71 protein-coding genes and 1 pseudogene are annotated in these 90308 nt (G+C 46.2%); 46 read left to right on the forward strand and 26 right to left on the reverse strand.

Annotated elements, in window-relative coordinates:
- Positions 1-183: 183 nt before the first annotated feature.
- From HRU42_RS02910 to trpS, 6 genes are all read left to right on the forward strand, one after another.
- The gene (locus tag HRU42_RS02910) at positions 184-1053 is read left to right on the forward strand and encodes a carbon-nitrogen hydrolase family protein (protein WP_295028847.1); all 870 of its coding nucleotides are present in this window, start codon (positions 184-186) and stop codon (positions 1051-1053) included.
- Positions 1054-1161: 108 nt separating this feature from the next.
- A complete protein-coding gene (locus HRU42_RS02915) occupies positions 1162-3621 on the forward strand; it encodes a TonB-dependent receptor (RefSeq protein WP_295028848.1) in 2460 nt (819 codons plus the stop codon).
- Positions 3622-3747: 126 nt separating this feature from the next.
- On the forward strand, positions 3748-5412 hold the full coding sequence (locus tag HRU42_RS02920) for a sulfotransferase (protein WP_295028849.1): 1665 nt from the start codon (positions 3748-3750) through the stop codon (positions 5410-5412).
- Between the two features lie 62 nt (positions 5413-5474).
- Positions 5475-6677: an MFS transporter gene (locus tag HRU42_RS02925; RefSeq protein ID WP_295028850.1), complete on the forward strand. Its 1203-nt coding sequence runs from the start codon at positions 5475-5477 to the stop codon at positions 6675-6677.
- Positions 6678-6818: 141 nt separating this feature from the next.
- Positions 6819-7607, forward strand: coding sequence for a prolipoprotein diacylglyceryl transferase (gene lgt, locus HRU42_RS02930; RefSeq protein ID WP_295028851.1), 789 nt, complete (start codon positions 6819-6821; stop codon positions 7605-7607).
- Positions 7608-7997: 390 nt separating this feature from the next.
- Positions 7998-9116 (forward strand): tryptophan--tRNA ligase, encoded by a 1119-nt coding sequence (trpS, locus tag HRU42_RS02935; RefSeq protein WP_295028852.1) that lies wholly within the window; start codon positions 7998-8000, stop codon positions 9114-9116.
- 33 nt (positions 9117-9149) lie between these two features.
- On the opposite strand, the gene HRU42_RS02940 is transcribed toward trpS, so the two are convergent.
- Positions 9150-10067, reverse strand: coding sequence for a WD40 repeat domain-containing protein (locus HRU42_RS02940; protein WP_295028853.1), 918 nt, complete (start codon positions 10065-10067; stop codon positions 9150-9152).
- A 218-nt stretch (positions 10068-10285) separates the two neighbouring features.
- The gene (locus HRU42_RS02945) at positions 10286-10561 is read right to left on the reverse strand and encodes an SIMPL domain-containing protein (RefSeq protein WP_367227135.1); all 276 of its coding nucleotides are present in this window, start codon (positions 10559-10561) and stop codon (positions 10286-10288) included.
- A 276-nt stretch (positions 10562-10837) separates the two neighbouring features.
- Between HRU42_RS02945 and HRU42_RS02950 the strand changes: the two genes are divergently transcribed.
- Positions 10838-11560, forward strand: coding sequence for a hypothetical protein (locus HRU42_RS02950; RefSeq protein WP_295028854.1), 723 nt, complete (start codon positions 10838-10840; stop codon positions 11558-11560).
- A gap of 75 nt (positions 11561-11635) precedes the next feature.
- Here the strand turns inward: HRU42_RS02950 and HRU42_RS02955 are convergent, their stop codons facing one another.
- From HRU42_RS02955 to HRU42_RS02980, 6 genes are all read right to left on the reverse strand, one after another.
- Entirely contained in the window at positions 11636-13879 is a 2244-nt protein-coding gene (locus HRU42_RS02955) for a DUF6351 family protein (protein WP_295028855.1), read from the reverse strand.
- A gap of 122 nt (positions 13880-14001) precedes the next feature.
- The gene (locus HRU42_RS02960; protein WP_295028916.1) at positions 14002-14148 is read right to left on the reverse strand and encodes a hypothetical protein; all 147 of its coding nucleotides are present in this window, start codon (positions 14146-14148) and stop codon (positions 14002-14004) included.
- A 142-nt stretch (positions 14149-14290) separates the two neighbouring features.
- Entirely contained in the window at positions 14291-15430 is a 1140-nt protein-coding gene (gene zapE, locus HRU42_RS02965; protein WP_295028856.1) for a cell division protein ZapE, read from the reverse strand.
- Between the two features lie 109 nt (positions 15431-15539).
- The gene (locus HRU42_RS02970) at positions 15540-17201 is read right to left on the reverse strand and encodes an insulinase family protein (protein WP_295028857.1); all 1662 of its coding nucleotides are present in this window, start codon (positions 17199-17201) and stop codon (positions 15540-15542) included.
- The gene (locus HRU42_RS02975) at positions 17198-18637 is read right to left on the reverse strand and encodes a pitrilysin family protein (protein ID WP_295028858.1); all 1440 of its coding nucleotides are present in this window, start codon (positions 18635-18637) and stop codon (positions 17198-17200) included. The genes HRU42_RS02970 and HRU42_RS02975 overlap by 4 nt, the downstream gene beginning before the upstream one ends.
- A gap of 163 nt (positions 18638-18800) precedes the next feature.
- Entirely contained in the window at positions 18801-19724 is a 924-nt protein-coding gene (locus HRU42_RS02980; RefSeq protein ID WP_295028859.1) for an LpxL/LpxP family Kdo(2)-lipid IV(A) lauroyl/palmitoleoyl acyltransferase, read from the reverse strand.
- A gap of 238 nt (positions 19725-19962) precedes the next feature.
- Here HRU42_RS02980 and HRU42_RS02985 point away from each other — a divergent pair, with 238 nt between their 5' ends.
- Together HRU42_RS02985 and HRU42_RS02990 are read left to right on the forward strand one after the other, a co-directional pair.
- Positions 19963-20787: a hypothetical protein gene (locus HRU42_RS02985; RefSeq protein ID WP_295028860.1), complete on the forward strand. Its 825-nt coding sequence runs from the start codon at positions 19963-19965 to the stop codon at positions 20785-20787.
- A gap of 295 nt (positions 20788-21082) precedes the next feature.
- Positions 21083-21568, forward strand: coding sequence for a TetR family transcriptional regulator (locus tag HRU42_RS02990; protein ID WP_295028861.1), 486 nt, complete (start codon positions 21083-21085; stop codon positions 21566-21568).
- A gap of 76 nt (positions 21569-21644) precedes the next feature.
- Here the strand turns inward: HRU42_RS02990 and HRU42_RS02995 are convergent, their stop codons facing one another.
- Together HRU42_RS02995 and HRU42_RS03000 are read right to left on the reverse strand one after the other, a co-directional pair.
- Positions 21645-21908: a hypothetical protein gene (locus tag HRU42_RS02995; RefSeq protein ID WP_295028862.1), complete on the reverse strand. Its 264-nt coding sequence runs from the start codon at positions 21906-21908 to the stop codon at positions 21645-21647.
- 137 nt (positions 21909-22045) lie between these two features.
- On the reverse strand, positions 22046-23461 hold the full coding sequence (locus HRU42_RS03000) for a MipA/OmpV family protein (RefSeq protein WP_295028863.1): 1416 nt from the start codon (positions 23459-23461) through the stop codon (positions 22046-22048).
- Between the two features lie 345 nt (positions 23462-23806).
- Here HRU42_RS03000 and HRU42_RS03005 point away from each other — a divergent pair, with 345 nt between their 5' ends.
- The 6 genes from HRU42_RS03005 to HRU42_RS03030 all read left to right on the forward strand — a co-directional run bounded on the left by HRU42_RS03005 (position 23807) and on the right by HRU42_RS03030 (position 31880).
- Complete coding sequence (locus HRU42_RS03005; RefSeq protein WP_295028864.1) at positions 23807-25624, forward strand: assimilatory sulfite reductase (NADPH) flavoprotein subunit; 1818 nt, start codon at positions 23807-23809, stop codon at positions 25622-25624.
- A gap of 115 nt (positions 25625-25739) precedes the next feature.
- Entirely contained in the window at positions 25740-27473 is a 1734-nt protein-coding gene (gene cysI / locus HRU42_RS03010) for an assimilatory sulfite reductase (NADPH) hemoprotein subunit (RefSeq protein ID WP_295028865.1), read from the forward strand.
- A complete protein-coding gene (locus HRU42_RS03015) occupies positions 27451-28236 on the forward strand; it encodes a phosphoadenylyl-sulfate reductase (RefSeq protein WP_295028866.1) in 786 nt (261 codons plus the stop codon). Before cysI ends, HRU42_RS03015 begins: the two co-directional genes overlap by 23 nt.
- 391 nt (positions 28237-28627) lie before the next feature.
- Positions 28628-30373: a hypothetical protein gene (locus HRU42_RS03020; protein WP_295028867.1), complete on the forward strand. Its 1746-nt coding sequence runs from the start codon at positions 28628-28630 to the stop codon at positions 30371-30373.
- Positions 30374-30473: 100 nt separating this feature from the next.
- Positions 30474-30887: a DUF3010 family protein gene (locus HRU42_RS03025; RefSeq protein WP_295028868.1), complete on the forward strand. Its 414-nt coding sequence runs from the start codon at positions 30474-30476 to the stop codon at positions 30885-30887.
- Between the two features lie 138 nt (positions 30888-31025).
- Complete coding sequence (locus HRU42_RS03030) at positions 31026-31880, forward strand: PA4780 family RIO1-like protein kinase (protein WP_295028869.1); 855 nt, start codon at positions 31026-31028, stop codon at positions 31878-31880.
- A 122-nt stretch (positions 31881-32002) separates the two neighbouring features.
- On the opposite strand, the gene HRU42_RS03035 is transcribed toward HRU42_RS03030, so the two are convergent.
- The 3 genes from HRU42_RS03035 to HRU42_RS03045 all read right to left on the reverse strand — a co-directional run bounded on the left by HRU42_RS03035 (position 32003) and on the right by HRU42_RS03045 (position 34732).
- Positions 32003-32527: a redoxin domain-containing protein gene (locus tag HRU42_RS03035; protein WP_295028870.1), complete on the reverse strand. Its 525-nt coding sequence runs from the start codon at positions 32525-32527 to the stop codon at positions 32003-32005.
- Positions 32528-32766: 239 nt separating this feature from the next.
- The gene (locus HRU42_RS03040; RefSeq protein WP_295028871.1) at positions 32767-33114 is read right to left on the reverse strand and encodes a hypothetical protein; all 348 of its coding nucleotides are present in this window, start codon (positions 33112-33114) and stop codon (positions 32767-32769) included.
- 40 nt (positions 33115-33154) lie between these two features.
- On the reverse strand, positions 33155-34732 hold the full coding sequence (locus HRU42_RS03045; protein WP_295028872.1) for a S41 family peptidase: 1578 nt from the start codon (positions 34730-34732) through the stop codon (positions 33155-33157).
- 337 nt (positions 34733-35069) lie between these two features.
- Between HRU42_RS03045 and cobA the strand changes: the two genes are divergently transcribed.
- Complete coding sequence (cobA, locus tag HRU42_RS03050) at positions 35070-35903, forward strand: uroporphyrinogen-III C-methyltransferase (protein WP_295028873.1); 834 nt, start codon at positions 35070-35072, stop codon at positions 35901-35903.
- A 6-nt stretch (positions 35904-35909) separates the two neighbouring features.
- On the opposite strand, the gene HRU42_RS03055 is transcribed toward cobA, so the two are convergent.
- Together HRU42_RS03055 and HRU42_RS03060 are read right to left on the reverse strand one after the other, a co-directional pair.
- Positions 35910-36764 carry a TIGR03899 family protein gene (locus HRU42_RS03055; RefSeq protein ID WP_295028874.1) on the reverse strand — a complete coding sequence of 285 codons (855 nt, stop codon included), beginning with the start codon at positions 36762-36764 and terminating at the stop codon, positions 35910-35912.
- A 43-nt stretch (positions 36765-36807) separates the two neighbouring features.
- Positions 36808-37260 (reverse strand): MarR family transcriptional regulator, encoded by a 453-nt coding sequence (locus tag HRU42_RS03060; RefSeq protein ID WP_295028875.1) that lies wholly within the window; start codon positions 37258-37260, stop codon positions 36808-36810.
- Positions 37261-37577: 317 nt separating this feature from the next.
- Between HRU42_RS03060 and HRU42_RS03065 the strand changes: the two genes are divergently transcribed.
- The 11 genes from HRU42_RS03065 (at position 37578) to HRU42_RS03115 (ending at position 56153) form a co-directional block, all read left to right on the forward strand.
- On the forward strand, positions 37578-38084 hold the full coding sequence (locus HRU42_RS03065) for an enoyl-CoA hydratase (protein ID WP_295028876.1): 507 nt from the start codon (positions 37578-37580) through the stop codon (positions 38082-38084).
- Positions 38085-38116: 32 nt separating this feature from the next.
- Entirely contained in the window at positions 38117-38467 is a 351-nt protein-coding gene (locus HRU42_RS03070; RefSeq protein ID WP_295028877.1) for a c-type cytochrome, read from the forward strand.
- Between the two features lie 16 nt (positions 38468-38483).
- A complete protein-coding gene (locus HRU42_RS03075) occupies positions 38484-39827 on the forward strand; it encodes a hypothetical protein (protein WP_295028878.1) in 1344 nt (447 codons plus the stop codon).
- 590 nt (positions 39828-40417) lie between these two features.
- Positions 40418-43087 carry a hypothetical protein gene (locus HRU42_RS03080; protein WP_295028879.1) on the forward strand — a complete coding sequence of 890 codons (2670 nt, stop codon included), beginning with the start codon at positions 40418-40420 and terminating at the stop codon, positions 43085-43087.
- Positions 43088-43146: 59 nt separating this feature from the next.
- Positions 43147-43833: a hypothetical protein gene (locus HRU42_RS03085; protein WP_295028880.1), complete on the forward strand. Its 687-nt coding sequence runs from the start codon at positions 43147-43149 to the stop codon at positions 43831-43833.
- A 186-nt stretch (positions 43834-44019) separates the two neighbouring features.
- Positions 44020-50202 (forward strand): TcdA/TcdB pore-forming domain-containing protein, encoded by a 6183-nt coding sequence (locus tag HRU42_RS03090; protein WP_295028881.1) that lies wholly within the window; start codon positions 44020-44022, stop codon positions 50200-50202.
- A 256-nt stretch (positions 50203-50458) separates the two neighbouring features.
- On the forward strand, positions 50459-51844 hold the full coding sequence (locus HRU42_RS03095) for a hypothetical protein (RefSeq protein WP_295028882.1): 1386 nt from the start codon (positions 50459-50461) through the stop codon (positions 51842-51844).
- 32 nt (positions 51845-51876) lie between these two features.
- Positions 51877-53004: an imelysin family protein gene (locus HRU42_RS03100; RefSeq protein WP_295028883.1), complete on the forward strand. Its 1128-nt coding sequence runs from the start codon at positions 51877-51879 to the stop codon at positions 53002-53004.
- 147 nt (positions 53005-53151) lie between these two features.
- Entirely contained in the window at positions 53152-54774 is a 1623-nt protein-coding gene (locus HRU42_RS03105; protein ID WP_295028915.1) for a di-heme oxidoredictase family protein, read from the forward strand.
- 278 nt (positions 54775-55052) lie between these two features.
- On the forward strand, positions 55053-55580 hold the full coding sequence (gene hemG / locus HRU42_RS03110; RefSeq protein ID WP_295028884.1) for a menaquinone-dependent protoporphyrinogen IX dehydrogenase: 528 nt from the start codon (positions 55053-55055) through the stop codon (positions 55578-55580).
- 39 nt (positions 55581-55619) lie between these two features.
- Positions 55620-56153, forward strand: coding sequence for a cytochrome b/b6 domain-containing protein (locus tag HRU42_RS03115; protein ID WP_295028885.1), 534 nt, complete (start codon positions 55620-55622; stop codon positions 56151-56153).
- Between the two features lie 61 nt (positions 56154-56214).
- Here HRU42_RS03115 and HRU42_RS03120 read toward each other — a convergent pair whose 3' ends face one another.
- Complete coding sequence (locus HRU42_RS03120; protein WP_295028886.1) at positions 56215-56862, reverse strand: thiol:disulfide interchange protein DsbA/DsbL; 648 nt, start codon at positions 56860-56862, stop codon at positions 56215-56217.
- A 779-nt stretch (positions 56863-57641) separates the two neighbouring features.
- Between HRU42_RS03120 and HRU42_RS03125 the strand changes: the two genes are divergently transcribed.
- Positions 57642-59276 carry a CHASE domain-containing protein gene (locus HRU42_RS03125; protein ID WP_295028887.1) on the forward strand — a complete coding sequence of 545 codons (1635 nt, stop codon included), beginning with the start codon at positions 57642-57644 and terminating at the stop codon, positions 59274-59276.
- Between the two features lie 124 nt (positions 59277-59400).
- Complete coding sequence (locus HRU42_RS03130; protein WP_295028888.1) at positions 59401-59847, forward strand: diguanylate cyclase; 447 nt, start codon at positions 59401-59403, stop codon at positions 59845-59847.
- 138 nt (positions 59848-59985) lie between these two features.
- Here HRU42_RS03130 and HRU42_RS03135 read toward each other — a convergent pair.
- Positions 59986-61139: pseudogene (locus HRU42_RS03135) on the reverse strand (hypothetical protein).
- A gap of 247 nt (positions 61140-61386) precedes the next feature.
- On the opposite strand from HRU42_RS03135, the gene HRU42_RS03140 reads away from it, so the two are divergent.
- From HRU42_RS03140 to HRU42_RS03165, 6 genes are all read left to right on the forward strand, one after another.
- Complete coding sequence (locus HRU42_RS03140; protein ID WP_295028889.1) at positions 61387-62484, forward strand: endonuclease/exonuclease/phosphatase family protein; 1098 nt, start codon at positions 61387-61389, stop codon at positions 62482-62484.
- A gap of 101 nt (positions 62485-62585) precedes the next feature.
- Positions 62586-63911 (forward strand): BamA/TamA family outer membrane protein, encoded by a 1326-nt coding sequence (locus HRU42_RS03145; protein ID WP_295028890.1) that lies wholly within the window; start codon positions 62586-62588, stop codon positions 63909-63911.
- Between the two features lie 231 nt (positions 63912-64142).
- A complete protein-coding gene (locus HRU42_RS03150; RefSeq protein ID WP_295028891.1) occupies positions 64143-65015 on the forward strand; it encodes a hypothetical protein in 873 nt (290 codons plus the stop codon).
- A gap of 314 nt (positions 65016-65329) precedes the next feature.
- Positions 65330-65542 carry a hypothetical protein gene (locus HRU42_RS03155; RefSeq protein WP_295028892.1) on the forward strand — a complete coding sequence of 71 codons (213 nt, stop codon included), beginning with the start codon at positions 65330-65332 and terminating at the stop codon, positions 65540-65542.
- Positions 65543-65754: 212 nt separating this feature from the next.
- Positions 65755-66243 (forward strand): hypothetical protein, encoded by a 489-nt coding sequence (locus tag HRU42_RS03160; RefSeq protein WP_295028893.1) that lies wholly within the window; start codon positions 65755-65757, stop codon positions 66241-66243.
- A gap of 38 nt (positions 66244-66281) precedes the next feature.
- The gene (locus HRU42_RS03165) at positions 66282-66746 is read left to right on the forward strand and encodes a cold shock domain-containing protein (RefSeq protein ID WP_295028894.1); all 465 of its coding nucleotides are present in this window, start codon (positions 66282-66284) and stop codon (positions 66744-66746) included.
- 54 nt (positions 66747-66800) lie between these two features.
- Here HRU42_RS03165 and HRU42_RS03170 read toward each other — a convergent pair whose 3' ends face one another.
- The 4 genes from HRU42_RS03170 to HRU42_RS03185 form a co-directional block, all read right to left on the reverse strand.
- The gene (locus tag HRU42_RS03170; protein WP_295028895.1) at positions 66801-67748 is read right to left on the reverse strand and encodes a DMT family transporter; all 948 of its coding nucleotides are present in this window, start codon (positions 67746-67748) and stop codon (positions 66801-66803) included.
- A 149-nt stretch (positions 67749-67897) separates the two neighbouring features.
- Positions 67898-68041, reverse strand: a complete 144-nt coding sequence (locus HRU42_RS03175; RefSeq protein WP_295028896.1) for a hypothetical protein — start codon at positions 68039-68041, stop codon at positions 67898-67900.
- A 183-nt stretch (positions 68042-68224) separates the two neighbouring features.
- Positions 68225-68434: a ribosome alternative rescue factor ArfA gene (locus HRU42_RS03180; protein WP_295028897.1), complete on the reverse strand. Its 210-nt coding sequence runs from the start codon at positions 68432-68434 to the stop codon at positions 68225-68227.
- A gap of 332 nt (positions 68435-68766) precedes the next feature.
- The gene (locus tag HRU42_RS03185) at positions 68767-68946 is read right to left on the reverse strand and encodes an SDR family NAD(P)-dependent oxidoreductase (RefSeq protein WP_295028898.1); all 180 of its coding nucleotides are present in this window, start codon (positions 68944-68946) and stop codon (positions 68767-68769) included.
- Positions 68947-69472: 526 nt separating this feature from the next.
- On the opposite strand from HRU42_RS03185, the gene HRU42_RS03190 reads away from it, so the two are divergent.
- Positions 69473-71083: a YdiU family protein gene (locus HRU42_RS03190; RefSeq protein ID WP_295028899.1), complete on the forward strand. Its 1611-nt coding sequence runs from the start codon at positions 69473-69475 to the stop codon at positions 71081-71083.
- A gap of 142 nt (positions 71084-71225) precedes the next feature.
- Positions 71226-71588 carry a response regulator gene (locus HRU42_RS03195; protein ID WP_295028900.1) on the forward strand — a complete coding sequence of 121 codons (363 nt, stop codon included), beginning with the start codon at positions 71226-71228 and terminating at the stop codon, positions 71586-71588.
- Here HRU42_RS03195 and HRU42_RS03200 read toward each other — a convergent pair.
- Positions 71583-72095, reverse strand: coding sequence for a YgjV family protein (locus tag HRU42_RS03200; RefSeq protein WP_295028901.1), 513 nt, complete (start codon positions 72093-72095; stop codon positions 71583-71585). The genes HRU42_RS03195 and HRU42_RS03200 overlap by 6 nt on opposite strands.
- Positions 72096-72288: 193 nt before the next feature.
- Entirely contained in the window at positions 72289-72885 is a 597-nt protein-coding gene (locus tag HRU42_RS03205) for a Crp/Fnr family transcriptional regulator (protein ID WP_295028902.1), read from the reverse strand.
- 337 nt (positions 72886-73222) lie between these two features.
- On the opposite strand from HRU42_RS03205, the gene HRU42_RS03210 reads away from it, so the two are divergent.
- Positions 73223-74401, forward strand: a complete 1179-nt coding sequence (locus HRU42_RS03210) for a DUF3103 family protein (RefSeq protein ID WP_295028903.1) — start codon at positions 73223-73225, stop codon at positions 74399-74401.
- A gap of 236 nt (positions 74402-74637) precedes the next feature.
- On the opposite strand, the gene HRU42_RS03215 is transcribed toward HRU42_RS03210, so the two are convergent.
- The gene (locus HRU42_RS03215; protein ID WP_295028904.1) at positions 74638-75342 is read right to left on the reverse strand and encodes a UTRA domain-containing protein; all 705 of its coding nucleotides are present in this window, start codon (positions 75340-75342) and stop codon (positions 74638-74640) included.
- Between the two features lie 448 nt (positions 75343-75790).
- On the opposite strand from HRU42_RS03215, the gene HRU42_RS03220 reads away from it, so the two are divergent.
- From HRU42_RS03220 to HRU42_RS03240, 5 genes are all read left to right on the forward strand, one after another.
- The gene (locus tag HRU42_RS03220; protein WP_295028905.1) at positions 75791-78466 is read left to right on the forward strand and encodes a TonB-dependent receptor; all 2676 of its coding nucleotides are present in this window, start codon (positions 75791-75793) and stop codon (positions 78464-78466) included.
- Positions 78467-78661: 195 nt separating this feature from the next.
- On the forward strand, positions 78662-79417 hold the full coding sequence (locus tag HRU42_RS03225; RefSeq protein ID WP_295028906.1) for a PepSY domain-containing protein: 756 nt from the start codon (positions 78662-78664) through the stop codon (positions 79415-79417).
- Positions 79417-81273 (forward strand): 2Fe-2S iron-sulfur cluster-binding protein, encoded by a 1857-nt coding sequence (locus HRU42_RS03230; protein ID WP_295028907.1) that lies wholly within the window; start codon positions 79417-79419, stop codon positions 81271-81273. Before HRU42_RS03225 ends, HRU42_RS03230 begins: the two co-directional genes overlap by 1 nt.
- 1392 nt (positions 81274-82665) lie before the next feature.
- Positions 82666-82872 carry a hypothetical protein gene (locus HRU42_RS03235; protein ID WP_295028908.1) on the forward strand — a complete coding sequence of 69 codons (207 nt, stop codon included), beginning with the start codon at positions 82666-82668 and terminating at the stop codon, positions 82870-82872.
- A 680-nt stretch (positions 82873-83552) separates the two neighbouring features.
- Complete coding sequence (locus HRU42_RS03240; RefSeq protein WP_295028909.1) at positions 83553-83882, forward strand: DUF3332 family protein; 330 nt, start codon at positions 83553-83555, stop codon at positions 83880-83882.
- Between the two features lie 565 nt (positions 83883-84447).
- On the opposite strand, the gene HRU42_RS03245 is transcribed toward HRU42_RS03240, so the two are convergent.
- Positions 84448-84615, reverse strand: a complete 168-nt coding sequence (locus HRU42_RS03245) for a hypothetical protein (RefSeq protein ID WP_295028910.1) — start codon at positions 84613-84615, stop codon at positions 84448-84450.
- 246 nt (positions 84616-84861) lie between these two features.
- On the opposite strand from HRU42_RS03245, the gene HRU42_RS03250 reads away from it, so the two are divergent.
- Both HRU42_RS03250 and HRU42_RS03255 read left to right on the forward strand, forming a co-directional pair.
- Positions 84862-85257 carry a glutaredoxin family protein gene (locus tag HRU42_RS03250; protein ID WP_295028911.1) on the forward strand — a complete coding sequence of 132 codons (396 nt, stop codon included), beginning with the start codon at positions 84862-84864 and terminating at the stop codon, positions 85255-85257.
- Between the two features lie 664 nt (positions 85258-85921).
- The gene (locus tag HRU42_RS03255; protein ID WP_295028912.1) at positions 85922-87097 is read left to right on the forward strand and encodes an NAD/NADP-dependent octopine/nopaline dehydrogenase family protein; all 1176 of its coding nucleotides are present in this window, start codon (positions 85922-85924) and stop codon (positions 87095-87097) included.
- A 197-nt stretch (positions 87098-87294) separates the two neighbouring features.
- Here HRU42_RS03255 and HRU42_RS03260 read toward each other — a convergent pair whose 3' ends face one another.
- A complete protein-coding gene (locus HRU42_RS03260) occupies positions 87295-88005 on the reverse strand; it encodes a hypothetical protein (protein WP_295028913.1) in 711 nt (236 codons plus the stop codon).
- A 514-nt stretch (positions 88006-88519) separates the two neighbouring features.
- Here HRU42_RS03260 and glnD point away from each other — a divergent pair.
- Positions 88520-90308: [protein-PII] uridylyltransferase (gene glnD / locus HRU42_RS03265; RefSeq protein ID WP_295028914.1), on the forward strand; the 1789-nt coding region annotated here is incomplete at its 3' end.

The raw sequence follows: 90308 nt of genomic DNA on the forward strand, positions 1-90308 counted from the left end.
CCCCCCCCCCCCCCCCCCTCAGAGCACCTCCCGATACTTTATTTCTTCTCTTATTCATTTCAAGCCTCAAACTGGACCCATAGATAACTTAAAACTGGTACTAACCCATGTCGAGGTAATATCGTTACATTGAGGTAACAGTTAATTAACGATCGCATTTACTGTGATTTTGAGAGGTAAACCATGAGCCAGTTTTCAGTCGCATGTTTACAAATGGAACTGTCGGGGAGTGATAATCTCGCCGCATTAGGGGCCGAGATAGTCTTGACTAAACAGCGCTATCCTTGGGTCGATATGGTAGTGCTCAGTGAACTATGCGTTAACGGCCCCTCTATCAAGCATGCGCAAGTGTTTCCCAGTGAGGCTGAGCAATATTTCTGCAGCTTGGCCAGAGAGCATGATCTCTGGTTGATCCCAGGCTCCCAGTTTGAACGTGACGGTGACCAAGTGTTCAATACTGCATCTGTGATCAACAATCGCGGCGAAGTGGTTGAGCGCTATCGCAAAATATTCCCTTTTTATCCTTATGAAACTGGCGTTACTCCAGGTCATGACTTCGTGGTATTCGATGTTCCAGCGGGATGCATCGCAGTGGCTATCTGTTATGACCTGTGGTTTCCCGAGGTCGCACGCAGCCTGGTTTTCCAAGGAGCTGAAGCCATCATATATCCGACAATGACCGGGACTATCGATCGTGAGATAGAGCTCGTTATGGCTCGCTCAACGGCGGCGATGAATCAGTGTTACGTATTGGCGGTGAATGGTGCTGGAGATTACGGTAACGGCCAATCGATCGTCGCAGGGCCTGAAGGGAAAGTGGTGCATCAGGCCTCGGTAAGCCATGAGTGTATTCCGGTGGAGATAGATTTTAGCCTAGTCAGGCGCACGAGAGAGCGAGGCATATTCGGCTTAGGCCAGCCGCTGAAGAGTATCAGAGACTGCAATCTCGATTTTCCATATAGCCATTCAACTGAACGTAAAAAGAGCAAGTTAAGTGATTTAGGGGAGCTGTCCGTATCGGGCCGGTATACACAAGCGAAAAGTGACCGTTAGAGTCGTACACACTGGCCTACATGAGATGTTGTTACTTATATCGCGTTCGGTATATCACGGGTCATTTCTGTAAAAGACTATAAAAACAATAAAGATCTGGAGCCATGAATGAAAACGCAATCAAAAATTATGTCTATTTCGACTAAAGGTATCTCACCAAGAAAGACTCTGGTAGCCAGCGCTGTGAGTGCTGTCTTACTCATGTCGATGCCTCATTTTCAACTGCATGCCGCTGAGGAATCACAAGCGACTAAAGGGACCATAGAGCGAATAGAAGTGACGGCTAACCGCCGCGCTCAGAGTATTTTAGAGGTGCCTTACAATATCTCAGCCGTCTCTGGTGACGAGCTTGAGAGGGGCAACATTGTCGACTCGAATGAATTGCTGCGTAATGTGGCGGGTATTACTGTTGTCGACCGCGGTTATCGAAATTCCGGGGCGGTTAACGGTGTCGTTATCCGTGGGGTGAATGTCGACAGTGGTGGTAATGGCGATGTTGCCCTATCGGCAGTGCCAACCGTAGCCTCTTATATCAATGACACCCCCATTTTTGCCAACTTCATCATGAAAGACATCGAGATGGTGGAGGTGCTTCGAGGTCCGCAAGGCACGCTTTATGGCTCAGGCTCCTTAGCCGGTACGATTAAGTATCGCATGAACAAGCCTCAGCTCGATGAGTTCTCCGGTGATATAGCCCTGAGTGCTGGTATGACAGCAGGCTCGAATGGCAATAATATGAGCGGCGATCTGCTGCTCAATATTCCATTGTCAGAGAATATCGCCTTTCGGGCTAATATCGGCAAGATAGACAAGGATGGCGTAGTCGATTACGTCAATGTTTATCAATTAGATAGCAATAATTATGCCCCCAAAGCCGAGGGCGGTGACTTGGCTCATGGTGGTCCCTCGTTCAGAAGTGTTGAAGATGCAGATAGCGTAGATATCACTTATGGCCGTGCATCACTGCTGTATGCACCAAGCGATGATCTTTCGTTCTTGTTGTCTTATCAGTTCCAAAAAGATGAGATCGGTGGCCGCCGACAGGTGACACGCGGAACGCATTGGGTTAATGGTATAGAAGAGGAATACGGTGACTATGAAAACGGTGCGGTGTTACTCGAGCCATCGGAGCGTGATGTCAGCTTAATGACACTGGAAGTTGAATGGGATCTAGGGTTTGCCAGCCTAACCTCGAGCACCTCAAAATATGATCATACCGGTCAGTCAATCTCGGATAACACTGGTTTCTACGCTAAACAGAATTGGTTCTCAGATCTCTATTATGGCTCTCCACGACCCATGGCGATGGCGGATCGTGGCTACGAAGAAGAGGCTATCGTTCAGGAGCTGCGTCTGGTCTCTAACGAGACTGTGAACAATATCGATTGGGTGGTTGGCGCTTACTATATGGATCAGGATTCCTTCTCGACCCAAGACAGCTACATGCCTGGTTATCAGGAGTGGGCGGGAGCCGCGTTCGATTGGTGGCCAACCATGGCTGATTACGGCATGGTCTACACAGACAATGACTTCCGTTATCGTCGCAATCAAAACTTCAAAGATACCGCCCTGTTTGGAGAACTCACCTATCATTTCAGTGATGAGCTGAGAGTGACCACTGGCCTGCGTGGCTTCAATAATAAATTTGTTAATAACACTGAGCTATCTTTACCCATCTGGCCATTTCTTGGGGCTGATCCCAGCTTTGATACCGAAGAGAGTGGCACGCTATTTAAATTTAACCTCTCCTATGATATCTCAGATGCCACCATGGTTTACGGTACGGTTTCTGAAGGTTATCGTCGTGGCGGTGCTAATGCAGTGCCCCTGACAGGCTCATTGGCCGAACGCGAAGAATGGCAAGCATATGATTCTGACACAGTCATTAATTATGAAATTGGTTTGAAAGGCTATCTGGGTGATCATGCTCATAATTACACCTTGTCGGCCTTTGTGATCGATTGGAAGGATCCTCAGCTTAATACCGCCACCACATGGGGCTTCTTTGCCGCGACCAATGGTGATTCGGCGCGTACTCAAGGCATAGAGTTCGAGCTTAAGGGCTACCTCACAGACGATCTGAGCTATAACTTAGGTTATGCCTATGTGGATGGGCGTCTTACCGCAGATTTCTATACCCCGTCGGCAGTTGGGGCGGAGGATCCCATGCGATTGCAAGCCAAAGATGGAGATAGATTACCCAGCACCCCGGAGCATACAGTCAGTATCGGCCTGGATTATATCTATATGCTCAGCAACGGCATGGACTGGAGCACGCAGATCAACAGTTACTATCAGTCTGATTCACTCAACTACTTAGGAGAGAGTGATATTTATCAGGCGGATATCGCGGCCTTCTCCCTGTGGAACTTCAATACTCGATTAAGCAGTGATGATTGGGATCTCAACCTATATGTGAAGAACATCTTCAATGAAGATGGCGTGACTGGCAAGATCACCGAGGGGCATATGGGAACTGAACCGAGTCAAAACTTCTATGGTAATTCCTCTAAGGATTATATTAGCCAGCCAAGAACCATAGGCCTATCGGCAAGGTATCGTTTTTAATCGTTAGTCTTTAGCAGAGTCATGCTCGGGAGTGCATGACTCTACGCTTTTTAGCTGGTATTTAATGTGGGTTAAGTATGATTCTGAAATAATAATCAAATAATAATCAAATAATAACAGGAGTTTATGTCATTAACTAACGATTCATGTTCACAGAGTATTTCAGCGGCTAACTTGAGCGAATCTAGTCTGTTAACTGCCGTATGGAGTGCTATCGAGAGCCAAGATATCCCTAGGGCCATCACGCTGTGTCAGCAAGCTAATCGACGATTTACCCAGAGTGCTAATAGCTGGTTCGCAACCAGTAACTTAGCGTTTAGGTTGAAAGATCCTATTGCTGGACTCGCTGCAATAGACAGGGCGATTGAACTCGAACCGACGAAGGCTCAATGGCAGTTACATCGAGTACATCTACTGTTAATGAAGGGGGATAGACACCAAGCCAGTGAGGCGGTTACTGTATTATCTGCGCAGAAATTTACTCGCTACCAAGATTATGCCGACCTTGCCTTGTTACTCAATAAACTCGGGAACCATGAGTTATCGGCGGCTAAATACCATCAAGCCATCGCATTAACCCCCGATAAAAATTCGACTGAGAAAGGTCAGTTGCATTTTAATCTGGCATCTATCCTGCGTTATCTAGGTCGGTTAGATGCAGCGGAACTCAGCTTCGATAAGGCTATTGAGCTCAATCCCAACGATTGTGAGGCATACCTGCAACGCGCTAGCCTGAGAAAACAAACCTTGGCGCATAATCATATTTTACAGCTGTCTCAGAAGAGTAGAGACAAGAATAATTCTCCGATTGGTCTGGCTCAGATCCATTATGCCTTGGCTAAGGAACATGAAGATCTTGGTCATTTTTCAGAGAGTTTTTCCGCGTTAACATCTGGTGCCCGAACTCGGCGTCAAAATATGAAATATTCGCTGAGTGGTGATCTCGATACCTTAGAGTCGATTATCACTCACTTCGACTCAGAACTAATGCGTCAACAACATCAGCCCAATCAGACCGACTCAGGTTATAGCGATGACGCGCCAATATTTATTCTAGGCTTGCCTAGAACCGGTTCTACCTTAGTCGAGCGAATCGTCAGCAGTCACAGCCAAGTTAATAATGCGGGTGAGCTCAATAACTTTGCCTTGGCCATGATGACTGAGTGTAAAAAACTCACCGAGCAAGCCCCAAGGTCCCGTAGTGAGCTGGTGGCGCTGAGTAAGGCTATCGATTTTACCGCCCTGGGTCAGGCCTATATTGACAGCGTTCGTCCCATCATCGAATTAAATGGGGGGGGAAAGCGTTTTATCGATAAATTGCCGCTTAACTCTCTCTATGTGGGTTTAATTCACCTGGCCTTGCCTGATGCCAAGATCATTCATGTGAAGCGCCATCCCATGGATACCTGTTACGCCATCTATAAGCAGCTGTTTACCAGTGGTTATCCCTTCTCCTATGACTTGAACGAGCTAGGGCAGTATTACATCGCCCACCAGAGGCTAATGTGCCACTGGCAAGAGTTATTACCGGGCGTGATGCATGCCGTCAGCTATGAAGATGTGCTTGCAGATCTTCCCGGCCAAGCGAGAGGGTTAATTGATTACTGTGGTCTGGAGTGGCAAGAGGCGTGTGTAGACTTTCAACATAATCGCCAGGCGTCAACAACAGCGAGTGCGAGTCAGGTGCGTCAAGGCTTGTATAAGACTTCGAAGGGGCGCTGGCGCAGTTTTGCAACTGAGTTGGCATCACTGAGGGAGCAACTCGAGGCTGCGGGAATCGATTGTCGCTAGCTATCCCAGACAATAAACCTAGATGAAAACAATAAAAAACAATAACAGATAGGAAGAATAGCATGAGTGAGCAAACGATTAATGAAGAAGTAGTTCATGGCATGGGGGGACCCATTGGGGGGGGGATTGATCCCAATGGCATCATAGCTCGGATTATTCTGGCCTTTCTGACCACTGCTGGGATCTTCTATATCAATATCATGCCAGCCGTGATCAATGGGCTCAAAGATGGCTTAGAGTTTACTAATCAGCAAGCGGGTTTTGTCAGCTCGGCTAACCTTTATGGCGCTGCCATTGGTGCCTTGACTGCCGTGTTCTTGATAAAAAAAATCTGTTGGAAGCGCTGGGCCTATGCGTTACTCCTAGCCCTGTTGGTCATTGATTTTCTGTGTATCTATATTCAATATCCAGCTGGGATGATCGCCGTTCGCGCCATCCATGGTTTAGTGGGAGGTTTGCTCGTGGGCATAGGCTTTGGCGTGATCTCTAGGACTAAGGAGGCGGATAAGACGTTCGGTTACTTGTTGTTTATTCAATGGGGCCTAGGCGGACTTGGACTCATGTACTTACCTGGCTTGGTTCCCGAATATGGTACAGCTGCCTTGTTCATTGCCTTAATGACATTCACTTTGGTTACCTTATTGATGATGCCATTTCTTCCCGCATACGCTATCAAGCAAGATGACACCCAGCATCTGGTTAGGTCGAATATCGATTGGAAACCCTTGTCACTCAACGTCTTCGGTATCTTTCTGTTTCAAGCCGCAAACATGGGACTATTCGCATACATCATAGGCTTGGGTCGAGTAGAGGGCCTGACACTCGAGTTTATGAGTCCGGCTCTGGCTATGGCCAGTTGGATTGCGCTCATCGGTGCCTTCTTGGTGATCGTCTTAGGCACTAAATTTGGTCGAACCTTGCCCCTAGTTGCTGCTATTTTTGCTACCGCACTCTGTACCTGGGCGCTCCATTACAGCGGTGATGCCAATATCTATTTGATTGCGAATGTCGTTATCGGTATTACTTGGGCGTTTGTTTTACCTTATTTGTTCGGGATCTGCTCTGAGCTAGATAGCGCGGGTCAGATGGCAGCACTGGGAGGTTTTGCCTCTAAGATGGGCCTAGCGACTGGACCTATGGTCGCTGCCTTCTTGCTTGGGGAAGACAATTATACTCTGGTGATAGATATTGCCGTTATCACTCTGATTATCTGCGCCTTCGTGATCATTTATCCCGCTAGGTTATTAGATAAGCAGGCCAACTAACGAGAGAAAATAGGCTCTAATCTGATTCAAATTGCCCTGGGGATATCTTAAGAAAACTTGCTAAGTCACTAAGTTCAGCGTAAAACAGCCTCAAACAACCTAAATATCTCTATTTTTTGAAAGAAACTGGAAGGCTAAATTTTGGAACATTTTGTTTGGAACATAGACCCGGTATTGATCTCCTTCATGGGGCTAAAAGTGCATTGGTATGGTGCCCTGTTCGCGACGGCTATTGCCTGTGGTTTTCAGGTGATGAAGCACATCTATATCAAGGAGAAGCTGCCAGTCGAATCGTTAGATAATCTGCTGATGTATTGTGTTATCGGTATTATCGTCGGTGCTCGCCTGGCTCATTGCCTTTTCTACGATCCGGCCTATTATTTCAGTAACCCACTGAAGATTTTAGCCATCTGGGAAGGCGGTCTCGCCAGCCACGGCGGTGGTTTAGGCGCGATTCTGGCACTCTATTATTATCGCCGCAAGATGGATATGCCCTTCCTGTTCCTGCTGGATAGATTGGCCATAGCCACGGCCATCTTTGGTTTCTTCGTGCGTATGGCCAATTTCATGAACTCAGAGATATTAGGTCTGCCGAGCAATGTACCTTGGGCTATCATCTTCGAGCGTGTCGATACCTTGCCACGTCATCCGGCTCAGTTATATGAAGCGTTTGCTTATCTGGCCATTTTTATCGGTCTTTGGGCTATTTACAAATACACCCAGATGAAGCAGAAAGAAGGCGCTATCTTCGGCCTATTCCTGGTATTGGTGTTTAGCTCACGCTTTGCTATCGAATTCGTCAAGGTCAAGCAGGCGGCCTACGCCGATGAGATGACCTTGAGTGCGGGCCAATGGTTGAGCATACCTTTCCTCATTGTCGGCGTGGTGCTACTTGTGATGCCTTATTTGAACAAGAAGGCTAAGGCTTAGCTCGAGTCATTTGAGCCAAGCACAACATAGCCGCCAGAGACATGGTTCTCTGGCGGCTATGGGGTGTTTATCGTGCTGCTTTATATGTCGCTTTTAAGGCTGGCCATCGAGCCATCAGCGGATAAGTTTGCGTCGAATAACGCAGCAAGTTCTGCAAAGGGCCAGTTAATAGATAAGTAAATCATTTTTAATCTCTGTTTAGCTTGTCCCCGTTGAATGGGCTTGATAACCTGCGGTAATGAAAACCCTATCCCTTAGTTACAACCCTCAGTTATCTTGGTGGCGCTCTCTTCTTTAGAGCGGCACATCTCATCATGTTCATAAGCCGCCGGATGGTAGCTAATGGATCTCAATCATAGTGTCTCCGGTGGTATTAATCAGGAGTCAATTATGCAAGTAAAATCAAATTTTAAGTCTAAGTATAAGTCTAATGCTAAACGCGTCGATTCGGTTGAAGCGACCTTGTTGGATAAACACCAATCGCGTCGGGTCGAAGTTGATTTAAGCACGAATAAAGAGATAGTCCTCACGGGGGATCGCGCCACGGGTCAGTTGCACCTAGGCCATTATGTAGGCTCCTTGCAACAGAGAGTCAGTCTACAAGACGTGTATCAGCAGACCATTTTAGTGGCAGATATGCAGGGCCTGACCGATAACGGTCACCAGCCGCAGAAGGTCGCAGCTAATATTCTTAATGTGGTGGCCGATTACCTCGCGGTGGGTATCGATCCCCTAAAGACCAGGATCTGTCTGCAGTCCGCCATCCCGGCTCTGGCCGAACTTACCATGTATTATGCTAATCTGGTGTCTATCGCCAGGTTAGAGCGCAACCCTACGGTGAAACACGAGATCCAATCTAAGTCATTCGGGCGCAGTATACCGGCAGGTTTCTTAACCTATCCCATCAGTCAGGCGGCTGATATCACTGCCTTCAATGCCACTCTGGTGCCCGTTGGGGAAGATCAATTACCTATGTTGGAGCAGACTAATGAGATAGTCAGGAGGCTGAATCATATCGCAGGCAGCGATATCTTGACCGAGTGTAAGCCTCTGCTGAGTAAGGTATCACGCTTGCCCAGTTGCGATGGTCGCAGCAAGATGTCTAAATCCATGGGTAACACCATTATGCTCAGTGCGAGTGAGCGGGAAATAACTAAGGCGGTTAAGTCCATGTATACCGATCCCGATCATCTGCGAGTGCAAGATCCCGGTAAGGTAGAGGGCAACGTGGTGTTTACGTTTTTGGACGCGTTTCATCCGGATACGGATTATGTCCTTGGGCTTAAGGAGCAATACCGCTGTGGTGGTCTAGGGGATGGCACCACCAAGAAAATTTTGGAGGAGTGTCTGCAGGAAACCTTGAAACCTATTCGTGAACGCAGAGCTAGGTTTATCGATGATAAGGCGCAGCTGATTGACATATTGAAGCGAGGAAGCGAGCAGGCTAAGGAAGAGTCTACTCGCGTGTTAACGTCCGTGAAGCAGGCTTTCGGATTAAATCTGTTTTAACTCATGGTGATTTTATTACTATCACTATCACTATCACAGTTTCCACATTTCCAGTGCCCCATCCGAGCTTAGGGTCATGAGCTGGCCGCTGGGGGTGACGGCCATATCGAGCACTGTGGTCCCGGCGGTAAAAGCGGTGATATTCCAGTGCTGCTTTTCCTTGCCTGAACTCAGATCCCAGCTCATCACCTTCTGTTTTGAGCTGGCTGTGATGAGCGTCTTGCCCCGGTCGACAAATAACGCTTGTCTGAAATAGCGATAGCGCTCTAGGAAGGCTAACTGGCCGATACTCTCACCAGTATGAGAGTCGGCTATGAGGTGATTATCTAAGGCATCGGCGATAAATATTCTACCTTGGGCTGCATCGAAACTGATGCTGGTGATCCGCTGTGCCAGGCTAAAGTCCTCGATGACTCGTCCATCGCTACTGGCCCAAAGAAGCGCGTGTCCATCATGGGCTGCCGACAATATTCGTGTGTCATAAGCGATAAATTCAACATGACTGACGGGCCCATCATGGAGCTGAAACATAGACAATTGCTTATTTTGGAGATCGACTGTGATCACCGAGCCTTCGTTCATGCCGAGCAACACACGTTTTCCGCTCTGGCTCAGATGCACACTGGAGATACTGGCATCACTGTCAAAGCCCTGTGCAAGCCAGGAGACGTCGAGTTTGCCGCTATTGAGATCAAATATCGATACTTGATGCTTTCCCACCGTCGCCAGATACTGATTATTTCCTGAGAGTGATACTCGGTAAATAGGCTCATCGAAGTCATCTGCCAGCCAATGATGTAACAGAGATTTCGAGGCATTATGCCACACCGATAACTCACGGGTGCGGCTCAAGGTGACTGCAAGCTTGGTATCGCTGGACAGGTCGGCATCGATGAGATTGTCTGCGACATATCTATGGATAGCGCTTGGCTTTGATTCTGGTGTAGCCATGGGTTGACCGCAGCCAGTAAGAATAAGACCGAATGCCATCAGCGAAACGCTAATGATGCTAGAGGCGAGCTTATTTGAGTCGATATGGGACAAGATCAATCTGGCTCGAATTAATTAAGCGATAACCGATACTAGCATATGCTTTGCTGGTATCGGTTATTCGTCATTTAACTTAGTTATTTTTGAATTCATGGCCTTGGGTTATTTCAATCTATAGATCACTTCGACTTGTCTCGAATGGTGACTTGGCCTTGTTGATAGCTTTCGGCTACGTCATAGCTAGGATCGGCGTTCATGCGCATCATCACAGGCTGAACCGGGCGTTGATCTAAGTAACGGATCTCCCAGAGTCCCAGGATCTCTTCACCGAAGCCCACGGCGAGTTTATTGGCTTTGCGCTGAGCGTCCTGGATGGCTGCCAAGCGAGCCTTATCTATGTATTCCTCCTCCTTGCTGGTCTTAAGCGCTATGTTATTTATTTTGTTTGCTGCCACGGTTTTAAACTTGAGGTCAGTGTTGCCTGGATATCCAGTATAGGGCTAGCTGAGCTTCACCTATTGATGATTAATACATCAATGCATTAAGCAACCAATGCATCAAATTGTTACCCACAGGCATAATAGATTGTCTTCCTAAGGTTAAGATATCAAGATGTTGCTGAGTGGTTGCCAGTCTGTTTGCTTCTGTTTTCTTTGACTATACTATGGCTAACGGCGGCTGCGATTAGCTGTTTTTACTCGAGATTCATTAGCGAAATCTATGGAGGTGGTATGTACTTTATAAGAAGAAACCTACTGTTAGGTTCAGCCATTGTCTTCTGCTACCTAGCCGTGATCCTCTACACCGGAAAACTCGCAGATGTGTCCCTGTCTGATGAGGCCCATGTTTACGGTACCCAGCAGGCCTATGGCAGAGCCGTGGTCGATCACAGAGTATCATTGTCTGATGTCCGTGCTGTGGCTAAGGTTCAGCCAGCAAGGCTACAAGCGCTTAATTCTGAAATTAAAAGTGCAATGACTATTGGCAGTTACAATGAATTTTCCAGTATCAGCAACCTAGCTATGGCCGAGGTTGGCACAAATAATATAGGTCGGAGTGTTCAAGCTAACCTAGCTAATACCGAGGTGGCTTTTACCAAGGTGATTAATGCCAGTGCTAACGTGAATACTCGAGCGCGTGTTACGGCTAAGCTCGAAGCCTTGCGGAAACGACACCAGGACCCTAATTACAAGGTCGAACTTGAGAAGCGGAGACTGTCCAGTGTGCTCAATACGGTTATCTTCATCCTAGGGATTGCCATTATTGCATTGACACTTTGCGGGGATAATCAGAAGCAAGAGTTTGATGAGAAGATGATATTCTTGTCGGCGTTAATCTTACTCGATTTTATGTTTATTGGTGGGCTCTTCACCATGTTAATGCCCTTGATAGGCCTAGCCATACTCTATGGTAGACAGTATTTAACTACTCATTTCACCCCCCATCAGGAGTAGGGTTACTGAGGCCTTTTTGGTGTCCAACACCCAGTTTTGGCTGGGTGTTGGGAGTACGGCTAAGCCGCAGCATATTTATCGTTCTACTTTTAGTCTACTACCCAGTTGGGCTGACTGATTGGGATTTTGGTTTTTACTGGCCTCTTGTGTCGGCGTTAAGCCTAAGTCCGGTTTGCCAATATCTCCCTGACCATAGTCACATACTCCATCGGGGAATATATTTTCCAAGTGCTCCTGATAAGCCTCAATGGAAACATTGCCGTATATGCCTCGCGCTATGGCATCACTAACCGGGATACGACCACACTTGAAGATGCTGCCGGCCCAGGGGCCACCTGCTTGTACGCGAATGTTGCTGTATATGGGATATATTTTACTGCATTTCCCGAATGGTTGATTATTCCATTCGCCATCCCACACATCCGCCCCCTCAAATTGCACCTTACCTAGATGATCTATGCAGGCATCGACTAAGTCAGCGGGCTTGCTGCTGGCAAGGTCTTTATTTTCCGAGGCGCTTAAGGCCATCAGCCATCGGTCAAGAAACGCTATGCCCTTATCGATGGGAGTATGATCTTTATGGGAAATCCATACCACCTGATTATCATTGTGTCCCTGATATTGCTGGATCCTTAGCCGGGTCTCGAAGGACGCTAAGGTGTGGTGCATGTTGAGATCGTCTTCCAGATAGTGACGGATCTCCAGGATAGGTAACTCGGCCTTGCCGATGAATATCTGCCCGTATTTATAGCCGTTGACGATCGCCTGGGGATCGGCTGGTTTTCGTTTGGCAAAATGGGGTGTTGCCTCGGTGATATTATTGCGGCTCCACAGGCTGAGCCAGATGGGGAACCTCATGCCAAAAGGTGTGAATGCCGTTTCTTTACGCATTTTATCTTGTGGTACCCAGGAACCGATATACCGATTGAGGTGAATAAACTCTTCGATGTTGATGTCTCCCCTTTGCATGGCTCTCAGGCCATACTGAACGCCCTCATTGCCCCAGGTGGTGCGTGCAAACCCATGACTATCAGTGCCATAAATCTGGGCTAAATCTTGCCAATATGTCCAGTTAACCTCTTCTTTCACCTTATCGGAGAAGTAAGGTTTGACGAAACCTTGTTTGGGATTGTAGAAGAAGGTCGCGGCGATAAACCAAGAATATACACATTCGCTGCTGCCATTGGGCATGGAGGGCCAAGCACCGGCAAATAATTGATTGAGGGGGACTAAGAAGGTATAGGGATGTGTAAAACCATTGATGCCATTCATGCCCTCAATATTCTCTCTCTGCTCCCAGTCTTTCCACTTACTATTGCCGTTGTCTGTGACGTTAAAGTAGTGCTGGAGCAGGTCGCAATCGAGCAGGAATATCGATTGTGACACCATATCCGGATAGCTGTAGATTGGCATTATCCCATCTAAAACCCCAGTGCTGTTTTGGGCGATAAGGTACTGGGCGAGTCCACCACCTGAGCCGCCAATGCCTAAGGTATAGAGGGGGTCACCATAGAGAGAGATGAACTGTGCCTTGACTCTTCTGGCGGTATCTTCGGCGAGCAACATGTTATAGCTGTAGCTGGTATTGTTACCACTGGAGGCGATGACGGCGTAGCCTTGTCTGAGTAAGGTGAGGCGTCTATTGATCAGGCGTTCGGCCCCCATTTGTCCCTGTCGAAACCCTATGCTGGCGCCGCCTTTGAACTGATAGATGAGCTTATTATTCCAATATTGCTTGGTGTCTCTGACCCCTAAGCTGGTCTCGGACACTAGCATGGCAATAAAATAGATATAGCGGTTGATGCTACCTCTCTCTAAGCGGAAAATCTCCGCGACCGGCTTACCTTGGATCTCAATTGTCGCAATATCTGCTCTTGCTGGTGGCTTATCGAGATCGTAGCTTCGTATTTTATCTGTGCCTGTTAAGGTATAAAAATAGTCTATTCTTGAGGTGACCATGCAGTCTTTGCTGTAGCCCATTATCGCGTCGTTGTCATCGTAAACCGTGACGCCATAACCCGCTTGATTATCGACCAGAGGCTGACCTAAACCGGCATCGACAGTCATGCAGTAGAATGGGTATTGGCGCATACCCGAGTAGAGGCTGTCGGCTGGGCCAACTTCGCCGAGTTTGATCGGGAAAGGGAAGGTTTCACTGGGTCTTGGGGTGAGGCTGATATGCTTGTCTATCTGTAACAACAGGTTTTCTTGATCCATAGGTGCAACGGATATGACCTGACGTTTGACCAGAGGGTCTGGTTCACATGCGCTTAAGGTTATGATTAAAGTGAATAATAATATCAACCCCCTGCTATTCATTGCTAACTCCTGTGCTTATCTAATCCTCTTCTTAAGTCTTGTTCGATTCGATAAAAAAGCAACAATTATGCTGAAATAGTTTTTTTGTTGACTTCGTCTGCGACCACGGACAATCCCCGGTCTTATTCGTCGGCTCTGGCGGCTTCGATGGCCGCATTGAGTGCTAATGAGTTGGCTTGCTCTGAGATATTGCCGAGCACTAATATCGAGCCGATACTCTCGGTAGCGAAGAGTAAGGGCTGGTGTCGGATACTGGAAAATTGAATCATCGTGCCCGCTTGGATAAAATCTAACCTATCAATACTAGTCCACTATCTTGAACTCGGGAGCTCGGAAGGACAAAATAGCGTAAAACCTACAGCTTTACTTTGTTTTTTAGGGGGTAATAGACTGCTTCATTGGTTTAGAGATTCAAGCCACTAGTCGTTTGGAGCTAGTGGCATATTCTGTGGACTGCATCTCCTGTAAGCGGCTAAACGTTCGTCTGAACTCGAAGCTCAATGCGCCTTCGCGGTAGAGTTCTTCCAGGGGGACTTCGGCGGACAGATAGAGCTTGACTCGCTGATCATAAAGCTCGTCTATCAGGGCAATAAAGCGTCTGGCAGGGTCATCACCCACAGCATAAGAGAGTTGGCGTTCACCGGTTTCGGTGGCGATAGCGCCATCTTCGGTGCCTCTGGCGCGGATCCAGGACTTAGGGCGACCGCCGAGTACGGGAATGTCACTGACAAACAAGGTATCGAAGCGACTGGCCAGCTCGATATAGTCCAGCTGAGATCTGGGGCCATCACATAGGGCATCGAAACTAAACCAGGCTTGATTATCACTGACCCTGATGACTGGAATACTGCGGCCTAAGACCTGTATCGATTCATTGCGATAGGCGTTCTGGTCAGCTTTCGAATCAAATAACTCACTAAATTTGGCCTGCTGACCCAAGAAGTAGATCTGTTTAAACTCCAGGGAGCGCAGTCGATGATCTTCCTCGCCATCTAAGTGAAACTCGCTGCATTGGCTCTGCAGCAAGGCAATTGTCGGTAGGAAACGGTCTCTTTGCAGCCCGGATTCATACAGACGTGGGATAGGTATGTTGGAGGTGGCGACTAATATCACCCCCTCCTTGTATAGCGCCTCGAACAAGGTGCCGAGGATCATGGCGTCACCTATGTCGGAGACGAAAAACTCATCGAAGCAGATGACCTTGCACTCTTTGGCAATGCGTTTAGCGATGCGCACTAAGGGATCTCTTCTACCGGACTCGGCCAACATGTCTTTATGGATCCGCGCCATAAACCGATGAAAGTGCAGCCTCAGCGTCAGTTTATCGTCCAGTGCATCGCAGAAAAGATCCATCAACATGGTCTTACCCCGGCCCACATCCCCCCAGAGATAGACTCCTTTAATTGAGTCAGATGGATTTATGCCTTGAGGTGAGGTGAGCTGCTCGAACAGAGTATCGAGTAAAGCCACTGCCTGCTCTTGCTTGGGGTCGAAGCTAAAATCTAGCTGAGTGAGTTTCTGCCGGTATTTAACGAGAGGAGAGAGGCTCATATTGACTGGATATATCGATTAGGAATGGCCGCAAGTATATCAGTTGTGCCGTTTTAAAGCAGGGACAAGTGATACATTTTAGCGACGAGTCCGATAGTTCTAAACTGGCTTAAGGTTCAACCTTGTTAATCTGCCAGCCTGGCAGTTTATTTGTCAGATCTTGACTAATTCTATCGGCATCGCCTCTGAGTAGAATGTAGGGAGGCGAGTCGAAAATAGACTGAGACATCTGCATTAGCTGTTTGCCGGTCAATTCTTTTATCTGAATTTGAATATCAGCTAGGTCTTCGCTGCTGCGTTTGAGTGTCAGTTGTTTAATGTACTCTATCTTACGCGAGTACTGGGACTGTATGGTTAGCGTGTACTTACTCTCCTCATAGGTCTTCAACGCCAATAGCTCGGCGCTGGCAACTTCTTGTTCGGTTGTGAGTTGCAGGTGAGCTAAGATACCAGCTACAAACGCCCCCGTGTGTTGCACTTGTGTGCTGGCATAATATTTGAGTGTACGCGACTGAGGGTTATCGAAACAGCGGCCATAGATGCCATAGGTGAGCCCGCGTTTTTCTCTTAAGTCGTAGTAGAGGCGACCGGAAAAACTGCGACCCAACCAATCGGCAAGTAACTGGCAACTTAGGGGATGGCTAGGCGAGAATTCACTCTTCATAGCATCAACACCTGTAGCTGAACTGGAAACTGAAAGTGGCAGTCTATATCCCACTCTCACCTGCGTCTGCACGGCACCAGGCGCATCTATCAAGTAGATTATCTTGTCTGTGTTGATAAAAGACTCTGCAGCTGTATCTGTCTCTTGCGCTACTTTGACTAAAGCCGCAGCTTCCTCTGTTCCTTCACGCCCCTCTTTAGCTGTGACAGCAGAAGATCGGGTTAAGCGTTTAGCAAGCCGCTCAGCCTCTTCGATTAAGTTTTCCTGAGTAAGAATATTGGCTTGGGCAAGATTTGAGATTCGATGAGTCGCGGGCAACGACATAAATAGATGCCAGTTAGCGCCGGCTCGCATCTCTTGCTGTAGCTCAGCTAGCTTGCTAAGGCTGAGCTCATCTTGCAGTACTAAGTTGTTGAGTGCCTGATTATAAGCATGCTTATCTCCCAATATGATATCGGCCCATACTTTATCAATTTCCGCACCGCTATAGGCATTGATATGTTTATTAAGCTTTAGCTTTCTACGAACATTATCAATATCAATTTTATCAAATGCCGAATCCTGCCAACTCGCTGCGAGTATGCTCAATGATTGCGCTATCTCCTCCGCAGGGCAGGCCATTTTTATGCTAATGCTGTGCATTGCCGCTCTTATTCGCAGGCTCTCGATACATGAGATTGGATGCTGAGTCGCTAACCAGGTGGCGCGTTCATTGAGTGCGGCATTGAGAATGTCTATGTTATTGAATGGCTGGTCTGAATTAATCAGTACCAGCTCGACATAATTAAGCTCCGATGGGCTAGGCGGGAAGAGGTGCAGGGTAAAATCAGCCGTCAGTGGATGAATTTGCGGTGCCCATGGCTCGGTACCTAGGTGTAATTCAGGCTGGACTCTATGTCGCCGCCCTGGGATATGAGCTGGTAGATTTTCAACCTCATGGCTTAGCAATGTCGGCGCTCCTTCGAGCCGATTAAAGGTCGGCGTGATAGGTGCTTGCTCGTCGGTGAACACTAACTTGGTCTGTTGGCAGCCCAGAAGCGGCAGTAACAGCAAGAGGCTAAGCAGGTATCTTGGCGAGTGAATGCTATGTTTATTAAAGCCGATCATAAGACGCTATCCTCTAAGCTGTCGGTTAGCCCAGCGGGAAGCCATTCCAGTAAGGTTTTCCCCCATCTGATATACCAAGGCGGTAGCAGGTCTAGCCTGACATAGCCGTGAGAAAAATAGCGATCGGTTACCCTCTGCATATCGGCTGTTGTCACCGCATTTATGCGTTCCCAGGGGCCAGTTAGAGGAGCAAGGCGATCTTGAGGTAATGTTGCCGATAGGGCTCTGGCTAATGCAGAAGGGCTATCGACTTCTCTGAGTTTCAGGTTGAGCCATTGGGCCTTCAATTGGGTCAAATCACTCTCGCTTATTCCTTGGTTGTTTAGCTGAGTTATCATCTGCTCAATATTCTCTGCCAGCTTGTCTAGGGAGGTCTTGGCCCTCGGCACCATGACTAGGTTGGTGACTCCCATATGCTCCATGGACAAGGGGATCGAGTAGGTGACTAGCTGCTGCGGCTCCCTTAAGCCTGACTGCTTGATGATGCTACTTCGATTTTGAAACAGGTAGCCTTCGAGTAAAGTGACGGCGGCAGCGTCGCGATGAGCTTGTCCTACCGTATGCCAGGCAAGCAGTAATGCGGGCCAGGGCCCCCGGCTATCGACTATCTCGGCGCGCACAGGTTTGTTGGCAAAAATGTACTCTCGATGAGTGTTAATGGGTGTGGAAGGTTTAGCCCAGTCACCGAACAGTGATTGAATCCACTCTGTGGTCTGCGGCGGAAGGTCACCGACTATGCTGAGCTGCATCGCGTCGGGGCGATAATGGTGTTGATGGAACTGGTTCAGGCTGGTTGGCGTCGATTGGGTTATATCTTGCTTAGAGCCTATGACCGCGTGTTGATAGGGCGTGCCTGCTACTTGCTCTAAGAGAAACTCCATCGCTTGGCGTACATAGGGCTGATTATCTATGCTGCTAGCCATCTCCTCTAACACGGTTGCCTGCTGATTGGTGACTGTCTCTTGAGTTAGGGCCGGGCGAATGAAGCGGTCGGCTTCTAGCCATAGGGCGAGCTCGAGTGCCGCAGATGGAATAGTCAGATAGTAGTTGGTGAAATCGAAGAAGGTGGAGGCATTGAATTGCCCACTGAGTGAGCTCATCGTCTGGGCGTAGCTGTCGCCGGGGGCATTTTTACTGCCCTTAAATAACATGTGTTCAAAAAGATGCGCATAACCGGTTTGTCCCGGCGCTTCATCTCTGGAGCCGACACTGAACTGGCTGGCAATAGACACACTCAAGGTGTTATCCATGGGGAGTGATCTGATCTGCAGCCCATTGTCTAGTGTCTGGTAGTCGATCCTCTGCTCTAGCTGGTAAAGAGGCCTAGCCAGCTGCTCCAGGTCCAACTCTTCTGCCAAGGTGTTCGGGCTTATTAAAGTGTATAAGCAGGAAATGTAGCCTAGCAGGCCATATTTTAGACTGAATTCCGTTTTCATGTTATTGCTCAATCTGGCTGTTATAGCTATTTTATAGCAGCTTTTTATCTTATTGTGGAGTGATTACATTATCTCGGATTGGGCTATGCTCTCCACATCTGTATTGGTGTCTATGCCGCGATATTAATTGTTCTCAGAGCGTGGAAGCTACTGAGAACAGAGCTTAATAAACCGAAGGGTCATCCTTGTTAGGGCGAGTCTTGAAGCGGCGGTGTAACCACATATACTGGCTGGGTGCACGCTCGATGATCCCTTCAATGATCTTATTGCCTCGCTTCGCATCTACAATCTCATCTTCTCCGGGGAAGTTATCGACAGGCGGCATGATCTCTATGGTGTAGCCTTTATCGTCGGCGTTACGGACCACACTGAAGGGCAATACCTTGGCCTTGCCCAGACGTGCCAAGGTGGTGGCGCCTGTGATGGTTGCCGCTTCTTGCATGGCGAAGAAGGGAATGAAGGTGGCACTGGAGCGGCCAAAATCTTGATCCGCCGTGTACCAGATGACATCTGGGCTTCTCAGGCAGCGTACCATCTTACGCAGATCTCGTTTAGACACCAGAGCCTTATTGGATCGCAGACGTCCCTTGACCTGAAGGTATTCCAGCACTGGATTATTATGGGGACGATAAACGCCCACGCTGGGGCGAAACTGGCCAAAAATTCTTCCTCCCATTTCCAGCGGTAGACAATGTACGGCGAACAGGATCACTCCATGGCCGTCAGCCAACGTCTGTTCGACATGTTGTTGGCCTGTTATGCTCATGTGGCGTTGCACCCTTGCATCGGACCACCACCAGGCATTGATGGTATCGAAGATGGCCTTGCCCGTTTCTGCAAAATTACGCGTCAACAAGTCCTGTCGTTCGTTGTCGCTCATCTCGGGGAAGCAAAGTTCCAAATTACGTTTGGCTGTCTTGACTCGACTGCCCATGACGGTTTTCGCTAAGCGCCCGATGAGACTACCGAGTTTCATCTGTATCGATAGGGGGAGCACTTGTGTCAGGCGCATTAAACCGAGACCGAACCAGAGTAGCCAGTACTTTGGGTGATATAGATGTGTCGAAAATTGGGCTTTTTCTACCACGGATAACTCAAATAGGGGAAAAGATAGTGCTTATTCTAACGTAATTAGCCCAATAGAGGTTAATATCAGCCTACATTCTCACTGCTAATAATGAATAAAATTTGCTGCATCGAGGATTAGTTATACAAATTAAGACATAAGTATTATGAAACTTTCTCTGGCCGCATCAGCAAGCGTTAGCTCGTGAGCGGCGGGGGTCTTGGAGTATTGAAATTATCAGAAATTTTAAGGTTGAATTGTGATTTGGCTGGCACTGGCTCTGAGCTCAGGGGTGTATTGGACCGAGGTTGGCGCGAAGCAGGCACTGGTGTGCCAGATGACAGAACTGGGATCTTGTCTCGCTCACTTGCCCCCTAGAGTCAGGCAACAAGTGCCGAATTCTATCGATGGCCTTAATCGCGCCATGGGACGAAGAGGGGCCATGGTGTTACCTCTTGTGGACACACAAGTATCAGGCCTGATTTTAATCTCACCCTCCAATATTCCGCAGACCATATTGGTGGATCTCTCGGGTGAGCTGTATTCTTTTCCCTTGGTTGAGTCACAACAATTGACCCTATGGCATGAACTCGGTCATCTGCAAGCGGTAGATTTAGTGGATAAGGGGCTGATGGAGGGGCTGACTGATTATCAACATGAATGGCTGGCGGACTGTTATCTGGTCTGGCGTTCGGCGAGAGAAAAACAAGGATTGGATCTAGCCTGGCAGCAATATCACAGAAGAAATATCGATGTGATGCAAGATGTGTCCTTCATGTCTCATTGGACCGTGCCGGTGTTATCTCAGCTGTTAAGCCGCTACAAGGTGGAGGAGTTAACTCATTTTGAAACATTCGAAGCCTTGATGGGGGATTTTTTACCTCAACTCGAACAGGCAAACCAAGATACTCTGGATGAATTCTCCAGCTTAATACATAGAAGCTTCAGCACTCAGGCATCGCTACAACTTCCCAGTTATATGTATTGGCGTAAGCCTGCCCTGCGCCGGTATTTTGAGTCAACCTTAGTGAGTTTACTCGGAAGAGAGGCTGCCGACCTATGGCTACGAGAGCAAAGTCTGTAAATCTCGTTTTTTAGCTGAATGCCTTAATTCGAACAAGTAGCCCTAGATACTCTGGCTTCTTCTGTCTCTCTTGTTTAATAGGCAGAAGTTTCACTATATGGCGACAAGATCTAAGTATGTTAATGACTCTGTAAATCTTGCTTTTTTAGCTGAACCTTAGCTGAACAAGTATCTGATATCTTGCTGATAAACTGAGTTATTCAGGTATTCGCTTTTCTGGTTTGATAGCATCTGGTGCCGCTCGCTAAGTCGCGAAAGGGCATACGCTGTTAAATAATAAGAAGAGGGAGCAGTCATGGCCAAACGTTCAAAAGCGCAAACAGAACAAACCATTAAGCAGATTTTGGATGAGGCGTTACACCAGATTCTATCGATCGGCTATGAGTCAATGTCTTATACTACCTTGTCTGAGGCGACCGGGATCAGTCGCACCGGCATCAGCCATCATTTTCCTCGTAAAGCTGAGTTTCTAATACGATTAGATGCCAATATTGCAGACATCTTTATCGATGAATTGGATTTTTCGTCGGCAACGGCATTAGAAAAATCTTGGATGGAAGCCATTGAAAGTCATCGTTTTTGTTCTATCCTGCGTCTGTTTTTTAGCCTGTGTGGTTATTCGAGTAAAGATATCAGCATGTTTAAGGCGATCGATAGGGCTAGAGATACGGCAATATCAAACTTGGACTCACAGGGGCAGAGTGTATTCAATGATCTGTTGGGAAGAAGTGCGCAGATCTTATTGTCTCAAGACTTGAGGGTTGCGGCTGCAGCGGCCTAGGCGAACGATCTAGTTGGAAGAATAAAAAAGGAGCTAGGTGCTCCTTTTTTATTGAGGCTCAAGATCCCTATGGGCGTTAATTATCACGTAACTCCAGATTGGGATTAAAGTCGATATCACCTTCGCTGTCGATAGTGACCAGGTGATCCGCTTGTCTCACCACTGCGGTATGTTCATTGTCAGATTGCCTGACGAAAAACAGTCGATAGCCAAATTTTGCTAAGGCATAAAACGCGAACCTTTGTGCCCTCGATAGCCTGTTCCAGTGTTGATTAATGTTTGGCTGAGTGATCCTTCTCTCATCGAAACCTGGGAAAGAACTGATGGCCGATGCTTGCATATTAACCACTTATCGTTACTCACTCATGAATATTTTGAATCTAGCATCATAATACCCAGATGCTGATATTTGATGCAAGCGGGTTCGCATTTTTGATTAATATTCGCTTAACAGCCTCTGCTATTGCTGATTTTACATTAGAAGTGCCACTGTATGTATAAGCTCTGGTAGTTACTGCCGCCACCGATGCGGCCAAAGGCTGAGCTCTTCTCATAGATGCCGGATCTGTGGTGTATGCTGTAACCCACCCACATCTTGTCTAAAGAGGGCTTATTAAATAGGTCGCCCATATTTACATCTAAAGAAAAATCCAGATAGTTGAGTAATTTTGAGGGCTTATAACCTTTCTCTTCCAGCTCTGAGCCTTCTATATAGGTGACACCAGACACATAAGATAGCCCTTCGGCGACACCCAGACGCCATCTCGGGCCAAATTCGAAGGTATAGAAGGCCTTTATGGCAATGACGGCTTCCGCCAAGTTGCTCTGTACTTCTGAATCATGGTGCCAGACTAGGCCCGGGGTGAAGTAGAGCTCGATAGGAAAGTTAAACAGGGTCTCGGTGAGACGCGTACCGTAGAATACCGAGGTCAATTGATTCTTGTATGGGTCTGTCTTGGTCTGCCAGGAGAAGATGGCGTTCAGGTTTGAAGGCGTGGCCCAACCATGTGCGATGCGAATAAACTCGTCATCGCTGCCACCGGAGGAGGCTGTCGAATTCGATTTACTGGTCTTTTTGTTGGTGGCTTTGCTGGTATTACTGAAGTCTGGAAAGAAGCCGAAACCGAGAAAAGATTCAAATTGATATTGAGTATCTAGGGTCGGCAGGCTAGCCGTGTCATCATCGATGCGCCCCACGCCAAACTTGCCTAGCAGATATAAATTACTATAGAGGTGATACCTGGCCTTTACCCCAGCATTAAACTCTATGCCGCCACCCGTTTCATATTGATCTAAGCCATAGTAATGCTGGTTAAAGTCGCTACTCTTCCAATGAAACTCGGCATAGGGATTAAGGTACCAGTTGCCTGACTCCCAATGATACTGAGTTCGGGTGTAGCCGTAGCTGCGTTTATCCGAGTCAGACATGAAGGCGACATCAAATTCCCATGCGTCATGGAAGAATCGATACTGCAAGCCTAAGTCGAAGGCCTGGGATTGCGACTTGTTCTGCAGCTCCTGAGGGATATCGACGAAACGAAAGCGGGTATAGAGGTTAATCTGATGCTCATCATTCTTCCAAAGGTGTAAACCCGCTTCCATGCCATCGATGAAGAAATAGTCGTTGCGGTATTTGATCAGCGGGAGTACATCGTATACCTCGTCATTGTCTACAGCAAAAGGGATATCTCCCCGTCTCATGCCTATCCCCAGCCCCCAGGTTTCCGTCTGGAATTGTGTGGCATAGATCTTAGGCAGGGGCTCATCTGGCTCAATCGTTTCAGGATCGCTGTGCTCCGATGATAGTGCCAGTCCGCTAAATAACGCGAGCGTTAGGGCGAGGGATTGAGCAAACTGCTGTGATGACGATAGGAACGGAGAATGCGTTTTCATAGAGTTGTTTTAGAGTTCTTAGTCTGGCTAGTATAAAATGAAAATGGAAAGTTAAAAGATTTATTATCTCTTAACGCATCTGTATACATGCTGAATGCAATTGCGTTTATCTAACTTCACGCTCGGAAATCGACTCGTAATTCGAAGCAAACCCAGGCTATTCCTAGCCTGGAGAGCAAGATTAATTCCCTTATACATGCCGTTATTTATCGGTCATCAGGCTTGTCTGTTCAAAAAAAACCGCTCTATATTCCAAAAAGGTATTAAAAATCAGATTTTATTCTTTTTTGCTTTTCTTCATCGGGGCTAAGCTAACTGACATTACACTGATATAGGGCCGTACCCATGTTGTTAAAAGAGCTTTCATCACTCGCTTCGCCACTGTCGACAGGGCAGGTGGATAAGTTAAAGCAGCTCACCGCTGAGCTGAGTGCCGTGCAACTTGCGTGGGTGAGTGGATATCTATCTGCTACTGCCGAGCAAGGAGTCAATCAGCTTGGTAGCGAAGCGGCTACTCAACGCGCTCCGGCACAAACCATCACCATACTATACGGTAGTCAAACCGGTAATGGTCGTGGGGTTGCAAGCGAGTTAGCCGCTAAGGCTCAAGCCCTAGGGTACGCCGTCAACCTGGCTTCTATGGGGGATTACAAGGTCCGTCAACTGAAGCAAGAAACCCTATTATTGGCTGTCGTGAGCACTCACGGTGAAGGCGAAGCGCCCGATGATGCTATCGAATTGCATAAATTCCTGGCATCTAAGCGAGCGCCTAAATTAGAAAACTTGAACTATTCGGTGTTGGCTTTGGGGGATTCGAGTTATGAATTCTTCTGCCAGACAGGTAAAGACTTCGATGAACGACTCGCTGCACTCGGCGCTAAGCCACTCCAATCTCTGGTTGAGTGTGATGTTGACTATGAATCTGCCGCCGAGTTGTGGCAAGCGAGTGTGTTAGAGGCCGTTAAGCCGCTAATCGACGCCTCAGGTGCCAGTGTCGTGTCTTTTTCTGGAGCGGCACTTTCCGCTACGGGCATAACAGGTGCTACAACGAGTGAATTCACCAAGCAAAAGCCTTATACGGCCGAGCTTCTCGTGAGTCAGAAATTAACGGGCCGGGGCTCGGATCGTGACGTACGTCACGTCGAAATCGACTTGGGCGAGTCTGGACTGAGCTATCAGGCGGGTGATGCGCTGGGGGTCTGGTTTACTAATACAGAAACGTTAGTCGAAGAGTTACTGACTAAATTATCCCTCGACGGCGATGAAGTCGTCACCTTGGGTAAGGATGAGCTATCGCTTAAGCAAGCGTTAATCGAGAAGAAAGAGCTGACTCAGCTTTATCCTGGTCTGATTAAAGATTGGGCCGCACTTAGCGGTAATGCCGAGCTGTTGAGTATCTGTGATGACAAGGAGCTGACTCGGCAGTTTGTGCGAAATAATCAACTAGCGGACCTTGTGGCTACTTACAGCGCAGAGGTGACCTCTATTCAGCTGTTAGCCATGCTGCGTCCCATCACACCTCGTCTGTATTCCATTGCATCGAGTCAGTCTGAGGTCGAGTCAGAGGTACACTTGACCGTTGCCTTAGTCGAGGATGAACGCGCAGGAGCCACAAGATTTGGCGGCGCCTCACAGTTTCTGGCTCAGGCACAAGAAGGCGCCGAAGTGAAGGTTTATGTCGAACCGAACAAGCATTTCAGGTTACCGGAAAATCCAGAGACACCAGTGATCATGGTGGGGCCGGGCACAGGAATAGCGCCGTTTAGAGCCTTCATGCAAGAGCGTGCGGCTCAAGGGATTGAGGGCAATAGCTGGCTTATCTTCGGTAACCCACATTTTGAGCAGGATTTTCTCTATCAAACTGAGTGGCAGCAATATCTGCAAGATGGCTCGTTATCTCGTATAGATTTAGCCTTCTCTAGAGATCAAGACCATAAGATCTATGTGCAGCACAGAATCGCCGAGCAGGGTGAAGAGTTATGGAACTGGCTTGAGTCCGGCGCGCATTTCTATATCTGTGGTGATGCCGAGCGTATGGCGAAAGATGTGCACCAGGCCTTGCTGGATATCGCGGTGAAGTTTGGCGGTAAAAACGAGGAAGAGGCCGAGGCCTACTTTGAGCAATTACGCCGCGACAAGCGTTATCAGAAAGACGTTTATTGATCTTGAGAAGCCTTACCGGGTCTGAATACTCGGTAATGGGATCTTCTGTTTAAACCTAATATAAGATGCGATGCCTATTTAGAGCGTCGCACCAGAGATGAGTGAGACGGTAGCCATGTCAGAAAATAAAAATGTACAGCAAGCAGAGCCATTATCAGTCAATGAGCATCTTAAAACCGACAGTAATTTTCTGAGAGGAACCATTGAGGAAGGCTTAGATACCGCGGTCACGGGATCATTTAGTGAAGGAGATCAGCAGCTGATCAAGTTTCATGGCTTTTACCAGCAAGATGACCGCGACTTAAGAAACGAACGTAAACAGCAGAAACTGGAGCCGCTTTATAGTTTCATGTTGCGTGCCCGTGTTGCCGGTGGTGTGTGTACTCCGGATCAGTGGCTGGGCGTCGATGAAATAGCGTCAAGCCTGACCAGCTCCAACAGCATACGCTTGACTACGCGTCAGACCTTTCAGTATCACGGCATCTCTAAGCGTAATTTGAGAACCTTGATCCAGAGTCTGGACAGCAAGGCGCTGGACTCGATTGCCGCCTGTGGTGACGTGAACCGTAATGTCATGTGTAACCCCAACCCAGTAGAATCTCGCTTACACGAGCAGGCTTTTTATTGGGCCAAAAAACTGTCGGATAACTACTTGCCACGCACTAAGGCTTACGCCGAGATCTGGCTGGGAGATGACAAGGTTGCCACCAGTGAAGGTGATGATGTCGAGCCAGTTTATGGCAAGACTTACTTGCCACGTAAGTTCAAGATGGCCGTGGCCGTGCCGCCTGATAATGATGTCGACGTGTACACCAATGATCTGGGTTTTATCGCGGTAGCGGAAGAAGGCGAGCTTATCGGCTTTAACTTAGTCGCCGGTGGCGGCATGGGCTCAACCCATGGTGAAGTGCAGACATTTCCACGTCTTGCCGATGATTTTGGCTATATTAAGGCCGAAGACACATTGAAGTTTGCCGAGGCGATATTAAAAGTTCAGCGTGACTGGGGTAACCGCTCTAACCGCAAACTGTCGAGGCTCAAGTACACCATAGTCAAGTATGGCTATGAGGTATTTAAGGCCGAAGTAGAGAAGCGCGCCGGGGTTAAATTTGAGCCCAAACGTGATGTGGTCATTGGCGACCGCGGCGACCGTTATGGTTGGATAAAAGGTGTAGATAACCAGTGGCACCTAACGTTATTCATCGAAGGCGGGCGCATCAAGGACCTTCCGGACCAGCCGTTGCAAACCGGATTGCGGGAGATTGCCAAGATACATAAGGGCGATTTCCGTATGACCTCTAATCAAAATCTTATCATAGCCCGCGTTGCCGCAGAGGATAAGGCTGAGATCGAAGCATTAGCCCGTAGCCATGGTCTGATGGGGAAAGTGATCACCGCCACCCGAGGCCGCTCAATTGCCTGTGTGGCATTGCCAACTTGTGCCCTTGCCATGGCGGAAGCCGAGCGTTATTTTCCTGACTTCCTGACTAAAGTAGAGTCATTGCAGGAGAAACATGGCTTTCTGGACCAAGGAATAGTCATTCGCATGACGGGTTGCCCTAATGGTTGTGCCAGACCCTTCGCGGCAGAGATTGGCCTGGTAGGTAAGGCACCGGGTCGCTATAACCTATATCTGGGTGCAAACTTCGAAGGCACACGTTTAAATAAACTCTATCGTGAGAATATTCAAGAAGCCGAGATCTTAGCCGAGCTTGATAGCTTGTTCGCCAGATATGCGGGTGAGCGAGAAGAGGGCGAAACCTTCGGTAATTTCACGGTGCGCATAGGCGTAGTAGCCGCGGTAATCGATGCCGCTAAGGATTTTCATGGACAGACTAGTCATGCCTGAATCAAATACTCAGCTTGAATCTCTGGTATCAGCACCAGAGCTGTTAGCCCTGTTAAGCGCGCCGGCAATCGAGCAGCAGAGCGAGCTTGCGCGTATCAATCACTTCCTCGAAGAGCTGACTCCTAAGCAAAGAGTCGCCTGGGGATTGGAGTATCTCCCAGGTACTCATGCGTTATCGTCGAGTTTCGGTATTCAAGGGGCCGTGATGTTGAATCTGGTCAGCACTGAGAAGCCAGATATTGCGGTGATCTTGACCGATACAGGTTACCTGTTTGCTGAAACTTATCAGTTTATCGACGAGCTGACCGAACGCTTATCGCTAAATCTTAAGATATTTGCCTCACCCATGACCCCTGCCTGGCAGGAGGCGCGTTTTGGCCAGTTGTGGCACCAAGGCCTAGATGGTTTAGAGCAATATAACCGTATGAACAAGGTCGAGCCCATGCAACGAGCCTTAGCTGAGCTCGAAGTAGGTACCTGGTTTGCTGGGCTGCGTCGCAGTCAATCCAGCACTCGAGAGGCTCTGCCAATCCTAGCGATTAATGGCTCGCGCTATAAGATCTTACCCATTTTGGATTGGAGCAATAAGGATGTGCATCAATACTTGACTGAACATGACCTGCCTTATCATCCGCTTTGGGAGCAAGGTTACGTCTCTGTGGGCGATACCCATTCCAGCAAGCCATTGGAGCTGGGCATGAGTGAAGAGGAGACGCGTTTCAACGGCCTTAAACGTGAATGTGGTCTGCACTTCGATATATAGATATTGCAGCAAGCCTATTCACCTCACGTATCTTATTTAATGTGATTAGGTGCTAGGTGGTTTTGATTGGCTTGTTAGCGCCTGCTTAATCAACAGCCGTTCCCCCTGAATAGCCCGATGCGGCTATTCAGGAACAGCCCAAATTCTAAAGTCCACCTAGCCCATTTCAAAATTTACTCTCCTGTAACGCCACGCTAGTTTCTTATTCCAATATCTTTGTTATTCTATTTTAGAACCTAGAACATCGGGGCTAAAGCCCCTCCTACAAGGGAGGGGATCAATTTTTGAAACCTTTTTATCTACATTTGTAGTATATTGAAAACTTAAATGTCAGGGTGTCTCAATATTCCCCCGAAATACAAATTTTGACCTCTAAAATGGAGTTTAATGAATGAAAAAAATACTAATCGCTGCGGCAGTGGTTGCCGTCGGTGCCGGCGGGTATTGGTTTAGCCAGCAGTCCGGAGGGGGAGCGAGTCAGTCTAATGAAGTATTGGCTTCGGTACCTGCCGATACGCCTATTTTTTCGGGTCAGTTAACGCCTTTCCCTATCAAGTCATATATCAATTCATTATCTCCAAGTTATAAGACCTATCCAGAGTATATGTTTGCCGAGTTAGCGGAGTCTGATGATGCCCGGGCCAAGTTTTTTGTCAGCTTGAGTAAGGCCTATATGGATAGTATGGAGAGCGGTCAAAAATTTGTGACCACTTTTGGTTTAGCCGATGATATTAGAAGTTATTTTTACACCTTAGGCCTGTTACCTGTACTAAAACTCGACGTCGAAAAGCCTGAGGCTATTTGGGCCCTGCTGGATAAGGCGGAACAAGACAGTGGCTTGAGTCACCAGATGAAGACTTTGAAAGGTCTCAAATATCGCTCTTATACATTAACAGATCCAGGCGATGACCAAGCGATTGAATTGCTGTTTTTACAGCAAGATGGCTTGCTAACGATCACCTTGAATACCTCTATGCTTGCCGAAGAGACTCTGGAAACGGCTCTTGGCATTAATCCTGTTACACCTTCCCTAGCGGATTCAAAGATATTACAAGATATCATTAACACCCATGGCTTTAGCGATGTAGCTGTCGGCTTCGTCAATCACCAAGAGTTAGTTAAGGCCATTACCACCCAAGATGGTAATCAGCTGGCTCGCCAGATTACGGCTATTCTTGCTCAAGAGGGTGAAGACCCACTGTCGGCGCTGCGTAGCCCTGAGTGCCATAGTGAGTTTACGGCTATTGCCGCTAATTGGCCGCGAACCGTATTTGGTTTGAACAGTGTTTCGATAGGAGACCAAGAGACTAGTCTGGATTTCTCTACTGTGATTGAGAGTAAAAACCAGACATTTCTAAATGCACTCAAGCGCATGCGTGGCTTCATTCCTGATTACGTGAAGAACAGTCGTGATAGCGTATTTTCCATGGGGCTAGGCATTGAGCTAAACCAATTGGTTCCCTCATTAACTGCCGTATGGGGTGAGATGCTACAACCTCAATACCAGTGCCAGGTTTTACAAGAGTTTCAGCAAGAGATGTCGGGTCAAAACCCGGCCATGTTAGGCATGTTTACCGGCATGGGAAATGGGGTTCGTGGCGTGAGTGCGGCGCTCCTCGATTATAAGTTTACCGAGCGAGTCGCAGGCGCTCAGGGTGAGCCAAGTTTAGAGAGTGTCGATGCTATTATAAGCCTGTCAGCAGATAACCCGAGTATCTTGTTTAATATGGTGAAGCCTTTCGTACCTGAACTGGCCAATATTCAATTACCACAAGATGGTAGCCCTGTTGACCTTGCTCACTTGCTACCACTTCCGCCCGAATATGGCATCTCTCCTAAGCTGGCGCTAAAAGGCAAACATTTAGTCCTGTATACGGGAGATAAAGCCGAAATTGTGGCTAATAAGCTGGCCGATGAAAAATTAGCTAACAATGGTTTATATAGTGTGTATCTGGATTATAGCAAGGTATTTGCGCCGATCTTAAGCTTGGCTGAGATGACTGGCGAACCATTGCCGGAAGAGTTTTCTATGATGAAAGATTACAATATGCAGGTGCAGATTGGCCTGGACATCAATGATCAGGGCATAGTATTTGACTCATACATGAACAGCAAAGCGACGCCCAGTGGCGAGTAAATTTTAGTATGAAAAAGAGCCAGTCCTGCTGGCTCTTTTTTATGTCGTACATAGAGGCATTAATAACGGCTATAAAGATATTAGCAAATGGAGGCATTAAGTGGTTATTGCTGGACTGTTTTTAAAAGCAAATGAAGTGAGAATGGTAAGTCTGAGTGGTACGCGTGAATCTCATGAGATTGTGGCGCCTAAGGTAAACAAGTTAACGCTCAATAAGAACCCCACCCGGGAAGAGGTCAGCCAGTTCGCAGCAGAGGTTAAGGCCTATTGCGGCGAGCATCAAGTTGAGAAAATAGTGATAAACAGGCGTGCCAGTAAGGGCCAAGGTGCCGGCGGAGCTGGGACCTTCCTGATGGAAGGAGTGATACTCGCGACCTCGGCCATCGAGGTTGAGTTAGTGCATCCGGCCACAGTGAGAGCGACGGATAAACGCACTGCTGGCTTAAAAGATTTAAAACCTAAGACGGTCGATCTAGGTAAGGCTTATGATCTGGCGTTTGAACTGTTAAACTAGCCGAAATAATATAAGTTTTTGAAAAGTTACTGTAATTGTAGAAGTTACGTTCGTGGGTTTGGTTTTTGGAATGATCTTGTTCCCATGAAAATTTGTTTTAATATTCCATCGAAGCCTTAAGTAAGGTATAACGGCGCTATGAAAATACCGAAACGCATTCAGCCTCTCGTCGATGAAGGCTTAGTTGATGAAGTCCTTCGCCCCTTGATGAGTGGCAAAGAGGCCGATGTTTATGTTGTCCGCTGTGGCAACGATGTTCGTTGTGCCAAGATTTATAAAGAAGCCGAGAAGCGTAGCTTCAAACAGGCTGTACTATACCGTGAAGGCAGAAAAAGCCGTAACAGTCGTCGAGCTCGTGCCATGGAAAAAGGCTCGAAATTTGGCCGTGATGAGCAGGAGAATTCCTGGCAAAATGCCGAAGTCGATGCCCTGTTTCGCCTAGCCTATGCCGGCGTTAGAGTCCCGCAGCCTTACGGCTGTTTCGATGGTGTGCTCTTGATGGAGCTGATCACCGACGATCAAGGATATGTGGCGCCAAGGCTCAACGACATCACCTTGACCCGTGAGCAGGCACTAGAGCAGCACAAGTCAGTGATGAAAGATGTGCAGCGTATGTTGTGTGTCGGTTTAATCCATGGTGACTTGTCTGAATTTAATGTGTTGCTGGACAGTAATGGCCCGGTGATCATCGATCTCCCCCAGGCGGTCGATGCGGCAGCAAACAATAATGCTAAGCGCATGCTTGAACGTGATGTAAACAATATGACCCGCTATTATGGTCAGTTTGCTCCCGAGCTTCTTAGCAGTAAGTATGCCAAAGAGATGTGGGCTCTGTTCGAGTCGGGTAAGTTAAATCCTGAGTCTGAACTGACTGGTGAGTTTAAAGAGAGTACTAAAGCTGCGGATGTAGGGTCGGTGCTCGCTGAAATTGAAGCGGCGTTCGATGAAGAGCAAGAGCGCAAAGAGCGTATCCGCGAAGCTGAAGAAGGTTAAACCTTCGGGGCTGAAGCCCCTCCTACATGGGGTTAAACCTTCGGGGCTGAAGCCCCTCCTACATGGGCTAAAGCCCGTCCTACATGGGGATTAATCCATAATACATGGGAGAGAAGAGATTATTAATCTCTTTTTTCTATCCCCAGCTGTTCCAAGTTTGCGGCGATATCTTCTGCCGCCGTTATTGCATTGATATCCTCATCGATCTTAATGATCTTGCCATCCTTGCCTACATAGAAGGTGACGCGACTGGCGACACGGACGAAATTTAGCACATCGTAGGCCTTAGCCGTCTCCTTGGTGGGATCGCTCAACATGGGGAAGTCGGCTTTCTGCTTCTTGGCGAAATCTTGATTGTCTTCTAAGTCATCGACACTGGCCATCATATAGACAGCGTTATATTCCCTGATCAAGTGTCCCTTCTGAACCAGGGAGCGACACTCCAAGGTACAGCTATGTGTGTTGGCCATAGGGTACCAGGCGAGGACCAGAGTCTGTTTACCTAAGTAATCACTTAGCTGATAGAAGTTGCCATCGGTAGATTCTAGTCTGAAGTTTGGCGCAGTATCTCCAACCTTGAGGTCGGTCGCCATGGCGGAGAAGCTGAGTATGGATAATAGGATAAGCTTGAGCGACATTTTAAACATCTTAGGTCCCTAGTACATTAATTGTTACTGATATATGGTCCTTTCAAATTAACACATTAGCAGGTGCATGTAAGCATATAGAGATGAAGGTAGGTTATCGAGCTGAGTTGTTTATGGGATGATTGGCATGATGCGGTGATTGTTAACCTCTCATCGCCTTCGACTAGTACCCATAGGGCTACTCATCGCCTTCGACTAGTACCCATAGGGCTACTCATCGCAAAATACCTCCTTTATTACTATGCATTCTTGCTGTTTTCTAGATCTATGAGTAAGTGTGCATAATTTATCCAGTCAATGATCAGTGCCTTCACCATCATTTGAGTACCTGGGTCTGCCTGAGGATGTTGTCCTTTTATTTGCAGGGATTCAACTACCCCTCTAACGTCCAATGGGGCCAGGTCTATCTTGAAGTTGTCTTTTGGACTCGGGTTATGGTCAGGTTGAGGCGCTATTGGGCTGCACATTTGATTTTGTACTGTCAGTGCCAGTTGTGGATTTATGCTACGCAATAGGGTGACTGTCATACGCAAGGCCCCGCGGCTAAACGTATCGGCGCTTAACACTAATTCTTGCTGATTCGGCATATCCCCCTCCTATTTGCCCCTTCACTTGCAGCGGCTGATTTTATTGTTGTAACGTCATGTTGGACTCTGAAGTCGGAGTCCCATCCGAGTCTGGCACGATATTTAATACCCGCTTAGCTTCAGTATCGAGACTCTTGTGAGTGTAGACGGTTTCTCGATCTTGTTGCTCACTTTCTATCAGTGATAATAGCCCTTGCCAGTTTATCACCTCAGTGATGGGCAGCGGGATATCGGGTTGAGTTCCTAGGCTAGATAGCAATGTCCCTTGCATGTTGTAGGTGAGGCTCGCCGTAAGCTCAATCTTTATGCCGCTGTTTGGTAAAGTGAACCCATACCGTCTACCTAGGTCTCCTGAAGTCTTCTCGCCGATAAGTGTCACTCGTGACAATGACTTAGCAAAGTAGGCTATCCACTCACATTCTCGTCGACACCCTGGGCCTATGATTAAGCCGAGGCGACTCGATACTGGTGTGCCTGATTCATCAGTGCCTAAATTTTTAGCTCGTGGCGATCTTCTTCCATACCAGAGACCGAACTTGTCAGTATTATTCAGATCAATCGTTTGGCTTGTGTGGCTGAACTCCACTTGTTCGAAGAAATTAAACTCATCGAAAGGAATAAAGCCCAGAGGTCGGAGAAAGTCGGACTTGAAATCGAGGGCGCGGCGATATTGGCCTAGGGCAATCAGATGTCGTGGTACCTGTGTCTGATGATAGTCAGATCTGGGGTTAGGATAATGACGGGCGATGAAGTGTAACAGCTTATCACTGTCTCCAACGGCATTCCTCAGGTCTATGATGGTTAACGCTTGCCGTGAAGCTTTCTCCAGGCGTGTCACTAGCTCAGTGTCGCTATCATAGCGAGATAACGAATCGATTGAGACATACAAGGGCTGACTCGTTGATTCATCGCTTAAGCTGTTCTCCATGCTAGCGATGAGCTCTCTGGGAGGATGGAGCTGCTGCTTGGCAACTGGCAAGATTAACTGAATGTTGGAATCCTGATTATCGCTGAGGGACAAGGTTACCTGAGTCTTGAGAGGCAAGCCCATGTCGTGTCTGAGAATATCCAGCTGTGAAAGCCAGTGTACACGCGTACTGATGGCCTGGTTCAGCGGGTTTGAGATAAATTTCTGACTGGCTTGTTCCCAGCGAGATAGAGGAAGGCCGTCGATATGAGTAATGAAAGGATGATCGGTATCTATCGGGATCGCGTTTTCATCCAGAGCAAGCCAGGAGTCTGCAACGGGCTTGAGGATCACAGGTAAAACAGGCAGAGGCTCATTGGGAGATGTGACTAATATTCCTGGGTCTTCGAGAGTGGCGACTAGCTTTACGATCTCTGCATAAAAATATTGGCTTTCGAGTGAGTGACTGGCTCGGTAGATAACAGACTCGACATCGGCTTGTATCTTGGCGAGGCGATGCTCATCTAATGCGGCAAATGCTGAATGTAATTCAACTTCGTGTATCAAGGCTTCGAGATCTTGGTGCATTTCACTCTGAGTGAGTCGGGCTTTATGGTCGATAGAATATAGGCTTAAGTGTGCTAACTGCAGGGTGCTGATCAGCAGACAGAATCCAAATACATTGACTATTTGTGGAAATCCAAATTTCAATATCTCTCCTTGATATACGTCTGAACACTCGTTGGCGCTATGATCGATTGGCATGTTAGTCGGCCGAACTGAAGCGATTCAAGATGGTTTTAATCCAGTTAGCCAAATTATAGTTTATCTATAAAAAAATCCTTGGGGGGATGCGTCCAGCCCTATGTCTTGAGTTGGAGAATTATAGTCGATTAGACTCTTCCCGTAACCGTTAAAATGATCGAGTGTCAATCCTAAGCGCCTGCACTTAATAACTAAAACGTATAACAGTAAAGAAATAACTATTTATTAAGTTATAAGTAGGCGGTTATATTTACACTATTAAAATCGAGTGTGGGGCATAGAGATGGAAATAGTCACTTTACCTGGCCAGAGAGCCGGTGGCAAAGTTTGGTTGGTGGGGGCGGGTCCGGGAGATGTTGAGCTGTTAACGCTCAAGGCATATCGCATCCTCCAGAGCGCCGATGTTGTCCTCTATGATGCCCTGGTCAGTGAAGATATCATGGCTCTGGTCCCCAAGGATGCAGAGAAAATCGCAGTCGGTAAACGCGCTGGTAAACACAGCGCCGCTCAAGATGAGATCAATCAGCTTCTGGTCACCAAGGCCTTTACTAAGCAGAATGTCGTGCGACTCAAAGGGGGCGACCCGTTTATTTTTGGCCGCGGCGGCGAAGAACTGCAGAGCTTAGTCGAATCGGGTGTAGAGTTTGAAGTCGTTCCGGGTATCACGGCTGCCAGTGGCACATCGGCCTATGCGGGCATTCCACTGACCCATAGAGATTATGCCCAAGGGGTGACCTTTATCACGGGTCATTGCCAGCTGGAGAGCCGCCCAATGGATTGGAAAAGTTATGCAAACCCCAACAACACCTTAGTCATCTATATGGGAATATTGAATGCTGGCTTGATAAAGTCTGGGCTGTTAGAGGCCGGACGCAATATCGATACCCCTGTGGCCATCGTCTCCAAGGCCACTACCCAAGATCAACAGTGTTTCATAGGTACCTTGGGAGAATTAGAACGCTTAGCATCAAATCCTGCGCTTAAGATGCCAGCCTTGATGATCATTGGTGAAGTAGTCGAACTCGCCGACACCTTAAACTGGTTTAAACCTGACTCGGTTCAAAATGACTCGGCTCAAGGGGTGAATCAAAGATTAAAGGTCGAGCTAGCACTGTAATTCCACCTAGCTTGAGTCTCTAGACGTTGATTCTATCTTGAAGTCTTTGGCGAACAAAATCCTCATTGCCTTGTTGTATTCACCGTCGGGTTTAGGGTTAATAAGCTGGGTGAGTTCATCACCAATCGGCGTTAAACGATAATAGTTAAATAACAGATGGCCGCTTTTAGGGGTCAGTTTCATCTGAGTATCGAACAAGGTAAAATGGATAGGTGTCTTGCTGTTTAATAAACCGGTTTCAAATTCACTGCGGTGCAGTATGCCCGCATCTATTAAGGTGAGAATATTGGAATAGGGCAAGCCAAAATTTGATAAGCCGATATTAATCGGTGATGACTTTCTGAATATCTGGCCAATCCCCCCCCCATATCGATAGCCTATGATCAGCTTCAATCGAGTCTCGTTGTTGACCTTCACTGCCATGCCTAAGGCTTTCTCTAATATCTGCGCTTCCTTGTGAGTTAGCTGTTTCAGCGTTGTCAGAGTCCTTAGACTAAAGTTACCTGGATTGGTGATTTCATTGGCGAGAATTCTACCCCATAACTCCTGCATCTTACGGTTATGTATCTGCTCCGCGATTTGAAAAAACTGATGTGACCAGTCGGGATCGAGATCGGCGCCAGTGACGTCTGATGGCGTGATGCTCAAGGCGATCTTATAGATGGTTTCCAGATTGATCTGATACTGGCTCATCAAGGTTCGCTGTCTGTGTTCGGCGCGCTCTAAGGTAGAGGCATTGGCAGGGCTGTAACCATCTTCACTAGTCAAGCCAAGCTGACGGCCTAAAAGGAGCGCTTTCTTGCGCGCAGAAACATCAGATTGTGCTGATTTTACTTGGCTTATTTTCGCGGATTCGGTCATATCGTCCTCGATCTAGTTTAGCAGTATGCTCTGTAGGGCTCACTCATATTAGCCTAGGCAGCAGTTTCTTTAATGTTTCTTGCTCCGCCTCATCAAGTGGTTGCAGCAGCGCTTGATTCACTTCTCTGAGGATATTGATTAATTTGCCGGCTAATGCGGTTCCCTGCTCTGTCACGCAGATGTTTATGCTGCGACGGGATTGTCGGTGCGGATGGCGCTGTACCAGTCCCATCTTCACCAGGACATCGATATTACGGGTCGTGGCATAGCTGGCCATCAAGACTTGTCTGCCGATATCACTCTGAGAAATATCGTCGCGTTCTATTAAGACCATCATGATCGCGAATTGGCTTAGATTGAGCCCCAAGGGTTTCAATGCCTGATTCATCTGCTTATCTAAGCTATCGGAGAGCATTTTTAGCATCCAACCGATGCTTGTCTGTCTGGCGGCCGATATGTTATCCCTTGCAATATCGTGTGCTTTATTCATTGTCATATTGGTGCTGAGTGAAAGGTTCGAACCTCCATTGTATGTGTCGTTGAGTCATTTGTAATCAGTGAATATTGATAAACCACAAAAGAGTGAATTTTCAACCGAGATCACAGTCTTGCTCATAAACGCTGCACTTGCAACTGCTGCACTTGCAAGTGTTTGCATATTTGTTATTATGTGGTGGTTTTTTCGTGGCGCCTTGATTCTATTCGAGTCGAGGTGCTTTTTTATTTCGATTGTCACCTTCGACCAGAGACATAAATATGCTCTAGGTTTGTGGTCGTCATTTATCGAAGGCTGTTTTACCGAGGTTGAATACTATGTCGTTAAAAAAAGTGCTTAAGTTTATTGAAGAGATTGGCTGCATCATGTATGTCGGTGGCATACTCTCGCATATTGTGATCGGTGTGACCTTAGGTCATGCGGATGCCAGTACCGCTTATAATGTGTATATCTATAAAGAGCAGAGTGCCTTTATCTTGATCCTTCCAGGTCTGGCGATGAAGGTCATTGCCGATCTTATTCTCTATTTCCAATTCGAGGCTAAGCCCAACTGGTTAAAAGCCAAGATGGCGATGAACCTGTTTCTCGCCACCAATGCGTTCGTATTCTTGGTGCCTATGATGCCTGAAATTATACAATTGGCAGAAGCCTCCTTACCCGATGGTGAAGTGAGTCAGGCATTTCTTGACAAGGTTGCCATAGAAAAAATGGTCGGCATGAGCAATGTGATCCCCCTGGTTTTGGAATTAATACTCGGTTCGTTTAAGCCTAAGTTAGGCCGCGAGAGGGCGGTATCTGACACGATGGCAACGGTCGGATCATAAAATTAATCTATACATTTAACAGGAAAAAAGTCATGAAAAAAAATATTCTCCGTTACTTAAGCATAAAGCATTTATTGCTTGTTATTTTGGCGACTTCATTTTCTCAGCAGCTGATCGCCGATGAGATTAATGTTAGCGGACAGGCTGTCTTTGTCGAGAATTGCGCCTCGTGTCACAGCGGCGGTTTCAAGGGCTGGATAACGGGAGCACCGGCGATCGGAGAGAAGCAAGCGTGGCAGGAATTTTTAGCTAAGGGCGTCGATAAAATGTCACAAGCTACCATAGAAGGCGTCGATGGCATGGACCCTATGGGGGGGTGTGATTCATGCACTGAAGAGCAGATAGTTGCAGCGGTCGAATATCTGGTTTCACAGACCCAATAATATTAAGGTGACTCACATGGATACTGCTAAGCAAGCTGTACCCTATCGATACATTTTCACTAAAAATGGCCCGATAGCCTTCATTTTTGTCTATGCCTTATTCATGTTAGCGCCTCTGTTGTTAACACGTTTGCTTGGTGTGGAACGCAGCGACAGTGCGCTCAGAGAACTCGCCGTCGGCAGTGGCATGTTGGCGCTGATGCTCTTGTTAAGCCTGTTCTGGTTATCGGGGCGTTTCAATTGGGCTTCGGGGGTCAGAGGGCTGGATCTAACACTTAAGTTTCATCGGCGAATAGCCGGACTGGCGCTGGTATTGATCGCAGTCCACCTGATGGTCATCATAGGTTTTTCACTGCCTAAATATATGGGGCTGATAGCCGTCGGCTTGTTATTAGTCGTGTTGCAATTTTTGTTGGCTAAGGCCCATACCAAGTTCAAGATGAACTATGACTACTGGCGTGTCAGTCATGCTGCGTTGGCCTTGGTATTGGTGGTTGTCATGGTGATTCACGCCATCGCAGAGGGTCATTACAGCAGTCATCCCCTACTGAGTGCCTACTGGGTATTACTCACCTTAGCAGCCATGGGCTCACTCTTGTATGTACATGTCTGGATCCCTTATCAGCAGCGCAAGCGGCCCTATCGTGTGGTCGAGATCAAGCCCGCCGCCGATAGTCAATGGTTAGTGACCTTGTCCCCTCAAGGATTCGAATCCATGACTTTTGAGGCCGGTCAGTATGCATTTGTCTCATTCGGTCCCAGTCCATTCGTGGGCAAACCCCATCCATTTTCTTTCAGTTCTTGCCCGTCAGACAGGCCTAATATCAGTTTCACCATCAAGCAAGTCGGTGACTTCACTGACGCCATAGAGCAAATTGAATTAGGCAGCAATGCCTATGTATATGGGCCCTATGGTCACCTCAGTCTGAGTAAGCGCCGGGGGACACAGATGCGTGAAAAGGGCATCGTCTTGTTGGCTGCGGGGATCGGTATGACGCCTATAATGAGTATGCTGCGTGAGATGCGTGCCAAACAGGAGAAGAAGCCGATCAAGTTGTTTTATGCCTGCCGCTTCGAGCAGGATCTGCTGTATATGGATGAATTATCTGAACTGGCTCAAGAGTTAGATCTAGACATGAAAATTCTGTTATCCCAGCCTCAGGCCGGTTGGCAAGGGGATAGCGGCAGGATCGATGCTGAGTATTTGAAGACGCATATTAATTTTGAACATCACCAAGATTATCTGTATTTTTCTTGTGGCACAACGCCATTTATCAGGTCTGTCAGCAAGGGGCTCGAAGGCGTAGGAGGTATTCCTATGTTTAATATCGTTTTCGAAGATTTCTCGGTGTACTCATAAGGTCATAGACATGCATAATAAATTTGGTTGGGCCATCTTCTCTCTCTTTAGCTTAGTGCTGCTCTCCGGGCTAGTCATGTTTGCTTTTAGCGGCTGATTTCGCTGTTTATTTTCAGTCAATAATCCTAGGGCTGCAACTTCTGACAATCTGAAGTTGCAGCCCTTTTTTCAGCCTAAAGGAACCTATCTCATTAGCTTGGGGGCTTGGCTTCATGATCGAATCCGCTTTTTTTGAACATGCTGAGCATGTATATCATTCGAGCTAGAATGTTGCTTAAACTGCCCTGCACCTTGCTTCAATTACCCCTTAGTTATCGAATATAACCTGAGCTAGTAATCGCATTTTATAAGCTATTGCTCCCACGGGTTAACATTCTTGATCGGGTTAGGGATCTGATTTATCCAATTACCGACTGAATTTATCAAATTTCCGACTGAACTTGTTAGCTTGAGACCCAAATTTATTTGTATAGTCCAAGGCCACCGAGGGCCAGACGGTGGTTATCTGCTAATTATATTTTGGAGGAAGTTGACGGAAAGCGTCGTCATCCAAAGTTAAAAGTTAACATGCTACAAAGGATTGTAATACAGTGAAAAAAATCATTTTTCTATCTATTCTGGCCGTTTCCTCCCCCGTGTTAGGGTCGGAGTTTTGCCCCATTGATGACGAGCAATATCTGTTGGATGAAGAGAGTTATCGTGTTCTACAGCAAGACAATTATAGGATATTTAGTCGTGAGGTCAGTCCTACGGACGCCTTGTTAACCTCTCCGCGGGGAGAATTGGCGATCAAGGGGGAGCTCCCTGAGGCGCTGGATGTTTTTTCGGCGACGGCGTTAAACTTAACTAGGGGGCCCGACGAAGCATTGGCTCTGACGAGTGCTGAGTCCCTTAGATTATTGCGCTCAATGGGGAGAACGGCCGAAAAGGTCGCCGCAGGCGCATTAGAAGCCTTGGGGCCAGTGGGTGATATCTTGGCTGTCGGCTTGTGGGCCGAGGATGTGGCCGAGACATTCGCAGACGAGAGTCGAACCGCCTATGATAGATTTGAGTCCATCATGGGGTTGATCGATGTGTTTGGCTTACTCAAGGTGCCAGAGCGAGACATTGATCGTAAGATCATCGCCAGCCATTGGGACAGCATAGCAAGCGGTGAGCATTACAGTTATACCTTACACCAAGATCTCGCCACTCAACAAGATCATATCGACAAGGTGCGTTGGGCGCATTTCTCTGATGGCTATGATAAGTTTCTGCAAAGAACCACGCTGGATTTTCTCATCGACGTGGGGCTCAAATATCAACTCCATTACATAGAGGCCGTACAGGGTCAGACTCAAATGGCACAAGAACTGATCAATGGTATCGATCAGGAGCTGTATAAGTCGTTAATGACCCATCTGGCGCTAAATGAAGCCGCAGAGCGAACTTTTTCTGCGGACATTCAGCATGGGTGTGCTGCTGAGTCCAGGCAATTACTCACATTACTGGCCCAGGAGGCCAGTGGCCTAGATAACAATCGCCCCGGCGGTGCTCAGATAGATGAGCGTGAGCTCAACAGTAAGCTAGCCCGTGTCCAGAGTTGTCAGCTCCAGAAGATCAGTCATCTAGCCGATAACTTGTATCGCATGAGCCAGGGAGACCTAGCGGGTTTTAGCGCTAGCCAGACTCGTGCGTTCTTTACCCAAGCATTCGATGCCAAGCAAAACATCATAGATACCGCCGCGACTAATCTGGAACAGATCAGAGCTAGGCTAATCGATGAAATGCGCCAGCAAGGGCATCAGGCGATTGGGCAACTGTTTGCATCTGGCGCCGTAGCCGGCACCCAGGATTTTATCCTGCGACAGGGTTCGCGCTCTGCCATCGACGAAATGGTACGCAGCTTGCTCTATCGCTCGGCAACTGCCAGCGAATTAGACTCAGGTTTGATAGTGCTAGCTCCTAGCTATGAAACCTGTGTTAGCCAAGGAACGCTCTTTCCTCATACGGAATGCACCACGACCCCCGCAATTACTCGGCAATTTAATGTTAACCAAGACGACATCCTCAGCACCATAAGGTCGCCACAAATCGAAGAATATTTAGCCATGTTCGATGAACACTTAGGCATGTTAATTGATGCGGGCTGGAACATCGAATATCAGGAGAACTGGTTGCAGGTGCAAGCCACGCATTTCCTAACTCAACAAACTGCAAGACCCGAGGCTGAACGCCTCGATGCTGAGGTGAGAAGGTGGTTATTTGATCGCGATCTAGGTGGCGATTGTACCGGGGGAGCGTTTAACTGTGGCGGATGGAATTCTGGCTATTTAGCCGATGATGGCGTTCATAGGGATGTGTCCCTGCGTACCATAGAGAATTGGTTAGCAGGTTATGGTGATAATATTTTTGGTGATGATAATCACTCATCCCGCATTTATGGATTAAAATATTTAGTGCCTTTGGCCATTAAGGCTAGATGGAGGAGTGATGAATGGGAGAAATACCATTATTTTGCTCATCCCAGTAGCGTGGATATCCAAGCCACGGCGCCGAAAATATATGCCGGCTTAATTCAGGCTAGGGAGCGAGGAGCCACAACGGTGGAAGCGCTGGTGGCATCGATGAAGGTCACCATGAAGCTGGCGATGGATTTATCCGAGACTCAAAATCCTTTATGGCTCAATCAGCAGATCGGCGATTTTCATCGCTACGCCGTTATCGCCAAGCTGCAGCGAAAAACCACGGGTCATCCAGATCCAGCCTTAAGTTCCCCCCTGTTCAATGAGACGCTTCCAGCCAACCTGCTCCGTTTTGCGACTGGGAATATTGCAAACGACTATCGAGCGCGATTGGTGCAGTCTTTAAGGATGTTTTTAACGGCATCCGATACCGAAGATTGGCAAGCCCACTACGGCAGTAATCCTCTGAGCCCCCTCAGGATTAGCCATGCCGATGGCAGGCGCTATCAGGATATCGACTCGCTTAATCTCGTTGAGCAGCTGGCCGCGATTCAAGTGGTCACGCAGGAGTATATAGACACATCGGCACAAGGTTGTGATGTGGATTTCGCCCCTTTGCAGGCGGTGTTTTTCGCGATGTCAGGCAATCAAAACCTGCAAGTCTTGCCTTTTCTCCCTAGGTTCGTCCATGAACTTGGCATGGGCGTCGATTCATTGGCGTTTATTCAGGCTATAGCTAGTTCAAGGATGGCCGAGCTAAACCTGAGCTGCGAGCGCAGTAGCAATTCACGATCTAACCGCAACGATGGGATTTAGGATGAAGAGTACACTTAATGCGAGCCATGCTTCGATTGGAAAACCTGGGAGTAGCCACTATGTTTAATTGCAATAAGTCTTGGTGTCAAAGGCATCTATCGCTGAGCGTGTTACTTTTCGCCAGCATCATTGCCATCCCTGATGTCGATGCCGGTGTGTTCGATGCGTGTTTTAGCCCATCAGAATATCAAGCCATTAGTGCCGTCAAGTTAAAAGTGAGAGCGGATACTAGAGCCAGCGATATGGGGATTTGTTATGACGCGGCGGTGTGTTTAGCCCGCTCCGAAAAAGCCTTGAGTAAGCAGCAGGTGACCTATCTCCTCGCTGCGATGAAAAATGAGCCAGGCGTTAGATACACGCGCGAATATCGACAACTAATGGGCGTGAGTCTTGACGTGAATGACTTATCACCGGTGTTAAATTTAGATGAGGTCACAGAATCTGGTTTTGTTAATTTTCAGGAAACCTTTGAGAACCAAAATATGATCCATACTGGCTACATACAAGTTACCAGTGATGGGGAAACGTTTTTCTATCACGCCAATGGTCATACTGGCGATACTTTTCTTATGCGCGGAGATGCTGAGATGCCAGTGCAGGCTGGACGTACTAACCGCTATCTCTTAACCCCAGATAAGCTAGGTAAGTTTAATCTTTGGTTGGAAAGTAGACGTCTCAGAATTCATTACACGCCAGTGAGTGAAGTGTCCGCCAATATAACCGCTGGGATGCGCTTAGCCCTCTAATAATTTCAAACCTAAGAGTCTTCGAATTTCTAGTCATAAAAGCCCCTATTTTTTAGGGGCTTATCTAGCCTGGTCGCAAAAAAATATTTTTAATATAGAGGGATAGCTAGCAGTACCTGCTCTCATTTTATGATGTTATCGAACATGACTCGCGACTATGAATCATTATTCAAACAAGGATATAGTATGAATAAAACCTTTCTTGCAGTTGTTATTGCTTCATTGTTAACCAGCGTGCCCGTTTTTTCAGCCGAGCATGCAAATAATGAAGCTGCCATCGACAATGATCTCGGCGTTCGAGCAGGAGAGTCCATAAAAGCCATACCGCCGATGTTAATGGGCTATGGGAGTGATAGGCTCACGGTCAATACGTCCCAAGCGATGAGCGAATTTATCAAGGACCCCGAACGCTTCTTAAGCGAGCATACGGTGGATGTGATTGAATTGATAAAAAATGGCATCTTGCCTGGACATGGCTATGCCAGGTTAGCGGCAACGTCTACAGGATATCAATTTCATCTTTCCCCAACGGCTGGCGTCGATACGGCTCCCGCCTATTTCCTTGGTTTCAATGGCCGAACTAACACATCACCCGCTTATGTGGATATCCCTAAGGCCGCCTTGGAGGGCAGTTTCCTCCTCACTGGATCTCTGACAGGATGTTCAGTGATTGTAACCGATCTTAATGCGACCCATTATCGCGTGTATCACGATGGTCGAGGGGGGAGCTCAGTCTTATATGACAATGTCGTCATGTCGGTGGATTACTCAGATTATCAGGGTGTTGGAGTGGGTGATTACGTCGCAGCTAGCTATCTCTTGTTCAAAGGTGGTCGCTGGCAAATGATGTTACAGCGCCAATCACAACACGTAGTACCGGGAGATCTGGGTGAACTCAGATGGCTTAAGCGTGATGGGGCCGAGGGTGTTGCCATTATTCAAACCCCAGAGCGAGTATCAAATAGCCTGAGGGAAGCAAAATTTGCAGCAATGCGTCGCGGGGACCAGGACCAGTTGCTAAAGCGCGCCGCAGAGCTCAACATCGACGTATTACCACGACCTGAAGATCGGCCGATTGACCCAAATGAGCCCATGAATGTGGCGGAAAACTCGGCCTTGACTCAATGGCAAGACTTACGTGAGCAGATTAATCGAGGCATAGCCAGAGAGTTAGCGCCAGCATTTGCGCGTAGAGATACTGTCTATGATTTGTTAAAGACTGCCAGCGGGGAGCTAAAAACACGCTATCAGGCTGAGATTAGAGCGATAAGGGTCACCGAAGCGTTTTACAGAAATAAATACCAGCCCGATATTACGGCTTCTATCGATTCGGACCGCATGTGGCTATGGTTAGATAAAAAGCAGCGTGAGGGGACCCAAGCTGTTATCGCGATCGATAGTGATCTGGCAGGAGGAGCCGATCTACGCCTGGTCGAGCGCTATACCAATTATCAAACCGTACTCAAGAATTTAACCGGTGAGCGACAACAGAAGTATCAGCAAGGCCTGGCCGACTCTGGCGAGGTGGATATTCCGGATTGGCGAGTGGATATGACGACATCAGAGATGATGGAACTCTTGTTAGATACGTCTAAGAGTCTTAATTTTAAGCATAAGGGCGCCCTAATATCACGGATCAAGGAAAATTATAAGCGAGACTTGTATCGAAACGCACTGGATAAAACCCAGAAAGTAGCGACCTACATACAAGCCAAGGGGGGAGAAGTCGCCCAGCTTATGCCACAAGCCTTCATATTGTTAGCTAAGCCGGGTCGGTGCTTACCCTTGTCGCGAATGATGGCCTCAGCCATAGCCAATAAAGGGGGCGAGGGTATTCGTGATTTTGCGGCAAACTTATACGCCGCCGCGGCTGATCCCGAATCGACAACATCCAGAGCGGTTTATGAAACAATAGGCTACTTGCATGGTAACGATGAGGCGATGTCGGCAGAAACAAAGCTGGGGAATCGTCGCATTCAACAAATAACGGCAGACTTGCAAGCCGAGCACTTGGGCACCAATGGATCCATTTTCATGTTGATGAACACTAAGGTTCATACCATGCTAGTGGGAAAAACGACCACGGCTAAGCAAGACAAATATTATTTTTATGATCCTAACTTTGCCGTGTTTACCTTTGACAATGCGAAATCATTGGCTAAAGGCTTGAGCGAACATTTAGTCAAGCAATCTTATGCTCATTTATACTCTGCCTATGGCGAGGATAAGCGTTCTCCCGAATTTGAAATGCGTCGGATCGATACCGAAAAAATGGTGAAAATACGGTTATCCAATGGGTTATATGTGTCTGATATCATCAGTCCCGAAGACAGAGTCCTTAACGTGAGCATAGATCAAACGGCCGCCGCGGTGGCACAAACTACGGATAGCCTGCAAGCCGATCTTAAGCTAAAGTCGGCTCTGACTCTGTTAGAAAGTGTCAATATGGCTGAGGATTTCTTTACGGCGACGCAGCAGCTCTTCCAACGTGAGGGCCTAGATCATAATTGGCTGCCTGTGTTTGAAAATATCACCGACAATGCCGATGGCAGCTATACCATNCCTGTNATCAATAGCCTTNACACAGAGCAAGTACGTGAGCTGATCACACGGGATGAACGTATTTGGCAGTTTAAACGTCATTATGAACATGCCTTAGAGAGCATTAAGACTCGCTATACCTATGCCAACGGAGAGTTGCTTCCCCGGCATGGGGTGGCCGAGGTCGAGCATGTCGATGGATTGAATTCTGCTTTTGCGGTGCAGAGCATTATTTCTTGGTTCCAAAATAAGAGTCGTTCCTCGGTGGCGGGTCAACATTTACCCCAAGGGTTGAGCCAGGCGCTGCGAGTCCACACCTATGTGAACCTGACCCAGATAGCTCACGGCACCGTATTAGATGCCAGCAAAATCGTCAAGCTATACCGGGTGGCGATCAGCGAGGGCGAGGCGGTGACCGGCTCGACACTTTCAGCGGTGAGCCATACCGTAAACGAAGGGGTAAGCATAGGCTTAGGCTTTATCAATGTGGTGCTCGACAGTTATGAGTTGGCGCATGCGCAAAATGAGGTTCAAAAAGCCGTGTATGGCACCCAATTGGTCTTCGACTCGGCCAGTTTGGTGACCAGCGCAGCAGGAATTGGTGCCGGGCTAATTGGCGCCTCAACTGCGGGTGCCTTCCTCGGTGGTGCTGGCGTCATTGCCGGTGGTTTGGCGGTCGGTTTTACCGCGCTGGCTCAGGCATTTGGAGAGGTTGCTGACGATGCCAAGGCGGTGGGGCAAATTTTTGCAGACATAGACTCCGCCTATCAATCTGGTGGTTATGTTAGGGTCGATAAGGTGCTAGATGATGGTGAAAACTATCATGGCATTGAGCCTAAAGATGGCGCAGTGATCATCGAGCTGGATCTTCAGGCCAATCGACTCAGGTTTGATAGCCAATATATTTATCGCACCCATCATGGCAGTACAGGCTCGGGTAAGATCAATTACTTCTTCTGGGCTGGAGATATGCCCACACAAGTGCGGGATAAGTCACAAGCCATTAATGTCAGAGAGGGGATCGGATATTCAGATACCGCCAGTTTCGATGCCCAAGACCGTATTCTGGTGCTGCCTGCAACGCCTAAATCTTATATCAGTTATCAATATCAAAATCTGCCAGGTGCGACCACAAGGCATGATGCCGGATTCGATGTGTTACGTAGACTCGAGCAGGATAAGCGTTTTGACTATGATTTCTATACTTTTCCTTCGGAATATATCATTCGCACTACGACTCAGGAATTTGTTCACACCAATATCGCCGTGATCTTGGATGAGCAAGACAGACAGATCTACATGCGTAAGCTAGATGATGAATTAAATGGAAAATTACATTATCAATTCACGGGTTTCAAGGGTGAATATCATATCGTGTTGCAGCCTGGAGCCAGCCTCTCGTTAGCCGTCAGCTCACGGAAAGCGCGTGGTACAACTTGGGTGCTGGATGCTCGCCATCTAGATTCACAGCACATCAGGGTGCAGCGAGATCACATCAGTGTTGGCGGAGTGAGGGTCTCTCTCTCTAGCCTACAGACAGGTGCGATATTGGTGCTCAATAAGCACAATGAAGTTTTTTATATCGATATGGAGCAACAAGCGGCGATATTAACCGTAGAAGATGCGAGTACTTGGGATTCCAACCAGGCCTTGCAGGCTCATCTGGCCAGTTTGGCTACCAAGCAACAGTTAAGTGGTCAGTTCGTTGCGGTGCAAAATTATCATCCAGATGCGGGGCAGGACTCGGTTGGCCAGGCTTTTTATCAGGTGAGTGAAGATCGTTTCATCTTTACCAATAACTCGGCGAATCACGATTTCTTGAATCAAGCCAAATTAGTCTCTATCAAACAAGATCGGGCTTGGTTCAGCCATCAGGCAGCATTATGGCAGGTCGATATCGCTACAGGTAAGGTGTTGAAGCAATATCGAGCCTTGGGGTTCGATTCCGGTGCTATCGCAAGCAGCAGGGCGTGGCAAGAGGCTGAACATTTATACTTTTCCATCGAGCAAAAACGAGACAATGGCCAGCTAGTGGCTTGGACCTATCGTGTGGAAGAAGACAGGCTTCTGTTGATCTCTGTTCAGGGGGATACCGAGCTGATGTCGGCCGCAGGAAACCCAAACCTAGCTAATTATCCTGACGTTGCCGAGCTGTTTTCAACAGGTGAGCACTGGCTAATACCCGAGCATGATCTCGACCCTGAGGTGTGGATTGATGCCGAGTTAGATCGGGCCATCACCCTGTCCGGCAGAGTCGATGGCATCAATAAACGTTATTGGATCCTACCAGGTCATGTGGGTTTACAGGGCGTGATCGAGGCCAATCTAGGGCAAGCGTTACCCGATGATTTGATCTTGGCTTTTGTCACCCAGGTGAGTAGTTCCAGTGATAAAGCCTTCTATTTCTATAGTCATAGTGAACAAAACTTATATTTCCAGACAGATAATGGCTTAGAAGGAACCCGCGCCAACAGAGTCGATATAGATTCACTCAAATCTGTGTTCACCAATAATCAGCAGTTGTTTGCGTTACAGCAAGGCGGCAGCTTGTTACTCCTGGATAACTCAGGTCAGGCGAGATTAGCCGGGGTGAGTGCTGACTGGCTTAAAACACATAGAAGCTCATTGGTGCCGTCACTGACGTTACTCACAGGGCAACATGAGCTCACGCTGGAAAATTTGGTGTTGTTGGGCTTAAGCCACAGCAATAAAAAAACGGTGAATGTCTGGTTCGATGTTAAAAAACGGCGCATGGTCGTCGCGGGGCGAAATCTTGATGGTCATAATCTGTCATATCTCGGCTTGAGTCTAGATGAACAAGATGCCTGGATATACGATTTAAGCGAACAGGTGCTTTATAAACAGGCGCTAGAGACGCAAGGATCGTCTCTAGCGCCGAATGAGGACCTGCTTGTCTCGCTCGATATCTCGGATGCGGTGCTGTATCAGCCGTTAGGCCAAGACATCAGCTTGGCCGTGCGTCAAGGAAACTATCTACACTTGACCACGACAGAGGGACTCGTGTTCCGTTTGGCGACGAGTGCATCTGTCTTAGATGAATCCATCTTGATAGCGGTAACCTCAGCCTGGAAAGAGAGGAATAAGGCCGATCTGCGGGGTGGATTGGCATTTTTAGCTTATCCTATGGTCACTGCTGTGAAGATACAGGGCCAGGCTCATCAGGCTCCAGCTTGGTATTTAAGCCAATCTAAACAGGTGATCGGTTCGAGTGTATTGAACGCCAGTCATTATCTCGAATATCTGGGTAAAGATCATGCCGACACGGATGCGTATTTTATTCATGACGCGACCACTAAGCAGTTGCTAAGGGTTAAGGGAGATACCTCAGATGTGCTCGGTTACTACGAACTTGCTCAGCTAGAGGAGGGCAGCGTCCTGGTATTACAGGCTGATAAAACACATAGAAATGAGCGATTAACATTACCACTTATCAAGGGGGTAACAAGTGTGATGATTTCTGGGGCAACCGAGGATCAAACCTATGTGCTAGCCGAGAAGGAACTGGCGTACTATCGCCAGGTAGTGGTCGATGTTCATGGCCGAAATTCCAGTCTTAGATTAGCGCTAAGTGATGCTGATTCACTCTTGTTACAAAGAAGAGATGACGATCTGGTTTTATACGATGCCGACAGCGATACAGGCATTGTGATACGTAAGATAGAGGAGGCGAGTGAGCGTAAGTTTAAGCTGATAACCAAAGAGAAAACCGTCTATTTTCATCAGATTTTGGCAGAATTAAACAATGAACAACTCGTAGATGACCAGGTGATTCATTGGGGAGGCTTGCTGGGAAAAATCAATCCGTAATAGGGCAATGCTCCCCAGCCTGTAAGAGTGTTAACAGGCATTATCCTATCGATTATCAGGCCAGCTTTCGCTGGCCTGATTTTTTGGGACTCTCAGCATCACAGTTTAGGTGTTTTTTGAATCGCTGGTGATAACTGTGTAGACGCATTGTAAACAAGATCGAAAACCTAAGTGTAAATTTTAATGCAAATGATTTTCATTTGTTGTATTTTGTTCGCGAATTTAGGTGGTGATGTTAATTTGTGCGGAGAGATAGATGAAAACCAAGTTAAGTTTGTTGGCTTTATGTGTAGCTGGATTTAGCTGTACTAGTGCCATGGCGGCAACAGACCCAGCTCAATTAGAGCTGGCGATTGCTAAACAGGAGGCGGAACTCAATAAGCTTAAACACGATCTCGCTGAGTTAGCTGCCCAACAAAAAATGCAACTAAAGCAGCAAGAAGAGCAGGCTGAGGTGGTTGCAACTGCAAAAAAAGCGCTAACTGAAAGTAATTGGAGTAAATTTTCTTTCAAGTCATACGGCAGCATGACTTACACCAGCGATGAGTATTACCAGAACGTACAAGATACCAGTCCTGAACGTCGTAGCCGTTTCGATCTCGAACGCATTGTCACCGAGTTCGGCTACCAGTTCAACGATCAATGGGATATGGAAGTCGAGATCGAGTACGAACATGGTGGCACCGGGACATCCCTCGAATACGATGGTTTCGATGAGTTCGGTGAGTTTGAAACTGAAGTCGAAGCCGGTGGTGAGGTGATGATCGAGAAGGCGGAGCTGAGATATCGTCCCAGTGATGAATTCGGTGTCAAGTTCGGTAATATCCATCTGCCAATTGGACTATCAAGCATCTTACATAAGCCAGATCAATACCTGACGGTATTGCGTCACCGCAGTGAGACGGCCATGTTACCTGCCGTCTGGAATGAGATGGGTGTCGGCATATTTGGTGAGATGGCTAACTTCCACTATCAGGCTCAGGTTGTCAGTGGTCTAAACTCCGAATATTTCCGTACCTATGACTGGATTGCATCCGGTCACCAGAAGCGCTTCGAGCATGTTAATGCCGACGACCTCGCCTACGCACTGCGTCTGGATTACGGCAACTTTAAAGAGGGCAGCGCCGTCGGCGTCGCTTATTACTATGGTAATACCTCAGGTAATCGTCATAAGAGCAACAAGGTTAGCGGTGATGGCACGGTTAGCATCTTGGCCGTATCCGGCGCCTTCGTACAGGGACCTTGGATCTTACGCGGTCAGTATCTCAATGGCACCTTGAGCGATGCCGATGCCATCACTCAGGCAAACAAGACCACGCCGGGTCTAAAACCAGGCAACTTTGCCCAGCTTGGCTCAGAGTCTGAAGCCTTCTTCGTCGAGGCTGGTGTGGATTTGAGCTATTTCACTTCGGTCCCCATTACCATTTTTGCCAATATTGATTATTCCAACCCGCTAGCCGATGTCGATACCGGCACCGCGTCTAAGCGCTATGAGAATACCTGGACCAGTATCGGCATTAACTATTTCCCCATTCCTGAAATTGTTATCAAGGCCGAAGCCGGACGTCAGCAAGTGGCCGTGTCTTCAATTGCCGATACTCACTTTTTTGCCCTGGGCGTGGGTTACAAGTTCTCGCTATAACACCTAATTATAAAGTAAAAATGGAGCTTTACATGAAACAACTTAAGTACTCAGCAGTCGCAATAGCACTCATCTCTACACTCGCCGCATGTGGCGGTTCAGATAGCGATGACAAGTTTGAATTTGCCGCGACTGAGATGATCACTAACTTGACCGACGATGTAATTATCAGCGGCTACTCGACGCTGGCGATGAAAGGCGAGGAGATGCTTCTTGCGTCTCAGACCCTGGTGAATGACCGGACTCAGGAAAACCTGCTTGCAGCACAAGAAGCCTGGAAGGCGGCGCGTCAACCCTGGGAACAAGGTGAGTCACATATCTTTGGCCCAGTAGATTCATTGAGCATAGATCCGCACCTAGATAGCTGGCCACTGAACACCAGTGATCTTACTGAGATATTAAAGGACAATGCCGGTGGTTTTTCTGCCGATACCATCAAGGGTTGGAACGATGATATTCAAGGCTTCCACACCATGGAATACCTGTTATTTGGTGATGGCGTCGCCGATAACGAGAAGTTGATTGCCGACTTAAGCACAGAGGAAGCGGAATATCTGATGGGCTTAGCGGATGTGTTCCGTGAGTACACCAAGACCCTAGATGATGCATGGCAGGTGAGCTATGACGGCCAATCAGCTCAAGCCTATGGTGAGTTTGTTAAGAACCCGGGAACAGCCGATAACACCTTCTACACTTCTCAGGTCGGCGTGGTACAGGAGCTGGTAAACGGCATGATAGGCATAGTGGATGAAGTGGGTAACGGTAAGATTGCCGATCCATTTGGCACGTCGGCAGCCACCGCCGATACCTCTAAGGTTGAGTCGCAGTACTCATGGAACTCACTGACAGATTTCAGCGATAACATCATAGGTGTGCGCAATGTCTATCAAGGTGAGCTAACGGGGGCCAGTGATAAGCAAGGCATTATCGATTTCGTTATGGCCGCCGATGCGACGCTTGCCACGCGGGTAGGCAGTGAAATTGATGATGCCATCATCAAGATCCAGGCTATCAAGGGCTCTAACAACATGCCATTTCGTCAGGCAATCGCAGATGCAGACGGCCGCGTAAAAATCCAGACTGCCATCGATGCGCTTTCTAAGCTACAGGCTAGTCTCACGGATGAAGTTTTGCCTCTACTTAATAAGTGGAAAGTATAGCTCTCTAGCTAATATCGATGTGATTGGATAAAGAAAGGAGGCACAGCAATGGCCTCCTTTTTTAATACCAAGCAAGCTGTTTTAGCAGTATCTAGCTCAGGATAGAGAAATACTCGCTTAAGTAAAAATGTGTGTGGGATGAAGATGATGAATGTTAATCGCTATAAATATACCAGATTAGCTGTCGCTATCTGCTTTGGCTTAACTGCCTGTGGTGGCTCAGGAGACGATGCCCCTGAACCTAAACCCGAAGAAAAAGTATACCCCAGCTTTACCGATATCAAGGCCAGCGGCGGAGAGACGACGACCTTTGATGCCTCCGAGTCCGGTCATGGTTTCTCGACGCCAGCGCCTAATTTATCCGCTGCGAGTCTGGCGCTTCACCTCGAAGGCGATCTTAGCTTCGAGACAGCCTTCACCACGGCGCCAAACGTCGAACATCCAGATCTCGATGGTTTGGGCCCGGTATTTAACAATACCGACTGTAACTCATGTCACCAGCGAGATGGTCGCAATTCGACGCCTTTAGTGCCAGCCGGTGAAGCCCGCATAAAACTAAGTTCTGCCACTGGGCTATTTCTGCGTATCAGCAAGGCAGCTGCAGAGCCATGTAGCCAAGGTACTGCGGCAAATGATTACTGTGCGCCAATTCCAGTGCCTAATTTTGGCGGCCAGCTGTTCCACCGCGGCGTGCTCAAGGCGCGTCCAGATTGGCAAGATAATATGTTTGGCGGCCAGGCGGATGTGTACCTCTCCTATGAAACTAAGGAGATGACTTATGCCGATGGCTCAAGCATCATTCTGAAGAAGCCTTTGTTCGCGGTAGAAAACCCTTATGATGCACCGGGTGAGACCCTAAGCAGTGCTAACGTGACATCAGATATCCTCCAGGACGATGTCTTGCTGGGCTGGCGTAACGGCATGCCCGTATTTGGCCTGGGCTTGCTCGAGGCGATTCCCGAGGCGGATATCTTGGCCTTGGTGGATGAAAACGATGCCGATGGCGACAAGATCTCCGGCCGGGCAAACCTGGTATTCGATGCGATAAAAGAACGTGCGGGTGACACCCATCCTGTGTCTCTGGGGCGTTTTGGTTGGAAGGCCAACACCCCGAGTGTACGCGTACAATCTCTGGGGGCTTTGCGTGGTGATATCGGCATCACTAACCCACTGTTTCCCGATGAGAGCGTATTCGGTACTGCCTTACATGATAGCTATCTGACCAGAACCGGCTTCGTTGACACGGGAGAAGATGTCAATGGTGAGCCCGAGGCGAGTGCCGAGTTCAGTGACTCTGTGGTCTTCTATGCCGAGACCTTAGCCGTGCCAGCCAGACGTAATGTCGATGATCCCAATGTACGTGAAGGCGCGCGCCTGTTTGAGCAAGTTAACTGTACCGGTTGTCATAAGGCCAGCTTCGTGACTCAGTCCTCTGGCGATATTGGCGGCGTGCCTATGATAGATGCGCTTAAGGGGCAGACCATCTATCCTTTCACCGACATGTTGCTACATGACATGGGCGAAGAGCTAGCCGATGGCCGTCCTGATTTTCTTGCCGACGGTAATGAGTGGCGTACCCGCTCATTATGGGGCATAGGCTTGACTCAGACGATAAACCCGTTAGCAGGCTTCCTGCACGACGGACGTGCAGCCACGATGGAAGAGGCGATATTGTGGCATGGCGGAGAAGGTGAGCAGAGTCGCAATGACTTTATGGCGCTGACTAAGACGGAGCGAGATCAAGTTGTCGCCTTCTTGATGTCACTGTAACGCCTAGCCTGCTAGTGTTAAAGCTAGCTAGTGTAAAGCCTATGGTTTAAAGCCTGTAGTCCAACTTATGGCGGAGCGAGTCATTGCTCCGCTTTTTATTTCCTGCCCTTATTTCCCCTTGTTCTACCTGCTACTAGATACCTAAGATAATAATTTGTGATGCAGATAAAAGTATCACTGACTTTAGCCTCGTGCCTCGTGATCTGTTTCAAGTAAAAAATCATTTATTTACATTAGTATATTGGTATTCGATCTGTTGAGAAAACCTTGGAGGGAAGGTGGACAAGATCTTGATTATTTATTCCAGTGTGCACGGCCAAACCAGAAAAATTTGCGCATATATTGCCAGCCAGCTAAGGGCTAGTGATAGCGGTTGCGACGTACAGCTCGCTAGCCTTGGAGAGCAAGTCGATTTAGACAGCTTCGATAAAATCATCATAGGTGCCAGTATTCGCCACGGCAAACATCACCCTGAAGTTTATCACTTCATTGACACCCACCTTGAGGCGTTAGACGCTAAATCTAGCGGCTTCTTCTCTGTGAGTTTAGTCGCGCGTAAAGCCAGTAGGAATACTCCCGAGACTAACCCCTATATGCAGGCTTTCTTGAGTAAGACCCAATGGCGGCCTAATTTCGTTAAGGTGTTTGCCGGGAAGCTGGATTATCAGGGCTATAACTGGTTAGACAGGAGCATCATTCGCTTCATCATGTGGATAACCAAGGGGCCAACGGCGGTGAACACTAAGATCGAGTACACGGATTGGCATCTAGTCGATGTTTTCGTCAAGGAACTCGATCTGCTCTAGTGTTTGCTAGGGGAGCAGTTATATAAGTAGAAGGTTTTAATGGCTAATTCTTCAGTTTTAAGTCGGCTGCTTGCTAAGCTGGTCGACTATCAACATGTCTGTATCATCATCTTATCTGCGGTGTTGATTAGCACCAGTGGCTGGATCTTGATGGGACGAGGCCTGCGTAACAGTGCTTCAATATGGGATTATTTACATGTTTACTTGGGATGGGTCACTGCTGGGCTGTCGGTGAGTATGCTGATCACTCATAGTGTGAGGGGTCAGTGGCGACAAATGTTTCCTTGGCTGCTGGCTGACTTTACTCAGCTCAGTAGAGACCTCTCCGGGCTGGTTAAAGGTAGAATTCCTGTGGCTGGCGGGCGTGGCTTGTTTAGCTGCATCGAAGGCCTAGGGATATTACTCTTAGTTGGCGTTGGTTTTAGCGGCGTGAGCTGGTTTTTTCTACAAGGCAGTACGGATGCTTTACTGTGGCGCGGTTACCACATCTTGCTAGTGAAAGGTTTTATCGGGTTTATCTTGATACATGTTTTCTGTGCATGTCTACATCTACTGGATTTCATCAGAAATTGAACTATAAACTAGGGCCTAGACCCTAGTTTATAGATATTGTTTAGGCTTACATCTACTGCTATTACTTACGCTCTAGGGCTAGGTAATTAATGAGCTCGATCAGCTCGCCGAGTGTGCGGATGGAACTCATGTTGACCGCATATTTGTCGTTGACAACAAATGCCGGGACACTCTGGATTTGAAAGTCTCTTTGCTGCACGCGCCACAAATCAATCTTGGCATCGACGGCTTTACTGTCGGCGATAGCATCATATTGGCTAATATCGAATCCATTGTCGCCGAAGACCTTCTTGATATCGTCACGATTATTAATCTTTGGCTTCTCATGTGCGCCGTGATCATGATCATGAGCGCCTTCGTCACCTTGAATCGCGGCAAACATGGCGAGAGTCATCTTGTGACCGGCATTGAGTTCTTGAATCACAGCCAGAGAGCGCATGACTTCTGTACCTATTGCGTTATTCATAAAGTCTACATGCTTGTTATCGAAGCTGACCCTCTTATCTAGGCTGGCTTTAATCTCACCAAGATACTGTTTTTCCATGTTGTAGCAGTTATGGCAATATAAAGATAAAAATTCGGTGAGTTTTGGCTGCACGCTTGCCGTTTCGGCAATCTGAGTGTAGTGCTTACCTTCTTCAAATTGTGCGGCAAAACTACTCAAGGGGGCTAAAGCCAGAGTTAACGCTAATGCTATGTGTTTTATCAATTGATTGTCCTCAAAAGTGATAGGTGAAGCTGGCTTATACCGACGGGTATTTAATATCGAAATATTTGCCTGAATAATAAAACAAGCTATCGATACGCCATTTAGTATCTAATAAATCCAGCATAAAAGGTCATACTTAAGTATGACTTAATTAACGGGTGCCAGCTTGGGGGGCAGTGTGATCTAGGTATGATTTTCGAGAATTATTTTTAGGTTTATTTGGTAAAGTTTGTCACGCTTCACAAACTTTACCAAATTGAGTCGCATCCCCATCCAGTCAATATCAGGTTTCAGTGATAGGTTTTTTAGCAAATCGTCTAGGGGGAAATCATCCTACATTTTGATTAATTGGCATTTAACTCTGCCCTAGGTCTGTTTAATACCAATTGGTATTATCAATGAATTAATAAGGAATAGAAAAATATCATTTGATTTTTTGAATGTTAGAACTAGTCTAAAGTAAGAGTTTTTATCATTTTTTCATTGTTTATCATGATGTCTCTTATCATCGGCTTAATTTTTTTCTAGATTATTTCTTATCGGTGATAAAAATTAGATGATTGGGGCGGGAGTTAATTGCATAAAAGGGATAACTAATATAACTTATTTATGTTGTTTGTATCGCACTCTGGCATTATTTTGACCCTTGGAACTTTAAGCTTACTGGGGGGCAAGGCTGGTAGCCTTTTTTCTTTTTTAAAGCAGAGTAAAACATTGTCACATCTTGAGTCTACTTCTTCCTTTGTCGCTCTAGTCTATTTAAGTCGAGAGAGTTAATCATGCGCACCTTGAGCATTTTCTCTAACTACCTAGTCCTGTTTTTCATGTTGATAGGCATCCTACTATCTGCTGGGATTGGATACAGCTTCTATCAAAATGAGACATTAGCCATTGAGTCCGATTTTAGGCGAGATGTTGATGATAAGGCGGCAGCCTTAGAACGAGAGCTGTTGATTAATTTAGAAGTGCTCCATGCGGTCAAGGGCTTATACAATAGTTCAGATAATGTGACCGAAAGTGAATTTAGAACACTGGCCAGTAGCTTCTTGGTTAGGCATCAGAATATACAGGCATTAGAGTGGGTCCCTAGGGTGACTCTGGGCCAGCGCGAAAAGTATGAGCAGCAAAGAAGACAACTTCATCCTGATTTTGAATTCACCGAGCGTGAGTTTCAGGGGAGTATGATCCGAGCGACCGAGCGAAAGGAGTATTTTCCTGTCTATTATGTCGAGCCTATGGAAGGCAATGAGGTGGCTTTCGGTTTTGACTTAGCATCAAACCCAAAACGAGATAAAATCCTTAAGAAGTCTCGGGATCTAGACCTCTCATTGGCGACGGCCAGCATCACCTTAGTACAGGAAACATCCAATCAGAAAGGGTTTCTGATGTTTATGCCTATCTATCGAGGCGAGCCTAATACGTTAATTAAACGTCGAGAGAACTTGATAGGCTTCGTACTCGGGGTGTATAGGATCGGAGATATGTTCGAAACGGCGATCAAGTATACCGGCGCTCAAGGCATTAATTTGACATTGGTTGATAATACCAGTGTTTCAGCCGAGCAACTTTATTCCAGTTATGCTAGCGAGCAACGTCTCAATAGGACTCAGATTCAGCTCACCTACAATAAACCCTTGGGTCGATTCGGAGGCCGACAGTGGACCTTAGTGGCGACGCCTATGCTTGGCTATATCGCGGAACGTAGAAGCTTACTGCCTTTCATCAGTTGTGCATTCGGCATTTTATTCACACTGCTTTGTGGTGCTTATACCTATGCCATTATTCGACGTAGTTTTTTAATCAAGGTCGAGGTAGAGGAACGAACCAAAGATTTGAATGAAGCCAAATTGGAGCTAGAAGAATTATCTCATACCGATGGTTTGACCAAGATTGCCAATCGTCGCAAATTTGATGAGCAATTCGAGAAAGAATGGCACAGAGCCGTTAGAAGTAATACTTCACTCTCCCTCATCATGATCGATATCGATAACTTTAAACAGTTTAATGATCATTATGGACACTTGGCGGGAGACCAATGTTTGCGGGATGTGGCCAAGTCATTGAAGAGTAGCATGAGCCGTAACACAGACTTAGTCGCTCGGTATGGTGGTGAAGAGTTCGTTATTTTACTGCCAAATACCAATGAACCCGCACTCTTGGCTGATAAGTGTCAAATGGCTATTGAAAAATTACATATTCCCCATGATCCGTCGAGGGTCTCAGAATATGTGACCATCAGTCTTGGGGTGATCAGCGTCAACCCGACACAGAACAGCGACCCTTTGGCTTTCAGTACCAAAGCAGATAAATTATTATATTTAGCCAAAGACTTAGGAAAAAATAGAGTATGTATCGAAGAACCGTTAATCTTGCAGAAGGGGGATGTGATAGATTTTAAAGCCCCGAAGAAGTAATTGACGCCCTCTATTCGAAGCCTCCCTCTCTTAGCTGCACTCCGATTATTATTTCATCATCATCAGCTTAAGATTTAAGCTTAGTAACAAGTTACTGACTTTAACCTTAGTTTGTGGTTAATTCTTGGGCGTATATCGAATCGAAGACATGTTCGACAGTGCGATTAAACGTACTTCAGCACAGGGTATCTATTATTTATTAGCTGATAAATCATTAGATCCTGTCTATGGGCAAGATATTAACCCTGGTTTAGCCGAAGACGCCGGTGTGCTCTATTCTAATATTTGTGCTGTTAAGTGCGCTATTTATCTATGCCATATTGAGGTGAGCCGACTCGATAGAGAACAGAGAACCGCAGATCCCAATGCTGCCAAGCGTCAGTTAGAGCAGATATCCCTAACCGATAGTTTAACTAAGATCCCCAATCGGCGCAGTTGCGACGAAAGCTTGCAGCAGGAGTGGCAAAAAGCGATCAGAGACAAGTCTCGACTCGGCTTAATGATGATAGATATTGACCACTTTAAGCAATATAACGACACCTATGGTATCTGGCGGGAGATCAATGTTTAAGAGAGGTGGCGCAAACCTTGAGTCTGACGCTCAATAGAGATAAAGATCTTGTGGCTAGATATGGCGACCCGTCGCTTTTCACCGTGAGTGTCGGCGTTTGCAGTATATTTCCGGATAAAGACGCGGATATTTTGCAGTTTATCGCTCAGGCATACTGGTGTGTGATTTCCTGTGGATCTGCCTCTCTACCAAGCTTGATAAGATAAACATCAACAGGTAGCCGGTACCTAGGGCTAATATCACCGCCACAACATTGTCAGTCACTTGGCTATAAATATAGTAGCTCGCTATTAATCCCAAGATGCCACTGACTCTAATCATCAAGCTTTGGGTAAATAAGCCGTGGGCTTTAATAAAAGCATAGTAATGAAGAAACCTGAACCGACGATGGCGGCCAGCTTATAGATCCACTTTTTTATCTGTTTAATTTGCAGGGTGTCAGAATGTCGAACACATACGGCGAGTTCAGGCAACACGAATCGATAGATAGGGAAAACAAACAGCAATGTCAGATAGGTGATCACAGGCCTAACAACCACCTGAAAGTCTCCGAGTTCTTCGATGCTAAAGTGAGCGATTGTGAGTAGCACGGTAATGTAGATCATCAAGATGCTGGCCCCCGCCTCCAGGGATGCGGTAAAACTTTTTTTCACGAAGCTGACTAGGCTAGGGTCCATATTTACCGAGTCAAAAGGCGTTGTCGCTATCTGTTTTCGTCGGCTGATAAACATGAAACCAGCCATGGCGAGAGAGGAGAGCATCATGGAAAAGAATAGCGAGGCAATGGCGGCTTGCCCTAACAGATAGAAGCAGATAAAGAAGACTAAGATCTGGGCTAAGGGCTCCATCCAAGTCACCTTGTTGGAAATATTGTACATACGGTACATGGCTATCTGATTGGTAAAGTAGACCTTGAATCCCATGCCTAAGATGATACCGACCAAGTGTAAGTACTCCACTTGGATACCTAATGTGTGCTTGATATAAGGTAAGACGACTCCCCAGGTGAGCAATACCATAGTGATCAGGCTATAACGAAAAATATTGGTTATATCTTTATCATTCTGTGTTTGCGAGTAGCTCACAACCATGGAGGAGCGAAATCCTGTCATCAAGATCAGCGACAGTGAGATGATATCTATGCTGGTGTGATACAGAGCCAGATCTTCTTTGGCTACCCATTGGGCTAGCCAAATTTTAAAACCAAAGCCGATAGTTATACTGGCCAAGGTTGCCCAAAGACCGGCGATAAAAGCTGACTTAACTCGTTCGATAGCTGTGGTTTGCATCATACTCCTGGCCGATTGAGGGGAAAAAGATAAAGCAAGCTGAACGATTCAATCGGCAGATGATTCTACCTCGATAATATGCGTCGCCATAGTGCAGTAAAGTAAAGCTGTGACTTACACTCATTGTTGGTCCCCTGACGGATATTAGCTTGACCCGTTATCATTTTACCTTAGGCTGCTATGTAAACTATCCTTAGAGTTATTTTCGGTATAATCTGCTCACAAGTATTCGCTATTTTTAGGTTCAGCCTTGTTATCAACTTCTTCAGATAGCCATTATCAATTAAAGATAGCCAGCTTTAATCTGTTTAATTTTATTGCGCCTCCCGATGCCTTCTATGAATTTGACAATATTTACACTCAGGAACAGTGGCAGAAGAAGTTAAACTGGATTGGCAAGTATCTTATTGAGCACCAGCCCGATGTGATTGGTTTTCAGGAGGTGTTTAGCCCAGATGAACTGCAGAGCCTCACTAAAGCCTGCGGCCTGAACTACTTTAGCGTGCTGGACTCGCCTCAGGTGATGGACGATTTTATCTATAGTAAGCCTGTCGTGGCATTGGCTTCACGTTATCCTATCAAGGAAGCGGTATCGGTTAACGCCGATAGAGAATGGGCCGAGCAGATGGGGCTAGCGAGTGAGTTTCAGTTTAGCCGTAAGCCCCTTAGGGCTACGGTTGAACTGCCTAAACTTGGCTTATGTGATTGCTATGTGGTGCACTTTAAGTCTAAACGAGCCCTGTTCGATGCACAGGATATCGAGGCTAATTCCGCTACCAGCTCTTTTAGAAAACGTACTGCAGATGCGCAACTCAATACTGGCCAATTACTCGCCATGGAGGCGCTGGGACAATGGGGCTCGAGCGTTCAGCGAGGCAGCGAGGCTGTATTATTGCGTTATGCCATGGTTGAACGTCGAAGTCAGACACAAAACCCTATGATATTGATGGGGGATTTTAATGATATTTTGAGCGATGGCGTGCTTGCCGCACTCACCTCGGTCGATACCCGCATCAAGCCCCAAGCCGATATGAGCCTAGGGGCCATGGGGGATGTAGCCCATCAGTTAGGATTTTATCGTTTACAAGATTCCTATGATTTATACCAAGCGAGTCAATATAGCCTATCGGAACAGGCCAGGACTGCCACCCACTATTATTTTGCTAAAGGCTCGGTACTGGATTACATCTTGCTCTCGAGTGAGTTCGATGCCAAAAATGATTTGAGTCTGGCCGAGGTCGCTCGCTATGAAACCTATGACCGCCATTTGATCAATCCTAGCTTCGAGCATGACAGCCAGAGTACCGATCATGCCCCTGTGATGATATCTCTTGCTATCAGAGAATAATTTAATGCTGCGCTTTGGTAGTCGAATTGCTAGTATGCAGGTGATACATTACTAAATGCTTAATTGTTATCCGTATTATAATCTAATGGAAACCGACGCCTATGAGAGTAAACTGCTTATCATTTTCTTCTATCTCAGTCTGCTTCGGCCTGTTATTCAGTGCTTCCATTCTCGCCACCCCCGCGGCCAATGTGAAAACATCGGTTAATCGAACAGAATCACCCAACAGAGTAAAAGAGAGCCTAGTCTTACCTTATCTCTTCAGTTCAGAGTCGATGGGGTTGAATATAGGTGTCGGCGGCATGCTCAATGGGTATTATCAAGATCAGATGACCATAGGCGGCACAATATTTGGCGGTGAAGTGAGCAAGGGGGCGGGAGGCGGTGTGTGGAATTTCCTTCTGCCAAACACTGAACGTTTCTATTTAAGTGCTTATGGCATGATGGGCTATTATCCTCAGCAGCGCGCTTATGCGGGCGGGTCTCAACATTTCATTGCTGCGGGGACGCCTCTCCCAGGCAGTAATGGCTCGAATAATACCCAGTTCCTCGAGGCCGATGGTTCGTCTAATTGGTTCGACATTAAACTCGAATATGCCCTTCCCATAGGCGCTACTGCCGACAAAGGCATGGTGAAATACCAGCTCAAGGATGGTTTGCTAATCTCTGAGCCCAGTGGGGGAGGAGATTGGAACCCATTGAAATATGGTGCGACCGTGATGGTATTGCGTCAGTTTAATCGCTATCAGAGTTTTGAGTTTGAAGAAGGCGAGTCCGATGGCACGATTCACGCTATCGAGCTGGGGATCTTGCATGACAACACAGATTTTTCCATGAATCCTTCCAGAGGCAGTAGTCAGTACTTTTCAATCTCTCATGATGCCGGCTGGCTTGACTCAGACAATGAGTGGACATTTATCAATTTAGACATGAGTCAGTATTTTTCCTTCGGCGAGTCTGATTATGCTCATCAAAGAATCTTGGCATTAAACTTCTGGACTGGATATTCGCCATCATGGGAGCTGGAATATGACGAGTTTGGCGGTAAGAGAGTGGTCAACAATGCCCCCTATAATGAGGGCGCAACCTTAGGAGGCTTCTATAGAATGCGTGGTTATGATCAGAATCGTTTCCACGATAAAGCGGCCATATACGGCTCTGCGGAATATCGATATACCCTTAAATATAACCCCATCGAAGATGTGAATTGGCTCCAGTTTCTCAAGATTGATTGGTTTCAACTGGTGGGATTCGTCGAGGCGGGAAGAGTGGGCGCGCAATATACTGCCAGTGAGCTGTTAACAGATCTTAAATATGACGCAGGTTTCTCTTTGCGTTTTATGGCCGCCGGCCTAGTGATAAGGACAGATATTGCGGTTTCAGATGAGGGGAGCAACACTTGGGTGATGGTAGATCATCCGTTCTAACGCTTAAATGGGTCACAGTTCTCTTGTTTAGCTATCGCAACACATGCCAAGAGCCATCACTGCTAAGTACCGAATCTTCGGCAATGTTTTTAGCCAAATTAGAATGAACTCAATGATGAGTATAGATAACTCTGAGCTACAACTGCGCCGTTTTTTTATGGGGGCCAGTATCATTGAACCTGGCTTTAGGTTAGCGTTAATCTATACACTGCCAGAGACTCATATAGCCCTATGTTAGATGCCATCTGCACCTTAGATGAGACCAAGCCAGTTACTTATACTGTGTTTAAGTTTCAAAAGCTGAGTGATGCCGATATTGAAAAGTATCGTCAGTCTCTCATCTGCCCAGCTTGTCACGGTAAGGCATACTTTCGTAAAGCCTCGCGAGATGGCAAGGCCGCCTGCTTTGGTTCTCGTTATCATCAGGTTGATTGCAACGAATTTAACCCCTCAAATGTCAAAGTGCGTGAAGAGCTTGCCGCCATAGAAGTGAATCAGCTGCTGGTGGACAGCGATGCTCTGGTGATAGATTTCTCTAAGCGAGCTGGAGGAAAGCGCACTAGCCTTAACTCAATAGATAAAAAGATTGTGGTTAAGAGTAAAGATAAAGGTAATACAGACTTAGTAGCAATAGACTCAGACACAAGAAGCCAAGATGAGCAGTCTGGTATGAGCCGAGTCTCCACGGAGGGCTTAGATAAACTGCTTCACAGCCTGCTTAGGGGCAGTGAGTTAGCCGGATCAGATCTCTGGGTCTATACCGATGACAAGTATCGTTGGCGGGCCAAAAATTTGTTCGTTAACTTTGCCGATGCTGAGCCTACGGATAATGGTGCGCCGCGTATGTACTGGGGAACCCTTTCTCATAGTGATAAAAATATGCACTGGCTTAATCCTGCCGATTGCAGAGATGTGGGAATACCCATCGAGGATTTTCAACAGGCCCTGTGTCAGAGATTCGATATCCATGAACGCAGGGATCTTGAGGGGGCGGGGATAATCATTTTTGGTAAGTGCTTTTTCAATAAAGATAAAACCAGAAAAATCATTCAGCTGTGGGGCAAAGATATTAGCCGGATAGCGATCTCCAAGTTAGACGATTAGCTGATGTAGTGGGCGAAAACAGGCTATACCATTCACGATGCATTGCAAAGTGGGAGGCGCTGGTTGATTTTTTTGCATTTCGCGAATAACAATCTCCAGCTGATATTATTTTTAGGCATTGGTTATCTGCTTTAAATGTCAGTTAGGTGAGTAATAATTTCAAATGATTATCTTTTTATGCCCCATGAAAAACGAGGGATTAAAAACTCTCTACTCATGGTTATAGTGTTTCTTGGCACAGCATATGCTGCATTTAAGTCTAGCTGTATATATCCAATATAAAGGATATAGATGAGTCATATGAGGAGGCTATCATGTCAATTACCAGTCAAGTTAATCCTGCTGAGCCAAAGTTACATTTTAAAATCAATCATCACCTTTATGAGACTTCTAGCTCATATCGTTGCAGAGTCGATTATGTCATCAAGTTGCTCGCCGCCGAAGAGCTAGATCAGTTGAAGGAGGCGCATTGCGCCAAGGAAGATGTGATTAATTTGGAGAAAGATTTTATTAGAGGTTATAACTAGAAGAGCTTATTCTGCTATAGCAATGAATTTTCTCACTGGTTCCCCGGTATTTTATTAGGCCAAAATTTTTGCTTGCTTGCTGGCTGAGGGGAATACCAATCCCTAAGAGCCAGGGTCATCGTTTGTAGGCTTTTAACCATATGCTATGGATGTTTTATCTCTATTGGGATAACTTGAACACAATCTAATTTCCAGTATCAGTGAAGGGGCCAATGTCCTCAGAAATTACCAAGGTATTCTTGCTTAGCTTATTTATCTTACTGGCTGGGAGCGGAGTTGGGATCGGCCTGTATGTTAATGCAGATAAACATGAACAAGGTAAAAACTTAGTTCCGCTTATCCTAGGTTCTTGGGTGAAGATACCTGGTGTTTGCGATGGTAAAACCCATTATGATGAGCTGATAGAGATATTGTCTAAGGAGTCGCTCAGGGTTAAGGGGGAGGTGATTAAGATTGCTGACTTTTCAATATCTGAGACCTTACCGATTAAGATCAGCTGTGATGCTGTGGGTAAAGGTGAGCTATTCGCTCAAACTGCATTTATGGCCGATAAGTATACTCGTTTTTATGTGGGCAAGATGGGTGACTACACCATTATGAAGAATGTGGCCCCAACGGCAGACTTGTGGTTTAAACTCGATACTCATTTTCAGCAAAAGCTGCAAGCAATGAGCAACATGAAAAATAGCCATAGACTCTGAGATGAGTTTAGCTAAACTTTGCACTGGATTTTTTTAGGATGGCACTCGATACAGGTATGAAAAATCAGATGTTAAAGGGCGTATTGAGCCACTGGAACGATGACAAGGGATTCGGATTTATCAGGCCAGCTGCGTCTCATGCCGATATGATCACTTTACATGGTCCAGCCAGCGAGCTGGACATATCTATCCATATCTCGGTATTGAAACACATGAGCAGACGTCCTAAGGTCGGGGACACCATCTTTTTTCTGATAGAGACTAAACTCGACAGTAAACTCAATGCCATCCAGGCTCATATTGAAGGGGTCGAAGCCAATACTGATAATGTGCAGGGTCATAAGCCCTATCTAGGTAATGGCAATAGTAAGATCCCTATCTCCTCATCGGCTGTCATAGCACGGCTATTCATCATAGCCGTGCTGCTTAGCGGTGGCAGCCTGATTTATCAGATGTTCACTGACACAAATACATCAGCAAAACCAATCTCAGTACTCCATTGATTCTTATTGTTACTGCAATGGGTGTTCTCCCAGATGCTGAACTTGTGTCAGCATCTATTTAAGCTCACCGCTCTTTTTCTTCATTCGCTTGCGCTTGATAACATCCACGGCAGTTTCGCCAAACTGATATAGGCCCAGACCGGAAATCACAAACATGGCACCTATGACTAAGGCATTGGTGATTGTCTCGCCATTAAGCTGGGCCCCTAACATCATGGCGAACACGGGTGTTATCAAGGTCACCAAGGCGACAGTACTGGCCTGCAGATGCTGCAAAATATAGAAATAGCCGATAAAGCCTATCAGGGATCCAAACACTCCCAGATACAGAATGGACCAGAGTGATCGCTGCTGCCATGTATCTATTGGCAGGGTGCCGTCGAATATCAGCCAGGCCAAGATAAATATGGGTGTCGAAAACGCCAATGCCCCTACTGTACTGGCAATGGGATGAATATTTATTTTAATGGTTTTTATTAATACGCCGCTGAGACTAAATAGAAACACCGCGGTTAACATCAATACCAGGCCAATCCAGCTATCTGAGCCCAATGACAATTTAGATGAACAGACAATCCCTAATCCGATAAAAGCCATGGCCAGGGCGAGTAGCTTCATGGGGCCAAATTTGGCCTCACCGAGCAACCTCTGCGCCAGTAAGCCTGAAATGAGCGGCGACAGGCCGAAGATCAGCGACATGGTTCCCGACGCCAGATAGCGAGCCGCAAAGTAGCTGAGCAACATGCCGCCGACTATGCCTATGGATGAGACGCCATAGAGCTTCATTGCCGTCTTGCTCCAAGGCATTCGAATACGGGTTATCAAGAGGATCAAGCTCCCCAGTGACAAGGCGATCATCATTCTCAGCAACACAGCCATGGTCGGATGAACAGACTCGCTGCTCCAGACTATGCCCAATGGTGTGGTAGACCAGATCAAAACCACAGATAAAAAGGCTGCGGGAACCATTCTGGACAGTGTTGCCGGGACTTGCTTTGTCATCTTTTGCCTCGCTGACAGCTGATATTAATAATTTGAATCAAAACATGGGTCTTGAATATCAAACTTGTGGTCAACCGAGCAGAGAGCGGGGCGGGAAGGGGGAGTTATCTGCCGCAATGCTATCTTCTGCGGCTGGGTAATGGTGTAGACTAGTGCGCCATCTCCATCTCATCCGCGGGCGGTTTAAGCCACACACAATTCATCGCTCGGGTTTGTGCATGGGGGACCAAGAGTCGCTTGTGCACTAATAGCATTTTATCTGGATGATTTGCCTGAGATTGAGTTAACAACATGAACTAAACCCTGTTTCTTACTCTTGTGGGGGGAGTTAAGTGAGCATGCATAGTGTATCTCTTAAGGTATGCTGTCAATTGAAAATCTAATTTATTTACGGCTAATGAAGAGGTTGCTTTTGATAGGTTTTTTCGGAAAGTAGTCAATGTTTTAGCTGAATTGAGGAGGGGATTTTAAATTTATTAGCAGGTTAAAAAGTCGAAAGGGGCATTGCCCTTCAGCATATGCCCCCTCTGTTGTTTGCGCTGGTATGAACCCTTGCCCTTCTTGGGTTTCTCGGTCCTCATTCTAAAAAGCTTACTGGTGACTAATGCCTTCAAGGCGTTGTCTTTGATGGTGCCGCGACCGCTATCGTGTGGCATACCGGTGCCGGACTTATGTTGTTTAGCCATAGAATATTCCTATTTAATTGGTGTTAATTTTCTCTTGTTAGCGTCAGAGATAAAGCTAGCCATAAGGGGGAGCCCTGTGGGTGACTATAATCCAGAATTCAAGTATAAGTAAATAGCCTTGTTGATCATTCTCTATGTTGAAATCACTGCAGGTTTAAGATTGACGTCGGCGGTATTTTTCCTTGTTCTTACGGCCGATGGGATAGAGCAAACCACGACTTGCACGGCGCAAGCTGGGGAACAGCTAGCCTAATGTAGTGAGTTTACCGCTAAACCATGCGGGCCTGACTTAGGCATTAGGGGGATCACGAGTGCTGCCACAAACAGGGCGATCATAGATTCACATCCACCATGGCCGCTATCTGCTCCGGCGATCTTTGACTCAATTCGCCTCTATGGCGCAGGCCAGCATTGTTCACTAAGACATTGATGCCGCCAAATCTTTTAACCCTAGCCGCGACTAACTGTTCATACGCCTTAAGGTCGGCAATATCGGCCGTCAGGGTCAACACCTTGGCATTAGGGTATTGGCCTCACTCACTCTTATAAACTCGCTAACCCTCTGGCTACGAGTACCAGGTTAACCCCTCTCAGGAAAAGCCTTAAAGCTCATGCACACAAGCCGCGCCAACGCCCTTAGATGCGCCGATGAGCAGTACCGTCGCGTCCCATCGGCAGCCAGCTTGTAGATGTTGGCATCCTCCCTGTTCCTTCCTTCTAGTCAGCCCTTGTGCCATCCTTTGTATGAGTCATGATGCATTTTTCTGAGTATTGTCGTTTCAATTTGGCTATATTTTTAACCTCTGCCTGCTGTGCTAGCGATTAACGACAGCATACCCTCTGGATAATAGAATGAATATCGCGAAATATCGCACTAAACATTCTATTAAATAGGATTAATGTCGGGGAGGCTAGATTTCGGCGCTCATGTTTACTATCGCGTCATATGAATTAAGTTTATGCATAAAGCGAATGAACCGGGAATAATCCAATCTGGATCACCTTCCGGTGCAGATTGAGGTAAGGTAGGGACTAGGGTTGCAAGAATACTTTTGTCTCTATGGCATGGGAATAATGATGAGTAGTGTGAAGATAGATCTGGGGTTGGCCTTCGACAATAGTTATGCAGAAAAATTAGCGGGTTTTTATACCTTATGCTCGGGGGCCAAAGCGCCAAATGCTGAGCTAGTGAAATTAAATACGCCATTGGCGCATAGTATCGGCCTGAGTAATAAAAATCCGGCTCAATTAGCCGAGGTGTTTTCCGGTAGCCAGGCGCCAATAGGTGCCAGTTCATTAGCGCAAGTTTATGCCGGGCATCAATTTGGCGGCTTCAGTCCTCAACTCGGTGATGGCAGGGCACTATTGTTGGGGGAAGTGCTAGATATAGACGGTAAACGTGTGGATGTTCAACTCAAGGGCTCTGGCCGGACGCCATTTTCACGAGGGGGAGATGGTAAGGCGGTATTGGGCGCCGTTCTGCGCGAATATATCGTCAGTGAAGCCATGTATGCACTAAACATCCCCACCACCAGGGCGCTAGCCGTAGTCACCACCGGCGAGCAGATCATGCGTACTCAACTCCTGCCTGGAGCCGTGCTCACTCGCGTCGCAACCAGCCATATACGCGTCGGCACGTTTCAGTTTTTTGCATCCCGCGGTGAGCAAGATAAGGTTAAGCAGCTGGCCGATTACGCCATCGAGCGTCACTATCCAGAACTTAAATGCAGCCAACAGGTTTACCTGGACTTTCTTGGTGCGGTTTGCGACAAGCAAGCTGAGTTAGTCGCCCGCTGGTTATTGGTTGGTTTCGTTCATGGGGTGATGAATACCGACAATATGACCATTAGCGGCGAGACTATAGACTATGGTCCTTGCGCCTTTATGGATGACTATGATCCCCTAGCTGTATTTAGCTCCATCGATAGAGACGGACGTTACTCTTATATTAATCAGCCAGTTTTAGCCCAGTGGAACCTGGCCAGATTAGCCGAAACCTTGCTGCCCTTGATAAGCGATGATGAAGAGGAAGCGGTAGTGAAAGCCACCCAAGCCGTTACCAAGTTCTGGGATGTGTATCAAGGCCATTGGCTCACCGGCATGCGAGCCAAGCTGGGTATATCTAACGAGGAGGAAGGCGACCGAGCACTATGCGAGCAACTGCTTGAGTCTATGTCGGGGCAGGAGGTGGATTTTAGCCAGCTCTTCCGCCAACTGGCTAGCGATCTTGAAACTTGCGGTCTCGAGAGCGAGAGTACCGAAGATATTAACCTTGAGAGTACAAGCTGGGAAAGCGACGAGTTATTCAATGATGCCGCTAAGTTTATCCAGTGGAAGACGTTATGGATGGCGCGCCTCAGGCGAGATGTGCAAGCAAGAGGAAGGCAGTTAAGAGAAGAGTCGTCCCAAGAAACGCTTTCTCTGCCTGACCGCGTTGCCATGATGAATGCTGTTAATCCTGTGTATATCCCTCGAAATCATCAGGTTGAGCATGCCATCGAAGCGGCAGAGCAAAGAGCCGATTATCAGCCGTTCGAAAACTTGCTTAGGGTACTCGACAATCCCTATACGCCACAGCACGGGGCCGAGGAATATGCCAAATCAGCTCCCGCGAGTTTTGGGCCCTACACCACATTCTGTGGGACCTAAGGGGAGTGGGCTAAACAGGCTTTTTATGAGTGTTAAATGTGCTAACTAAGTTTTTATAATCTCGTACTATTAACTATACAGCTGTCATTTTGTTACAAATTGGTTACAATGGTTACATAACAATTAGATCTGAGAGGGCTAGATGCAAAGAGCTAAAATTTTGATAATTGATGATGATCCTGTTTGTACCGGGCTGTTACTGGCAATGTTAGGCGATGATTATCAAGTCACTACTGCCAACTCAGGCCGTGGTGGCATAGAGATCTTAAATTTATCACTCCCAGATCTTATCTTCCTGGATATCACCATGCCAGAGGTGAATGGCTACCAGGTGCTTAAATTCCTTCAATCGGACTCATCATTAGCCAATATACCTGTGGTTGTTATCAGCGGCTTAGTCGAGAGCTCAGATCGTGATTTTGCGCTGAAACTCGGCGCTAACGATTACGTCAACAAGCCTATAATGCCTGACGTGATACAGAAAATAGTCGACCATTATCTATAGATTTTTTTCGATGGATAATGTGAAGCCGTAATATCGGTAATAGCCCAGTAAGTTACTGCCGATAAATAGCAGCTCCATCAGTACCGCTGTGGGAGAGCCTATCATGGCGTTATTGAGCAGCCAGATGCTGGTGCCTAACAACATAAGTTGTCTTAACCTTTGATCGCTTGGACAAAATGCTGCCCAAGTTTGGCAGGCACTGGCTGCAAAACTGATTAAGCTCAAGGGCCCACTGTATGTTGCTAGGGTAATGAGGGTACTTGCGGCTAGAAACAAGATCATCCAACATTTCGAGTGGCTAAAAATGCTGACCAGATATCTGATCGAAGCAAGCAGCATTAGCATGCTTGCGGTCCACTGCTCGAGCAGATAAAAATGGCTACTGATTAGAACGCCAGATACGCATAAGCAAGCAACGATTTTTTGTTTCTGTTTGAATTGGAATGAAATGAGATCAAAAATGATCGCGATAGCGATCAAGCCTTGAGATATTGCAAATGCAGACATAGAACAACCTAACTAACGAAATGCTTAGTTAACAAACTAAGCTGAGATAGGCCAAGGATAGTGATAAACGGCAGGCAATGAATTAACCTAGGTTAATTGTGATGACTTTTACTTATCCTTATTCATTTTTATCTCCATTCACATCACCACTCTCACAGTATTTTAAATGTCGTCTGATTATTCATTAACAGTTCTATAGCCTTGCTTTTAAACGTGAAAGACTCACCGGGGTGATGCCAATATAGCTAGCGAGTTGAATATTATTGAGTTTATTCACCCAAAGAGGCCTGTTTTCTACCAGGAAAAGATAACGCTGTTCGGGTGTGTTCAGGAGGAAGAATGCTTCTTTTTCCTCTTTGTAAATGAGTTGCTGGCTGAGTAAGGCTATCTTGGCTAACTGCCAGTCGGCTTGAGATAGTAGCTCAAGTGGGACTCGAATTAGCCGCGTATCTTCTATCGATTCAATCTGGTACTTCGCTGGAGCCTGAGTCAACCATGAACAATATAGGAAACATAACTCATGTTCGAAATAGAACTCTTTCGACAAGATACTGCCTGAGTCGCCATAATGACAAGCTGTTAAAATACCGGATACAATAAAATAAGCATATTTTTGCTCTTCCTCCTGTAACAATAATACTTCGCCAGCATTCACATTTATGGTTTTAAATTGTGCCCGATCTCGCTCAATAGCATTCTGGCTGAGGCCTAATATTGCAAGGAAATGGGTAAGGGTTTTATGATGTAGCGGGTCATTGTCAGGCTGATTATTAATAGTATTAATCATCATAGTATTTGCGTAATAAATTAAATTAAATCCAGTGGCGTCAATGATAACAGTCATATGGCCAAGCTAGATTAAATAAAAACAGAAATTTTATTCGCCCACGAAAAACAAAATGTAAATTATTTTTTTATATCTGATCGAATACCGTCGCTTTCCCATATTAAAACATCAGTTATTCAAGTTATTTCTTCAATTTAGATTAAATTCTTAATAGAGTTAATGTTAATAATATTGATAACTATTGTTATTGTTATTTACATGTCTTGTTGTATATGTTCATATGTTTTCTAGGACCGAACTGAAGCAGTATAAATGAGTAATATTCAATAAGGATATAAATATGAAAAAAATGACTTTAGCCTTGCTTATGATGACGGTACCTCTGGCTTGCGCTATCTCATCGCTTAGTTTCGCCGAGCCTGTAAAATCCATACAGCAGGCATCACAATACAGTATCAGTGTATCGAGTGCTAAACGTGAGATAGCACTGGATCTCAGTCGCCAATACGCGCGAGTGTTACCCGTGATGCAATCGAATATTAACCAATATAACCTGGCTATGGATGCTAATTTAGCGTACCAATCCAGTGGCAGCGACACTAGGGCATTACGTCAAAATGAGTTGGGTATCCGTGCTGCGAAAGGGTTATATACTGATACTGAATCTCAGGTTCCCAGTCTGATTCAATTTCGTCTGGCCGACGTCAGCATGCTCAGTGATTGGCAGCAAGGTGAGTCGCCGTTATTTGCCTTTGAGCCTGATGGTGATGATAAGCACTGGGCTAACATCGAGGCTTATGATGTAGACGGTAATATTCACCTATTAGATGTTTATCAGCTTCCACAAAGACCCGTGATTGTGATTGGGTTAGACAAGCAACAGGCCATGCGTGAAGGCCTGGCTGTGATGCAAGGCATATTTTCATCGAGCATAGATTCTGCCAGCCAGCTCAAGAGGGCTAAGCGTCAGCTGAGTGCCTTTACTGCCGCGGAACAGCCCATATCGACCACAGTCATCAAGCAGATCAGCGTGCAAGATGATGAGGAACCCTGGATATCGGGTAAAGCCGAGATCTATGGCATAGTGACCGGGGTTAATCCAAGCCGTGATGAGCCGGTATTGGATATCATAGAGATGCCTTATCTCGATTATTCAGACACCGAATATTATCCCAATCAGATCGTCATTCATTGGGAGCGCTACCGTTGGGCAGCCGCCGATCTTGTCTTGATGGAGCATGATGATGGCACTAACTATAAAGATATTGCGACCGCACTTCTGCTTGCTGCCGAGGAAATTTTGAAGGCCTATCCGGATCCTGAAGTTCAGGGATTTGCCATCATAGCCAAGATCACTAATGGGATCCTTAGTGCGATGCCCGATGCCTGGTTCACCAATGATGATGACTTTGTGGATGTGTATTACACCTTACAAGAGGGTGAGACCTACACCAATCATTATGGTGCGGTCGGTAATGCCAGGGCACACTTCGCACCTCTGATGATCCAGCCAAGATAAGCTAACGTAATACCATTCCATATCAGTATCGGCAAGCTTGTTCGTCAGCAGATGGAGCGAGTCTTGCCGTTGTTGCACTAATGTCGCGACTCTAGCCATGATGCTTTCCACTCTGAAAATAGTACCCTGGACTTGTCAGTGCTCTTCACGGGAGAGCGGATAAATCCTTATATTTCTGACCTAAGCCGAGCCGTTGGCTAGTGTGGCCACCAAGGCGTTATCCGAGTGTCGATCTTCTATTGAGCCAAATCCAAATGGCTCGTCAGCTTAAACCTGTCTGCCGGATGGTATAACACAGCATAACAAACAGGCTTGCCATAGGAATGTGTGATGCGTGTGACTTTCAGGCAGGGGGTATTATCATCCAACTGCAGGTGATGGATTAAGATTTTAGTCGGCATGACGGCTTCGACGGTTATTTCTGCTTCGGTCACTGGGGTAATAGAACTGAGATATTCGCTGGCGGTTACCTTGCTAAAATCTTGTTGTAAAAAAAGCGGGATTTGTGCGGCACTCACATACCTTTCCTCTAGTTGGATCGGCAATTCATTCTCCCAATGCACCATGACAATCTTAAACACTGTGCTGCTATTGAGCGAGCGGGAAAAGTCACTGTTATCTTTGGGGATCAGGGTGAGTTTACTCAGAACCGTCATTTTATGCACATGACCCCGTGAGGATATTTCATCGGCGATATTGCGGATCTCAAGCAATGAGCTTTGTGACACGGGCTCTTTTACGAAGGTGCCCACACTAGGCACACGTTCTAGCACACCTAAGTTAACCAGCTCATCCACGGCTTTTCTGGCAGTCATGCGACTGGCAGAAAACTGGTTGGCTAATTCCGTCTCTGAAGGGATCTGATAGCCGACTTGCCACAGGTTCGAGCTGATATTATCTTTGATCTCATTTGAGATGAATCGATATTTAGGTAGTTTCATTTAATCTTATTATTACCCGGTGCTAGCACTTAACTGAACTATCGAAGTGCTTAGTGTATATGCCAAACAAGGCTAAAACATTTGGCGTTCATAATATAGACCAAGCCAAGGTTCCATCCTATTTCACTTACTATTCAAACCTTAACGCTAAACATTTCTATAACACCAGCAGTATATACCACAAAAATAAGGTGTCAATTTTAAACTCGTTTGTCGTCATAATGCATACAAAACATGCTTCTAAGCCGATGGGGAGCCGAGTGAGTAAAAATTCATACCAATCAATAACAAGTCCGCCCCCTCTAGCCTTAGCAACATAAATAGTCAAAATAATTAACTTTTTATGTTGTATATACCGGTATAGTCCTGCATAGTATTTCGACGATTTAAGCACATACTAATAAATTCCGGCATGAATCGGATGCCCTGCAACACTGGAGAATAAACAATGAAAGCTACACATTTCCGCCCCAGTCGTATTTTCACCGCATTGCTCATATCGGGTGTGATCTTGCCGACACAATATGCATCAGCACAAGAGAGCCAAGCGGTTGAGCGCATTCAAGTCACGGGTTCGAAAATTAAACGCACGGATATGGAAGCGGCAAGTCCTGTGTCTATTATCACAGCGGCGGACATTAGTGCATCCGGTATAACCAACATAGAAAATTTACTGCAGAGAATGTCTTTCTCCGCCGGCAGCGCCGGTAACGCCACTAATGCATACTGGACCAGCGGTGGTTACGGTACTGCTCAGGTCAACTTACGCGGACTAGGAATTAAACGTACTCTGGTGTTGTTAAACGGTCGTCGAGTCGTTGGTGGTGGCACAGGAGCAAACAGCTCTGTGGATTTAAACATGATCCCCACATCTATGATTGAGCGCATCGAAGTGTTAAAAGATGGCGCTTCGGCTATCTATGGCGCCGACGCGGTTGCCGGTGTGGTGAACATCATCACCAAAAAAGAATTTGATGGCGCCGAGTTGGATGTCAAGGTGGGGATGACGGATAAAGGGGATGGTGAAAACCATGATATCAGTCTCACCATAGGTGGGGAGTTCGATAAGGGTAATTCGGTATTCAATATAAGCTATAGCAAGACCTCGGCAATCCGCCAGTCTGATCGTATCGATTGTGCAAAATATGGTACTAAGCAAGGGACATTCGAATGTTTCGGCAGTAGCACCAGCGAAGGCGGACGTGCGCTGTTGGCCGATGGGAGCCAGGTGCAGTTCAACCAAGATCCCGATACGGATGCAAACGGTAACAACTACGGCGACTACGATGCATCGATTCACAGTTTCGAATGGATCCCCTACCTCAATGCCGTCAGCCCGATGGAAAGAATTAACCTGTCTAACTTTACCAACTACAACATCAATGACTCATTACAGTTATACGTTGAGGCCAGTTACTCTAACCGCCGCGGCGAGCAGATCGTCACGCCGCGTAATGGTTTTAAGGGGATAAAAGTCGATGCTGATTTTAAGTATAACCCTACGGGACAAGACGTAGAGTTTCAGAAGCGTCGTAACACAGAATTAGGAGCGCCTTTCTTCTTCCAGGAAACCAATACCTTCAGAGTCGTCACGGGTCTGCAGGGATTTTTGGACAATGGCTGGGAATGGGACATTTCATATAACTACGGTCGTAACACAGGCACCGATGGCTGGACCTTCGACATAGATCCTGACAAGGCTGCCCAGACACTGAACGATAGCATCTGTACCTATGATAATAGCAATGGTATTCCCTGTGGTGACTGGTTCGGTAAAGATGAGCTGAGTCAAGATGTCATCGATTATGTGAAATATCGCCGCGAAGGCACCGGCGGCAATGAGATGCGTGTTTTTTCGGCGAGCTTGAATGGTTACTTATTAGACATGCCAGCCGGTGAGCTTGGTTTCGCTATCGGTGCTGAGAATCGCAGCGAGAAAGGCTGGAGAAATCCAGATTCCACCGTATTGAATAATGGCTTGGAAGATGCCATCAGCGGCAGTTACGATGTGAATGAAGTCTTCGCCGAACTCTCGGTGCCTTTGATAAGCGATGTGTATCTGGCTGAGAGTGTCGCTTTGGAACTGGCGGCGCGTTATTCGGATTACAGCACTGTCGGGGCTGAAACTACCTATAAATTGGGACTCACCTGGAAGGTCAATGATGAGCTAATGGTCCGTGGTGTGGTCTCTACGGCGTTTCGTGCGCCAGTGATCACTGAGCTGTTCGGTGGTACCAACGGAGAGAACTTACGCACCATAGATCCTTGTGAGAATGCCACGGGAAACATAGCGACCAATTGTCTCGCCGATGGTGTACCAGCCAATTTCGAGCAAGATGGGACCACAATTTTAACCAGTGTGGGTGGCAATCCTGAGCTGGGAGCCGAGACGGCAGACACCACAACCTTAGGTCTGGTCTGGCAACCAAGTTACGTGGAAGGCTTATCTGCGACGGTCGATTATTTTAACATCGAAATCGAAGATGCCATCACTTCGGTCAATGGCTCAGACACGCTCAAGCTATGTTATGAAAATCCTGTGGCTAATGCCAAATTCTGCGATACCTTCAGCAGGCATCCTGTGACAAATCAGGTCGATGAACTCAATCAGCGTCCGGTCAATGCCGCCGTTGAAAAGGTCAGTGGTATTGACTTCAATACCGCCTATACCTTCACCCTGTTTGGTCTAGATAGCAGCGCAAACCTGGATATCACCCACTTACTGACTCATGAGAGCACACCATTTTCGGGTGAGGAGACTATCGATAAGGTTGGCTATATCACCGAAGATCAAGGTAGCTACACCGAGTGGCGTGGTAACTTAAGTTATAGCGTGATGACTGATGATTGGTCTGCGACCTACTCATTACGTTATATCGGCGCTGCGGATGATGTGAATGGTAGTGATAATGACCCCTTAGGTAAGTCGGTAGATGCGGTAACCTATTCCGACGTATCGGCCTCTTACTACTACAGTGAGGCACTTCGCTTCACTCTGGGAGTCGACAATATCTTCGATAAGAAAGCGCCTTACCTGACATCATGGAATGATGCTAATACCGATGTTATGACCTACGATCTGGTCGGCCGCCGCGGGTTCTTGCGCGCCGTGTATCAATTCTAAGCTAGGTTAAACGAAACCGCCTAGGCCCTATGGTTACCTACCATAGGGCCTTAGCTGTTTCCTTGAATATAAAGTACTGAGACTAACGCGTTAAAACTAAAGTATTAATAGTAACATTTTTAACTGGCAGCATAGCCCAGCATCACAACGTTAGCCGGTGTAACTGTGTGATGTTCTAACAATAGAGGTAAGGCAATGAGAGATTCGATGAGTCTGCTTAAAACCAGCAGAAAATACCATAAGTGGCTGATGGCATTTATTGGCATGCAATTTGTTATCTGGTCATTCACTGGTGCCTATATGGTATTTATCAATATTGATTACATCCATGGCGATACACTCGTCAACAATGCACAAGATAAAATTGACCCACAAGAAATCAAATATCCGTTACAAACATTATTGCAACAGCATCCAGGCGCCGCAGATATCAAGCTGGGTAGATATTTGGATAAGCATGTCTACCGCTTCAAATTGACCGATAAAAAAGTATTAATAGATGCATCAAATGGTCAAATTATTCCTTCTCTGAGCCGTGAGCAAGCCGAGCACGCTGCGCAATATTATTATACTGGCACAGGAGATATTGATAGTAGCGAGCTGTTCAGTGAACATGCACCCTTCGATCTTAATCCGGCGGCGCTGCCTGCATGGCAGGTAAACTTTACCGATTTTGGTTCCCCCACTATTTATGTGTCGGCAGAGACGGGCTTACTGATGGGGAAACGGCATGACTTTTGGCGCTTATTCGATTGGATGTTCCGCTTTCATGTGATGGATTATGACAAGGGGGAAATTGATAACAGCCTATTGTTCTGGTTTACCCTCCTGGGCATTTTGTCGTCCATCTTCGGCCTAGTGCTGGTTTATTTCCGCGTGTTCCGTAAAGAAGCAGCAGACCTGACACCGCCTACCGCCAATAAAAATAATAATCTAGAAGGGGCTGCCTAATGATTTTAGTCAGAAAAATCCATAAGTGGACCTCTGTCATCGTCGGTGTTCAATTCTTGATCTGGCTTGGCAGTGGCATGTATTTTAATTTCATGGACCATACTAAAGCTTCGGGTCATACCTATAGAAGCCATCACACAGTCAGCCTGGCATGGGAAAAATTTAGCCTTCGAGAGCCTCAAATCGTGTTACAGCAAGAGGCTACAAGTACCTCTCTGGCCTTAATCCAGTTAGCCGGGGATCCCTATTACCTGCTAAATCATCAACGTGGTTTATACGCGAACTTTGTCAATAAATACTCACTCATCGATGCCGTTAGCGGCGATTTGGTGGATATGGGCTCGGACTTTGCCCAAAGACTGGCGGTTCTATCGTATACCGGTCCAGGCTCTGTGATATCGACGACATTCATATCCGGCCATGTCGAAGATTTTCCTAAACAAAAAAATCCCGTATGGCAAGTTAATTTCGACGACGATCTCGATACCAGTGTCTATATAGAGTCGGGTTCGGGGCGTGTAGTCGGCCACATCGATGACGATAAACGCCTGGCTGATTTCTTATTAATGTTACATTTTATGGACTATACCAACGAAGGCAGTTTTAATAATGTGCAAATGATAGTGTTTGCCTTCTTGACCTTATTCCTCTGTATTACAGGCTTGATATGGACGATCGATTTGGCCGTTCGGGGTCAGTATAGTCTGAAAATATTTGCTCGAAAGAAGACAGTTAAGCTCTTCGACAGAAATCAAAAGAGCCTGGGGAAGGTCACGATTTCCACCCATGAAAACTTATTGGATGCCTTGGTGGGACATGACATCATCTTGCCCTCGACTTGTGGCGGGGGTGGTACCTGTGGTCGCTGTCGTATCATGATAAACCAGAAGGTGAATTACACTTCTGCCGATAAACTGCATTTTAATGAACACGAATTGGAACAAGGTTATCGCTTGGCCTGTCAGCACTTCAGTGATGATGTTGAGCAGATGACCCTAATGGATATCACGGATGCGAAAAAATATAAACTGCAGTTGATCCGGTCGACTTACCTTAGTCCCTTCATCAAGGAGCTACGCTTCAAGGCACAGGCTAAGGTCCCCATTCGTTATCGGGCCGGTGCCTTTATGCGCTTTTTTATCCCAGCAGCTAAGGGGGGCTCTATTCCACAAGATCTGCCTACTGCGTATCAGCCAAGTTGGCAAGATGTGCCAGACACCCAATATCAACACGGTGATTGTTCTCGAAGTTATTCGCTTGCGGGCATTGACGAGGCGACTAATGAGCTGGTTTTTGTCATCAAGATGCAACACGCCAGCGAAGCATCCATGCGTCCGGGCATAGCGTCAAACTATCTTTGTAATCTCAGTGCCGGTGACACCATAGAGGCCATTGGTCCGTTCGAAGAGTTTTACGCTAAGGATAGCAGCGATAAACCCTTGGTCTTAGTCGGTGCCGGTTCGGGAATGGCACCCCTCAAAGCCTTGATCGAAGAGCAACTGTTCTTACTCAGCTCAGATGAGAGCAAAACACCACGGCCACTGCATTTCCTCTACGGTGCCCGTAACGAAAATGACGTCATCTATGTGGATTATTTCTATAATCTGGCCAAGAAACACGCTCATTTTCATTACTACCCCGTGCTTTCTCAACCGGACGAAGACTGGCTCGGCGCAACGGGCTACGCTCAACATGTGCTGGCGTTAAACTGGGATAATATTACCGAGCAGGGGCGGCCTGAGTTTTATTTATGTGGCCCCAGCGGGCTGATGAATGACACCATCAAATTATTAAATGACAAGGGAGTAGCCGAGGAGGATATCGCTTTCGATGAGTTTACCAGCTCCGCGGCCTAGTGAGATCTAAGGGCAAGGGGCTTGAGCCTTTAGCGTCTGCTTGATAATGTACCTAGACTCCGACGGGGCTGTCACAGCCCCTGAGTCGACACTCGGTATTCAACAGACGGCTCATATTGAGCTCCTCTCTGCCCCTTGACCTAATTAAGATTTAGAATTAAATGATGTTCATATACTTTCTTTGATGAGTGGGACTGGAATTAGTTTACTCGATACGTTATCCATCAACTTATCTGCGTTATATGGTAAATCATAATGCCTAATCGCCATAGATGATGATTAACTCACAGTTCAAAACGGATCGCTCACTCTTGCTTTTGGGGGTAAAGATATCTGCCGCTCGCATACCAAAAAATGTTTCCCGCTCACCATGAAGATTTCCACTATGAAAATCGACACTCGGACTTGTCACTCATCTTCATGGGATATCGGATAAAGCCCTGACTCTTGTGTTAACTTTCTGCTTTGATACATAAGTTGAAACTCTCCCATACTGATGTTTTAAAATAGTTCATATTTTGAAAATATCTAACAATTTTAATCGCGTGATTTTGATCTTATTTTTGGTCTGGATATACGAATTCAGGTGTATTAGACCAGGCAATCGTTTGCGCAAGCATTTACGCGGTTATTTCACCGTTTTGAACCAGATCCGTGAGATGAGATCACCTTAGCCTATTATTCGGATCTTACTGCGCCGCCGTGTAAGCGCCAGCTATCCAACTAAGTAAAGAGAGACTCAGATGGCCAAATTATCCGTATTGGGCAGTATCAATGTAGATCTCCTAATGCAAGTCGGCGCCGCGCCTAAGGGTGGGCAGACTATTCAAGCTAAACAGTACTAAATAGTGGCCGGGGGCAAGGGCGAAAATCAGGCTGTAGCCGCGGTGAAGTTGGGAGCGGACGTGGCGGCATTATCTATGACCCGCATACGTGACATTTTGCCAAGCCTGCAGGGTATTTCCTATGCTCAGCATGCGTGACGCTGCCAAACTGGCTAGTGTCTCAACTATCATCACAGTTTCGTGCTTAACAAGACACGGTTTACCTCTGCCGAGGGTAAGGGCAAGATCTTGTTTTTTTTATGGAGAAAAATAAGATCGGTGGCAGTTATTTTTTCTTCTGTTAAGGTTTTTACCACACAACAAGCATAGTGGCTGAGTTCAATGGTGACATTGTGATATGGATGTATTGTCTGCCTATTTGTATCTTGGTGTCCATCAGGCTGCACTTCATAAATATGACTGATAGGCTTAATGTGGGCCTGACAAGAAAAGATAAGCGGGTCTCGACCCTGTCTCACTTCTATGCCGAACGACTATAATTTACATTAATAGGTTTGTTTTAATATGACGCTTTATTAATGATAGATAAAATGAATAGGTAGTGACTATGACAGTACTCAAAATTAAAAATGTGGGTAAAGGCTTAGGGCTGGAGCTACCACAAGAGGTGGTAGAACGGCTCCATCTTGGTGCCGGAGACAGCATCTGTCTCGAGAAGATGGCACATGGCAGTTATCGCCTCGTCACTAAGGATGATGAATTAGCCGAACAAATGACACGGATTGAAGACTATATGCATGAAGAGGATGCATGACGCTTCCCCTCATTGGTGACACCAGTTAACACTGAGCTAGTTTATCCGTGAGTGGGATATGATGAAGGTTTATAACCTAAAGACAACTCGATATATCCTTGATAATTAACGTCTGTCTCGCTTCTATGTCATATTCAGGTTATGGAAAGCTTGCCATGATCGAGGCGCTGGGGTTATTGCCAAAGTCTTCGAGGAAGTCGCTATGTTGACCGCTTCAGTATTAGATGTCATCGCATTTATCTGTTTTGTTATGAACTGGCTTGCCTCTATTACTGTGTTAATACTTGCCGATGTGGCTGTCACCTATGGGTGAGTATTTTTATGATATCAATAACACGAAGAGAGTCGCCGATAATGTCCTGATTATCCGCTGAATATCGACAGTTACATAAAGTTAGCTAATATTGTTTTTAAATGTGGTTTTAAATAATATTTGTTTTACATGTGTCCTGAGTGTGATGATTTCACCGGTATTAAGTTGTTTTTTTGATTTTAAGTGTGCCTGTTGGTTTGTGTTTTTATTTATTGTTAATTTTACTGTGGTAATTAAGTCTCATAGGTATAGCTTTGTTGTGATCACATTCAAATAACAAAATAATAAGGCGATAAATAATATAAGTATTGATAATAGCTGAGGTTCCATTAGGCTTGCGCTTTATCTTTAAATGTGGAGTTTGTTAATGAAAATCAAAGTTTTATCTACAGTCATACTGTCAGTGTTGTTATCGGGTTGTGCCGGTCAAATGGCAGTAACCAAGGCAACAATGGAATTTAATATGGATGCTGTGGATAATCGTTATGCCAGAGGTAGCCTAACAATACTGATGGCTCCTGTGTATGCCGTTACTACCGTTGCCGACTACGGATTATTTAATCCTATTGAGTTTTGGACTGGTGAAAATATCCTCACGGATAAGAAGTCCATCTATGATATGGAAGGTAAAAACTATATAGAAATAAATGACGATTTAGATGAGTCATTAAAAATAGCTCCAATTAAATTATATTAACTCTCTACAGTGCAAGTGGATCTAAGTTAGAGGTCCACTTGCACTGTATCATACTAAATGAAAACAAAATGCTATTGCTAATATTCTGGGTGCATTAACAGGTTCTTAAATATAACTATTCTTATTTTTAAATAATCAACATGTAAGCTAGTGGGTTTTAAATGGATTGTTCCATATATTGTCTGTATGTCTTTCATTGTTTAATGTTGGTTTTAAATGTGAAGTTTTACTTCACATTTTATAAATAATCTATTTGATTACGTGACACTGACACTGACACTGACACTGACACTGACACTGACACTAACATTGTGGTCCGACTGGGCAATCTGGAAACTTGTCACATATATTTGCATATGCAGAAAATGAAAGAGGTGCAACAACATTATAATGGATGCTGAAGAAGTTATTATTCTAATTAATAATGTTATTTTTATTCGGTATGGTAATGTGTTTATTTCTTCAACCGAAAACATAAACAAGTAGTATGTTAGATATCTACTGTTTAATGTTTCATTTCTGCTGTATAGGAGGTCTAATATTAAATAATAGACCTCCTACAATTCTAGATTCCAGCACATCGCTTGTAGGCAGCCTCACAAGCTCTTTCATTTAAACCATCATCACGCTCTACACACGCCATGTATTTAGCTAAACACGGTGATATTGCTGATGCACCAGCGGATAAACCAATAGATAGAGCAAAAGAGAGCATTAAAATTTTAGTTTTCATAATAGACCTAAGTATTTAGTTGGGGGTTTGAATTTGTTTTTTGTATTATATTCCCCCCTGATGTTTAATAGGGGGTAGTTAATATAATGTTATAATCTGCAGAGAGTCAATAGTGCTAATGGATTAATATTATACTTTCTCGCTAAGCCTAAAGTGCTGCCCATTGAATTATTAAGTTTTGTCATAGTTGTTTAAGTTTCTATATTGAGGTAGTTTGTCGTAAAGTTGCATTTTGAGAGGTTTTTTATGTCAACTGTAAGTGGGCGGATGTTTAAAGATGTTGTTGTGTATACCTTGTTGATTTTCATCGGGGTATTTTCAGGTTATGGAGTCATGCTTGGATATAAGGAGTTTACTGAGCCTAAGCTAGTACTTGTTGGTGATTATACTCAGCACTTCGAAAGTACAGATGAGAAAGTAATTATGTATGGTACAGATTGGTGTCCTGTATGTTCAAGAACTCGTGAGTTTTTTATTGAAGAAGGTATTACCTATAAAGAACGCAATCCAGAAAAAGATGGGTATGCATTTGAACTTTATAAAAAATTAGGTGTAAATGGATATCCTGTTATTGTCATTGGTAATAAAAGAATATTTGGGCTCGATACCAAAGAGATAAAGCTGGCCTTAAATGAAAGTTGATTTATCCAAAGCAAAGATAAATCTGAGGTAAACAATCAGTTTAGGCTATGAATAAGTAATGGTTAGATTTAATTCATCGTCCATATAAGAAATAGCAACCACGCAGGAGATTGAGATATATCAAGTTGGGCAGTAAGTTCACAGTTGAGCTTGAGGATAAAAATTTATTTAAGTAACTGTTTACTTAATAACTATAGGCAGAAGTTACTAGGCGAATCGTATACAATTCGCTGTTTTATCTGATGTAAAAATAGCCGTAGCAAGAATAAAACCCTACAAATGGTATGTTTTTTCTGTACTAATTATTAAGTATTAGTAATTATTAATTATTAAGTATTAAGTATTAAGTATTAGTAATTACTAATTTGGCTTTTAACTTTATACAGCTTTCTACAGTTAGCTGTGAGTAGGATTTCTACGCAACACAGAATATTTTTCGCCGCGCCCTCACAATGCATACAAATATTGAAAGTTGCATTGTGATAACGACACCTGAATTACAGGATCTAGTCTGATAGAAATTATTGCTTTCTCGGAGTAAGAAAGTATAAGAATAACTACTGGTGTTTTGGTTATTCGATTTTCGCAGTGTTACACTGTCAAAGCGGTGATATTTATAACTTTCTAATTAATTTTAATATTTGTATATTTTAATGGAGAAAAAATGATAATCACCATAATTGGAGCTGGCAATGCTGGTTCCGCTTGTGCGTTTATGGCTGCAGAAGCAGGACATAAAGTAAGACTATTAAAGACTTCGAATCGTATTACTCATGATGACCACTTCGAAGCTATGAGCAGAAATAAGGGAATATACTGCATAGATAACACTAAAAAAGGCCATTTTACCGATAGTGCCGATGATGCCGAAAAAACCTTTCAACCATTGGAATTGATTACCCGAGACCCTAAAGAAGCGATTGAGGGGGCAGATGTAGTCATGATTTTCATTCAAACCACATACCACAGGGCTTTGGCTGAAAGAATTGCAAAGTATTTTCAGGATGATCAGTTGGTTATCTTGATACCTGGCTATGCAGGCAGTATCTTCTATAATCAATTTTGCGATAATAGTCCAATATTTGCAGAAGGGGAATCTACCCCTAATGACGCTAGAGTGGTTGAACCAGGTACTGTGAAAGTCTTATTTAAAAATGTCAGAAATTCGCTGTCATTTTTTCCCGCCTCAAGAACTGCTGAAGGAATGGCCATCGCATCCCGTTTGTTCCCTGCCTACAACATAGAAATGAGCAGCGTTCGAAAACATATATTCGAATCGGCACTGCATAACCCCAATATCATAGTTCATACGGTGGGGCAGTATGTTATGTATCCAATGCTTGAGTATTGTGCCAAGCATCATCCTGATGAAGTTCCATATATGTATAGGGATGCTCTTTCGACTGAAATGGCATGGCAAATGATAGAGAAGTTGGACGCGGAAAAAATGGCGGTGTTAAGTGCGCTAGGATGTGAACCCATTCCTTATTTAGAAGCCTGTTTATTCAGAAATGAACAAGATATTAATCAAGACCCTAGAGAAGTTTTTGAAAGCTATAAAATATCATCCCCTCCAGGACCTGACAGTTTCGACAATAGATACATAACTGAGGATGTGCCTATGGGCTTGGTTTTATTATCATCATTAGGTGATAAATTAGGTATAAATACGCCTGAGTGTGATCGTTTGATCGAGATGAGTGGTGGTATTTTAGCGAGAGATTTTTATAAAGAAGGCAGAACGTTAGCTTCGTTAGGCTTAGGTGAACTAACAAGCGAAGAGTTATTGCAGTTTGTAGAAACAAAAGTCGCGAACGCACATCTAGCTGTCCCAGTATAAGCACTGAGCATTAAGTTCTAGAACCTGGGGGCTGAGTCTGATGAAGCTGTATATTTCGGCAGTTTAGATCACTCATTCCCCCTATTTTCACTTTAAGTGATTTAAGTGATCTAAGTGCGCCAGTTGTCTCACCAGGTTCAACATGCAAGTACAGCGTTATTTATGACCTCTATTATATTGTTATTCATTGATTACATTCAAAATTTAGATTGCATGGCGAAACCCCAATTAGTCTCCTCTTCATTATAAGTCTCGTATTTATTAGATTCATAACGGTATCTGATCTCCCAGGACCAGCGTTCGCTCACACGATACCCAAGTGATAGCAAGGCATAGGTTTCATAACGTTCACTGCCATCAATAGCCACGCTGCCCTGCACAACCAAAGTGTTGTACCACCTATCACTCCAGGGCTTGAGAATCGTCGCACTGGCATTTGCGGTAATACTGTCACTACTGGAGTAATTTTTTACATTCAGGTAATTTGCTCCTAATTCAGTAAATACGGCGGTATCCATCCAACCATTAAATTCGCTAATAATGCCGACTTGATATTGGTAATGGTTAAAGCGGCCGATTTCCGTATCCGTTTTCCCATGGTTAATTTCAGCGTTCACATTCCAGTTACTTAATGTGCTTTGAGGCGAATAGAGATAAGACAAATTCCATTTATCTCCGCCAAAGTTGGTGTTTAATTCAACTTTCTGATTTTCCCAGCCATAGCGGCCAGCGACTTTTAGTACATCGGCGTCGAAACCCGCCCCTAAGCTTGTGGTTAAATTAAGAGGGTCTGCAATGTGGCGAATGGGCTGTGCATTTACAGCATTGGAGAGGCAGAGATAAATGAAGGTTACGGGAAGCCCGATCTTATTATTGAAATGCATTTGCAATACCTGAAAAAATAACATTATCACAGTCTAAGCAAGATCACTCAACACATTTTACCAAGTATTACAATGTCTTAAGTGATTGGTAATATTGGCGCTTAATGCAAACAAAGGTATCAATTGGTATCTTATGCACAGCCCCTTTTATTGGAAACATGCATCAATAAAGGGGGGGGGGAGCAAATTAAGCTAGATCTTTTGCTTGTAGCTTGTATATCCAGAGTATGGGTGAGCACTAGGCTTTATTGATAACTCCAGTAGTCACTCGTGAGTCAAGATGACTAATGGCAGATTCTTCGTGCAAGTGTGCGCTGCAACTCAGGTGTAGAGTTCACAAAAATAAATTATAGCCATGGCTGGTTTCGCTTCGGGAAACTATACTGGCTGAAGGTTAATATCGCTGTTATCGATTTGTAATTTTCACTTAGATCATCTACCCTATTTGCTCATTTCAAGGCCATTGCAGAACGGTTTAATTGGTATAAAAAAGTCAAAAAACCAAATTGTACTCACTGTAAACAGGCACAGGAGAAGCATGTCAGATTCTGATATATCACCTCAATTCAGTTCAAAAATGAGCATTACCGATTATAAAAAAGTAATCCAAGATGCTGATAACTACCTCAATGAAAACTTTACCCACGTTGCTATCGACGAGATAGTAAAGTTGCGCGCTGATTTTTTTGATGCCTTGCTGCTCCATCTCTGGGAATGTGCCAAACTCGCTACCGAAAACCTATCTCTCAATGCCATCGGTGGCTATGGCCGCCAAACGTTACACTTACACTCTGACATTGATATTTGTGTGTTATTTCCCGAAGAGCTTAGTCCTCATCAAAGCACCCAGATTGGCCTTTTTTTTACCCAACTATGGGATCTAGGTCTAGAGATAGGCCATAGTGTTCGAGCACTGACTGACATAGATACAGCGTGTAAAGAAGACATTACCATAGCTACCTCACTATTTGAAATTCGCCATTTATCGGGTCCTGAGTACCACGCTAATCAGGTCTTAGACAGACTATATGGCGATGATCTCTGGAGCAGTGAAGGCTTCTTTAAAGCCAAGGTCAGTGAGCAAGATGAGCGTCATCTAAAGGCGCAAGGCAGTGCTTTTAGCCTAGAACCCAACCTAAAAAATAGCCCAGGTGGTATGCGTGATATCCAAACCCTGATATGGGTAACCCGTAAGTATTTCGCTGCTGAGGATATGGCGGCGTTAAGACGGTTCGGCTTCTTTACTAGCGATGAATATGCAGAACTATTAGAGTCACAACATTTTATCTGGCGTGCACGTTGGGCATTACACGCCGCAGCTCAGCGATCACAAAATCGATTACTTATTTCTTTGCAAAGTGATGTGGCCAGGCTGATGGGCTTTGGAGACAATAGTCACCTGGCTATCGAAAAAATGATGCGCCAGTTATATCGGGCAATGAGGCGGATTAGCGAACTTAATCAAATGCTATTACAGTATTTTAAAGATGAAATTCTGGAGCAAACAGACAAGAAATCTACCCCGTTAAATCAACACTTCGAAATCAATGGTCGACTGATCAATGCTCGCCATGATGATGTATTTGTCGATCGCAAGCAGCTTATCGCTCTGTTTATTCATATAGCAGAAAACGCCAACGATATTGACGGTATTACCCCGCAGACGATTCGATTAATACGTCAGGTCAGGCGACGATTACTGGGTGATCTGCAAGATTTTCATAGCTGCCGCAAAGAGTTCATCTCGCTATTTCGTCATCCTCAAGGCATGGGGCTCGCGCTATCATTAATGCACAAGCATGGGATCTTAGCCTCCTATCTTCCCCAGTGGCGCGAAATTGTGGGTCAGATGCAATTCGACTTATACCATGTTTATCCCGTAGACGAGCATACTCATAAGTTACTAAAAAACTTATATTCATTCAGTGGTAAACCTGATTCACCCTCTCTTGCACAACCTAGTGCCGTTTACAAAGCGATAGAGAATAAAGAGGTATTGCTGTTAGCCGCCTTGTTCCATGATTTAGGCAAAGGACGCGGCGGTGACCACAGTGAATTGGGGGCTGTCGACGCGTTGCAATTTTCTAAATTTCATGAACTAAAACCTTCGCAAGCTAAGGTGATAACCTGGTTAGTTAAAAACCATCTATTGTTATCCTTATCCTCCCAACGGTTAGATATATATGACCCTTCGGAAGTAAAGAATCTTGCTAAAGCGATAGGCACTAAAGCCAGACTCGATGCTCTGTATTGTTTAACGGTTGCCGACATTAAGGCAACAAATGATGTTCTGTGGACCAATTGGAAGGCAAGCTTACTTCGAGATC

The sequence above is a fragment of the Shewanella sp. genome (assembly GCF_013214165.1).
Lineage (GTDB): Bacteria > Pseudomonadota > Gammaproteobacteria > Enterobacterales > Shewanellaceae > Shewanella.

Coding starts and splice junctions, on each gene's coding strand:
- HRU42_RS03030 (WP_295028869.1), top strand. CDS start 31,026: ATGAAAATACCGAAACGCATTCAGCCTCTCGTCGATGAAGGCTTAGTT.
- HRU42_RS02925 (WP_295028850.1), top strand. CDS start 5,475: ATGAGTGAGCAAACGATTAATGAAGAAGTAGTTCATGGCATGGGGGGA.
- HRU42_RS03015 (WP_295028866.1), top strand. CDS start 27,451: ATGGACAGACTAGTCATGCCTGAATCAAATACTCAGCTTGAATCTCTG.
- HRU42_RS03160 (WP_295028893.1), top strand. CDS start 65,755: ATGTCCTCAGAAATTACCAAGGTATTCTTGCTTAGCTTATTTATCTTA.
- HRU42_RS03155 (WP_295028892.1), top strand. CDS start 65,330: ATGTCAATTACCAGTCAAGTTAATCCTGCTGAGCCAAAGTTACATTTT.
- HRU42_RS03145 (WP_295028890.1), top strand. CDS start 62,586: ATGAGAGTAAACTGCTTATCATTTTCTTCTATCTCAGTCTGCTTCGGC.
- HRU42_RS02990 (WP_295028861.1), top strand. CDS start 21,083: ATGGCCAAACGTTCAAAAGCGCAAACAGAACAAACCATTAAGCAGATT.
- HRU42_RS03235 (WP_295028908.1), top strand. CDS start 82,666: ATGACAGTACTCAAAATTAAAAATGTGGGTAAAGGCTTAGGGCTGGAG.
- HRU42_RS03240 (WP_295028909.1), top strand. CDS start 83,553: ATGAAAATCAAAGTTTTATCTACAGTCATACTGTCAGTGTTGTTATCG.
- trpS (WP_295028852.1), top strand. CDS start 7,998: ATGCAAGTAAAATCAAATTTTAAGTCTAAGTATAAGTCTAATGCTAAA.
- HRU42_RS03200 (WP_295028901.1), bottom strand. CDS start 72,095: ATGTCTGCATTTGCAATATCTCAAGGCTTGATCGCTATCGCGATCATT.
- HRU42_RS03125 (WP_295028887.1), top strand. CDS start 57,642: ATGCGCACCTTGAGCATTTTCTCTAACTACCTAGTCCTGTTTTTCATG.
- HRU42_RS03000 (WP_295028863.1), bottom strand. CDS start 23,461: ATGAAAACGCATTCTCCGTTCCTATCGTCATCACAGCAGTTTGCTCAA.
- HRU42_RS03205 (WP_295028902.1), bottom strand. CDS start 72,885: ATGATGATTAATACTATTAATAATCAGCCTGACAATGACCCGCTACAT.
- cysI (WP_295028865.1), top strand. CDS start 25,740: ATGTCAGAAAATAAAAATGTACAGCAAGCAGAGCCATTATCAGTCAAT.
- HRU42_RS03255 (WP_295028912.1), top strand. CDS start 85,922: ATGATAATCACCATAATTGGAGCTGGCAATGCTGGTTCCGCTTGTGCG.
- HRU42_RS02960 (WP_295028916.1), bottom strand. CDS start 14,148: ATGATTCAATTTTCCAGTATCCGACACCAGCCCTTACTCTTCGCTACC.
- HRU42_RS03150 (WP_295028891.1), top strand. CDS start 64,143: ATGTTAGATGCCATCTGCACCTTAGATGAGACCAAGCCAGTTACTTAT.
- HRU42_RS02970 (WP_295028857.1), bottom strand. CDS start 17,201: ATGATCGGCTTTAATAAACATAGCATTCACTCGCCAAGATACCTGCTT.
- HRU42_RS03020 (WP_295028867.1), top strand. CDS start 28,628: ATGAAAAAAATACTAATCGCTGCGGCAGTGGTTGCCGTCGGTGCCGGC.
- HRU42_RS03055 (WP_295028874.1), bottom strand. CDS start 36,764: ATGACCGAATCCGCGAAAATAAGCCAAGTAAAATCAGCACAATCTGAT.
- HRU42_RS03215 (WP_295028904.1), bottom strand. CDS start 75,342: ATGAAACTACCTAAATATCGATTCATCTCAAATGAGATCAAAGATAAT.
- HRU42_RS03220 (WP_295028905.1), top strand. CDS start 75,791: ATGAAAGCTACACATTTCCGCCCCAGTCGTATTTTCACCGCATTGCTC.
- HRU42_RS03245 (WP_295028910.1), bottom strand. CDS start 84,615: ATGAAAACTAAAATTTTAATGCTCTCTTTTGCTCTATCTATTGGTTTA.
- HRU42_RS03250 (WP_295028911.1), top strand. CDS start 84,862: ATGTCAACTGTAAGTGGGCGGATGTTTAAAGATGTTGTTGTGTATACC.
- HRU42_RS03070 (WP_295028877.1), top strand. CDS start 38,117: ATGAAAAAAAATATTCTCCGTTACTTAAGCATAAAGCATTTATTGCTT.
- HRU42_RS03060 (WP_295028875.1), bottom strand. CDS start 37,260: ATGACAATGAATAAAGCACACGATATTGCAAGGGATAACATATCGGCC.
- HRU42_RS03075 (WP_295028878.1), top strand. CDS start 38,484: ATGGATACTGCTAAGCAAGCTGTACCCTATCGATACATTTTCACTAAA.
- cobA (WP_295028873.1), top strand. CDS start 35,070: ATGGAAATAGTCACTTTACCTGGCCAGAGAGCCGGTGGCAAAGTTTGG.
- HRU42_RS03225 (WP_295028906.1), top strand. CDS start 78,662: ATGAGAGATTCGATGAGTCTGCTTAAAACCAGCAGAAAATACCATAAG.
- zapE (WP_295028856.1), bottom strand. CDS start 15,430: ATGAGCCTCTCTCCTCTCGTTAAATACCGGCAGAAACTCACTCAGCTA.
- HRU42_RS03105 (WP_295028915.1), top strand. CDS start 53,152: ATGAATGTTAATCGCTATAAATATACCAGATTAGCTGTCGCTATCTGC.
- HRU42_RS03210 (WP_295028903.1), top strand. CDS start 73,223: ATGAAAAAAATGACTTTAGCCTTGCTTATGATGACGGTACCTCTGGCT.
- HRU42_RS02975 (WP_295028858.1), bottom strand. CDS start 18,637: ATGAAAACGGAATTCAGTCTAAAATATGGCCTGCTAGGCTACATTTCC.
- HRU42_RS03065 (WP_295028876.1), top strand. CDS start 37,578: ATGTCGTTAAAAAAAGTGCTTAAGTTTATTGAAGAGATTGGCTGCATC.
- HRU42_RS02915 (WP_295028848.1), top strand. CDS start 1,162: ATGAAAACGCAATCAAAAATTATGTCTATTTCGACTAAAGGTATCTCA.
- HRU42_RS02950 (WP_295028854.1), top strand. CDS start 10,838: ATGTACTTTATAAGAAGAAACCTACTGTTAGGTTCAGCCATTGTCTTC.
- HRU42_RS02995 (WP_295028862.1), bottom strand. CDS start 21,908: ATGCAAGCATCGGCCATCAGTTCTTTCCCAGGTTTCGATGAGAGAAGG.
- HRU42_RS03175 (WP_295028896.1), bottom strand. CDS start 68,041: ATGTTGTTAACTCAATCTCAGGCAAATCATCCAGATAAAATGCTATTA.
- HRU42_RS03085 (WP_295028880.1), top strand. CDS start 43,147: ATGTTTAATTGCAATAAGTCTTGGTGTCAAAGGCATCTATCGCTGAGC.
- HRU42_RS02910 (WP_295028847.1), top strand. CDS start 184: ATGAGCCAGTTTTCAGTCGCATGTTTACAAATGGAACTGTCGGGGAGT.
- HRU42_RS03095 (WP_295028882.1), top strand. CDS start 50,459: ATGAAAACCAAGTTAAGTTTGTTGGCTTTATGTGTAGCTGGATTTAGC.
- HRU42_RS03170 (WP_295028895.1), bottom strand. CDS start 67,748: ATGACAAAGCAAGTCCCGGCAACACTGTCCAGAATGGTTCCCGCAGCC.
- HRU42_RS03115 (WP_295028885.1), top strand. CDS start 55,620: ATGGCTAATTCTTCAGTTTTAAGTCGGCTGCTTGCTAAGCTGGTCGAC.
- HRU42_RS03040 (WP_295028871.1), bottom strand. CDS start 33,114: ATGCCGAATCAGCAAGAATTAGTGTTAAGCGCCGATACGTTTAGCCGC.
- HRU42_RS02955 (WP_295028855.1), bottom strand. CDS start 13,879: ATGAATAGCAGGGGGTTGATATTATTATTCACTTTAATCATAACCTTA.
- HRU42_RS03195 (WP_295028900.1), top strand. CDS start 71,226: ATGCAAAGAGCTAAAATTTTGATAATTGATGATGATCCTGTTTGTACC.
- HRU42_RS03005 (WP_295028864.1), top strand. CDS start 23,807: ATGTTGTTAAAAGAGCTTTCATCACTCGCTTCGCCACTGTCGACAGGG.
- HRU42_RS03165 (WP_295028894.1), top strand. CDS start 66,282: ATGGCACTCGATACAGGTATGAAAAATCAGATGTTAAAGGGCGTATTG.
- HRU42_RS03100 (WP_295028883.1), top strand. CDS start 51,877: ATGAAACAACTTAAGTACTCAGCAGTCGCAATAGCACTCATCTCTACA.
- HRU42_RS03180 (WP_295028897.1), bottom strand. CDS start 68,434: ATGGCTAAACAACATAAGTCCGGCACCGGTATGCCACACGATAGCGGT.
- HRU42_RS03035 (WP_295028870.1), bottom strand. CDS start 32,527: ATGTTTAAAATGTCGCTCAAGCTTATCCTATTATCCATACTCAGCTTC.
- HRU42_RS03230 (WP_295028907.1), top strand. CDS start 79,417: ATGATTTTAGTCAGAAAAATCCATAAGTGGACCTCTGTCATCGTCGGT.
- HRU42_RS02940 (WP_295028853.1), bottom strand. CDS start 10,067: ATGGCTACACCAGAATCAAAGCCAAGCGCTATCCATAGATATGTCGCA.
- HRU42_RS02920 (WP_295028849.1), top strand. CDS start 3,748: ATGTCATTAACTAACGATTCATGTTCACAGAGTATTTCAGCGGCTAAC.
- HRU42_RS03260 (WP_295028913.1), bottom strand. CDS start 88,005: ATGTTATTTTTTCAGGTATTGCAAATGCATTTCAATAATAAGATCGGG.